The 115343-nt window shown below is 47.5% G+C and carries 98 protein-coding genes, 1 tRNA gene, 1 pseudogene and 1 riboswitch (2 of these 101 cut by a window edge); of the genes and pseudogenes, 53 read left to right on the top strand and 47 right to left on the bottom strand.

From position 1 onward, the window contains the following. The 3 genes in view from TTER_RS07215 to TTER_RS07205 are tightly spaced (at most 5 nt apart) and all read left to right on the top strand, a layout consistent with a single transcriptional unit that may run on beyond the window. Nucleotides 1–75: the 3' end of a helical backbone metal receptor gene (locus TTER_RS07215; protein ID WP_012875362.1), read on the top strand. 1065 nt of this gene lie to the left of the window's left edge; 75 of the gene's 1140 nt are visible here — the last part of the coding sequence; its start codon lies off the left edge, out of view; the stop codon is at nt 73–75. Nucleotides 76–80: 5 nt separating this feature from the next. Beyond that, nucleotides 81–1169: a FecCD family ABC transporter permease gene (locus TTER_RS07210; protein WP_083768835.1), complete on the top strand. Its 1089-nt coding sequence runs from the start codon at nt 81–83 to the stop codon at nt 1167–1169. Continuing rightward, nucleotides 1166–2005, top strand: coding sequence for an ABC transporter ATP-binding protein (locus TTER_RS07205; protein ID WP_012875360.1), 840 nt, complete (start codon nt 1166–1168; stop codon nt 2003–2005). The genes TTER_RS07210 and TTER_RS07205 overlap by 4 nt, the downstream gene beginning before the upstream one ends. Before the next feature lie 38 nt (nt 2006–2043). Here TTER_RS07205 and TTER_RS07200 read toward each other — a convergent pair. The 5 genes from TTER_RS07200 to TTER_RS07180 form a co-directional block, all read right to left on the bottom strand. After that, nucleotides 2044–2117: transfer RNA gene (locus TTER_RS07200), tRNA-Gln, on the bottom strand. A 50-nt stretch (nt 2118–2167) separates the two neighbouring features. After that, a complete protein-coding gene (gene smc / locus TTER_RS07195) occupies nt 2168–5713 on the bottom strand; it encodes a chromosome segregation protein SMC (protein WP_012875359.1) in 3546 nt (1181 codons plus the stop codon). Continuing rightward, the gene (locus TTER_RS07190) at nt 5710–6738 is read right to left on the bottom strand and encodes a molybdopterin-binding domain-containing protein (RefSeq protein WP_012875358.1); all 1029 of its coding nucleotides are present in this window, start codon (nt 6736–6738) and stop codon (nt 5710–5712) included. Before TTER_RS07190 ends, smc begins: the two co-directional genes overlap by 4 nt. 3 nt (nt 6739–6741) lie before the next feature. Then, on the bottom strand, nt 6742–7233 hold the full coding sequence (locus tag TTER_RS07185; RefSeq protein WP_012875357.1) for an NUDIX hydrolase: 492 nt from the start codon (nt 7231–7233) through the stop codon (nt 6742–6744). 1 nt (nt 7234) lies between these two features. Continuing rightward, nucleotides 7235–7849, bottom strand: coding sequence for a nucleotidyltransferase family protein (locus tag TTER_RS07180; RefSeq protein ID WP_012875356.1), 615 nt, complete (start codon nt 7847–7849; stop codon nt 7235–7237). 130 nt (nt 7850–7979) lie between these two features. Here TTER_RS07180 and TTER_RS07175 point away from each other — a divergent pair, with 130 nt between their 5' ends. Continuing rightward, nucleotides 7980–8609, top strand: a complete 630-nt coding sequence (locus tag TTER_RS07175) for an LON peptidase substrate-binding domain-containing protein (RefSeq protein WP_041424942.1) — start codon at nt 7980–7982, stop codon at nt 8607–8609. 115 nt (nt 8610–8724) lie between these two features. Here the strand turns inward: TTER_RS07175 and erpA are convergent, their stop codons facing one another. The 4 genes from erpA to mltG form a co-directional block, all read right to left on the bottom strand. Next, nucleotides 8725–9081: an iron-sulfur cluster insertion protein ErpA gene (gene erpA, locus TTER_RS07170; RefSeq protein ID WP_012875354.1), complete on the bottom strand. Its 357-nt coding sequence runs from the start codon at nt 9079–9081 to the stop codon at nt 8725–8727. 82 nt (nt 9082–9163) lie between these two features. Beyond that, nucleotides 9164–9634: a flavin reductase gene (locus TTER_RS07165; RefSeq protein ID WP_012875353.1), complete on the bottom strand. Its 471-nt coding sequence runs from the start codon at nt 9632–9634 to the stop codon at nt 9164–9166. 1 nt (nt 9635) lies between these two features. Next, on the bottom strand, nt 9636–10259 hold the full coding sequence (locus tag TTER_RS14730; RefSeq protein ID WP_012875352.1) for a prepilin peptidase: 624 nt from the start codon (nt 10257–10259) through the stop codon (nt 9636–9638). Further along, a complete protein-coding gene (gene mltG, locus TTER_RS07155; protein ID WP_012875351.1) occupies nt 10256–11299 on the bottom strand; it encodes an endolytic transglycosylase MltG in 1044 nt (347 codons plus the stop codon). Before mltG ends, TTER_RS14730 begins: the two co-directional genes overlap by 4 nt. Nucleotides 11300–11361: 62 nt before the next feature. Between mltG and miaA the strand changes: the two genes are divergently transcribed. The 4 genes from miaA to purH all read left to right on the top strand — a co-directional run bounded on the left by miaA (nt 11362) and on the right by purH (nt 15950). Beyond that, nucleotides 11362–12288 (top strand): tRNA (adenosine(37)-N6)-dimethylallyltransferase MiaA, encoded by a 927-nt coding sequence (gene miaA, locus TTER_RS07150; RefSeq protein ID WP_169302643.1) that lies wholly within the window; start codon nt 11362–11364, stop codon nt 12286–12288. 67 nt (nt 12289–12355) lie between these two features. Beyond that, a complete protein-coding gene (gene hflX / locus TTER_RS07145; protein ID WP_012875349.1) occupies nt 12356–13681 on the top strand; it encodes a GTPase HflX in 1326 nt (441 codons plus the stop codon). A gap of 108 nt (nt 13682–13789) precedes the next feature. After that, nucleotides 13790–14398, top strand: coding sequence for a phosphoribosylglycinamide formyltransferase (gene purN, locus TTER_RS07140; protein WP_012875348.1), 609 nt, complete (start codon nt 13790–13792; stop codon nt 14396–14398). 4 nt (nt 14399–14402) lie between these two features. Further along, nucleotides 14403–15950 carry a bifunctional phosphoribosylaminoimidazolecarboxamide formyltransferase/IMP cyclohydrolase gene (gene purH, locus TTER_RS07135; protein ID WP_041424933.1) on the top strand — a complete coding sequence of 516 codons (1548 nt, stop codon included), beginning with the start codon at nt 14403–14405 and terminating at the stop codon, nt 15948–15950. An 80-nt stretch (nt 15951–16030) separates the two neighbouring features. On the opposite strand, the gene purE is transcribed toward purH, so the two are convergent. From purE to rlmN, 3 genes are read right to left on the bottom strand one after another with little or no spacing between them, the layout of a single operon-like run. Then, nucleotides 16031–16489 carry a 5-(carboxyamino)imidazole ribonucleotide mutase gene (gene purE, locus TTER_RS07130; protein ID WP_012875346.1) on the bottom strand — a complete coding sequence of 153 codons (459 nt, stop codon included), beginning with the start codon at nt 16487–16489 and terminating at the stop codon, nt 16031–16033. Beyond that, the gene (gene larC, locus TTER_RS07125; protein WP_012875345.1) at nt 16480–17694 is read right to left on the bottom strand and encodes a nickel pincer cofactor biosynthesis protein LarC; all 1215 of its coding nucleotides are present in this window, start codon (nt 17692–17694) and stop codon (nt 16480–16482) included. Before larC ends, purE begins: the two co-directional genes overlap by 10 nt. Beyond that, nucleotides 17666–18781 carry a dual-specificity RNA methyltransferase RlmN gene (gene rlmN / locus TTER_RS07120; RefSeq protein WP_012875344.1) on the bottom strand — a complete coding sequence of 372 codons (1116 nt, stop codon included), beginning with the start codon at nt 18779–18781 and terminating at the stop codon, nt 17666–17668. Before rlmN ends, larC begins: the two co-directional genes overlap by 29 nt. 132 nt (nt 18782–18913) lie before the next feature. Between rlmN and panB the strand changes: the two genes are divergently transcribed. After that, nucleotides 18914–19768 carry a 3-methyl-2-oxobutanoate hydroxymethyltransferase gene (gene panB / locus TTER_RS07115; protein WP_012875343.1) on the top strand — a complete coding sequence of 285 codons (855 nt, stop codon included), beginning with the start codon at nt 18914–18916 and terminating at the stop codon, nt 19766–19768. 42 nt (nt 19769–19810) lie between these two features. Here panB and TTER_RS07110 read toward each other — a convergent pair whose 3' ends face one another. The 3 genes from TTER_RS07110 to TTER_RS07100 form a co-directional block, all read right to left on the bottom strand. Continuing rightward, nucleotides 19811–20914 carry an aminopeptidase gene (locus tag TTER_RS07110; protein WP_012875342.1) on the bottom strand — a complete coding sequence of 368 codons (1104 nt, stop codon included), beginning with the start codon at nt 20912–20914 and terminating at the stop codon, nt 19811–19813. Between the two features lie 25 nt (nt 20915–20939). Next, nucleotides 20940–22691 carry an ATP-dependent DNA ligase gene (locus TTER_RS07105; RefSeq protein ID WP_012875341.1) on the bottom strand — a complete coding sequence of 584 codons (1752 nt, stop codon included), beginning with the start codon at nt 22689–22691 and terminating at the stop codon, nt 20940–20942. A gap of 152 nt (nt 22692–22843) precedes the next feature. Then, nucleotides 22844–25291: an ATP-dependent Clp protease ATP-binding subunit gene (locus TTER_RS07100; protein WP_012875340.1), complete on the bottom strand. Its 2448-nt coding sequence runs from the start codon at nt 25289–25291 to the stop codon at nt 22844–22846. A gap of 184 nt (nt 25292–25475) precedes the next feature. Here TTER_RS07100 and TTER_RS07095 point away from each other — a divergent pair, with 184 nt between their 5' ends. From TTER_RS07095 to TTER_RS07055, 9 genes are all read left to right on the top strand, one after another. Next, nucleotides 25476–25847: a response regulator gene (locus tag TTER_RS07095; RefSeq protein WP_012875339.1), complete on the top strand. Its 372-nt coding sequence runs from the start codon at nt 25476–25478 to the stop codon at nt 25845–25847. A gap of 21 nt (nt 25848–25868) precedes the next feature. After that, a complete protein-coding gene (locus tag TTER_RS07090) occupies nt 25869–26657 on the top strand; it encodes a WecB/TagA/CpsF family glycosyltransferase (protein WP_012875338.1) in 789 nt (262 codons plus the stop codon). Nucleotides 26658–26824: 167 nt separating this feature from the next. Then, on the top strand, nt 26825–27148 hold the full coding sequence (locus TTER_RS07085; protein WP_148211911.1) for a hypothetical protein: 324 nt from the start codon (nt 26825–26827) through the stop codon (nt 27146–27148). Next, nucleotides 27145–28146: a bifunctional heptose 7-phosphate kinase/heptose 1-phosphate adenyltransferase gene (locus TTER_RS07080; protein ID WP_169302642.1), complete on the top strand. Its 1002-nt coding sequence runs from the start codon at nt 27145–27147 to the stop codon at nt 28144–28146. The genes TTER_RS07085 and TTER_RS07080 overlap by 4 nt, the downstream gene beginning before the upstream one ends. A gap of 13 nt (nt 28147–28159) precedes the next feature. After that, complete coding sequence (rfaE2, locus tag TTER_RS07075; protein ID WP_041424412.1) at nt 28160–28648, top strand: D-glycero-beta-D-manno-heptose 1-phosphate adenylyltransferase; 489 nt, start codon at nt 28160–28162, stop codon at nt 28646–28648. Nucleotides 28649–28658: 10 nt separating this feature from the next. After that, nucleotides 28659–30260 carry a M20/M25/M40 family metallo-hydrolase gene (locus tag TTER_RS07070; protein ID WP_012875336.1) on the top strand — a complete coding sequence of 534 codons (1602 nt, stop codon included), beginning with the start codon at nt 28659–28661 and terminating at the stop codon, nt 30258–30260. Then, nucleotides 30253–30735 carry a cyclic pyranopterin monophosphate synthase MoaC gene (moaC, locus tag TTER_RS07065; protein WP_012875335.1) on the top strand — a complete coding sequence of 161 codons (483 nt, stop codon included), beginning with the start codon at nt 30253–30255 and terminating at the stop codon, nt 30733–30735. Before TTER_RS07070 ends, moaC begins: the two co-directional genes overlap by 8 nt. 243 nt (nt 30736–30978) lie before the next feature. Next, the gene (gene lon, locus TTER_RS07060) at nt 30979–33381 is read left to right on the top strand and encodes an endopeptidase La (RefSeq protein WP_012875334.1); all 2403 of its coding nucleotides are present in this window, start codon (nt 30979–30981) and stop codon (nt 33379–33381) included. 115 nt (nt 33382–33496) lie between these two features. Beyond that, complete coding sequence (locus tag TTER_RS07055; RefSeq protein WP_012875333.1) at nt 33497–35257, top strand: RNA-binding domain-containing protein; 1761 nt, start codon at nt 33497–33499, stop codon at nt 35255–35257. Nucleotides 35258–35305: 48 nt separating this feature from the next. Here TTER_RS07055 and glnA (TTER_RS07050) read toward each other — a convergent pair whose 3' ends face one another. The 6 genes and pseudogenes from glnA (TTER_RS07050) to dnaX form a co-directional block, all read right to left on the bottom strand. Further along, a complete protein-coding gene (gene glnA, locus TTER_RS07050) occupies nt 35306–36763 on the bottom strand; it encodes a type I glutamate--ammonia ligase (RefSeq protein ID WP_049822977.1) in 1458 nt (485 codons plus the stop codon). Nucleotides 36764–36972: 209 nt separating this feature from the next. Further along, the gene (gene glnA, locus TTER_RS07045; protein WP_012875331.1) at nt 36973–38325 is read right to left on the bottom strand and encodes a type I glutamate--ammonia ligase; all 1353 of its coding nucleotides are present in this window, start codon (nt 38323–38325) and stop codon (nt 36973–36975) included. 120 nt (nt 38326–38445) lie between these two features. Continuing rightward, the gene (locus TTER_RS07040) at nt 38446–39492 is read right to left on the bottom strand and encodes a PucR family transcriptional regulator (protein WP_241215197.1); all 1047 of its coding nucleotides are present in this window, start codon (nt 39490–39492) and stop codon (nt 38446–38448) included. 177 nt (nt 39493–39669) lie between these two features. Next, a pseudogene (locus TTER_RS16370) lies at nt 39670–39978 on the bottom strand (PucR family transcriptional regulator ligand-binding domain-containing protein); the annotation flags it as partial. 38 nt (nt 39979–40016) lie between these two features. Continuing rightward, nucleotides 40017–40316: a YbaB/EbfC family nucleoid-associated protein gene (locus tag TTER_RS07035; RefSeq protein WP_012875329.1), complete on the bottom strand. Its 300-nt coding sequence runs from the start codon at nt 40314–40316 to the stop codon at nt 40017–40019. Then, complete coding sequence (dnaX, locus tag TTER_RS07030) at nt 40313–41965, bottom strand: DNA polymerase III subunit gamma/tau (protein ID WP_012875328.1); 1653 nt, start codon at nt 41963–41965, stop codon at nt 40313–40315. The genes TTER_RS07035 and dnaX overlap by 4 nt, the downstream gene beginning before the upstream one ends. 146 nt (nt 41966–42111) lie before the next feature. On the opposite strand from dnaX, the gene selB reads away from it, so the two are divergent. The 4 genes from selB to ndk all read left to right on the top strand — a co-directional run bounded on the left by selB (nt 42112) and on the right by ndk (nt 45909). Next, on the top strand, nt 42112–43971 hold the full coding sequence (gene selB, locus TTER_RS07025; RefSeq protein WP_012875327.1) for a selenocysteine-specific translation elongation factor: 1860 nt from the start codon (nt 42112–42114) through the stop codon (nt 43969–43971). Nucleotides 43972–43989: 18 nt separating this feature from the next. Further along, nucleotides 43990–45156 carry a zinc-dependent metalloprotease gene (locus TTER_RS07020; protein ID WP_012875326.1) on the top strand — a complete coding sequence of 389 codons (1167 nt, stop codon included), beginning with the start codon at nt 43990–43992 and terminating at the stop codon, nt 45154–45156. After that, entirely contained in the window at nt 45149–45364 is a 216-nt protein-coding gene (locus TTER_RS07015; RefSeq protein ID WP_012875325.1) for a hypothetical protein, read from the top strand. The genes TTER_RS07020 and TTER_RS07015 overlap by 8 nt, the downstream gene beginning before the upstream one ends. An 89-nt stretch (nt 45365–45453) precedes the next feature. Further along, nucleotides 45454–45909, top strand: coding sequence for a nucleoside-diphosphate kinase (gene ndk, locus TTER_RS07010; RefSeq protein ID WP_012875324.1), 456 nt, complete (start codon nt 45454–45456; stop codon nt 45907–45909). Here the strand turns inward: ndk and mutS (TTER_RS07005) are convergent. Next, the gene (gene mutS, locus TTER_RS07005) at nt 45906–48494 is read right to left on the bottom strand and encodes a DNA mismatch repair protein MutS (RefSeq protein ID WP_012875323.1); all 2589 of its coding nucleotides are present in this window, start codon (nt 48492–48494) and stop codon (nt 45906–45908) included. The genes ndk and mutS (TTER_RS07005) overlap by 4 nt on opposite strands. A gap of 15 nt (nt 48495–48509) precedes the next feature. Next, nucleotides 48510–48815, bottom strand: coding sequence for an ATP-dependent Clp protease adaptor ClpS (locus TTER_RS07000; RefSeq protein ID WP_012875322.1), 306 nt, complete (start codon nt 48813–48815; stop codon nt 48510–48512). 112 nt (nt 48816–48927) lie between these two features. On the opposite strand from TTER_RS07000, the gene TTER_RS14725 reads away from it, so the two are divergent. Then, on the top strand, nt 48928–49683 hold the full coding sequence (locus tag TTER_RS14725; protein WP_012875321.1) for a class I SAM-dependent methyltransferase: 756 nt from the start codon (nt 48928–48930) through the stop codon (nt 49681–49683). Nucleotides 49684–49687: 4 nt separating this feature from the next. On the opposite strand, the gene TTER_RS06990 is transcribed toward TTER_RS14725, so the two are convergent. Further along, nucleotides 49688–49984: a hypothetical protein gene (locus TTER_RS06990; protein ID WP_012875320.1), complete on the bottom strand. Its 297-nt coding sequence runs from the start codon at nt 49982–49984 to the stop codon at nt 49688–49690. A 150-nt stretch (nt 49985–50134) separates the two neighbouring features. On the opposite strand from TTER_RS06990, the gene TTER_RS06985 reads away from it, so the two are divergent. The 10 genes from TTER_RS06985 to pyrE all read left to right on the top strand — a co-directional run bounded on the left by TTER_RS06985 (nt 50135) and on the right by pyrE (nt 63529). Continuing rightward, a complete protein-coding gene (locus tag TTER_RS06985; RefSeq protein WP_012875319.1) occupies nt 50135–51454 on the top strand; it encodes an FtsW/RodA/SpoVE family cell cycle protein in 1320 nt (439 codons plus the stop codon). A 194-nt stretch (nt 51455–51648) separates the two neighbouring features. Beyond that, on the top strand, nt 51649–53094 hold the full coding sequence (locus TTER_RS06980; RefSeq protein WP_169302641.1) for a peptidoglycan D,D-transpeptidase FtsI family protein: 1446 nt from the start codon (nt 51649–51651) through the stop codon (nt 53092–53094). Between the two features lie 165 nt (nt 53095–53259). Continuing rightward, complete coding sequence (gene pyrR, locus TTER_RS06975; RefSeq protein WP_012875317.1) at nt 53260–53820, top strand: bifunctional pyr operon transcriptional regulator/uracil phosphoribosyltransferase PyrR; 561 nt, start codon at nt 53260–53262, stop codon at nt 53818–53820. A gap of 2 nt (nt 53821–53822) precedes the next feature. Then, nucleotides 53823–55184 (top strand): uracil-xanthine permease family protein, encoded by a 1362-nt coding sequence (locus TTER_RS06970; RefSeq protein WP_012875316.1) that lies wholly within the window; start codon nt 53823–53825, stop codon nt 55182–55184. 3 nt (nt 55185–55187) lie between these two features. After that, on the top strand, nt 55188–56123 hold the full coding sequence (locus TTER_RS06965; protein WP_012875315.1) for an aspartate carbamoyltransferase catalytic subunit: 936 nt from the start codon (nt 55188–55190) through the stop codon (nt 56121–56123). After that, nucleotides 56116–57462, top strand: coding sequence for a dihydroorotase (locus TTER_RS06960; protein WP_012875314.1), 1347 nt, complete (start codon nt 56116–56118; stop codon nt 57460–57462). The genes TTER_RS06965 and TTER_RS06960 overlap by 8 nt, the downstream gene beginning before the upstream one ends. Next, complete coding sequence (gene carA / locus TTER_RS06955; RefSeq protein WP_012875313.1) at nt 57447–58553, top strand: glutamine-hydrolyzing carbamoyl-phosphate synthase small subunit; 1107 nt, start codon at nt 57447–57449, stop codon at nt 58551–58553. The genes TTER_RS06960 and carA overlap by 16 nt, the downstream gene beginning before the upstream one ends. Beyond that, the gene (gene carB / locus TTER_RS06950) at nt 58553–61840 is read left to right on the top strand and encodes a carbamoyl-phosphate synthase large subunit (protein ID WP_012875312.1); all 3288 of its coding nucleotides are present in this window, start codon (nt 58553–58555) and stop codon (nt 61838–61840) included. The genes carA and carB overlap by 1 nt, the downstream gene beginning before the upstream one ends. A 29-nt stretch (nt 61841–61869) precedes the next feature. After that, nucleotides 61870–62934: a calcium/proton exchanger gene (gene cax / locus TTER_RS06945; protein ID WP_012875311.1), complete on the top strand. Its 1065-nt coding sequence runs from the start codon at nt 61870–61872 to the stop codon at nt 62932–62934. A gap of 7 nt (nt 62935–62941) precedes the next feature. Beyond that, a complete protein-coding gene (gene pyrE, locus TTER_RS06940; RefSeq protein ID WP_012875310.1) occupies nt 62942–63529 on the top strand; it encodes an orotate phosphoribosyltransferase in 588 nt (195 codons plus the stop codon). Here the strand turns inward: pyrE and TTER_RS06935 are convergent. Then, nucleotides 63519–63728 (bottom strand): hypothetical protein, encoded by a 210-nt coding sequence (locus TTER_RS06935; RefSeq protein WP_148211910.1) that lies wholly within the window; start codon nt 63726–63728, stop codon nt 63519–63521. The two genes, pyrE and TTER_RS06935, sit on opposite strands and share 11 nt — an antisense overlap. 110 nt (nt 63729–63838) lie before the next feature. Here TTER_RS06935 and TTER_RS06930 point away from each other — a divergent pair, with 110 nt between their 5' ends. Next, nucleotides 63839–65500, top strand: coding sequence for a GIY-YIG nuclease family protein (locus TTER_RS06930; protein WP_012875308.1), 1662 nt, complete (start codon nt 63839–63841; stop codon nt 65498–65500). On the opposite strand, the gene TTER_RS06925 is transcribed toward TTER_RS06930, so the two are convergent. Both TTER_RS06925 and TTER_RS06920 read right to left on the bottom strand, forming a co-directional pair. Further along, nucleotides 65483–66451 (bottom strand): polyprenyl synthetase family protein, encoded by a 969-nt coding sequence (locus TTER_RS06925; RefSeq protein WP_012875307.1) that lies wholly within the window; start codon nt 66449–66451, stop codon nt 65483–65485. The two genes, TTER_RS06930 and TTER_RS06925, sit on opposite strands and share 18 nt — an antisense overlap. A 23-nt stretch (nt 66452–66474) precedes the next feature. Next, complete coding sequence (locus TTER_RS06920; RefSeq protein ID WP_012875306.1) at nt 66475–67953, bottom strand: leucyl aminopeptidase; 1479 nt, start codon at nt 67951–67953, stop codon at nt 66475–66477. A gap of 129 nt (nt 67954–68082) precedes the next feature. On the opposite strand from TTER_RS06920, the gene hemW reads away from it, so the two are divergent. Continuing rightward, a complete protein-coding gene (hemW, locus tag TTER_RS06915; RefSeq protein WP_012875305.1) occupies nt 68083–69252 on the top strand; it encodes a radical SAM family heme chaperone HemW in 1170 nt (389 codons plus the stop codon). A gap of 63 nt (nt 69253–69315) precedes the next feature. Next, nucleotides 69316–69576: a YggT family protein gene (locus TTER_RS06910; RefSeq protein WP_012875304.1), complete on the top strand. Its 261-nt coding sequence runs from the start codon at nt 69316–69318 to the stop codon at nt 69574–69576. On the opposite strand, the gene TTER_RS06905 is transcribed toward TTER_RS06910, so the two are convergent. From TTER_RS06905 to gcvPB, 5 genes are read right to left on the bottom strand one after another with little or no spacing between them, the layout of a single operon-like run. Then, nucleotides 69559–70134: a hypothetical protein gene (locus tag TTER_RS06905; RefSeq protein WP_012875303.1), complete on the bottom strand. Its 576-nt coding sequence runs from the start codon at nt 70132–70134 to the stop codon at nt 69559–69561. The genes TTER_RS06910 and TTER_RS06905 overlap by 18 nt on opposite strands. Continuing rightward, nucleotides 70131–71168, bottom strand: a complete 1038-nt coding sequence (gene holB / locus TTER_RS06900; protein ID WP_012875302.1) for a DNA polymerase III subunit delta' — start codon at nt 71166–71168, stop codon at nt 70131–70133. Before holB ends, TTER_RS06905 begins: the two co-directional genes overlap by 4 nt. 13 nt (nt 71169–71181) lie before the next feature. Beyond that, entirely contained in the window at nt 71182–71928 is a 747-nt protein-coding gene (locus TTER_RS06895) for a nuclease-related domain-containing protein (RefSeq protein ID WP_012875301.1), read from the bottom strand. Between the two features lie 5 nt (nt 71929–71933). Then, nucleotides 71934–73355 carry a beta-ketoacyl-ACP synthase II gene (gene fabF, locus TTER_RS06890; protein ID WP_012875300.1) on the bottom strand — a complete coding sequence of 474 codons (1422 nt, stop codon included), beginning with the start codon at nt 73353–73355 and terminating at the stop codon, nt 71934–71936. A gap of 44 nt (nt 73356–73399) precedes the next feature. Continuing rightward, on the bottom strand, nt 73400–74851 hold the full coding sequence (gene gcvPB / locus TTER_RS06885) for an aminomethyl-transferring glycine dehydrogenase subunit GcvPB (RefSeq protein ID WP_012875299.1): 1452 nt from the start codon (nt 74849–74851) through the stop codon (nt 73400–73402). Nucleotides 74852–74965: 114 nt separating this feature from the next. On the opposite strand from gcvPB, the gene TTER_RS06880 reads away from it, so the two are divergent. After that, the gene (locus TTER_RS06880) at nt 74966–77350 is read left to right on the top strand and encodes an endonuclease MutS2 (protein ID WP_012875298.1); all 2385 of its coding nucleotides are present in this window, start codon (nt 74966–74968) and stop codon (nt 77348–77350) included. Here TTER_RS06880 and mfd read toward each other — a convergent pair. Genes mfd through TTER_RS06860 form a run of 4 tightly spaced genes read right to left on the bottom strand, consistent with a single transcriptional unit; the run spans nt 77337 to nt 83280 of the window. Beyond that, nucleotides 77337–80789, bottom strand: coding sequence for a transcription-repair coupling factor (gene mfd, locus TTER_RS06875; protein ID WP_012875297.1), 3453 nt, complete (start codon nt 80787–80789; stop codon nt 77337–77339). The two genes, TTER_RS06880 and mfd, sit on opposite strands and share 14 nt — an antisense overlap. A gap of 56 nt (nt 80790–80845) precedes the next feature. Continuing rightward, a complete protein-coding gene (pth, locus tag TTER_RS06870; RefSeq protein WP_012875296.1) occupies nt 80846–81427 on the bottom strand; it encodes an aminoacyl-tRNA hydrolase in 582 nt (193 codons plus the stop codon). Continuing rightward, a complete protein-coding gene (locus TTER_RS06865; RefSeq protein WP_012875295.1) occupies nt 81420–81980 on the bottom strand; it encodes a GNAT family N-acetyltransferase in 561 nt (186 codons plus the stop codon). The genes pth and TTER_RS06865 overlap by 8 nt, the downstream gene beginning before the upstream one ends. Continuing rightward, nucleotides 81964–83280, bottom strand: a complete 1317-nt coding sequence (locus TTER_RS06860) for an AI-2E family transporter (protein WP_012875294.1) — start codon at nt 83278–83280, stop codon at nt 81964–81966. The genes TTER_RS06865 and TTER_RS06860 overlap by 17 nt, the downstream gene beginning before the upstream one ends. Nucleotides 83281–83411: 131 nt before the next feature. On the opposite strand from TTER_RS06860, the gene TTER_RS06855 reads away from it, so the two are divergent. The 4 genes from TTER_RS06855 to radA all read left to right on the top strand — a co-directional run bounded on the left by TTER_RS06855 (nt 83412) and on the right by radA (nt 90032). After that, a complete protein-coding gene (locus tag TTER_RS06855) occupies nt 83412–84503 on the top strand; it encodes a pyridoxal-phosphate-dependent aminotransferase family protein (protein ID WP_012875293.1) in 1092 nt (363 codons plus the stop codon). A 153-nt stretch (nt 84504–84656) separates the two neighbouring features. Further along, nucleotides 84657–85952, top strand: a complete 1296-nt coding sequence (locus TTER_RS06850; RefSeq protein WP_012875292.1) for a 30S ribosomal protein S1 — start codon at nt 84657–84659, stop codon at nt 85950–85952. 141 nt (nt 85953–86093) lie between these two features. Further along, entirely contained in the window at nt 86094–88556 is a 2463-nt protein-coding gene (locus TTER_RS06845) for an ATP-dependent Clp protease ATP-binding subunit (RefSeq protein ID WP_012875291.1), read from the top strand. Nucleotides 88557–88649: 93 nt separating this feature from the next. Next, entirely contained in the window at nt 88650–90032 is a 1383-nt protein-coding gene (radA, locus tag TTER_RS06840) for a DNA repair protein RadA (protein WP_012875290.1), read from the top strand. Between the two features lie 18 nt (nt 90033–90050). On the opposite strand, the gene murG is transcribed toward radA, so the two are convergent. After that, nucleotides 90051–91244 (bottom strand): undecaprenyldiphospho-muramoylpentapeptide beta-N-acetylglucosaminyltransferase, encoded by a 1194-nt coding sequence (murG, locus tag TTER_RS06835; protein WP_083768824.1) that lies wholly within the window; start codon nt 91242–91244, stop codon nt 90051–90053. 72 nt (nt 91245–91316) lie between these two features. Here murG and TTER_RS06830 point away from each other — a divergent pair, with 72 nt between their 5' ends. Genes TTER_RS06830 through TTER_RS06820 form a run of 3 tightly spaced genes read left to right on the top strand, consistent with a single transcriptional unit; the run spans nt 91317 to nt 93159 of the window. Further along, entirely contained in the window at nt 91317–91697 is a 381-nt protein-coding gene (locus tag TTER_RS06830; protein ID WP_012875288.1) for a TraR/DksA family transcriptional regulator, read from the top strand. Between the two features lie 6 nt (nt 91698–91703). After that, nucleotides 91704–92240: a signal peptidase II gene (gene lspA, locus TTER_RS06825; protein WP_012875287.1), complete on the top strand. Its 537-nt coding sequence runs from the start codon at nt 91704–91706 to the stop codon at nt 92238–92240. Continuing rightward, nucleotides 92218–93159 carry an RluA family pseudouridine synthase gene (locus tag TTER_RS06820; RefSeq protein ID WP_012875286.1) on the top strand — a complete coding sequence of 314 codons (942 nt, stop codon included), beginning with the start codon at nt 92218–92220 and terminating at the stop codon, nt 93157–93159. Before lspA ends, TTER_RS06820 begins: the two co-directional genes overlap by 23 nt. On the opposite strand, the gene nifS is transcribed toward TTER_RS06820, so the two are convergent. Continuing rightward, nucleotides 93148–94317 (bottom strand): cysteine desulfurase NifS, encoded by a 1170-nt coding sequence (gene nifS, locus TTER_RS06815; RefSeq protein WP_012875285.1) that lies wholly within the window; start codon nt 94315–94317, stop codon nt 93148–93150. The genes TTER_RS06820 and nifS overlap by 12 nt on opposite strands. An 82-nt stretch (nt 94318–94399) precedes the next feature. Here nifS and hemC point away from each other — a divergent pair, with 82 nt between their 5' ends. The 3 genes from hemC to hemB are packed head-to-tail and all read left to right on the top strand — an operon-like array spanning nt 94400 to nt 97161. Continuing rightward, complete coding sequence (hemC, locus tag TTER_RS06810) at nt 94400–95302, top strand: hydroxymethylbilane synthase (protein WP_012875284.1); 903 nt, start codon at nt 94400–94402, stop codon at nt 95300–95302. A 20-nt stretch (nt 95303–95322) separates the two neighbouring features. Continuing rightward, nucleotides 95323–96123, top strand: a complete 801-nt coding sequence (locus tag TTER_RS06805; protein WP_012875283.1) for a uroporphyrinogen-III synthase — start codon at nt 95323–95325, stop codon at nt 96121–96123. Nucleotides 96124–96150: 27 nt separating this feature from the next. Then, nucleotides 96151–97161, top strand: coding sequence for a porphobilinogen synthase (gene hemB, locus TTER_RS06800; RefSeq protein ID WP_012875282.1), 1011 nt, complete (start codon nt 96151–96153; stop codon nt 97159–97161). Between the two features lie 17 nt (nt 97162–97178). Here hemB and rho read toward each other — a convergent pair whose 3' ends face one another. Further along, nucleotides 97179–98474: a transcription termination factor Rho gene (gene rho / locus TTER_RS16025; RefSeq protein WP_277422783.1), complete on the bottom strand. Its 1296-nt coding sequence runs from the start codon at nt 98472–98474 to the stop codon at nt 97179–97181. A gap of 964 nt (nt 98475–99438) precedes the next feature. Then, nucleotides 99439–99570: riboswitch (cyclic di-AMP (ydaO/yuaA leader) on the top strand. Nucleotides 99571–99689: 119 nt separating this feature from the next. Between rho and TTER_RS06790 the strand changes: the two genes are divergently transcribed. Together TTER_RS06790 and TTER_RS06785 are read left to right on the top strand one after the other, a co-directional pair. Next, on the top strand, nt 99690–99908 hold the full coding sequence (locus tag TTER_RS06790) for a hypothetical protein (protein ID WP_012875280.1): 219 nt from the start codon (nt 99690–99692) through the stop codon (nt 99906–99908). A 207-nt stretch (nt 99909–100115) separates the two neighbouring features. Then, the gene (locus tag TTER_RS06785; protein ID WP_012875278.1) at nt 100116–100751 is read left to right on the top strand and encodes a DUF47 domain-containing protein; all 636 of its coding nucleotides are present in this window, start codon (nt 100116–100118) and stop codon (nt 100749–100751) included. Between the two features lie 63 nt (nt 100752–100814). Here the strand turns inward: TTER_RS06785 and TTER_RS06780 are convergent, their stop codons facing one another. Genes TTER_RS06780 through TTER_RS06770 form a run of 3 tightly spaced genes read right to left on the bottom strand, consistent with a single transcriptional unit; the run spans nt 100815 to nt 104012 of the window. Continuing rightward, nucleotides 100815–101186: a hypothetical protein gene (locus TTER_RS06780; RefSeq protein ID WP_012875277.1), complete on the bottom strand. Its 372-nt coding sequence runs from the start codon at nt 101184–101186 to the stop codon at nt 100815–100817. Nucleotides 101187–101193: 7 nt separating this feature from the next. Next, a complete protein-coding gene (locus TTER_RS06775) occupies nt 101194–102384 on the bottom strand; it encodes a Coenzyme F420 hydrogenase/dehydrogenase, beta subunit C-terminal domain (RefSeq protein ID WP_012875276.1) in 1191 nt (396 codons plus the stop codon). Further along, nucleotides 102384–104012, bottom strand: coding sequence for a nitrite/sulfite reductase (locus TTER_RS06770; protein WP_012875275.1), 1629 nt, complete (start codon nt 104010–104012; stop codon nt 102384–102386). The genes TTER_RS06775 and TTER_RS06770 overlap by 1 nt, the downstream gene beginning before the upstream one ends. Before the next feature lie 337 nt (nt 104013–104349). Between TTER_RS06770 and mutS (TTER_RS06765) the strand changes: the two genes are divergently transcribed. Continuing rightward, nucleotides 104350–107142, top strand: a complete 2793-nt coding sequence (gene mutS / locus TTER_RS06765; RefSeq protein WP_012875274.1) for a DNA mismatch repair protein MutS — start codon at nt 104350–104352, stop codon at nt 107140–107142. Next, nucleotides 107132–108871, top strand: coding sequence for a DNA mismatch repair endonuclease MutL (gene mutL / locus TTER_RS06760; RefSeq protein ID WP_012875273.1), 1740 nt, complete (start codon nt 107132–107134; stop codon nt 108869–108871). Before mutS (TTER_RS06765) ends, mutL begins: the two co-directional genes overlap by 11 nt. Nucleotides 108872–108899: 28 nt before the next feature. Here mutL and TTER_RS06755 read toward each other — a convergent pair whose 3' ends face one another. The 3 genes from TTER_RS06755 to TTER_RS06745 all read right to left on the bottom strand — a co-directional run bounded on the left by TTER_RS06755 (nt 108900) and on the right by TTER_RS06745 (nt 111330). After that, nucleotides 108900–109871 carry an LLM class F420-dependent oxidoreductase gene (locus tag TTER_RS06755; protein WP_012875272.1) on the bottom strand — a complete coding sequence of 324 codons (972 nt, stop codon included), beginning with the start codon at nt 109869–109871 and terminating at the stop codon, nt 108900–108902. A gap of 76 nt (nt 109872–109947) precedes the next feature. After that, entirely contained in the window at nt 109948–110319 is a 372-nt protein-coding gene (locus TTER_RS06750) for a cupin domain-containing protein (protein WP_012875271.1), read from the bottom strand. 21 nt (nt 110320–110340) lie between these two features. Beyond that, complete coding sequence (locus TTER_RS06745) at nt 110341–111330, bottom strand: D-2-hydroxyacid dehydrogenase (protein ID WP_012875270.1); 990 nt, start codon at nt 111328–111330, stop codon at nt 110341–110343. Nucleotides 111331–111484: 154 nt separating this feature from the next. Between TTER_RS06745 and TTER_RS06740 the strand changes: the two genes are divergently transcribed. Further along, nucleotides 111485–112786 (top strand): MFS transporter, encoded by a 1302-nt coding sequence (locus TTER_RS06740; RefSeq protein ID WP_012875269.1) that lies wholly within the window; start codon nt 111485–111487, stop codon nt 112784–112786. Between the two features lie 3 nt (nt 112787–112789). Here TTER_RS06740 and TTER_RS06735 read toward each other — a convergent pair whose 3' ends face one another. After that, nucleotides 112790–113008 carry a hypothetical protein gene (locus tag TTER_RS06735; RefSeq protein WP_012875268.1) on the bottom strand — a complete coding sequence of 73 codons (219 nt, stop codon included), beginning with the start codon at nt 113006–113008 and terminating at the stop codon, nt 112790–112792. Nucleotides 113009–113121: 113 nt separating this feature from the next. Between TTER_RS06735 and TTER_RS06730 the strand changes: the two genes are divergently transcribed. After that, nucleotides 113122–114510, top strand: a complete 1389-nt coding sequence (locus TTER_RS06730; protein WP_012875267.1) for a nicotinate phosphoribosyltransferase — start codon at nt 113122–113124, stop codon at nt 114508–114510. Here the strand turns inward: TTER_RS06730 and TTER_RS06725 are convergent. Beyond that, nucleotides 114487–115343, bottom strand: the 3' portion of a protein-coding gene (locus TTER_RS06725) for an NAD(P)/FAD-dependent oxidoreductase (RefSeq protein WP_012875266.1). The gene runs 271 nt beyond the window's last position; the window shows 857 of its 1128 coding nt (coding positions 272–1128); its start codon lies off the right edge, out of view; its stop codon occupies nt 114487–114489. The genes TTER_RS06730 and TTER_RS06725 overlap by 24 nt on opposite strands.

Below are 115343 nucleotides of genomic sequence, written 5' to 3'. Positions count from 1 at the left end.
CCGGGCCCGAGGTTGACTCAAGCTATCAAGCAGCTTGCCGCTATTATTCATCCAGAGGTATTTGGCGAAAGATAGGTTTAATGATGAGCAGTCAAGTCCAAGCCACCAGCTCTGAGATTAGAAAGAGTTACCACTGGCTCAGAGCTGGTGGTGTCATATCCTTTCTTGTTATCTTAGCCTTTACATCTATTATCTTGGCGTCAGCTATTGGTTCGGCCTACATTTCACCGCTTCAGGAAATTAGGATGATAGCCCATGCCCTAGGATTACCTGTTGCGGTCACTTGGTCTGAGAGCGATAGCGCTATTTTATTCCAACTTAGGATGCCCCGGGTGGTAGCAGCTTTTCTTGTAGGGTGTGGGTTGTCTTCAGCAGGACTTGTTATGCAAGGGGTGTTCCGAAATCCATTGGCTGACCCTTATATCTTGGGATCATCCTCAGGAGCTGGACTAGGAGCCGTACTTGCAATGGCACTTGCGCTAAGGTGGAATTTTCTTGGATTTGCGCCAGTTCCGCTTCTAGCATTTGTGGGGGCTATGCTATCTGTCGTGTTAGTGTACATAATAGCTGGAGCCTTCGGATCCGTTGATCCTACTCGGCTGATACTAGCTGGCGTAGCTGTAGGATCCTTTCTAGGGGCGATAATGAGCTTTATCATGGCATTTACCCCCTTAGTACAATCCCAGTTGAAAGCGGTATTTGTATGGCTGCTAGGAGGTGTTGGAGTATCAGGTTGGAATGAGCTAAGAGTCTTATTGCCTTTGTTCTTCATTACTATCTTAGTACTGTTTTTCATGTCTTCTGATCTTGATGCACTCACTCTTGGTGATGAAGGCGCTTCTTATCTGGGAGTTAATGTTACCTATACCCGCATTGCCCTCATAGGGTTGTCTGCTTTGCTCACTGCAAGTGCGGTATCTGTTAGTGGGCTTATAGGCTTTGTCGGATTAGTTGTGCCCCATGTCATGAGAATGGCTTTCGGTCCCAAACACGCTATGATGATTCCAGTAACCGCGTTGGCTGGTGGTTCGTTCATGGTAATCATTGATTTGCTAGCTCGTGTAGCTCTCTCTCCAAATGAAGTGCCTGTGGGGATATTAACTGCTATGATCGGAGCTCCGTTCTTCCTGTTCATGCTACGGAAGTTAGGAAAGGGATATTCATTATGAAAGCTGCTGGGCCCGCGATAGTGCTGAACAATCTGCACTTTTCATACGGGCATATGCCTGTGCTGCGAGAGATCAACTTGGATATAAGACATGGCGAGATGTTTGCTGTGCTTGGTCCAAATGGGAGTGGCAAAACAACCCTGCTTAGGGTTATCAGCGGTTTCCTGAAACCTTCTATGGGAGATGTGGTCATAGAATCTAGAAGTATAAGGGCCTATTCTAGGAAGAATCTTGCTAGGATTCTAGGTGTGTTACCACAAGAGCAGAATGTATTGCCCACTTGGAGAGTGAGGGAATTTGTGTCTCTAGGACGTATACCTTATAAGTCACGACTTGAGTTTGCATTTAGAGATGAAGATGTTCAAGCCGTTGATCGCGCTCTGGAGATGATGCAAATTGAGGACATCCAACATAGGCGTATAAGCAGCCTTAGTGAGGGACAGAAACAGCGGGTTATGATCGCTATGCTGTTAGCTCAGGAAGTCAAGATAATGCTTCTGGATGAGCCCACTGCCCATTTGGATATGAAATATAAAAACTTGGTGTTCGACGCATTATACGATATAAGAAAGAGTTTAGATATAACTGTAGTAGCCTGCTTACATGATCCTATCATTGCTGCCCTATATTTCGACCGCGTGGCTTTACTAAAAGATGGTAAAGTTTACGCTCTGGGAAGCCCAGATGATACTCTGAACCCTAGCATTCTATCAGGCGTGTATGACACTCGAATCAAGGTGGTTCAAGACGAAGAAATAGGAGTACTCCTTGCCTATGCTGTCCCGATTAGTCGGTCGGCACGGGATAATGTGAATGAGGAAGCTTGGAAAGGCTAATTATATAAATAAAGCTGGTAGCCCACCAAGCTACCAGCTGGCTGGGGGACGTGGATTCGAACCACGATTAACTGATCCAGAGTCAGTCGTCCTACCGTTAGACGATCCCCCATCGACGCCAAATAGTTTACCAAAACGATGGCTTCTTTGGCAAACCCGCAATTAGGAAGCCTTATCTGCTGCTAGATAGTCTTCCATTCTGACACTTAATACGGTACTAACACCCTGTTTATCCTGAGTTACTCCAAATATCCTGCTAGCTCTCTCGACAGTGAACCTGTTATGGGTGATGACTATAAACTGAGTGTCACTTGCTAGCTCTTCTAAGAGATCACAGAACCTCGTAACGTTACGTTCATCAAGCGCTGCATCTACCTCATCCATAACGCAGAAGGGGGCTTTACTATCTTTTATTAGTGCTAATAACAACGCGCAAGAGCATAAAGCCCTTTCTCCACCTGACAATGCCGATAATGTTGAGACTCTTTTACCTGGTAGTTGGACTTCTATTTCAACTCCTAACTTATCTTTATCATCCTTGGCTAGCTTTAGACCTGCCTTGCCACCTCCAAAGAGTCGATCAAAGTACTCGGCAAAGGTCTGTGATACTTCCTGGAATGTCTCCTGAAATGCCTGTTGCATCTCATGCTCCAGCCTGTTGATAAGATCTTCTAGGTTATGCTTAGCTTTACTGATATCCCTTAGTTGAGATTCGAGAAAATCCACCCTATCACGGACTTGGTTATATTCTTCAATGGCTAATGGATTGACCGGTCCTATTCTGGCTATCTTCTGTCTTGATTGCTCAATCTTTTTAATCAAATCTCCTAGGTCGTCACTAATTTGAATATCAGTGGAGGGAGCTTTACCTGTTTCTCTTTGACATGCATGTATAAGGTCGCTTTTTTGCCTTTCAAGATGTTCTAACAAGGTACATGCATCTTGTAGGGAGTCATTTAGAGAGCTGAGCTCATTATTTGATGAGGCTATTTGATTCGTGATTGTTATAAGGGATTCTCTTAATGACTCTATTTGGTTAGAATCCTCATCTATCTTCTCTTGCAAGCTGCTGATCTCTTTAGATACAACATCTAGCTGTTTCGTCAGGTGAGATACTTGAGGTGACAAGCATTCTATTCGCCTGTGAATGTCATCTAGCTCCGACTGCCTACTAGCTACCTCAGAATCTATTTTGGTGATCCTGGCCTTATTTTCATGTAAGTTGTGAGTTGTTTTTACAAGCTCTCTATCAAGTGTCTCTAGAGAAGAGGATAATCTGAGAAGGTTAGCCTCCATCTCAGATATGCTACTCTCATATTCTCCAAGAGCCTCCCTTTCTTGATTAATTCTGGCTTTGATATCCTTTTCTCTTTCAGTAAGCTTATGCAGCTGTTCTTTTTCCCGAGGCAGCTTGTTATTTGCTTCGTTTAGTCTTCTTTGGAGTCGCTCTATTTGTTGTTCTACCCAATCCAGTCTCTCTTTAAGCAGCTTACATTGGTCTTCTAAAGACTTCTCAGAGCCTTTTTCCCTGAGCAAGCTCTGCTCCAATTGCGATAGATCCTTGGTGAGACTGTCCTCTTCTTGTCTGAGTGTTTGTAGAATGTTGTCCAGCTTGTGTGCTTGATCTTTTACCTCTTCTAGCTTCTGGCCTATCTCTCTTGCCCTTTCGCGTGACTCTTTTAGCTCACGTCTTTTGGCTAGAATCCCTCCTTGCGCTTTAGATAAATTACCTCCAGTAACGGCACCTCCTTGTCTAACTACCTCACCTTCTAAGGTTACTATTGAGCTAATACCTCTGGAGCTAGGCAATACTTGTCTCGCTATGCCAAGATCGCGTACGACTAATATTCTTCCTAGCATGTAGGAGATTGCTCTATCTATCTGTTCTGGATAGCTTACTAATTCGCTTGCTATTCCAACCACACCATCGATATTCGGTATGTGAGAAGCCTTTAGTGGTGTTACTGTGTCTATAGGAAGGAAGGTTACTCTGCCAATTTTCTTCATCTTTAGCCATTCGATAGCTTTCTCTGCATCCTGCCAAGTTAGGGTTATGACGTTCTGTAAGCCTGTTCCAATTGCTGCTTCTATAGCTGTTTCTAGCTCTGCCGGGACCGATATGAGATTACCCACAGGCCCTAATATCCCGCCCAATACTCCGGAAGCACTTGCGCGCATAATCTCTCTTACACCGGGCTGCATATCAGCAGCGCTCTTGCTGATATCATCGAGTATCTTCTCTCTAGACTGTACTTCTCGCAGCTGTAAGGATAGATTGCTGTACCTTTGCTGGAGTTCTTGATGTTCACGTTTGGTTGTACCTATCTTTTGCTTTACATCTTTGATTTTTTCTAATAATCTTAGCCTCTCTCGTTCGGTGCCTTGTATCCTGTCTATTAGGTGTTTTCTTTTGGTTTGTATCTCTTCGCTGCGAGCTTGGATACTAAGCCTCTCGCTAGTATGGATCTCTATTTCATTCTCTAAGTTACTTATTTCCTCAGTTAGGATTTCCACTAGCCTCTTCTTAGAAGCTATCTCTCTTTGCAACTCCGATAGTTCTTGTTCGAAGCCTGCTATGGAACTTTCTATCTGTTGTTTCTTGCCTATACTGTTTCTTGAGCCTTGTTCCAGAGTTAGCAGTTCAGTTTCTACTTGTCGCTTTTGCTTGCACAAAAGTTCTATTTCAGCTTCAAGTTTGTGTATCTCGGTCAAGACTTGCAGCTTCTGGGCTTTTAGGTGCTCTATCTCGGATTCTGTTATTCTTGCTTGGGTTTCATTTTCTGTTAGGTCTTTCTGGAGATCAGCGATCTGCCTCTGTAGGGAAGCCATCAGAGCCTTGTTCTCTCTTAGGGAGGCGTTTACCCACTCAATGTGGTTTTTCCTTTTTTCAATATCCTGCTCTATAAGGCGCTTTTGCGATTCGAGTGTTGGTAAACGATCCAGTATCTGGTCACGCCTATTCTGGAGATGAACTTTTCTGTGCCTAGCTGACTCTATTTGACTCTCTAGGTCCTGAATTTGCCGGGAATAGTAGGCTTCTAATAGCTGCCTTAGCTTTTCCTCTTCGACTTCTTTTGATCGCAGGTTGTTTACTTGCTTGATAAGGCTTTTGAGACGCGGCCTGCTATCGTTCAATAAATCTTCTACTCGCCTGAGATTATCTTCTACCTCTGCAAGCCTTTTCAGAGTTTCGTCCCGTCTTTTAAAGTGGTGTGTTATATCTGCTGCCTGTTCTAGGAGCACTGTACGATGTTCGGGGCTAATCAGCAGCACTTCATCGACTGATCCCTGATTTATGAAGGTGAAAGATTCACCAATGATTGCCCCTATCTCTTGGACATCACGTAACCTTGCCTTTCTGCCGTTTATTAAGTATTCGTTCTCACCACTTCTATAGGCCCGTCTCGTTATGCTAATCTCTTCATATGGTAGAGGAATAGATTTGTCGTGATTGTCAATCGATATCTCTACTTCAGCCATGCCGGCCCTTGGTTTGCCGGGGCTGCCTGCCCAAATTACATCTTCTGATTTCTTACTCCTAAGTAGGGAATAGCTCTGTTCACCCAGAACCCATCTTATAGCCTCTAGTATATTGCTCTTGCCCGAGCCGTTGGGGCCAACTATAGCCGTTATGCCATGATCAAACTCTAGTAATGTGTGATTACTAAAGCTCTTGAATCCTTGTATTTTCAGGGAATTGATCTTCAATTTTCCGCCTGAATATCCCTATACTCTGTATACTTGGGGAACATATGGGTTACTTCCCGGGTTATAAGCCCTCCGTGTCCTAAGTTCGCGATTAGAGCGTTATCCAGTTGCTCTCCAGCAAAGAACATAGTCATTATAAGATCTAAGGCTGTTCGTTGTGAAAACATACCACACGAAGCTACACCAATGATAGGGGTATCTGCTAAGGACCCCAACCAGTAGGTGCTCCCAGGGTGTGCAGGTACCCCTCTTCTGATTATTTCCCCTCCGAGATACTCAATAGCTCTTATAGCGGGGTCTAATGGATCTAAAGAGCTTGTGCCACCAATCAAAACCAAATCACACCTGGACGCTATTATATGCTCTAGATCCTCTTTTATTCTCTCGCTAGCAGAATAGACTAGAATGGGCTCTAGAGATCCAAACCAGGCTATTTTGTTTTTGAGTACCATTTCAAACTTCTCTCTAGCTTTCAAGCCCATGGATTCTTGTACGATTACTCCTATCTGTTTGCTCTGATAGGGAGCAACATGAATTACTCCATCGTACATCTGAGATTCAGCTTCCTGGATACTTGCCTCAGATATAGCTAGAGGTGCTATCTTGGCAGATGCTACGTGCTGACCAATCTCTACGGGTGTTCTATCATGCAAGGTCCATAACAGTACACCATCTGTTTCGTTGACTCTTCGCAGACGGTCTATATCAACTCTAAGTATCCCACGAACTGTTGCTTCAATGCGTAGACTACCTTCACTGATGGGGCCTAGCTGTAGTCCTGTCCCTGCTGCTGCTCTTGCAATCCTCTCAGCAGCTGTAGATTCGTCTATGTCACCTTCCTCTAGTATGATGAGGTGTATCTTGAGATCCCCTAGATGGCTCATTATCTGTTTCTCAGAGCCATCTATTATGTGACCTTTTCTTATTAGGATCTTTTTAGGATTAGCAGGGTCAAAGATGTTATGACATATAATGCTTCCCTGATAGTTGGTTACTTGGCTAGCTGATAACTCTATGGCCCGCATTTGCTATTCATGTCCTTTTACTAGTTTCGTAAGCCAGTTATTTATTATAAGCTTATCGTGTTCAAAGGCCATATCAGGGAGGGCCCTAGCATCAAACCATTCGATAGCTGCAATTTCGTCTTGGTTAGGTAAAATCTTGCCTTGTACATTTTGGACTTCGTATACAGCCAGGATTACCGGATTACCCTTTTCCGACCAAAGTTCAATCAGTTTTGGATTAGATATTCTTAACCCTGTTTCTTCGTAAACTTCCCTTTCCAGTGCATCTTCTAGCTTTTCACCTCGGTCGACGTAGCCCGCAGGAAAGCTCCACTTGCCTTTGCCCGGATCATAGGTCCTCTTACATAGCAAAATGTTGAAGTTAGAGTGTATTAGGGCAGCGACTACTACTTTGGGGTCGTCCCACAATACCCATCCACATGAAGGGCAAACGCGCCTTATCCTATCTTCCAAATTACGTTTTGTAAGCTCGTGACCACACTGGAGGCAGTACATGCTATCGTTCCATAAATCTTGCAAGGATATTTTTATAGTCCTCGGGCGTATCAATATCCTCCATGGAACCCAGATCTCCAACTTCCACTTTTATTACCAGGTCTAAGTGATTGTAGATGATATTTTTTGCCCCTTTATCTCCGCTTATCGTCCTTAAATCACCAATGGATTCTGCAGGGAAAATAACTGGGTTACCATCTTTGCCGTTATAAGTAGGAACTATTATCTTCTTTGGATGAAGATCAAATGTGTCGATTAGTTTATCTATGATCTCAGTGCTCACTAAAGGTTGATCTCCAAGTAAAACCATTACTCCCCTGGCGCCTTCGCTTACTTCCTCTAATCCTAACTTGATAGATGAGCTTATTCCTCTTACTGGGTCTGTATTGACCACTATAAGCACCTTCTTATCTAATGATTCTAGTATTTGGGTTGCTTGCTGCTCTATTTGGGGCGATACTACTACGATTACTTGGTCCAGCTTTGACCTTATAGCGTTAAGCATGACCTGTGACAGGAGTGTTTGAGATCCTAGCTTTAGGAGCTGTTTAGGTTGTCCCATTCTCTGGGAGAGTCCAGCTGCTAAGACAATACCTGTAACCCTTGTTGAATTCATCTTATCGTCCATCATTGGCTTTCAATGGTCATATTTGCAGTTATGCTCTTGCGTATTTACCATAGTTATGGGAGAAGAAGCTAGATTTTGCTTCCTAGTTTAGATACAGGAGTATTCCTTGCAACCATCCGTGAATATAATACCTTTGTTTCCATTACACACTGTGCTGTTTCCAGGTATGCTTTTACCCCTCCACATCTTTGAGGAGAGGTATAAGATAATGATCTCCCGCTGTCTTGCTCACGATGGGATGTTCGGGGTGGTTAAGATTCGCAAGGGTAAAGAGGTCGGAGGTCCGGCTGAGCCAGAAGAAATCGGTACTATGGCAAGAATAGTTTCAGCTGGGAAGTATCCGGATGGTCGTATGGATCTACTTACTGTAGGTAAAGAGAGATTTCGTATCCTTCGACTTATAGATGATGAGCCTTACTTGCAGGCTGAGATAGAGTTTTTACGAGATGAAGAAGAGGATGAGCATGAGGTGTCTATACTTGCCGAAGAGGTCAGGGATTTGATCTCTGATTACCGAAAAAAGGCAGGTATAAAAGGATCTTCGGACGAAATCAGCCATGATATTCAGTCGCTGTCTTTCGTGGCAGGAGCACTTCACATTCCTTTATCTGAGAAACAGAAAATCTTGGAGTGCACCTCTGCCAGGCAAAGATTGGACTGGGTAGCCAAGCATCTACGTGCAGAGATAAGTCTCTTGGATAAAATAGGACCTACCAGACCTATTATTGAGCCCGATGGTGATATATAGAGGTCAGTCTAAAGCTTTCTTAAAAATAAAAAATAATTACAAGAGGGGGTACCTATAGTTAGGTCCCCCCTCTCGTCTTGTCTCTTCAGATTTTTGTTTACTACGGTTTAGGATATTACCTGCAGCTTCTGGCTGTAGCAGCGTTACTGCCAGTGTCAAAAGAGTGCCCGCAGGCACAAGTACTCACTGCATTAGGATTGTTGATAGTAAACCCAGAGCCGAACAAGCCATCTATGTAGTCAATCTCAGATCCTTTGACATAAGGATAGCTGTAGCTATCTATTAGGATCTTGACGCCGTTTTGCTCGAATACATGGTCCTCAGGATCAACCTCTTCTTCAAAGGCCATACCATAGTTAAGACCGGAGCATCCGCCGCCCGCAACATATAGCCTTAGGGCAGCACCCTGTTGTCCTTCCTTCTCCATCAGGTCCTTGATCTTGGCGGCTGCACTCTCCGTAATTGTTACCATCTTTTCAGAAACCTCCCAACTGGATCATCCTACTCTCTGAAGCAGTATATAACAAGCCGGCGTTACTAGTCAATCCGATTCACTAGTAAAAATGACTAGCCAACCCGCTTTGCCTGAGGGTTAGCGGTTGGCCTTGCGAGGGCATAAAGTGCCTATTTGATCTCAATATTATAAGTAGGCTGTCCCCTTGCTCTGTGATCTCTATCACACTACATTCCAGAGCCAATACCGATTTTGAAAGTACCGTATTGTTATCCTGATGCACTTCTACATCATCAGGCAATTTGGGTCTACTCTCTAGTAAGCTTTCCACTGTTGTTCGCTCCCCTGCCATGAGAACATTTATCCATATTGTTTGATCCTTACTTATTGATGTAGCTAAAGGGTCTGTTTTCTTTATACTTGCTACTAACAAAAGAGGATTCCAAGAAATAGGCATCAATTGTGGTGTTACCGTCTGGACGATGTCGTCGTTAATTTTGAGGGTGAGAACATAAACTCCTAGTGTAAATATCTCTCCTATATTGCTGTCAGTAGATTTAGCTCTTGGCATCTTATTTCCCTAGGTTCAAGCTAATTACAACTATTGCAGCCACGCACAATGGAGCTCCAAAAGCAAAGTAACTTTTTCTACTTGCCTTCCCTGTTATCAGGAGTAATGTGGCGTAGACTCCAGCTAGGACTACCCCAAGTATCAGAGCTGCTAGTGCTGATCTTGCCCCCACCATGCCACCTATCATGGCAGCTAATAGAATATCTCCTACCCCAAGCGCCGATGCTCGGAATATCATTATCCCTATTGCAAATATCAGCGTAAATACAATAAGCCCTTCTAACAGCCCTACTAGAGTATTGGTCAGGTTTGTATTGCACAATAATGGGTTAAGCAGAAGTGATGCCAGTATTCCCGTTATCACGACTGAAGGATATACAAGTCTCCTTTGCAGGTCTATAGCTCCGCATGCGGCTAGAATAGCGATGTATATGCCAGCCGCTAAGTTACATTCGATGCCTGCTTGTAGCCCATGAACTAAGACCGCTAGGAAGCAAATAGTAGCGAGCAGGAGTGATTGCTTGCTGCCGACTGCCGGTTTTATTCCACCTATCTTTGATGCAATTATATTTGCCGTAGTGGCTGATAGCAGACCTATCACCAGAGATATAAGTGCTTCGATCATCTTCTAAGGTATCTTTGTATGTTTTGTTCGTGTTCCTGTAAAGTTTTTGCAAAAGCATGCGACCCATCACCCTTAGCAACAAAATAAAGGTAATCTGTGTGGGCGGGATACGCTACGGCTTTTATTGATGGTAAACCAGGGCTACAGATAGGTCCTGGTGGGAGCCCCTTATGTACATATGTATTGTAAGGGGAGTCGGATTTTAGATCTTGCCTTGTCAGAGGGGACTTCCACCATTCTCCCCTTTTCCCAACTGCATATTGGACTGTTGGGTCAGCCTGCAGGGGCATGCCCTTTCTTAGCCGATTAAGATAAACCGAGGCAATTATTGGTCTCTCAGACGGAATTTGAGCCTCTCTTTCCACAATGCTGGCCAGGGTTAGTCCTTCGTTTATAGTTAACCCTTGGCGTTTGAAGCCTTGAATTATATCCTTGGAGAGGTGCTTTTGCATGTTAGCTATTCCCTCTCTTACAAGCTGCTGTGCAGCATTCTCCTCCGTAAAGATATATGTATCTGGAAAGATATAACCTTCGATACTAACCCCCTTAGGCTTAGAAGCTAATAACGGAGACTTTGGTGGGTTATTGATTGCTTCCTGCCATTGTTGTGGAGTAGTGAGTCCTAATTGAAGCATCCTGTCCTCAATTTGCCCCAGCCTAAAACCTTCGGGGATGGTGATCTTAGACTGATTGCTTGCATCTGTGAAGGTAGCTATGAGATCCCTAGCACTCGTTCCCCTCTTTATTAAATATCTGCCTGGTAGGAGATGACCCCTCTCACCTGAGAGCACGACTAGCGCCTTGAATATTAACGGCCTTCTTATGATCCCTAGCCTGTGTAATCTATCTGTAAGATCGTTCCAGCCTTCTCCATGTCTCACTACAACTGTCACTGGTTTAGAAGATGCATCCGCCCTAGGTGTTGGGTCCAAATACCACCATAGTGCTGGAACTGCCAAGGCAAGAATCACTAATGCCCAAAATAGAGGCCAACGTGCTGGTTGATCATCTGGAGATTGCCTATTGATGTCCTGATTCATCTTGCGATTCTAGCAAGCAGAGATGCACATTACAATTTCTGCCGCACTTGGTACTATATCATGTGTCCGCACAAAAGCTACCGGTGATAGTAATCCTTGGCCCTACTGCTGTGGGAAAGACTGCCCTGTCCATAGACCTCTGCCTCGAATATAACGGAGAGGTAGTCAATCAGGATAGTAGGCAGGTTTATCGATACATGGATATCGGAACTGCTAAACCTACTCGTGAGCAACAAGCCAAGGTTCATCATCACTGCATAGATCTCGTAAATCCAGATGAGACATGGACGCTAGCACAGCAGCAGGAACTGTCTTATAGAACAATTGACTCTTTACTCGATAGACATAAAGTCCCTTTTGTGGTGGGGGGTACAGGTCAATATCTGAAGGCAATCATTGAGGGTTGGAATATACCAAGAGTAGCTCCCAATCCTGAGATTAGAGATTCTTTGCGTGCTATTGCCAAGCAAAAAGGTACAAAATTTCTCCATGACAAGTTGAGAAGTGTCGATCCTGTGGCTGCCGAGAGGATCCTTCCAGGCGACTTGCGAAGAATAATTAGGGCCCTAGAGGTGTTTGAATTAACAGGGAGGCCGATATCTGAGCTTCAGTCTTCAGAACCTCCCAAGTATGATTTTCTGATACTTGGTCTAACAATGGACAGACCTAAGTTGTATGAACGCATTGAGAACAGAACCAAGGATATGTTGCGCAGGGGGCTTTTGGAAGAGATACAAGGCTTGCTAGATATGGGTTACGGATGGGATCTGCCCTCTATGCAGAGCATAGGCTATGGTGACTTTCAGCCATATTTTGAGGGCCGGTCGTCTCTTGAAGAATGTTTGAGGCACCTTTCCTATCATAATCACAAGTTAGTCAGACACCAATATGTGTGGTTTAGAAAGTTTAGAGATGTGAATTGGTTTGATCCAACTACAGATACGGATTTGGTGCACATGAAATCTCTAATAAATAGACACCTGTCCTAATCTGTTGTTGCAACTTGGTTATAGTAGTATAACTATGAGAAATAAAGATGTATTCAGAGGAGATCAATTGCAGGACACAATTGACAGAGTAGGACCTATAAAACCAGTTTCGACTGCACAACCTGAAGAGCTGGCAATTTTAGTAGGGGTTCAGACCCCAGATAGCAAATGGGATGTTAATTCATCTCTAGATGAATTAGAGAGGCTAGCTGATACGGCTGATGTCAAGGTTGTAGGGCGAATAACACAACGCCTTGCAGCTCCTGATCCCAGGACGTTTATCGGTAAGGGTAAGTTGCGCGAGCTAGCCGATATGAAGAACGCAACTGGCGCTACAGTTGTTTTATTTGATGACGAACTCTCTCCAAGTCAGGAGCGTAATCTAGAGGACGAGCTCAAGTGCAAGATAATAGATAGATCTGCCCTGATACTAGATATATTTGCTCGACGAGCTAGAACTAAAGAGGGAAGATTACAGGTAGAACTTGCTCAGCTTGAGTACCGCCTTCCGAGGCTTACAAGAATGTGGACACACCTCTCTAGACAAGGGGTGGGAGGGGTTGGTCTTAGAGGCCCAGGAGAAACTCAGCTGGAAGTTGACCGAAGACAGTCCAGAGAGCGTATAACTCATATAAAAAGAGAGATCGAGCAGGTAAGAAAGCATCGCAAGATACTGCGAGAACACAGGAAGGCTGAGGGACTACCGGTAGTCTCGCTTGTAGGCTACACGAATGCTGGTAAGAGTACGCTTCTTAATAAGCTGGCCGGTGCCGATGTCCTGGCAGAGGATAAGCTGTTCGCAACTCTTGATCCTACTACCAGGCAAGTGCGACTTCCTGCTGGCATGCTCAGCCTGTGGACGGACACTGTAGGCTTTATCCAGAAGTTGCCTACTGATCTAGTTGCTGCCTTCCGGGCTACTCTTGAGGAGATACTTGAAGCGGACGTGCTAGTTCACGTTGTGGACATAACTCACGAGAATGCGGAGGAACAAGCAGCAACCGTAAATGAGACCTTAAGATCCCTGGGGGCTGCTGATAAACCTACAGTAGTAGCGCTAAACAAGGTAGATAAGCTAGCTCCCGATCTCGATAGTGGCCTGCCGTCCTTAGAAGATCTCCCAGATAATTACGTTCTTATCTCTGCTGAGCTGGGATGGGGTATAGATACACTGTTGTCAAAAGTTGAGCAGGTGCTAGAAAGCAATCTAAGGGAGCTTGATGTATTGCTTCCTTATTCGGAGGGGGCTCTTGTGGATCTGTTCCATAAATATGGTCAGGTTAGAACTGAAGAGTTTACTCATGCTGGCACACACATCAGAGGTAAGTTACCCGAAAAATACGTAAGTCTTATGAGACGATATGAAACTGCTGAATCTAGGTCCGGTGACTAGTCACCGGACCTAGATTTGTTCTTAGACTAATTGCCCTGATCCTGGGTTTTCGGCAGTTGTTCTGCTATCTTTACTTGCAGAGAAAGATCCTATGGAGTTGGGTAGATAATGCTCAAAGTTGCGGTCATGGTATCTGGCAGGGGCAGTAACTTGGAAGCGATCCTCCAAAGGCAGCGCGAGGGAGTACTGGGAGCTGAGGTTTCCCTAGTGGTGTCTAATTATCCTGATGTTAAGGCCGTACAAATTGCAAATGATTTTGGAATAGAAGTATTTGTCTGTTCTGATCGCAAAGGTAATGATAGAAAAGAAGCTCAAATGGAAATATCTAACATGCTTACTGCCAGGGATGTTGGCTTAGTTGTTCTGGCAGGATATGATCGCATACTGACGAAGGAATTTGTGCGCCATTGGCAAGGAAGGATCATCAACATACACCCCTCACTATTACCTGCATTTGGAGGAACCCTCCACGCTCAAGCCGAGGCCCTAAAGCATGGTGTGAAGATCTCTGGTTGTACCGTACACTTTGTGACTGAGGATGTTGATGCGGGACCTATAATCGCACAGGCAGCAGTTCCGGTATTTGAGAATGATACTGTGGAATCTCTGTCCGACAGGATCTTGAGAGAAGAACATAGAATCCTCCCCGAGGCTATAAGGCTCTTTGCTCAGGGAAGGCTTACCATTCAGAATGGAAAAGTTTTAATCAAGGGGTAAGGTGGTGCGTGCTATTCTAAGCGTGTCCGACAAGACCGGCATTATAGAACTTGCAAAAGATCTTGTTTCCAAAGGGGTGGAGATTTTCTCTACTGGTGGGACTTTGACTGTGTTGAGGGAAGCTGATATTCCTGCCAAATCTGTTACCGACATCACTGGTTTCCCAGAGATCATGGAGGGGAGAGTCAAGACCCTGCACCCTCAGATACATGGGGGTATACTTGCCAGAAGATCTCGACCAGATGATATGCAAGAGATAGCAGCACTTGGTATCGAGCCTATAGATATCGTAGTTGTAAACCTTTATCCTTTTGAGGAAACTGTTTCTAATCCCAATACTGATCTCTCTACAGCACTAGAGAACATAGATATAGGCGGACCTACACTCATTAGGGCAGCAGCAAAGAATTTCGTAGACGTTTTGGTCTTGACAGATCCTCAGGATTATCAATCTGTTTTGGAGGAGTGGTCCCAACACGGGCAGGTGAGTCAACAAACTCGCAGGTGGCTAGCAGCTAAGGCTTTCGCCCATGTATCGGCTTACGATGCTCTTATAAATCGCTATCTAGCTGCTGAGGAGGAGCTATTCCCCAACATAGTCACTATACCTTTGCGGAAGGTACAGGATTTGGTGTATGGAGAGAACCCTCATCAAAGGGCAGCTTTATATGCTGAAGTAAGTCCTAGATATACAGGTCTGGTTCAAAAGTTGAGGCAAGTAGGTGGTAGGGACCTGTCTTTTAATAACATATTGGACCTATATGCTGCAGTTAGTGTTGTTGCTGACTTTCTAGGGCCAACGGTCACCATAATCAAACATGGTATTCCTTGTGGGTTGGCAACCAATCCTGATCTACAAGTAGCCTTTGAACGAGCACTAGCGGGGGATCCAGTATCGGCTTTTGGTGGGATAGTAGGTGTGAATCGCGAAATAGATGCGGGGTTGGCGGAAGTTATGACCCAAACACATTTTGATCTCATAGTTGCTCCTTCTATTACTGAGGAAGCCAAGCAGGTTTTTTCCAAGAAGCGTAGGTTGAGGTTACTAGAGGTGGGCGAAATGAAGCCCAGCTGGGAGGAGCCTCTAACTCCTTGGACTCTTGATTGGAGGAGAATAAACGGAGGGTTCCTCGCGCAAACCATGGACGCGGTATCTCCTGATGAGGTGACTACCAGGGTGGTCACGGAGCGTCAACCTACACTTGAAGAGACAACTGACTTGTTATTTGCATGGCGTGCAGTAGAGCATGTAAGGTCTAATGCTATAGTTCTAGCAAAGGATCTCTCCATGGTGGGTGTAGGTTCAGGTCAAACAAGTCGGGTTGATGCAGTGAGGCATGCAGTAGAGAAGGCTGGTCCAAGGGCAGAGGGCAGCGTTATGGCCAGTGATGCTTTCTTCCCGTTCCCAGATGGCATAGAGGAAGCTGCTAAGGGGGGAGTAACTGCAGTCATACAACCAGGTGGCTCTATCAGGGATGAAGAAGTAATACGTGCTGCTAACAAGCACGGCATAGCCATGGTCTTTACGGGCACCCGTCATTTCAAGCACTAAAGAAATGAAATAATGAAATTAAGTAAAGCATAGATCGGGAGGGATTACTCCCTCCCGATCTATGCAGCTGATAATGAGAGCTATCTCTCGGCAAGCTGTCTTCTGTACTCGTTATATTTCTCAGCTATTTCAGGGTATTTGATCCCAAGGATTTGTGCCGCCAGATAAGCTGCATTTCTGGCGCCTGCCTTTCCTATCGCCACGGTGGCCACTGGTACGCCTGCGGGCATCTGGACTATAGCGTAGAGGGAGTCTTGACCTTTGAGATCGCTTGTGGGCAGAGGAATGCCGATAACGGGTTTTGTTGTGAGGGAAGCTATAACTCCTGGCAGGTGTGCAGCCGCACCAGCTCCTGCTATAAACAGCTCTACACCGTTTGCTGTTGCCTGTGATATGTATTCCCTAAGCTTGTTGGGCTGGCGATGGGCGGATATTACCTTAAGCTCTCCTTCTATACCCATCTGTTCAAGAGTATCCATTGTTTCCTGCATATAAGATCTATCTGATTCACTACCCATTAGCACGGAAACTAGAGGCATAAATTTTCAATCTCCTTCCCTATAATTTTTCTTGCTTCCATGTTAGCTAAATCATAGACCTGATCTATAGACATGTTATGCTTTTGGGCTAATGAGGCACAGTCCTCGTACTCAGGCTTAGCCTGATGCACTTTGCCATCTATCAATTTCAACTTTAATCTGATTTTGCCTAATTTAGTATCTATCTCTCTTATCTCTCTGTGAGCTTTTACTCTTTTGAGACGGCTCTCTCTTACGCCAAGAGTTGTAGTCTCCCTTAGGAGCAAATTCGTAATCTCTAGTGCATTTTCTTCTGTCGTTAGGACGCTTATTATATGTCCGTATCTACCTTTCTTCATAATTACCGGAGAGATCCAGACATCCAGAGCCCCGCTACGAAGCAGTTTCGACTGCATGTAAGAAGTCAATTCAGGAGATAGGTCATCAATATTTGTCTCTATTATGACTACTTCGTCTACTTCATAAGTGCTATATGCTGATGAGGGTTCATCCCTCTCAAGCAGTATAGCTCTCAATGCATTGGGCCAAGGGAGATGACGTGAGCCAAATCCGTAACCTATTTTACGGACCTTGACATTAGTGGGTATATCAAAATGAGCTAGCCTGGCTACAAGGGCTGCTCCTGTAGGAGTTACCATCTCGCCCGAGCCCTTTTCAAACGTAACTCTGGCATTACAAGTACTGAGGATTTCCAAAGTAGCAGGTGCAGGTACCGGTAGTTTTCCGTGACTTGTAGATACGAAGCCATCTCCTAAAGGTAAGCTTGAACAGTAAATCTGATCTATCTCTAGAAGATGCAGCGCTAGGCACGTGCCTACTACATCTATTATCGAGTCTATAGCTCCGACTTCGTGAAAGTGTATTTCATCTACCGATGTGCCGTGTACTTTGGCTTCAGACTGAGCGATTAGGTGAAAGATATCTATGGCTTTATTCTTGACGTTGTCCGGAAGATTAGATTCTGTGATTATCTTGGCTATGTCTTGAAAGTTTCTGTGGGTATGCTGCTCTGAATACTCAACTTCTATCTTAGTTCCGTTTATGCCTGATCGCGTTGTCTTCTCTATCCTTAGATTCCAGTTACCCAGATCCAGGGATTGAAGCTGTTCATTCAGGGCGTTTGCGTCGGCGCCTAGATCTAACAGCGCTCCAAGAAACATATCTCCGCTAATGCCACTATATGTGTCTAGGTATAGCTGCATCATGAAGTGAATGCTCCATTCTTAGTTGGCCGCATGCTGCCAGAATATCTGCACCTCTTTCTAGTCTCACTGTGCATGGGATCCCCGCACTTAGCAGTATGTCTCTGAAAGTATTTACCTCCTCGGTTGAAGGAGGCTCGAAAGGACTCCCTGGTACTCTATTGAGAGGGATCAGGTTCACGTGGCAGAGCAGTCCTCGTAACAGGTTTGATAAATCTCTTGCGTGTTCTTTGGAGCTGTTACAGCCAGCTATAAGTACGTATTCGAAGGTAATCCTCCTATGAGTTCTCTCGACATATCTTTTGGCAGAGGCTATCAACTCTGATATAGGCCACCTGCGATTGATAGGCATGATACTTGTGCGTAGGTCATCGTTAGGTGCATGGAGCGATATAGCTAGGTTCACCTGAAGATCAGTTGGTGGAAATCTATCTATCTGATGAACCAGTCCTGCAGTGGATATAGTGATCCTGCGCGCACTAAAGTTCATGCCAGTGGGTTCGTGCAAATTCTCCACAGATCGCCAGACGGCGTCTAGGTTAGCTAGGGGCTCCCCCATACCCATGTACACAATGTTTGTGAGCCTCTTGCCTTTATCACGAAGCTTTTTCGAGAAGTACAGGATTTGATAGACTATTTCACCTGCGGAGAGATTTCTATAGAAACCTCCTAAGCCAGTAGCACAGAATGTGCATCCAATAGCGCATCCCGCTTGCGAGCTTACGCAGACCGTAGCCCTACCATCCATATATTCCATTAGAACGCTTTCGATAGCGTTACCATCTTCAAGTTGGAACAGGACTTTTTCGGTATCACCTCCATCGGCTACGAACGTCCTAACGGGAGTGATGTTAGGGAATGGGAACTCTGCACTTAGCACCTCTCTAAGGGCCTTTGGCAGACTAGTCATTTTCTCCGGATCGACTTCTAGCTGCCTATAGATGGCCTGCCATACCTGAACTGCCCTGTATTCTGGGTAATCCCTCAGCCTGATCCATTCACGCAGTTCCTGTAATGAAAGATCAAGCAAGGATTTAGCTGGCTTGTGATTTTTGTTTTTGGCGATGCCAAGTGCTGAGTGCATGCTCATCGAGCAATTATATCGTATAGCACTTGGATAATTTCTAAGCACTTTATATCCTTTACACTTATTTCCTTACTTGATACATTGCAACTGGACTTGACCATTTTATGGCAGGTACTACTTTGGGAGGAACAGGTGATGTCATCTACCCTTCATAAAGTTACCATTCAGGACCTAATACGTTTGAAGCAAAAAGATGAACCCATAGTAATGGTAACTGCGTATGACTATCCAACTGCCCTATTGGCTGATAGGGCTGGTATAGACGTCATACTAGTAGGCGATTCCATTGGTAACAATGTCCTTGGGTACGAACATACCTTACAGGTAAGTATGGACGAGATGATAAGCCATTCTAGAGCTGTTTCGAAGGCAACTGAAAGGGCTCTGATTGTGGGCGACATGCCCTATATGTCCTATCAGCCCTCCGATAGAGATGCGGTTTTGAATGCTGGTGCCTTTATGAGGGATGCTGAAGTCGATGCGGTAAAGCTCGAGGGCGGCACGGCAGTGCTTTCAAGGATTAAGGCCATAATAGCCGCAGGCATACCAGTAATGGGGCATATAGGTCTTACTCCTCAGTCATTCTCGTTGCTTGGAGGTTACAGGGTACAAGGGAGAGATTCTGGCTCTGCCTTGAGGCTCTTGAATGAGGCTTTAGCTCTTCAAGATGCAGGCATATTCGCTCTTGTTCTCGAGGCTGTGCCTGCACCTGTGGCCAAAGCTATCACAGAGCGCTTGGAGATACCCACCATCGGCATTGGAGCTGGCCCTTATTGCGATGGCCAAGTATTAGTCTTCCACGATATATTTGGCTTGAGTCAAAGATCACTACCTAAGTTTGCCAAACGATACGTTGACCTGTCTAAGCATATACTGAAGGGCTTCTGTATGTACAAAGAGGATGTAAAGAGTAGAAAGTTTCCCGACGAGGAGCATTCCTATTCATTGAGCCCTGAGGAGCTCAACAAATTCCAGCAAGCTTTGAGTTAGTTATTGTTGTGCACGGCAGCTAGAATCCTGCCGTGCACAACTCTACCAGATCTTGAACTTCCTATTTTCGTATATGAGCTCTCCGTCGGCGTAGACCTTAGCATCAGTCAGGTCTGCGATCATATCCCAGTGTATGGCAGATGCATTGGTCCCACCCGTTTCAGGATAGGCCCTTCCAAGGGCCATATGCATTGTTCCACCTATCTTTTCGTCAAAGAGTATGTTACGAGTGAACTTCTGGATATCGTAGTTTAGTCCGAAGGCTACTTCGCCGACTCTTCTAGCTCCCTCATCGACGTTTAGCATTGAGTTCAGCAAATCCTCCCCACGGGAAGCAGTGGCCTCTACAACCTTGCCGTCCTGGAAGGTGAGCCTCACGTTTTCTACTTCCCTTCCGTTGTATACGGCTGGATAACTGAACCTTATATGACCATTTACCGAATCCTCAATAGGTCCGGTGAATACTTCTCCGTCTGGGAAGTTGTGCTTGCCGTCTGCACTTATCCATTTTCTCCCACCCACTCGATAGCGGAGATCAATATCATTCCCAACGATATGTATTTCATCATGGCTTTCGAGCAGCTTCACGATTTCTTGTTGCTTTTTTGATATCTGCTGCCACGATTCAGATGGGTTATCGTGATGGATTAATCCTGCGTTAAACACAAAGTTTTCATATTCCTCTAGGGACATCTCTGCATCCTGAGCATATGCATGTGTAGGGTACAGAGTCAGGCACCATCTGAGCTCACCCGTTGCGGCTCTCTCAAGATATCTCCTCATGATATCTGTTCGGGCTTGCTGGGCGATGGCTAGCTTGTTGGGATCGACATTGGTTAGAGACTTGGTATTCTCATCCGCCATTATCCTTAGCATAGCATCGAAGTATTCTATCTCCTGTCTCTCGGGTTCGAGCACGAACCTCAACTGCTCGTCGCTGCTTTCACGGAACCTTATCTCGGCTAGGCCATCTATAGTTATCCTGGTCATAACGTGTGCACCAGCTCTGATAGCCTCTCTGTAAGCTTCTTTTACAAGGGGAGCGGCTGCAGCAGGAGCAGTGATTATAAGCTTATCTCCGGGTTGTATACCTAACGAGTAGTTTATAAGTACCTGTGCTAACTTCTGATGTCTCGGGTCCGTCATGATACATCACCTCAAGCAACATAGTTTATGAAGCAACTTGTTTGATCGCCTGTTGTTGATACATTTCTATTATCTCTTGTACCGTGGTGGCATCTTCAGGTCTCTTGTCTGACTCTCTAAAGCTCACTAGGCGAGGGAACCTAAGGGCATAACCTTGCTTCTCTCCGTTCATACCTGCTGTGTGCACAGGGGATCTTGTGATTTCGTCCGCGAGTACCTCTATAACTACCGCGGGCTCCACCCACACGCTTGGCTGAATTATACTTTCTACTCGAGCCGGCTTTTCTTCTGTGACATAGGGTTTACATCTTTCTACGACTTCCTTCCATTCTTCGTCAGTTAGTCCTGTGCCTATCTTAGTGATGGTTTGGAAGGTATCCTTGTCTGGGTTATAAACGGCAACCAATAATGCTCCCGCACCGAGCTGTGCTCTTTTCCCTCTGCCATAGATGTAGCCTACAATGACGCAGTCCACAGTGTCTTGGAGTTGCCCTGCGTGAGTTCTTTTGAGCTTTACCCAGTTAAAGTTCCTTGCTCCTGCCTGATAAGGGGAATCTAACCTCTTGGCGACTATACCTTCAAGGCCACTTTCTATTGCCTCGTTGAAAACCTCCATCAGCTTCTCGACGTTATCCGCTATGACCCAGTCGGAAACGATAAGAGAGTCTTCTCCCTTAATGGTATTTGCTAGTATCTCCCTTCGATCTACATATTTCATCCCCATCAAGTTTTCACCATTCTTGTAGAGAATGTCGAAAGCAAACAACTTTAAAGGGAGTTCTTGAGCCGCTTCTTCTATCTTGTGCTTTCTTCTTCGCTTTGTAGTGACTTGAAACGGGAGAAACTCTCCAGATAAGGGGTGATAGGCAAGGGCCTCTCCTTCAAAAATGGCAGTTTCCGCATCCACCATGGCTAGAGTGCCGCTGGTGATTTCAGGGAACATCCCCGTCATGTCCTCAAGATTCCTGGAAAATATCTTCACCTCGTTTCCTATTTTGTGTACCTGGCATCGGAAACCATCGTATTTCTTCTCAACAGCACATTGTCCCATCCTGTTGATTATGGCTTCGGGAGTAGGGAGCCTCTCGGCCAGAGCTGGTCTTACTGGATTACCGGGCATAATAGATAGTTTCTCTACGCCCTCTATACCATCCTTCCATAGAGTCTCAGCTATGAGTCCGAGATCTGAGGTTTCGTTATAGGCCCTTTCTAGAGGTTTGCGCAGGCTCTTATCCCCGCTCTTGGCGAAAGATAGAGCATCCAGAATAGTTGGATCTCCTACTCCCAACCTTAAAGTGCCTACTGGTATTCTGCATATGTAAGTCACCGATCTAGGATCCAACTTCTGTAATATATCCGCAAACATGCCTATCTTCTTCTCAATGCTACCTTGGCCAGATACCTGACTTATAGCCATAAGTTGATTGAATATTTCCAAGACTGTTGGGGTTTCTTCCATGGACAGCTCTTTTCCCGCTTCCTGCTGCACCTGGCGAGCCGCTGTGCCAATATCCCCAACTCTGTCAAACACTTGCATAACGTGCTTTCTGTCCACACCAAAAGCTTTGCCAATAGCGTCTGCAACGTAGTTTATTCCCATGCCTATCTCGATAGGCTTAAAGAAAGGCGCAAGCCTGCCCTGTAGTAGGTAAGTGATTGGTCGCACTTCGGACTGGTCACATTGGGAGTACAAGTCGGCCAAAATGGCTACCAAAGTGTTTCTGCTTGTAGTATGGTCCAATTGTTCAAAATATTCCGCGAGTTTTGAAAAGAGCATTTTGGCCTCCAATCGGATTACGTTGTGATTATAGCTTGCTTCACTAGCCTATATTAGGTCCAACCGTGACGATTTATGTGCTTCTAAATAGTACTAGAGCCTGGGGGTATCTCCCAGGCTCTAGTACCCTTACTTTTATGAGTTTTTGCTTGCTACTGGGTTACGACCGGCTGGAGAGATGAGAATGTGAGACTATCCCCATCTCTATCGACAACTACAGTGTCTCCCTCTTTGATCTCGCCACTTATGAGCATCTTCGAGATCACGTTCTCTATGTTCTTCTGGATCGTCCTCTTCAATGGTCGAGCACCGAATGTAGGATCAAATCCCTCATCAGCCAGCCACTCCTTAGCTGCTTGTGTCAGCTCCAGGTTTATCTTGCGCTCCTCGAGCCTCTTCTTAAGATCACCTAGCTGTATGTCCACTATTTGCAGTATCTGCTCTCTGGTGAGCGGATGGAATACTATGATCTCGTCTATTCTGTTCAGAAACTCGGGCCTGAAGGTTTCCCTTAGTGCCCTGGTCACAGCATCCTCAAGCTTCTTCTGCTCACCTCGACTGTCCACAGCTCTGGTGAATCCTAGCGGCTGGTACTGCTCGATCCACCCAGTACCTACATTACTAGTCATAATGATGACCGTGTTTCTAAAGTCTACTGTTCTCCCATGGCCATCCGTCAGCCTACCATCATCGAGTATCTGCAGCATTACATTGAAGACCTCAGGATGGGCCTTCTCTATCTCGTCAAACAATATCACCTGATATGGCCTGCGTCGCACAACCTCAGTTAGCTGCCCACCTTCATCGTAACCTACATATCCAGGAGGAGACCCTATCAACCTGGATACCGTATGGCGCTCACCATACTCGCTCATATCTATTCGGACCATGGCTTCCCTGTCATCAAACAGGAACTCAGCTAATGCTCTAGCCAGCTCGGTCTTACCTACACCTGTTGGCCCAAGGAATATGAAGGAACCTATTGGCCTGTTAGGATCAGACAGACCTGCTCTGCTCCTTCTAATAGCGTCAGATACGGCTTGTATGGCTTGATCCTGTCCAATGACCCTCTTATGCAGAGCTTCCTCCATATGAGCCAGCTTAGCAGTCTCAGACTCCAGCATTTGGTTGACTGGGACTCCAGTCCATTGCGCTACAACCTCAGCTATATCCTTGGCAGTTACCGTCTCACTTATTGGATGCTCTGACTTGATCTTCTCGTATTCCTTATCGTACTCGTTTTGTGTCTTTATGAGCTCAGCCTTGAGCATAGCTGCGCGCTCGTAATCCTGCTCAGCCACTGCAGCTTCGATCTGTGAGTTCAAGCTTTCTATCTTTCGCTTGTAAGACTTAAGCTCCTCAGGTAGATCGAAGTTATCTAGGCGCACCTTGCTGGCCGCCTCATCCATTAGGTCTATAGCCTTATCAGGCAGTCTGCGTTCCTTGAGGTATCTGTGCGACAGCCTCACAGCCGCCTCAAGTGCCTCATCAGATATCTTCAGGCCGTGGTGCTGCTCGTACCTGTCCCTTACTCCATAAAGGACTTGCAGGGTCTCTTCTGGGGAGGGCTCCTCAACAAACACCGGAGCTAGTCTCCTCTCCAGAGCTGCATCCTTCTCAATATGCTTTCTGTATTCGTCAAGTGTAGTTGCTCCTATCGCCTGCAGTTGTCCTCTAGCAAGGGCAGGCTTCAGCATGTTAGCTGCGTCCATTGCGCCTTCTGCAGCCCCGGCTCCAACAATTGTGTGTATCTCATCTATGAATAGTATGATTTGACCCTTAGACTGCTTGATCTCATCTACTACGGCACGCAGTCTTTCCTCAAATTCTCCTCGAAACTTAGATCCAGCTAGCATCGAGGCTAAATCAAGTGATAGCACCCTCTTGCCTCTCAGCGGTTCAGGTACTTCATCCCTGACTATAGCCTGAGCAAGTCCTTCCACGATTGCAGTCTTACCTACTCCGGGCTCTCCTATAAGGACCGGGTTGTTCTTGGTCCTTCTAGACAGTATCTGCATTACCCGGCGCAGCTCCGTCTTCCTACCGATCAGAGGATCAAGCTCGTTCTTCTCAGCCAGTGCAGTCAGGTCCACTGCAAACTTCTCAAGCGCCTGGCCCTGGACACTAGCATGAGGATCTGTTATCTTCTCTTCACCTCTGATCTCGTGGAAAGCCCTCTCTACCGCTTCAGGTGTAGCACCACTTGCCGAGAGCAGCCTACTTGCGGGCCCGGTGTTATCCTTACATAGTGCTAGCAGGATGTGCTCGGTGCTCACATACTCATCCCCGTTTCTGTCCGCCTCCATAGCGGCAGATGCTCCCAGCTGTCTTACCCTAGCTGTTACGTACACCTGCAGCTGGTTGCCACGATTTGGGGTGACTGGTTGAGATCCACGTAGCACCTGTTCGACCTGATCCTTGAGTCTGGGTATATCTACACCCACACGCTTCAGGATCATCTGGGCCGTGCTATCTGGCTGCTCTAACAGTCCGAGCAGCAAGTGTTCTACATCCAAGTATGAATGACCCATGCGCAACATAGCTTCATGGGCTCTTTGAAAAGCATCGTGAGCTTGATCAGTAAACCTATTCAGCGCCAATTCCTTCTACCTCACCCAAAAAGTTTGTCGTAGAGCCGCTAATTTACAACTGTATCCGAATCAGCGGCTTCATTACTCATAACATCTGTATGGGCATACATATTCCAGGGTATGCTTTTTGCAAAATGAATGTATGTGCTACCTTTTTGGAGTAAAATGTGCTTGCAGATTGGATGTAGTTCCGATGTCTTCAGGGGATAATCGGACGATAGTAGTAATAGATGATAATGATGATGTACGAGACTTCCTCACACTTATATTTGAGGGAGAAGGCTATAAAGTTCTGCCTGTAGAGGAGGCTGAAACTGCGCTCGTAATGATCAAGAGGCTGCGTCCAGCCCTTATAACTCTAGATATAGAATTACCGCGCGTTGATGGCCTTCAGCTTCTAGAGTCACTCAAGTCTGACGAAGATACTATGAGTATACCTGTCGTCATCCTGAGCGCTAAGCGTAAGTCTCTGAGAGATTTCAGGGCTACGAAAGCTGATTGGATCATTGAAAAGCCTTTTGACCTAAAAGATTTACAATTAGCTATAAATACGCTCATACCTTGAGTTCTTCTATGGAGAAAGTGCTTGACTAAATATTTAGAAGGCACGAACCTGGGCTTTCAATCGGAGTTCGAAGTCCTGAAGGTTAGAGTCACCCCTGCTCCTATAGATCAAATCATCAGCTTTATAGCAAGTACTCTTGAAAGTGGTCACAATGGTTGGATAGCAACTGTAAACCCCGAGTTTATAGTGTCTGCACGGAAAGATCCTCAATTTCTTAAGGTGCTAAACAGCGCGGATCTTGCCGTGGTAGATGGTGTGGGTGTCCAGATTGCGCTGTTTCTGCTATACCATATTAGGTCTCCACGCACTCCAGGAGCAGACATAATCAGAGATATATGTACTCTAGCTGCTAATAAAGGTTGGCCCGTATTCTTCTTGGGAGCTGCCCCAGGAGTAGCCGAAGCAGCTGCCCGAGCCCTGAGAGCTGAGATCCCAGAACTGCAAGTTGCAGGCACTTACGCTGGGCGTCCTATTCCTGAGGAAGATGAGCACATAAGACAAATGATAAAAAATAGTGGAGCTAGGTTGTTGTTTGTCGCTTTTGGAATGCGAAATCAAGAGATTTGGATTCATAGGAACCTTCCATATCTAGGATCTATAGTCGCAATGGGAGTTGGAGGGACTTTTGACTATCTATCGGGCAAGGTGCCTAGAGCACCAGGACTAATACGTAAGTTAGGGTTAGAGTGGTTTTATAGGCTTCTGAGGCAGCCTTGGCGTTGGAAACGTCAGATCGCTTTGCCGATATTTGTCTATCTAATTCTCAAAGAATTATTGCTTTTCAAAAGCAATATCAAAAAGAAAGGATGATAGTGGAGCAAGAAGTTCGTTGTCCAAGACATCCAGATCAGGTGACTAGTCTTACATGCTCTCGCTGCGGTAAGCCAGTGTGTTTTAGATGCATGGTCTATACACCAGTAGGTATAAGGTGCAGGGAATGTGCTAGTAACCCTAGATCCGGGGTGTATGCACCTTCCATGGGTCAGATCGCTAAGTCCTTTCTGGCAGTACTGCCTCTTTCCATAGTGTTAGGAGCACTATGGATGATGTACCCGCGTTACGCTTTTTGGATAGCCCTAGTACTTGGATTCGTCGGAGGGGAGATAATTAGTCTCGTATCGGGTAGAAAACGCGGACCTGAAATGCAGGCTGTTGCCGCTATCGCTGTCTTGTTAGCTGTGGCTATAGGTTTGGTAGGTGAGGTACTGAGAGGAATATCGCTAGGCAACAACATGGATTTCCTGTTTCAAATAATTATGGCGGTAGTTGCATTATTTTTAGCAGTGGCACGTCAAAGGTGAAGCTAAATAACATAGATAGACAGCAACTAATAGATCTTATAGCATCTTTTCACCGAGTCAGTGCGCTAGTTGTTGGCGATATATGCCTAGATAGGTACATATTTGGTGAACCAACCAGGCTATCTAGAGAGGCCCCGGTACCAGTCCTTGAGTGGAGGCGTGAGTATGCCCTTCCTGGTGCAGCATCTAACCCTGCTCTGAACTTAGCTTCTTTGGGCGCACAGGTGTCGCTTATTGGGGTGGTTGGGGACGACTCAGCTGCAGTCGAGCTCCGAGAGTTGTTGGATAAGCACGGAGTTGATTCATCTCATCTTGTTTCCTCTCCGGATAGGAGAACAACTGAGAAGACGAGAATATTGGCAGAAGGGTTACTGTCCCTTCCACAACAGGTAGCTAGGGTAGACAAAGTAGATAGAGAACCTTTGAGAAGTCATCAGATATCTGACCTGAACAAGAATATAAAAAATAAAGCTTCGGAGGCAGATGTCATACTGGTATCCGATTATAGGGTTGGAGTAGTAAATCCTGAGGTGATAGCGTCTTGCTTGGAGGCTTCACAATATCTCGATATCCCTATATTGGTGGACTCTCAGGGAGAGCTCTCCCGTTTTAAGGGATATAAATGCATACGCTGCAACAGACGCGAGGCAGAGAGATCGCTAGGTCATAAATTAGAAACCGAGGCCGATTTCGAGTACGTGCTTCCACAGGCAGCTAAATATCTAGAGTGTGATTGGCTCGTCGTAACTCGTGATTCCAATGGTATATCTGCTTATTCCCAGGATACCGGCTACGTTCATGTTCCGGGAGAAAAAGTTACCGTTGTGGATGTGGTTGGAGCCGGGGATACAGTTATAGCTGTGCTAGCTTTGGTGATGGCTCTCGGAGGCGATGTTGCCACAGCGTCATTTCTGGCTAATAAAGCAGCTTCACTGGTTGTGCAGAAACTTGGTAATGCCTGCGTATCCCAGCACGATCTACTACAAAGCCTGAGGTAATTAGGGGGGAATTTTGGAGCAAAGAGTACTAAGCCAACAAGATATCGTTAGATTAGTGGACGCCGTTAGGAAGCAGGGAAAGAGTATAGGCTTTACTAATGGGTGCTTCGATATTTTGCATGTGGGTCATGTCCGCTATCTATGTGCAGCTAAGTCCATGGTAGATGTACTAATAGTGGGCGTCAATAGTGATGAATCAGTCCGTGCTCTAAAGGGACCGCAAAGGCCTGTCATCCCAGATATCTTTCGTGCTGAGGTTTTGTCTGCTTTGCGCTGTGTAGACTATGTAACCATATTCTCGGACAGAACAGCTGAAAGGATCGTAGAAGCTATTAGGCCCGATATCTATTTCAAAGGCGGGGATTATACCCCGGATGTCAATAGCCTACCAGAGTCTGCGATAGTTAGGGAGTATGGTGGTAAGGTAGTTATACTGCCCTACCAGGAAGGTTTTTCGACTACCCGCATTCTGGGAACCATTAGAGAATTGCTTGAGAGGTGAAATTTCTAGTATGTCTATAGAGAATGTTCTGAGCATCATATTGCGGCTTGTAAAGCATCCTAGCTTTACGAGGACAGAGGGTGAAAGAAGCATACCTGCTCTAATAGATGAGCTCCTCGATGAGATTGGACTCGGCCTCCTTCAGCACGGAATACAAAAGATAGCTGGAGATCCTTGGGAACGTTCTTTTGTTTGGGCCTTGCTGAGGGGAAGTTCGAACAATGCTGTTGTCTTGATATCTCATTTTGATACTGTTGACGTTTCAGATTATGGAGACCTTGGAAGTTATGCCTGCGATCCTGGTGCGCTACGCGAACGCTTGTTATCTCGAAGGGAACAATTAGACGACATTGTCTATGAGCATCTAAGGGCTGAATCTGATTGGTTGTTTGGTCGCGGCACGGTCGATATGAAAGCAGGTATTGCTGCTCATCTATGGGCCCTATCCGAGTTTTGTAAGGAGAAGCTTCAGGGAAAAGAGTTACCAGGTAGCATAATATTCTTGTCCGTACCAGATGAGGAGGCTGAGAGCATAGGCATCATGGGGGCCGTAGAATGGCTCTCAACCCTTGCAGAGAAGGAAGGTCTTAGGCTAATAGGTGCCATAAATACTGATTATTCGACACCCAGCTCTCGCGAGGAGATGGATTCCACCATGCACGTAGGTACTATAGGTAAGTTGCTCCCTAGTATCTACGTGCGTGGTGTTGAGTCCCATGCGGGGGAACCTTCCAAAGGCATTGACGCTAATTTGCTTCTGGCAAGAATTGTTTCCAAGATAAGTATGAATCCCGATTTGGCCGATACCGACAACGACGTGAGGTCGGTCGCACCTGTTACTCTGAAGATGTGTGACTTCAAGGACAGCTATGATGTAAGGATCCCCTTCGAAAGTTTCTGCTACATAAACTACCTGGTTCTAAGAAAATCCCCTAAGAACGTAATAGATGAGATAGCTGCTTTGGTGAATGCTGCCATTGTAGAGTCTTTAGGGGATATTGATATCAATATCCCTGGGGTAACTCCCAAGGTCGTTACTTACGATGAGCTGGTAGAAGCTGCCGTCTCTATACTGGGGAAGGATAAAGTGGCACAAGCTTTAAGGGAAATAAACCAACGGTTGTTTGAATCCGGCACAGACTCAAGAATGAGGTGTGCGGAGTTGGTAAGAACAGCTTGGAATATGAGTGGAATGTCTGGTCCAGCTGCCGTAGTCTACTTTTCTCCCCCTTATTATCCGAGCGTAAAAGGGGGAGAAGACAACCCACTTGTGCGAGCTGTTACCGAGTTGGCTGCTAACTTGGGCACTAAGATACAGCATTACTATCCATACATATCCGATGCCAGTTACATGAAGCTGGAGGTTGAATCCTCATCCTTAGACTCGCTAAGCAAAAACATGCCCATTTGGTCCAATAAGCGTGAAAGCGGATCATACAATGTTCCTTTTGAGAGCATGCGCAAGGTTAACCTGGATGTAGTCAATATGGGCGTACTCGGATTTGATGCTCACAAGTATACCGAGAGGCTATATATACCGTATAGCTGTGAATTTCTCCCCAAAGCTATACATGACGTAGTACTCGCAGCATGGGAGAATGCTAATGGATGATCTCACGCACATAGATTCTTCAGGGGATGTACATATGGTTGATGTGGGAAGCAAGCCTACATCGCATAGAGAGGCCGTGGCGGAAGCTACGGTGTACATGAGTCTGGATACTCTTCGAAAGATAAGGCAAGGTAATTTACCGAAGGGTTCTGTGATATCTGCGGCCAAGTTAGCAGGTATTATGGCTGCTAAACGCACTTGGGAGCTAATACCTTTGTGTCATAACATTTCTCTTAGCTCGGTTGACCTAGATCTGCAATTTATTGAAGACCCTCCATCGATACGAGTAGTATCCACAGTCAGAACGGAAGCTCAAACTGGAGTTGAGATGGAGGCTCTAACTGCGGCGTCTGTTGCGGCCTTAACGATCTACGATATGTCCAAGGCGGTCGAGCGAGGCATGGTTATAGGGGATATCCGGCTCCTCAAAAAGACGGGTGGTGTGCATGGGGACTACAAGGCCGAAACCGAATGACAGAATAGTAATACTAAAGTCATTTGACTATAACGATAGTTTAACTTTGATTAGATAAACTATACATAAAGCGAAAGCTATTGGCTAGGACTAGTTATATATTGGCGCACGGAATTATCGGTTTTTATAATGTATTACTAACTTGTAGTGCTGATTTTTGCTTGATTTTTAGTTATAGCTCTTAGTATCGAGCTTATCTAGAAGACGTAATTTTATATGGTTTATGAGTTAGGGGTTTGACTTATGTATGCGCAGTCTGCCGATGTTTATCCGCTTCTGCCACTCAAGAGAACGGTTATTTTACCTGGGACCGAAAGTAAGCTCACGATAGGGAGGCCAAAATCTCTTGAAGCCGCAGAGTGGGCTATAGCTAGAGACTGCCTGCTCGTTACTAGTGCTCAGAGAAACGGCGATGAGGACGATCCCTCTCCAGAGGGACTCAACCGTATAGGCACCTTAGTGCGATTGCGCCATTGGGAAAGGCTACCAGAGGGATTGATGCAGGTTGTGGTTGTGGGCCTGAAGCGGGTTAGCCTGCACAGAGTAGAAGTGTCCGAAAAAGGATATAGAGCTCTTGTTTCGCCTGTCGAGGAGCCTGAGACCACATCTTCTGTAGAGAGATTAATGATAGATCACGTAGTAGATCTCTATGCCCAGCACGTTGAGTCTAAGGGCAAATCTCCGAGCGACGCCAGGAATGAGCTGGAAGCATTCTCCTCGGCTTCTGAGTTGGCAGACTACTTGGGGAATATCCTTATTACGGATTGGCAGGAAAGGCAGAAATTCCTGAGTATTCTTCATCCTATGGACAGGTTGGAGCGCCTGGCTATCATGCTTACGGGTTCTTCTCAAATCGAAGAGCTCGAGTCACGTATAAGAGCGCGAGTCCGACAGCAGATAGATAAGAGCCAGAGGGAATACTATCTACGTGAGCAGCTCAAGGTTATTCATGACGAGCTAAGCGGCGAGGGTGGCAACGAGATACAGGCGCTGCGCGATAAGGTCGAGAGCTCCAACTTGCCGGATGAGGTTCGCGAGAAAGCTCTACGAGAGATAAACCGACTCGAGAGAACCCCTAGCACATCCCCAGAAAGTGGGGTTATAAGAACGTATCTAGACTGGATACTAGCGTTACCCTGGTCACATAGTACTGAGGACAACTACGATATCAGGCGAACGGAACAGATACTTGATGAAGATCATTATGGACTCGAAAAGGTAAAGGAAAGAATACTCGAGTTCTTAGCTGTAAGAGAGCTGACTAGCAAATCTGGTAGTAAGCCGAAAACTCCTATACTTTGTCTGGTGGGGCCTCCAGGTGTTGGGAAGACCAGTTTGGGACAGAGCATAGCAAGGGCCTTAGGCAGAAGCTTTGTACGTATTAGCCTAGGAGGAGTCAGGGATGAGGCTGAGATTAGGGGTCATAGGCGAACCTATGTGGGAGCTCTTCCCGGAAGGATCATTCATGGCCTAAGGCAGGCTAAGACCAACAATCCGGTCATGTTGCTGGATGAAATCGATAAGATGAGTGCTGATTACAAGGGGGATCCATCTGCTGCCATGCTTGAGGTGCTGGATCCTGAGCAGAATAAGACGTTTGTTGACCATTACATGGAGCTCCCATTTGATCTTTCTAATGTGCTCTTTATAGCTACTGCCAATACACTCGATACTATACCTCGTCCTCTACTCGACAGAATGGAAGTAATACAGATAGGTGGTTATACCGAGGATGAGAAGGTCCAAATAGCGCGGAGATACCTGTTGCCTAAGCAGATACAGTCTCATGGACTTCAGCCTCACTACATAGAGATCTCGGACAAGATGCTGAGACATATAGTGCGCTTTTATACTCGTGAGGCTGGAGTGCGAAATCTTGAACGCCAGCTGGGCGCAATATGTAGGAAAGCTGCAAGACAGATCGTTTCAGGTAGGACCTCTAGGATTAGAGTTACTACTCACTTACTCCAAGAATACCTTGGCCCACCCAGGAAGATACAGGATATGCGTAATGCCAGTGACCAGGTAGGTGTGGCTATAGGTATGGCTTGGACGGAACTTGGTGGTGTGCTACTACCGGTGGAGGTGGCTACATTACCTGGAAAAGGTCAGTTGATAATCACTGGTCGTCTAGGTGATGTAATGCAGGAATCAGCTAAGGCAGCACTAAGCTACGCTAGATCCAGAGCAAAGGAACTTAATATTCCCGAGAACTTCCAAGAGACAACAGATTGGCACATACACTTGCCTGAAGGGGCTGTGCCTAAGGATGGTCCCAGCGCAGGGATAACTATGGCTACAGCAATGATTAGCGCACTTACTCATAGACCTGTGAGATCTGATGTGGCCATGACTGGTGAGATTACTCTAAGGGGACGAGTGCTCCCTATAGGCGGACTCAAAGAGAAGGTGCTGGCTGCACATCAGTCGGGAATACGCTGCATAATTGCACCCAAAGATAACGAGCCAGATCTAAACCTAATACCTAAGAACGTACAGAGAGACCTCAAGTTCTACTGGGTTGAGAGCATGGACGAAGTGCTAAAGATAGCTCTTGCTCCCAGAGCAGAGAATTCAGACTCTCCAATAGACCTGCCAACTGAAACGTCCAGCTACGATCTATCAGTGCAAAGCAAGAGTAGCTGAACTTGGTGCTTTGATTAGTGGGGTGCGAGGTGACATAAAAACCTCGCACCCTATTTTGCTAGAATTGGCAAAAATAGAAATTGTAAATCTTACCGATCTAGGGGGTTGATGTGATTTGGCGAAATCAAAAAATAAGAGTCAGATGAAATGGTTTAGAGTTGACTTGCATATCCATACTCCTGCGTCTTCCCTCTGCTACTTGGACAAGAACGTTAGGTTTATAGATATACTGCGCAAGACGGCTGAAAAGCAGCTGGATGCCATAGCTATAACTGACCACAATACTGTTGTTGGTATAGCTGAATTTCGGAGGAGGTTGGATACACTGAGGTTTTTGCGGGATACTCATCGTCTCACTCCCGCAGAGGCCTCCGAGCTTGAAGAATGCGAGCAATTGCTGTCCAGGATCCTTGTCCTGCCAGGCTTTGAATTCACAGCTACCCTTGGTTTCCATATTTTGGCTATATTTCCACCAGAGACATCTATTAGAAAACTTGAACACATATTGCTCGAGCTAAATGTTCCCGAAGAGAAGCTTGATGAGGGCACTAGCGAGATTGGGGCCACTACGGACGTCCTGACGGCTTACTCCCTGCTCAATAAGGCTGGCGCTTTAGTGATAGCTGCTCATGCGAATAGTAACCATGGGGTGGCTATGCAGGACTTTAATTTTGGAGGGCAAACCAAAATATCATATACTCAGGATCCTAACCTGCATGCTTTGGAGGTTACAGATCTGGCTAGCCGTAGTAAAAAGGCTACTGCTAGATTTTACAATGGTACCAAGCCTGAGTACCCAAGGAGGATGCACTGCATACAAGGTTCTGATGCTCACAGGTTAGAGAGGGATCCTTCAGATAAGAGTGGCAGGCTGGGCATAGGTGATAGGTGTACTGAGATGCTTCTTCCGGAAGTTAGCTTCGAAGCCATAAAGGACTTGCTTACCAGCACGGACTTCGATCGAACTCGTCCTGCCAAGCAGATCTCTCTGCCTGATGTTATCATGCAGGCTCAACAGTCCGGACCGGGCCCCTCACTAGTGTTCTACGAGCGTCTAAGTAGCAGAAAGCAACAGATGGAAGAGGTTGCAAAGGATGCTGTTGCTTTAGCCAATGGGGGAGGGGGAAGGATAATTATCGGTGCAGCTCGTGAGCCCGGGGCGGTCAAGGGTGTAGACAACCCCGAGGCTCTTGCCGAAAGGGTTCAGCAGTATATAGAATCTGCGGTGCAGCCCAGACTTAAAGTAAAGGTAGAGATAGTGCAGTCGCAGGGAAAGAATGTACTCATAGTGTCCGTTCCCGATGGCACTAGTCCTCCTTACCTTTTGAAGCCAGCTCAGGTCTGGGTACGTAAGGACGCTTCTACCGTACCAGCATCGCCTGAGGATATTGTGAAGCTGGTTAGCAAGTATCATTCTGAAAAAACCTTATCTTTTGGTCCCGATGTTCAGCCGCAACAAACTCATTCCCTGCACGATCCTCCAAAGAATGGAGTTGAGATAATTGACTATACTACTCGGGATGGCGTCAACTACTACACGATGAAGGACCTGCGTAACGGATCGATCGTAACAAACGTAACCAGGGGTTCTGCTCGGAAGCTGTGGAGGTATGCAATCGAAGAGCATGAGAGCGGAAAGTTTGATCCTTCAAAGATCCAGTGGCGTGAGGGCATGGGTATTTGGAAGACTTACAGGCGCGGCAATGAGATACGCTACAACTTGGTGCAGAGGGACGCAGATGGTAGGCTGCACGTTTATTATGGTGTGACCGATGAAGGCTTACATGGGGCGTGGAGGGCATTTGCGCTTCCAGCTGAGGAGCTGGAGGATTCCCAGGATACCGTATCTAAAGAGCCAGTTGAAGTCATCAGCTAAGTATTCCAGGGCAGGATCATAAAACCTGCCCTGGAATACTTGATCAGACTACGCATCGTGATACATGAAGAACTCGTAAGGATGAGGTCTTCTGTTTATCTCGGAAACTTCCTTCTTCTTTATAGACAGCCAGGTTTCTATGAGATCCTTGGTAAATACATCTCCCTGCAACAGGTAATCGTGATCATTCTCCAGTGCAGAGAGTGACTCGGCTAGTGAAGATGGAGCAGACGGCAGCTTAGTAATAGCTTCTTCTGGTAGTTCGTAGAGATCCTGATCCATAGGAGCAGGAGGCTCTATCTTGTTCTTGATTCCATCCAGACCAGCCATAAGCATCGCCGCGAATGCTAAGTATGGGTTACAGCTAGGATCCGGAGCTCTATATTCTATTCGCTTGGCTTTAGGATTATTGCTGTACATCGGTATTCGTACACAAGCTGATCTATTGCGCTTTGAGTACATGAGGTATACCGGAGCCTCAAATCCTGGAACTAATCTTCGATATGAGTTGGTAGTTGGAGCTGCGAACGCTAGTATAGACGGAGAGTGTAACAATATCCCGCCGATATACCACCTGGCCAGGTCGCTTAGCCCAGCATAGCCTTCTGGACTGAAAAACAGGTTTTGATCTTCCTTCCATAGGCTTTGATGTACATGCATACCTGAACCATTGTCTCCAAAAATCGGCTTGGGCATAAACGTAGCCACATAGCCCTTCTGGTAACAAGTATTCTTCACCACGTATTTGTACATCATCAGCTGGTCAGCCATACGGGTGAGGGATTTGAAAGCCATGTCTATCTCGGCTTGACCAGCAGTGCCGACCTCATGATGATGCACTTCTACATCGATACCGGCAGCTATAAGGTTCTGTACTATCTCAGATCTGAGGTCTTGAAGCTTATCGGTGGGTGGAACGGGGAAATAACCTTCTTTGAATCTTGGTCTGTACCCAAGATTAGGAACTCCACCGTCGTTACCGCTGTTCCATATGCCCTCTTCGCTGTCTATAAAATAGAAACCGTAGTGACTGTCTTGATCAAACCTTATTGAGTTGAAGATGTAAAATTCGGCTTCAGGCCCCCAATAGCTAACAGTAGCTATGCCAGTTTCCCTAAGATAGTTCTCGGCCTTTTGAGCTACGTATCTAGGATCTCTACTGTAAGGCTGCCCTGTTACTGGGTCGTATACGGAGCACGTAATTGACATGGTCGGTACTTTCAGTAGAGGGTCTACGACAGCCGTTGAGGGATCAGGGATAAGTATCATATCGGACTCATGTATGTGCTGGAATCCCCTTATGGAAGAACCATCGAAGCCTGCTCCTTCCAGAAACAGTTTTTCACTCAGTTCGGATACTGGAATGCTAAAGTGCTGCCAAGTACCTAGCAGGTCGACAAATCTCAAGTCAACAATAGCCACTCCAGCTTCGTGTGCACGAGCGATGACTTCTTTAGGCGTCATTCCTTCCTGAACGATTTGCTCTTCGATCAAGACCTTACCCATTTATTCTCTTACCTCCGAATTTTTACCTGCGGTACGCACTAGTCTCATCTGTTATGCATGACTTTACTGGTCATAAAGGGACTTTTGTAAGTGCAATACCCATCAAAGATGAACAGGTTTTTTGTGCAATATGCATAAAACTAAAAACAGAAACGGGAGAGACATGTTATCTCTCCCGCGAAAGCACGTATTTCTTCTAATCTAATAGGCTAGTAAATGGGTAGGTATCGATCTATTTCCCACTTGGTTACATACTTGCTGTACTCTTCCCACTCTATCTGTTTGGCTTCTATGAATCTTTCATATATATGTTCGCCAAGTGCATCTTGTATAACTTCGTCTTTCTTAAGCTCTTCTATTGCTTCTCCCAGGCTACCAGGTAGTGTACCGACCCCATGCTTGGCAAGCATATGCTCATCAAATAGGTAGAGGTTCTCCTCCACGGGATCCGGCGGCTCTAGTTCTCTCTTAATACCGTCCAGGCCAGCTTTGAGCATAACTGCGAAGGCTAGATATGGGTTAGCACTTGGGTCTGGACATCTCAACTCTACCCTAGTAGCCTTCAGTTGACCTTTGCTTACCTTAGGTACTCTGATCAAGGCCGATCGATTTACTCTTGCCCATGACAAGTACACAGGAGCCTCATAACCTGGTACCAGACGCTTGTAGGAGTTCACGGTGGGAGCTAGAACTGCGATCATGGCACGAGCATGAGCCAGCTGTCCAGCTATGAAGTGCTTAGCGATCTTCGACAGCCCATAGGTATCTGACGGATCTGCGAATGCATTTTCACCATCCTTGAATAGGCTTTGATGAGTATGCATGCCTGATCCATTGACGCCGTAAATAGGCTTTGGCATGAAAGTGCAATGAAGTCCGTGACGCTCCGCAATGGCCTTCAAGGTGTATTTAAGAGTTACCGCAGCGTCAGCAGTAGGAATGGCGGCATCATACTGAAAGTCTATCTCATGTTGCCCTGGAGCTACTTCGTGATGACTGGTCTCTACCTTTATGCCTATGTCTTCCAGGGCATTTACCATATCTTTACGTACATCATATGCGAGATCAGTGGTTAGGTCGAAGTAACCACCCTTATCGTGGGGTAGTACTTCAGTCTTCTCAAGGTCGGACAGTTTGAATAGGAAGAATTCCAACTCTGGGCCGGTCATGAAGTCATAGCCCAAAGCCTTGGCTTCTTCGACTACCCTTTTGAGAGCTGCTCTGGGATCTCCAGGAAATTCAGACCCATTAGGTTCCCTTACCCAGCATATGATTCTAGCTCCAGCGTTCTCGCCTCTTTCCCAAGGTATAACTCTAAAGGTCTCGAGGTCGGGAACAAGAAGCATGTCGCTTTCTGCGATACGAGCGAAACCTTCGATAGAGGATCCGTCAAACCATTTTCCGTGTTCTACACAGTCTTCGAATTGGGATACAGGTATGGTTACGCTCTTTACCATACCTATTATGTCTGTAAATTGTAGGTTGATGAATTTGATATTTTCTCTTTCTATAGTTTCCTTTACTCGTTGCAGAACATCGGGCTGGACATCTACTAAGGCCATTTGCAACTCCTGAGTATAATAGTTACGCGTATATGGTATAGGTCGAAGGCTATCATTCTAGTATGCATTTTGCACAATAAAACCACTACTTGGTTGTGCAGTTAGCAACAGAAATTAGCGCTACACCAAGAAGGGATAAAGGTGTACGGCAATAGCTAACATAAATCTGTCTTCAGGGTCATCCAAATTCCTTCCAGTAAGCTGCTCTATTTTGTGCAATCTGTAGGCCAGGCTATTGCGATGTATGTGCAGAATGCGAGCAGCTTCTGATAAATTGCCGTTGCATTCAGAATATACTTTCAGAGTCGCGAATAGCTCCGATCTGTTACCCTCTGCTTCTGTGATAAGTGGAGTTAGAATATCGATGACTCTTCTTTTTATAGGTTCCAAGCCAGCCAAGGGGGCTATAAGTCCATAAGCTTTAGCTTCTTCTAAGGTTACCATTCTCCCTTGATAGACCTTCTCGCTGACAAGGGCTGCTACCCTAGCCTCATAAAGGTGGTTAGGTATTTCGCTTATCTGTTTCACCTGAGAGCTAATCCCAATGGCAATATTGGGTACATTTATTGTTCCACCTCTACTCAGCATAGATGTTGTGCTCTCACCCCTTAGGTTGGCAGGTAAGAGCATAGCGATTTCACTTTTCTCATACAGAATAGGGTAACTTGAAAGCAGGCTTGATACCCTTGGTAGCAGATCCCTTAATAACTCCATAGCATTAGTTTCAGGTGGTATCCCTCTTATTACCGCTACTATACCGTTATTTGGAATGGATACCCCTACAACATCTGCTCTTACAGCTAGATTTTCAACGGATCCTTTATAGAACAGGTCCCTGATTAGTTCTGAACGTAGCCTGGCCTTATTCTCCTCAGCTGCTAATAGCCTGCTCAACTCTACAGAGATAGCTGCGGCTGTCTGCTTTATATCCAAGGCTTCCTGCGGGGTTGGGTCTGGCTTATCGGCTAGAACTACTAATACTGCGATAGGTTTATTGCTCCTACGTACTGCTATCTGCCAGATCCATCCGGAATGCCTTGTGTCTGTTGACCTATTTGTATAGATCGTGCTTTCCTTCCAGTCTGTATTTAGGTCAGGAGGATCTATATCGGGGAAATTAGGGCTTGAAATCATTTGCCCATCGATCTGATAGCAAGCCACTGGCATATTGAGGCTCTGTGCTAGCAATCTGATTAGTGCCTCTGGGCCTCTATTGCTAGCAAGAATATCCAAAAGCTGTACTTGTGTCTGATTGGTTCTCTGGATACCGGATCGGATCCTGTTGGAGATGAACTCAACCAGATCCCTCTCAAGCTCTGGAGGGGATACATTAGTCACAGCTAGAATCGGTAGTTCTATTTCGTTAGCAACCTGTATAGCCCTAACGGAAGGCACCTGCCATAGGCATATACCAGCTATGTCGGCTGATTTTAAGGATCTAAGCAGATCTTCTAGTGTCTGATCCCCGCCTAAATATTCATATGTCGATGGCGGAATGAGAACCAGCTCTCCTCCCTCAAGTCTAGATAGTGCAGGGGTACGTGATCTAGCCGAGGCAACCCAGGTAACTATGTGGTTGAGGGATTGTGCACCTGCAACCACTGATGCCTTTCCACTGAGAGGACCAGACAGCAGATCGCTTATTGAGACCACAAGAGATTATAGTGCATAGTGCACAATAAATTGCAAGTTTAGAAGTTGAGTCCCGGAATCTTCATACCACCAGTTAGTACGGACATGCGTTGTGCGGCTAGCTCCTGGGCCTTAGTTATTGCTTCGTTTACCGCGGCAACTACTAGATCTTCCAAAGTCTCAACGTCTTCAGGATCCACAACCTCTGGGTCAATCTTGATGCTCAGAAGCTTCATATGTCCGTTCATGACCGCAGTGATCGCCCCGCCACCAGCTGTAACCTCTACGGTTTCGTGCTCTAGTTGTTCCTGGATCTTCATCATCTGATTTTGAAGTTCTCTTACCATTCTCTGATTCATGACTCTCCTCCATTTATCTCGATGATTCTACCGTTAAAGATTTGTACTGCGGCTCTTACTCTGGGATCTGAGCTAAGTTTCTCCCTCTCAGTTCTTGTATCTGTTGGATTTAGGCCTGATTGCTCACTACTTAGTATGCATTGTATTTTCCATGTTCCACCCAAGACCTTCTGAAGGGTAGACTCCACGAGCTCTCTGTTTGAGGGTTCTTCAATGCTCTTTTTATGGAAGTCGAATTGAAACTCTATAACTAAAGTGTTGCCATCTTCAACCGCTACTGGTCTTCCTGCCTTTAGAAGGGCTTGAACCTTGAGACTGCTTGCTTTTAATCTATCCAATATTCTTTGCCAGTTTGCTTGTACCCTATCTAACGTTATTGGTTCGCTTTGTGAGGTTTGAGCTTCAGGCAACGCAGCATCGTTCTTTGATGTTACCTTGGCAACTATGTCGCTTATTGCATCCTTAACGTCTTCTGCTACCTCTTCGACTCTATGGATAACAGATTTACTGTTTGTGTGGGCCGGGTTAGGTTGCTGCCTTTGATTCTCTGTCCTTTCATAGGGTTGTGAATCTTTATTTGTGAGTGCGACAGCTGCCAATTCCAGCGGTAGGTAACCGTAGGACCCAGTACGTATCGTATAGTCCAGTGTGCTAAACTTCTCAGTGATTTCGTGTAACCTACCGATACTAACCATGCTTGCTTGATCGCTTATGGCCTGAAGTGATACCCTTTCTATCCCCGCCTTACTGGCGTTTTGGTTATAGGCTTTGAGCAACATTAGATCTCTCAAGTAGCTCACGAGCTCCTGAGTAAATTGTCTAGGGTCTACGCCATGCTCAGAGAGTTGTGTCAGCAGTGAGAGAGCTGCTTGAGTATCGTTATCTATGATTGCTCCCACGAAATTAGCTACTACGTCTTCCCCCACTATGCCCAGCAGCTGTTTTACATGCTCCAGCGTTATCTCCTCGTCACCATATACTGTAAGCTGGTCTAGGATGCTTATTGCATCTCTTAGACTTCCTGTGCTGGCTTTTGCTATAGCGATAAGGGCATCTTTCTGTATCTTAATATTTTCGTTCTCAGCTATAAACGCCAATCGCTCTACTATTTCCCTAGGTGTGATTCTTCTAAAGTCAAACCTTTGACATCGGGAGATGATGGTGGGTAGTACTTTCCAGACCTCGGTTGTTGCTAGCACAAAGATGGCATGTGCTGGAGGTTCCTCTAGGGTTTTGAGAAGCGCATTGAATGCGTGGGTAGTTAGCATATGGACTTCGTCTATTATATAGACCTTGTATCTTAGCTCAGCAGGAGCAAAGTTGACCCTCTCGATGATATCAGCTACATCTTCTACCTTTCTCCTACTGGCTGCATCGATTTCTATAAGATCTACTGCTCTACCCTCATTTATAGATAGGCATGCGCTACAACTATTGCAGGGTTTGGTACCTTCTGAAAGGCAATTTACTGCCTTAGCCAGTAGCCTGGCAGTGGAGGTTTTGCCAGTGCCTCTAGGACCGCAGAACAGGTAAGCGTGGGCAATCTTGCCAGACTTAATAGCGTTTATCAGAGTCTTCTTGACGTGCTCCTGGCCTACAAGTTCATCAAAAGTTTGCGAGCGATATTTCCGGTACAGTGACTGCGACATCATACCTCCAACTGCCATTATAACCGTTGAGTGTCTGCGTATATATGCTTTATTACTTTACTTATTCTCTGTGATATAATCCACTTGCCAACTTTACTTTTCTTTATTCTTTTACACTTCTCGTCATTCTTCTCAGGAGCTTGTCTGTGTTTGTCATTGGCACCGCTGGTCACGTAGATCATGGCAAGAGTACTCTAGTCAAGGCTCTCACAGGAATCGATCCTGACAGGCTGCAAGAAGAGAAAGCCCGTGAGATGACTATTGACCTGGGATTTGCTTGGCTGAAGCTACCCTCTGGCAGGGAGGTATCGATAGTAGATGTTCCTGGTCATGAAAGGTTCATCAAAAATATGCTTGCAGGTGTAGGAGGCATAGATGCGGCTATTCTAGTAATAGCTGCAGATGAGGGTGTCATGCCTCAGACGAAGGAACACCTGGCGATTCTCGACCTGCTTGAGATATCTAAGGCTGTAGTAGCTCTGACTAAAGTGGACTTGGTGGATGAAGAGTGGTTATCTCTCGTATACGAGGATGTATTCCAGCTCCTTAAGGGTACAGTATTGGAGGGATCGCCTATCGTTTGTGTTTCATCGCGCACTGGTAAGGGGCTGGGTGACTTAGTTAAGATTTTAGATTCTATTTTGGTGGATTCCCCTCGAAGTGTAAAAGGTGTGCCTAGGTTACCAATCGATCGAGTTTTTACTATCAAGGGTTTTGGTACTGTGGTTACAGGGACCCTAATCGAGGGCTCTCTTATTCTGGGGCAAGAAGTAGAGATACTTCCTACTGGGAAACGGGCTCGAATAAGAGGGCTTCAAAGCCACAAGAATCAAATTAGTTCTGTTGGTCCGGGTAGGAGGGTGGCTGTAAACCTGTCGGGAGTAGATGTCTCTGATATCCAGAGAGGAGATGTGCTTGTTACTCCTGGTAAGTTTAGACCAACAAAGCGAATTGATGTGTATGTGAGAGCAGTAAGTGACCTAGATGATCCAATCACCCATGCCGATAAGTTGGAGTTCTTCTCAGGTACCACTCAATCTCAGGCTATCCTGAGCTTATTGGGAATAGATACCATAGATCCTGGGAGTTCTGGATATGCCCAACTTAGGTTGAGTGATCCTGTGGTGGTCTCTCCAGGCGACTATTTCATACTGAGGAAAGCATCTCCTTCTGTTACGGTGGGCGGAGGAATAGTATTGTCCCCATATCCTAGAAGGCATAAGCGTAGCGATTCAGCGATATTACAGCTGATGAATATCCTTCATAGAGGTAGCATCAACGATAAGGTTGTATCCATCCTAAGCCTCTATGGACCTATGCCCTTGAACGATCTATTGATGTCTCTAGGATATGCTCATGAAGATGACATAAGGGGAATGATAGCGAATAGCCAGTTAATATCAATCAGCTCTGGATATAACTCAGACTCTCTAGTAATGACTAGAGAATTCTGGGACTCTATCGAGCAAGGTGTTACTATAGAGCTCCATGAGTACCATAGTAACTTTCCCTTGAGAAAGGGAATGCCGAAGGAGGAGTTCAGAAAGAAGCTGCCTGTACCTCTTAGGTTTACATCGGCCGTTTTACATAAGTTAATAGAGGATAACATAATAAAAGATTTAGGTGACTCTGTAAGCGCTACTGATTGGCGTTTGGAGGTGCCAGCATACTTAAAGTATAAGGCAGACAGGATATTAGAGAGCATAAGAGCAGGTGGTAGCTCTCCTCCATCTCCAACAGAAATCGATGCTGACAGGGAGCTGTTACAGGCTCTGGTAGATATGGGTAAACTTGTTAAGGTGGATGATGATATTTATTTTTCTATCGACGTTTATGAAGACATGGTTGATAAGATACTTGCTGATATTGATAAGAGTGGACCTATAACTGTAGCGAGGGCAAGAGATCTGCTGGGAACCAGCAGGAAGTATGTACTGGCTTTGCTGGAGTACATGGATGAGCAGAGAATCACCAGGAGATCGGGAGACTACAGGGTAAGAAGGTAGTATAGCTAGAGGAAAAAGATGCTGAATAACAGGAGAAAGATAGAAACAGGGATACTAATTGGCGCCGCTCTTGGTGCTATATACGTTGCTACCAGACCGAGAACTACAAATCATGATTCTTCTAGGCTAGTTAATTGGTCTAAAGTAGAGCAGATGGCTATCAATATGGTGCAATCTCTACCAGATTCAGAGGTGATCGATAGGCATCGCTTGGGATTTATGTACAACGATATGGTTCAGCAAAGTGTAGCTTTCATTCATAGCTACACTGGATTGGATCTGATCCATGGTACCGGCACTGTTTACGTGTTTGATCGCGTAGAGTGGATAAAGGCTAATATCGAAGGGTTTCGCAAGCTCTTCAGTAAGATAGAAGAGATACAAGCGCACCTTGACAATTCTAGCTCGTTGGGCGCTCTAGTGTTCTCTCAGGTAAACAAGCAGCTTATGAGCACACAGATGGGGGTGCTCCTTGGCTACCTCTCAAGAAGAGTGCTTGGACAATATGATCTAAGCCTACTTGGGAAGGAACCTGTTGGTGGCAGTTTATATTTCGTGGAGCCTAACATTCGCAAGCTTGAAAGGGACTTGAGGCTGCCAGGATATAATTTGCGCTTGTGGATAGCGCTTCATGAAACTACTCATGCATTTGAGTTTGAGGCTAATCCATGGCTAAGGGATTATTTCAATAGCCTATTGGAGAGTTATTTTGATGTAGTAAACAGTCAGGTAAAGACTTTCAGGGGTAAGGATCTGCTCAACACTGCCATATCCAGCCTGCGTTCGAGAGATAATTATGAGGGTTGGATGGAGATATTCATGCCTCAAGCTCAAAGAGAGATCTTTCGCAAGCTTCAGGCGGTAATGAGCCTATTGGAGGGGTATTCAAACCATATTATGAATTCTATAGGCTCATCTGTACTGCCGGATTACAGCTATATTAAATCAAGGTTTGATGCAAGACAGACCAATGCCTCTTGGGCGGATAAACTCTTTGCGCGCTTGACAGGACTTCATATAAAGATGGAACAGTACCGTCAGGGTGAGGCTTTTGTGAACAAGGTGGTGGCTGAACGCGGAATAAGCTTCATGAACAAAGTATGGGAGGGGCCTGAGAATCTGCCGTCCCTTGAGGAGATAAAGTCTCCCCAGCTATGGATAGAAAGGATAGATGCTAATGCCTGATATTACTTACATGCGTATACCAGTCATCCCAGATGAACCAGATACTAATCCTGCACCAGACTATCCCGAGGTGGACACGCCGCCCGAGCCAGAACCAGATATACCTGAACCTGTACCTGACATAGGACCAGATATACCTCTGGAGCCTACTCCTGAAGAACCTCCGGAAGTGGAGCCAGAGAGAGAACCGGTCCCAGCTATAGGCTAATTACTAACTTCTGATCTGTTTATTGGTATTCTTGATCTTGGGTCAGCAAGGCCCAGGCATAGATTACTTTGTGTTATAGGAGGGATCATTTGGAAAGAACATTAGTAATAGTAAAGCCAGACGCTGTACAGAGAGGCCTTATAGGAGAGGTTATAGCCAGGATAGAGCGTACAGGTTTGAAACTGGTTGCTTTAAAGCTCTCTAAGATAGATCGAGAGACTGCGCATACACATTATCAGGAGCACGTAAATAAGCCTTTCTTTCAAGGACTGGTGAACTTTATAACTTCCGGCCCAGTAGTTCTGGCCGTTTTTGAGGGACCTAATGCCGTTTCCATAGTTAGAAAGACTATGGGGGCTACTAACCCTGTTGATTCTGTTCCCGGTAGCATAAGAGGGGACTTGGCTATTAGTCTGGGCAGAAATGTTATACATGGCTCGGATAGCCCTGAGTCGGCAGAGAGGGAGATATCAATCTTTTTCTCTCCCGATGAGATACTTAGCTACGAGAGAGCTATAGATAACTGGATACTGGAGAGGGATTAGGGATTACTTAGATCAAGCAACTTAGTGGCTGCCCGCTGGCGGATCTCGAACAGCTTGGTCAATGCCTCCACAGGAGTCATTGATTCCACGTCTAGATCCGCCAGCTCCTGAAGCAATCCATCATCCGGATTGAGAAAAGTTAGTTGAGGATTATCATCTTCCTCTTCCTTCTTGAGTTGTGCTTCTAGCTCTTTTAGGAGCTCTTGTGCCCGACGGATTACAGATTTCGGAATACCGGCTAGCTTGGCCACATGGATGCCATAGGATTTGTCTGCTCCACCTGGCACGACCTTTCTAAGGAAAACCACATCGTTGCCTTCCTCAAGAACTTCCATCCTAAAGTTCTTGACCCTTGGCAGGAATTCTTCTAATGATGTGAGCTCATGGTAGTGTGTAGCAAATAGGGTTCTGGCTCTTGTCCGAGTGTTGTTGTGAAGGTACTCAACTACAGCCTGTGCGATTGCCATTCCATCATAGGTACTTGTACCTCTCCCAATCTCATCCAGTATTACCAGGGATTTGGGAGTGCAGTGGGCGAGTATATAGGCGGTCTCAGTCATCTCTACCATAAATGTGCTTTGCCCGCTGGCTATATCGTCTTGAGCACCCACTCTGGTGAATATCCTGTCTACTATCCCTATACGAGCGCTGTCAGCAGGTACGAAGCTCCCTATTTGTGCCATGAGGGTTATAAGCGCAACCTGTCTAAGATAGGTGCTTTTGCCCGCCATATTGGGCCCGGTTAAGATAAGTACTTGATGGGTCTCCTGATCAAGGAAGGCATCGTTAGGTACAAAGCCCTCGCTGGCTCTCAGCTCAACTACCGGATGTCTGCCCCCCTTGATTTCTATAACATCATCCTCAGATACTATGGGTCTAACATACTGGTGTCTAACTGCTGCTTCTGCTAGCGATACGTAACAGTCTATCTCGGCTATCTGTCTGGCTGTTGAGAATATCTTGCCTGCTTCTCCAGCTATTCTAGTTATGAGTTCATCAAGCAATTGCTCTTCTATGGTCTCAGCTTCTGTTTGCGAGTTCAGTATGAGTGACTCGTACTCCTTCAGCTCAGGAGTTATGAAACGTTCCGCCCCCACAAGTGTCTGCTTTCTTATATATCTGTCTGGTACTAGGTGTTTGAATGAGTTGGTAACTTCTATGTAATAACCAAATACCTTGTTGTAACCTATCCGCAGGTTTTTGATTCCGGTAGCCTCGCGTTCCTTGCGCTCGAGAGATGCTATCCACTGCTTTGCATTTGTTGATGCGCTCCTTAACCTATCCAGCTCTTGAGAGTAACCCTCACGTATGATCGTGCCGCTTCCTCTGACTGCTGGAGGATCGTCCACCAATGCTGACAATATAAGGTCGACTATATGTTGGAAGTTATGGATGGATACTTGTAGCTGCATGTTACATTGCTGAAGTATCTGTACAAGTTCTGGAATCTTCTCCAAGCTGAGGGCAAGGGAACGTAGCTCTCTTGGAGTAATAGTCTTTTGGACCAGTCGGTTGGCTAATCTCTCCAAATCGGAGACTTGCTTGAGTGCTTCTCTTATTCTTTCTCTAGCTTCGCTATGTGCTACAAACTCCTGTACTCTGTTTAGTCTATTTTCTATGGATTCTTTGGATATCAGTGGCTGGTTAATCCAGTTCCTGAGCATTCTAGCGCCCATGGCGGTGCTGGTATGATCGAGCACGGCTAACAGTGACAGAGATTTATCTCCTCTAGTGCTCTCTATCAACTCTAGGTTCCTACGCGTTCTATCATCCAGAGGCATAAAGTTAGACAGGAAGTATGTGCTGGGAGGGCGCAGGGTAGATAAAGCAGCTGGATTGGTATCAGAGATGTATTGAACTAGGGCCCCAGCTGATTTCAAAGCTACTGGCATAGAGTCAAGCCCGAACGCCTCTAACGATTGGGCATCGGTTAGCGACAATACCGAGTCCCTAGCTACATCGGTTTTCCATTTCCAGGACTCCAATACCGTGATCTGCGCTGGATGTCCTGATTGTTTCATCCACACATGTTCTTCACTAGTATGGACTTTGTCTGGGCCCTCGCTTACCAAAACCTCTGAAGGCTGAATCCGAGTTATTTCATCTCTGAGCTTATCTAGCCTGTCTTCACCTGTTATCTCTGTAGCGTAGAAGTCTCCGGTAGATACATCAGCGAAAGCTAAGCCGACCCTGCCTCTGCTAAAACAAAGGGCCATCAAGTAATTGTTTCTTTGAGCTTCTATCAAAGATGGGTGATCAACTGTGCCCGGTGTAAGTACTCTGGTTACCTTTCTTTCAACTAGGTTTTTGCCATCTGGCTCACCTATTTGATCACATATGGCTACCTTGTGGCCGTTAGCGATGAGCTTTGCGATATACCCCTCGGCAGCATGGTAAGGAACGCCCGCCATGGGTATCTTTTTGCCTCGAACCTCCCTTGAGGTTAGAACTATGTCCAGTTCTGAAGACACTATCTTAGCGTCTTCGTCAAAAGTCTCGTAAAAGTCTCCCAGGCGAAAAAATAGTATGGCGTCCGGATATTGCTGCTTAATTCTTAGATATTGTTGCCTTGCGGGTGTAGACATGACAGTGCTTCGAGGTTACTTCTCAATCGTTGCGGTAAGTCCAAATGATAGTAGTCTATCTTGATAGAGCTCTGCAGTCTCCTTAGCTCCTGCCCAAGCAACCGATTGGCCATTGTGATGAGCCTCAAGCATTACCTGAGTTGCTTTCTCTAGGCTCATGCCTAGGCATCTCATGAGGACGAGTACGACGTAGTCCATGCTATGGACGTCATCATTCCATAGTATGACCTTCCAACCAAAAAGGCTATCGGGTATATCTAGTAATTCCTTCTCTTCGCCAGAGACTTCTCTGTATATAGGCATATCAAAATCAAGCCCCATTATCTCACTCCCGTCATCCTGGCTTGTCTTTTTGCTACAGATTGGATTTTATCATCTGTTTGGTCATGTTTGGCACTTGCTTGCTTGTTACTGCTTTCTTTATGCTTCAGATATGTACGACGAGTTAGTTGCGGAACTATACGATTTGGAGCATGATTCGGTAACTGAGGACATAGACCTCTATCTCAGCTATGCAGCTCGCACTGGCGGTCCGGTGCTTGATCTCGGATGTGGTACTGGTAGAGTGATGCTTCCCTTAGTAAAGCATGGGTACGAGGTGGTAGGTCTTGATGCCTCTCCTCATATGTTAGACAGGGCCAGGAGACGACTATCAGGTTTGCCTGAGGCGAGATTCAAGCTGATCCATGGTGTGATGCAAGACAGCCTGTATAACTTGCCGGAGGAAACTTTTGGCCTAGCCATATGTGCTCTCAATACTTGGTCGCATGTGCACGATCTACAGCAGGCGATGGAGATTTTGGAGGGTATTAAGAAAGCTTTGAGGCCGTCTGGGTTGCTCATTCTGGACATGGAGGATGTTGCTGGCAGGAGACCTGGCAACGGAGAGGTATTACTAGCTGGCAAGTTTAGGAGAGGTGAGGATATTATTCTGAAGTTGGTGTCTGCAAAGACAGACCAAGCTAACTCTATTGATCACGTTACTATTATCTGGGATATAAGTAGCTCTGATACCCTCAAGAGGGTGGTTTTTGAGGCTGAGATGAGAAATTATACTCTTGGAGAGATCTATCTTCTATTCAAGGCTGCAGGACTGAAGATAGAAAACGTCTTCGGTAGTTGGGACATGACGCCTTATTATGGCCAAGGTGACAGGCTGATAGTTGTGGGAGCAAAGGGAAACATATAGAAGTCTATTCTTCTACTTCCCTCTCTTCAAGCCTTATAGGACCTCTAGGCGCAGAATCTAGGAATTGTTGTACATCTCTGTCTTCGTACCCTGATGCCCTTAGCAGGAGCTCAGAGGCTAATCTGAGCACATCGCTCTGAGGAAAGCCTTCAGTATCGCCAGGATCAAAATCGAAACCCTCTCTAGTAAGGATGAATCCATCGATGCCATCCTCGCCTCTAACGAGCGTTATAAGCACCTTGGCTTCGTTGGGCTGTACGTCGATTTCTTCTTCGTGGTCCTGTCTTTCTAATTCTTCCATTTGTTCTGTATTGTTATCAAGTGATTTTTCCAAAGTATATTGTAGCTAACATATTCAAGTCAAATGCATTCGGTTAGGTATCCTTCGTTGCTTGATTAGCAACTCGGCTTGTTTGCCTAATCCTCTCATAGATGGTGTAATAGTATAAGCATGGTCAAGACTGTACGTAGATTTAGGTTTATAGAACTGGAGCTACTGATATTAGCAGCCCTGCTTATAGTAGCAGGTTTTCTACTCATAACTTTAGTAAGTCGTGGCGAGGCTTACTGGACTCTATCAGACCTATCTACAGCTCTAGCCTTCGTGGGCGCGCTATTTGTTGTTCACCTTTATTTCACGGTCACTCGCTTTGCTGGCGACCAGGTTATCCTTCCTACAGTAGCTATACTTACGGCTGTGGGTCTAGTTGTCATAAGAAGGCTAGAGCTTATCATGTCTGGTGGCGACAACCCCTTGGGCGGCATAGCTATAAGACAGAGCTTATGGGTTCTGCTTGGCATTATCGCCATGATGGTAGTTGCGGCCAAGGTGGATCTAGTTTATAGACTGCGTAGATATAAATATTCCATCGCCGTTCTGGGTTTGTTATTAATGGCGGCTCTCCTTATACCCTACGTTGGTGTGGAGATAAATGGGGCCAAGCTCTGGTATAGGCTTGGTCCTATTCTCTTTCAGCCTTCGGAGATAGTCAAAGTACTGTTAGTTATCTTTTTGGCCTCATATCTTGATGAACGTCGGGAACTTTTAACCTCTTTCTACAGGGTTGGACCGCTAAAGCTACCTCCCCTGCCTTACCTCGCTCCTATGGTTACTATGTGGGGGCTGTCGATGTTGGTTATAGTTCTGCTCAAGGATCTTGGCACAGCTCTACTATTCTTTGCTATTTTTCTAGCTCTGCTCTACGTTGTTACTGGTAGGGGATTGTATATTTGGGTACTGGGTGGTATGTTCGTGGCTGGATCTTATGTAGCCTACCAGCTTTTCGCACACGTACAGGTCAGGGTGCTTGCATGGCTGAATCCGGCGTTCGACCCGTATGATTCGAGTTTTCAGATAATACAGTCTTTGTTTGCTCTTAGTACCGGCGGTGTGTTTGGTACTGGCATAGGCTACGATGCCCCCCAGAACATGCCGTATGTACATACCGACATGATATTCTCAGCCATTGGTGAAGAGTTGGGATTGATAGGCACCATCGCCATTCTTGCCTTATATATAGTGCTTATATATCGTGGATTTATGATATCTATGGCTGCGAGACATGGTTTTTACCAGTTGCTGGGCATAGGTATAACAACTATATTTGGCGTACAGACCTTCATAATCATAGCAGGAGATATCAAGCTTATTCCCCTAACTGGCGTCACTCTTCCGTTCATCGCTTATGGAGGCAGCTCCACTTTGACCAACTTTATCATGGCGGGATTGCTCCTCGGTATTAGTGGAGCTAGGGGGAGGGACGCAAATTGAAGTTTTTCCTGCGCCTTCTTAGCCTTGTATGCATAGCTGGGTTGCTCATCTATGGTGCAACCTCTGGTTCAGATGTAATATGGATGTCTTGTCTTTACCTGAGCATGCTGCCTCTCTGCTATTTGATATTTTCCATGATTCCGGTCGATGCGCCTGATTGGAAAAAGAATACATGGAGAATCGTGGGGGTGTTGATGGCGAGCTTTATCATGCTTAGCCTGCAGCTTCTACGCCAGCAGTTCATCATAGCTGATACTTACGCTACCACTCCGGTAGGAGGGCTTTATAATCCTAGGCTACTGAATGCAGAGCTAAGGGTAGTGCGTGGTCGTATATACGACCGAAATGGCATCGAGATAGCAGGAAGGGTGATCACTAAGCAAGGCTATGTTAGGCGTACTTACTCAGACCCTTCCACGTCTTATATAGCTGGTTATTTCACTCCAGATGCTGTGATCGGTAAATCAGCTCTTGAGAAAGCTTATGACGATTATCTTTCTGGTCGTGCTGGTGATCCCATCGAGAGGCTTAGAAGCAAAGTCTTCCACACTCCAATGGTAGGCAATGATCTTGTATTGACCTTAGATGCTAGACTACAGAATCTTGGGCAACGCCTGCTAGGCAGCAGAAGAGGGGCTATCGTGATGATGAATCCTAAGACTGGTGAGGTTCTGACTCTGGTGAGCAATCCCACCTACAACGCCCAGGATCTGACTATGAACCCTGATCCATCTGTAAGAAATCAAGAGATCAATAGGTTGAGAGAGGAACTTTCTAAGATAAGCAGTGGTGCTGATGCCAGGCTAATTAACAGGGCTCTGCAGGGGCTATACTCTCCAGGCTCCACCTTCAAGACCGTTACGGCCGCTGCGGCTATAGATCTTGGAGTTGCGGAGCCTGACGACATCTATGAGGATGACGGTGAATTCGTGGTTGAGGGTCATATAGTAAGGGATCCTAACAGACCTGATGAAAGCAAGACTAAGTGGACGTTGCTAGAGGCTTACAAGTGGTCCTTGAACGCTGTTTTTGCCCAGGTGGGCCTACAAGTTGAAGCTGCTGGACTTAGGGAATACGCAAGAAGATTTGGCTTCGAGAAGCGTATACCTTTTGATCTACCAATATCGGTTAGTCAATTGGCCAAGTATCCAGCGGATCTGAGCAATCGAGTGTTGCTTGCGGATACTGCTTTCGGCCAAGGAGAGATTCTGGCAACGCCCATGGAGATTAATTTGATCACTTCTACTATAGCTAACGAAGGTGTTATGCCAGCACCATATCTGGTAAAGAAAATAGTCTCACCTGGTGGCCGGGTAATTGAAGAAAGGGAATATACACCCCTGGAACAGGTGGTGACTCGGGAGACTGCCCAGAAGGTCAAGGAAATGATGGTGGCTACTGTTGACAGCGGCAGTGGTCAGAACGCGAAGATTCCTGGTGTTAAGGTTGCCGGCAAAACAGGTACAGCTCAACTAGGAGAAGGGCAAGCTCCTCATGCCTGGTTTACTGCTTTTGCTCCAGCCGACAATCCTCAGTTTGCTGTGACAGTTTTAGTTGAGAACGGTGGCGAAGGGTACAAGGTTGCTGCTCCTATTGCTAAGGCCATGCTACAGGCAGCTCTGCAGGAATATAGTAAGTAACGTGGTGCTTGCAATTGGACCATTAGTGTTCCTATAATCAGTTAGCCTTTAAATCCAGTCCCGTGAGGCTGGCAAGGCAAGGACAATCTGGCTATAGCTATATAAATATGTCTGTTAGCCTAAGCTCCTGCCTGCCGCCTTGCGGAAAAAGCAGGAGCTTTTATTATGGGTCCAAATAGATTAGATGAGCGAGCGAAGAATCTTATAGATCAGTCTGCCATGCGAAGGATGCTTATCCGCATGGCACATCAGATATTTGAGAACAATCCTGACCTCTACGATGTAGTTTTGATAGGTATCCGTACCCGGGGAGTACACCTCGCCCATAGGCTTCAGACTGAGCTGCTCCGTATAGGGGGTGTAAAAGTCCCGGTTGGGGAGATAGATATCACCCCCTACAGAGATGACCTCTTAAGAAGAGATGACTATCAATCTAATTACTCCAATGTAGATTTCCAGGTTGAAAACCGCACAGTGATACTTGTCGATGATGTCCTTTACACTGGACGCACGGCTCGGGCTGCCATGGAGGCCGTGATTGATATGGGCAGGCCGGCGAGGATCCAGCTAGCTGTCCTTATCGATAGGGGACACAGGGAATTGCCTATAAGACCTGATTATGTGGGCAAAAACCTTCCATCTTCTCGAGAGGAAGAGGTGTTAGTAAGGATATCGGATGTTGATGGGGTGGAAGGGGTGTATCTCGTAAGGAGGGGAGAAGACTGATCATGAGTTCAAATGCGCAGACAGTAGAAAGCAATCAGCTAGTTGTAGCTTATCCTGAGACCAGGCTACCACTGGGTAGAACGCTGATACTTGGCATACAACATGTGCTAGCTATGTTCGGTGCAACCGTCCTGGCGCCAATAGTCATGGGTTTTGACCCAAGTCTAGCGCTTTTCTTCTCTGGTGTGGGAACGATCATCTTTATCCTAATTACAAGAGGCAAGATCCCATCTTACCTGGGAAGTTCTTTTGCCTTCATTGCTCCAGTCATCGCAGCTAAGGCTCAGGGTGGCATACCGGCAGCCCTAGGAGGAATCTTCGCAGCAGGAGTTGTCTATGCGGTTATTGCGGTAATAGTTATGTTGGCTGGGCCACGATGGATAGATGTTGTGATGCCTCCTGTGGTTACCGCTTCGGTTGTAGCTGTTATAGGCTTGGCTCTTGCCCCTACTGCGATCAACATGGCTTCAGGTAACATAACGCTAGCAATCATAAGCCTGCTGGCTGCCGGCATTATCGCAGTGGGAGCTCGAGGCTTCCCTCGCCTCGTCCCGATACTTCTCGGTGCGATAGTAGCTTACGTTGTTGCACTAATAATGGGCGAGGTAGATCTTACTCCTGTACGTAATGCTGCCTGGATAGGCTTACCCAATTTTGTGACTCCTACGTTCAGCTGGAGGGCTATATCCCTGATAGCGCCCGTAGCTTTGGTGCTCGTAGCCGAGAACGCAGGCCATATCAAAGCTCTTGATTCCAATATGGGTCGTGATCTTACCCCCCATCTTGGCAAAGGCTTTCTAGGTGATGCTGTGGCTACTATGGTGTCCGCCTTGGGTGGAGGCCCTGGACAAACGACATATGCTGAAAACATAGGCGTCATGGCTATGACCAGAATATACAGTATCTATGTCTTCATAGCTGCAGCCATTACAGCCATAATTCTCGGGTTCTGTCCAAAGTTTGGGGCGTTGATTAACTCGATACCTGTTCCGGTTATGGGTGGCATATCAATATTGCTATTTGGGCTTATAGTGGCTACCTCAGGAAGGATTATTCGAGATGCGGGTATTGATTTTACTAGCCCCAGACCTCTGATAGTATTTGGAGCTACCCTTGTCATCGGGGGAGGTAGTGCAGCACTACAGTTTGCACATTCTACAGTAAGTAGTCTAGTACAGGCCAACAAATTGCCTGCTGATGTCCTGTCGCAAGTACCTACCGGGACCATCAATATAGGCAATTTTGCCCTTGGAGATATGGCGCTGGCCACATTTGCCGCGATACTTCTCAATCAATTGTTGCTCAGATTGGAGTCTCAGCCACAACACGGAGAGTCTATTGCCGTAGCTGATGCAGAGGTTTGATAGATGACTGTTACGATTCGTAACCACTTACTTGATGTAGATACGCTAGGGCGAGCCGGGATAGAGAGAGTATTAAAGAAGGCTGAGTGGTTTGGTAGCACCAATTCAACTAGCTATTCGCATCAGCTAGCTGGCAAGTTGGTTGTCAACCTATTCTATGAACCAAGTACCCGGACGAGGATGTCTTTTGAGATAGCTGCCCGTAAGCTTGGGGCTGAGGTAATAAATTTTGCTGTGGCTGGGAGCAGTGTAGAAAAGGGTGAGTCTCTGATAGATACTGTTCGGACTATCGAGGCTCTGGGGGCGAATGCTATAGTTTTGAGGCATCAGGCTGCTGGTGCTCCCTACCTGCTGGCAAAGCATTATTCTGGTGTGATTATCAATGCCGGAGACGGGAGGCATGCTCATCCAACTCAGGCGCTCCTGGACCTGCTGACTGTTTATCAGGTATTTGGCCGTATTGAGGATGTTACCGTGGCTATCGTAGGTGATATCCAGAACAGTAGGGTCGCCAGATCAAGCGCAATCGCACTCGCTATGTGCGGAGCTAATGTTAGGCTCGTATCTCCCCCAGCATTGTCTATACATCCAGATTGGTTACATGGACTTGGCCTGTCAGCTAGCATACATACCTCTCTCGAAGAAGGCATCACAGGCGCTGATGTAGTTATGGCTCTGCGCATACAGAGAGAAAGACAGGATCAGGGATATATACCTAGTATTCGCAACTATATAACGAACTATGGCATCACCCCGGAAGTCATAGCAAAGTACTGTCCGGGCGCATTGATTATGCATCCTGGGCCAGCTAACGAGGGGATAGAGATATCTGCGGATCTTATGGTTGCTCCCAACAGCTTGATCCAAAAGCAGGTTGCGAACGGCGTGCTAGTCAGGATGGCAGTTCTTAGCATGCTTCTAGGAGGAGATAGTGAGTAGATTACTGCTGAGTGGAGCCAGAATAGTATGTCCTTATACCTCGATTGATAGTACAGGAGATGTGCTAATAGAGGATGGTCGCGTAGCTGCCGTCTGCATTGGTAAGTCGCTGGATGTGGATCAAGCTGAAAGTGTGGACTGCAAAGGTTTGGTATTATCCCCTGCGTTCGTAGATGTGCACGTGCACCTCAGAGAGCCTGGAGAGGAACATAAGGAAACGATAGCATCTGGAGCAAGTGCAGCTCTAGCTGGTGGATTCACCACTATATGCGCTATGCCTAACACGAATCCTGCCATAGACAATTCCAGGTTAGTCAGGTGGGTAATAGATAGGGCGAATGGTACCGGCATAAGGGTTCTTCCAATAGGTGCTATTACCATTGCAAGGCAGGGTAAAGTACCGGTTGATTACGAAGCTATGGTTAAGGCGGGGGCCGTAGCTTTCTCCGATGATGGCAGTCCTGTCATGAACTCCCGAATGATGCGTCTGGCTTTACTTTACTCCAGAACATTGGGAGTGCCCATATCCTCTCATTGTGAGGATACTGAACTGTCAGCTAAAGGTTGTATGCATGACGGAGCTGTTAGTGCTCGATTGGGGCTCCCCGGAATACCCGCTAGCGCGGAGGAAGCCATGATCTATAGGGATCTATCACTGGCTGCCGAGACGGGTGGGCATATACATATTGCGCATGTGAGCACTTCTGGAGGAGTTGAAGCCATCAGACATGCGAAGAAGATAGGTGTGAGAGTCACGGCTGAAGCTACCCCTCATCATTTCACATTCACTGATGAGTGGGTGGCAGGATGGCGAGATTCTAGTACTGATCGATGCTTGAGCATTTCAGCGTACGATACTAATGCTAAAGTCAATCCTCCTCTTAGGTCTAGGGAGCATGTTGAAGCGGTCATTGATGGCTTGGTTGATGGGACGATTGATGCAATTGCTACTGATCATGCTCCGCACTCAGTTCTCGAAAAAGATTGTCCGTTTGAGGAAGCCGCCTTCGGTATTAGTGGCCTTGAGACCGCTCTGCCTCTTAGTCTGGAGTTAGTCAGAACAGGAAGAATCTCTATGATGAAGATGGTGAGCTTGCTAACCATCTCGCCAGCCAAGGCCTTTGGCATTGACCATTGGGGAATAGAGGAGGGTAGAGATGCAAATCTTGTGTTGTTCGATCCCAACCTGAAGTGGACAGTTACTCCATCGGCCCTGCTTTCCAAGGGCAAGAATACACCTTTGATTGGTAGGCAGGTCATGGGGCGAGTACTTATGACCATATCGGGAAATAAGCGCTATGTAAGAGAGGAATTGAAGGCAAAATGGAAGCAGCATTAGTTCTAGAAGATGGCAGGATATTCAAAGGAGAGCCATTCGGCTACCTTGGCTATACAGAGGGAGAGGTTGTATTCAGCACGTCCATGACCGGATATCAAGAGATGTGCACCGATCCCTCCTACTATGGGCAGATACTATGCCTTACATATCCTCTTGTTGGTAACTATGGGATAAGTGAAGCTTTCGATCAGTCTGTCCGTCCTTGGATAGCTGGATTAGTAGTTAGGCAGCACTGCGATCATCCTTCCCATTGGTCTAGTCAGGGAACGATTGATTCATACCTCAAGAGACATGGAATTCCCGGGATAAGTGGGGTCGACACTAGGGCATTGACCCGTCATATAAGGTCTCATGGCACGATGCGAGGTGTGCTTGTATCCGATATGTCTCAGTACTCGCTTGAGGAGCTACTAGATAAAGCCCAGAGGGCACTTACACCAGATGATCTTCCCAGTGTGGACACAGTTAGCCTTGGTAAGAGATATGAGTACAAGACGGACGTAGCTGGCAAGCGAATAGTAGTAATAGACTGCGGCCTCAAACATAATATACTCAAGTCGTTGGCTAAGTACCCTGTGGAGATAATAGTAGTTCCTTATTCAGCTACTGCAGAGGACATACTAGAGCTATCTCCTGATGGAGTACTGACATCACCTGGCCCGGGCGATCCCGAAAATGCTGAAGCTCCAGTTAGAGCTGTGAAAGCTGTGCTGGACAACGAAGTGCCTTTCTTTGGTATATGCCTGGGGCACCAGATCCTTGGACTTGCCATCGGTGCTACCACAAGCAAACTTAAGTTTGGTCATCGTGGAGCAAACCACCCAGTAAAGGAATTAGCTACTGGGCAAGTACACATAACCTCTCAGAATCATGGATACCAGGTAGACGCTGATAGCATACCGGCTCATGAAGGTTGGAGGGTCAGTCACGTTAGTCTGAACGATGGCTCTGTGGAGGGTATGCTGCACGTAACCAGGCCAGCTTTTTCAGTGCAGTACCACCCGGAGGGCTCTCCAGGCCCCGATGAGAACGAATACCTATTTTCTAACTTCCTTTCAATGGTTGAGACTTATTCAAGGAGGCAAAGCTAATGCCCATCAGGTCCGACGTAAAGAAAGTTATGGTTATAGGTTCTGGCCCGATAATTATCAGCCAAGCTGCGGAGTTCGACTACTCTGGTAGTCAGGCATGTAAAGCTTTGCGAGAAGAGGGCATATTTGTTGTGCTTGTGAACTCTAATCCCGCGACCATCATGACTGATGAGGCCACGGCAGATAGAGTGTACATTGAGCCTCTGAATGTGGATGTGTTGGAGAAGATAATTAGCAGGGAGAGACCTGATGGTATACTACCAACGCTTGGCGGACAGACAGGACTAAACTTGGCAGTTGAGCTAGCCTCCGCGGGTATTGTTGATAAGTACGGGGTTAAGCTTCTTGGGACTTCCCTGGAGAGTATCAAGCAGGCAGAAGATAGATTACTGTTCAAGCAGCTGCTCCAGGAGATAGGAGAGCCTGTAATTGAGAGCATGACTGTGCATTCTGTACAGGAAGCTATAGCTTTCGCCAATCAGATTGGTTACCCGCTCATCAGCAGGCCTGCATACACGCTTGGGGGAACTGGAGGTGGTATAGCCCACAACCAGGGAGAGCTGACTAAGCTAATAGAACATAGCCTAAGAGCTAGCCCGATAGGCCAAACCCTGCTCGAGAGATCTATAGAGGGGTGGAAAGAGATCGAGTACGAGGTCATTCGAGATAGTGCAGATAACGCCATAATAGTCTGCAACATGGAAAACATAGATCCTGTAGGGGTACATACTGGCGATTCTATTGTGGTGGCGCCAAGCCAGACTCTGACTGATCGCCAATATCAAATACTTAGGGATTCAGCGCTTAGAATAGTGCGTGCTCTGAAAATCGAGGGGGGTTGTAACGTCCAATTCGCCCTGGATCCTAAGTCGGATGACTACTATGTTATAGAGGTCAACCCAAGAGTTAGTAGAAGCTCAGCTCTGGCTTCGAAGGCCACTGGTTATCCCATAGCTAGGGTTGCTGCCAAGATAGCGCTAGGTCTTACGCTGGATGAGATACCTAATGCAGTTACGTCCTCAGCAACGGCTGCCTTGGAACCTTCACTGGATTATTGTGTGGTCAAGATACCTCGTTGGCCTTTCGATAAATTTACCGAAGGTGACAGGAGGATAGGTACCCAGATGAAGGCTACCGGCGAGGTTATGGCTATCGACCGGTGCTTCGAGGCAGCTCTACAGAAGGCTGTACGCTCTCTGGAGATTTCGGGGAGAAACCTGCTCTGGGAGTCTCCAAAGTGGAATGATCCAGAGGAGCTGGATAGGGCTCTACGAGTGCCTACAGATGAGAGGCTTTGGGCCATAACTACTGCACTGAGAAGAGGTTATACAGTTGAGGACGTCTCTAAGAAGACGAAAATCGATCCCTGGTTCATAAAGTGCATAGAAAATATAGTCTCCTTAGAAGGTGCCATCAGGAATTCCAAGTTAGATAAAGCGCTATTGTGGAGGGCAAAGAGGCTGGGATTTTCCGATGCGTACATAGCTCAGATTAAAGGAGTAAGTTCTGAGGACATTAGGAAGTTACGCAAGCAATGGGGTATAACTCCCGTATGGAAGATGGTTGACACATGTGCCGCTGAATTTGAGGCTACAACTCCTTACTTCTACAGTACATATGAAGAGGAGAATGAGGCTTTACCACAAGAAGGTAGGTCATCTGTTGTCATAGGTTCTGGTCCCATACGAATTGGGCAGGGTATAGAGTTCGACTACTGTAGCGTCCACAGTGCAAGATCCCTAAGGGAAGCTGGGGTAAAGAGCATAATGATCAATAGCAATCCTGAGACTGTTTCTACAGACTTTGATACTTCGGATAGACTGTACTTTGATCCGCTTGACGACGAAAGCATTAGAGATATAGTCGAGAATGAGCGTCTGGAGACACTTGCCGAAGGCTACCCCACTCAATCTACGCTTGAGGGTGATGAGCTGCCGGTAGCAGGTCCTCCTGTGATTGTACAATTTGGTGGACAGACGGCCATAAATCTTGCATCCAAGTTGCACAGAGCTGGCTTTAAGGTCCTAGGCAGCTCGCTGGAGTCCATAGATTTGGCGGAGGATCGAGAGCGCTTTGACGGGTTGCTCAATAGCCTGGGCTTACTTAGGCCTCCTGGAGGGACCGCTAGAGATCTGGATTCTGCTTTGGAGACTGCCACCAGGATAGGTTATCCGCTTCTTGTAAGGCCTTCTTATGTTCTAGGTGGACAGGCTATGAGAATAGTCTACAACGAGGTTGAACTTCTAGATTATATAGATGCTGCTACAGAGGTAAGTGGAGACCATCCCGTTCTGCTTGACAGGTACATCGAAGGCACTGAAGTGGAAGTGGATGCTGTATCTGATGGAGAGACGGTGGTTATCCCCGGTATAGTCGAGCATATTGAGCGAGCAGGCGTGCATTCAGGAGATAGCTTTGGTGTATACCCGCAGATAACTCTGGACGACCGGGATGTCTCACAAATTGAGGAGATCACGGTCAAGTTAGCTCGAGCTATGAACGTCAAAGGGCTGATGAACGTTCAGTTTGTGGTTCAGGATCATCAGGTGTATATCCTTGAAGTAAACCCCAGAGCCAGTCGTACAGTACCCTTTATTAGCAAGGTCACCGGGGTGCCTTTGGTAACTCTGGCAACTCATGTGATGCTTGGCAGTAAGCTTGCTAATATGGGTTATGCTACAGGATTAGTACCCAGGGTGCCACTATATGCCGTGAAGGCTCCGGTATTTAGCATGTCGAAACTAGCTGGGGTTGACACGGTTCTTGGGCCCGATATGAAGAGCACTGGCGAAGTTATGGGCGTAGATGTTGAATATGAGCCAGCACTTATGAAGGCTATGATAGCCGCAGGTATAAATCCTCCTCCAGGAGGATCGGTGCTGATGTCTATAGCTGATCATGAGAAACCTGAGGCTCTGCCGCTAGCTGCTGCTCTGGTTGACATGGGCTATGCATTGGTATGCACTGAGGGTACATCAACCTTCTTTGAGGACAATGGTATTCGTGTAAACCAGGTAGTGCACAAGATAGGCTCAGTACGCCCAGATATCACTGATATCATCCGGAGGAGACAGGTTTCCTTAGTAATCAATACGCCTTCCAGGTCTGGTAGGACCATAAGAGATGGCTTTGAGATTCGTCGTGCGGCTGCAGAGTCTGGTATTCCCTGCCTGACATCCCTGGATACAGCCAAGTCTCTTGTGAAAGCATTGCAGAGAAGAGGAGATTATAATATCGCTACTGTTGTGGAGTACAGGCAGGGGGCGGTGGATCTTTTGGCTGTGTAATTTCTCTATTACACTATTGGGAGTGATGTGTGAAATATATATATGCACTGCTTGTTTTTTTACCCATAGCAGTACTTCTACACTTCTTTATCCCAGACTTATATCTGCTTATATTTATCACTTCCGCTATTGCCCTGGTTCCTCTTGCGGCTGTGTTAGGCCAGGCTACTGAGGAATTGGCTGTTTATACTGGCCCACAGGTAGGAGGTTTATTGAATGCTACTCTCGGAAACGCAGCTGAGTTGATCATAAGCATAGTTGCTCTTCGTGCAGGTTTGGTAGACCTGGTAAAGGCTTCTGTAACTGGGTCTATCATAGGCAACATCCTAATAGTTATGGGAGCAAGCTTATTAGCAGGTGGTATAAAGAATGGCATCCAAAGATTCGATAGGAGTAGCATGGGTGCTGTTGCATCCATGATGCTGCTTGCTGTTATATCGATATCTGTTCCAACTATATTTTCAGCCACGATACAGCGTGAGTCGGGTCATGAAGACGTACAGCTTCTAAGCGATGGTGTAGCTATCGCCATGATAGTGGTATATGTACTATATCTACTGTATTCTTTCTTTACCTCTTCTAATTCCCATAAAAGTACTTCTGATAGTGCTGAGAGTGAGCATACGGCTAGCTGGAGCCTGCCTGTTTCACTGGGACTACTTGTTGCTTCCACCATAGGCATCGTGGTAATGAGCGAGATACTAGTGGGGGTTGTAGAAGAGGTTGTACGTGCATTAGGGTGGACAGAGGTCTTCCTGGGAGTAATGATCATACCCCTTGTCGGTAATGTGGCTGAGCATCTGGTAGGGGTACAGGTAGCTGTAAAGAATAGGATGGATCTGAGTCTTTCTATATCCTTAGGTAGTAGCTTGCAAGTGGCACTGTTTGTAGCCCCAGTGCTGGTCCTAATAAGCCTGTTTTTCTCTAAGCATATGGACCTGGTATTCACAAGATTCGAGATAGTTGCACTTATAGCCGCTGTTCTAATAGGTAATCTAGTGGTGTTGGATGGTGAAAGTAACTGGCTTGAGGGCGCACAGCTTATTACAGCATATGTCATATTGGGAATAGCATTCTATTTCTTACCTGTTTAGGAGGATTATGAGGGAAACGACTGACACCAGAGAATTATTAGTTCGAAATGGCGCACTTCTTGAGGGGCATTTCTTACTTTCGAGTGGACTACACGCGCAGTACTATGTTGAGAAGTTTCGGATCATTGAGAAACCTGATTTAGCTTCATCATTATGTAGCCAGATCGTACAGCATTTTGCCGATAGAAACCCAGATGTTGTTGCAGGACCTACCACTGGTGGGGCAATACTAGCCTTCGAGGTGGCGAGACAGATGGGGCTACGAAGTATAATCGCTGAACCTGCTCCTACAGGTGGTAGGGAGTTCAGGCGTGGGTTCGAGATCAAGCCTGGTGAGCGAGTGCTAATAGTAGACGATGTCATGACTACTGGCGGATCTGTGAAAGACACCATTGAAGCTGTCAATCAGCTGGGAGGTAATGTGGTAGGCGTTGGTCTGCTTGTGGACAGGTCGGGGGGGAAAGTTGATTTGGGGGTTGACTATTGGTCTACCATAACTCTTGACATACCGACTTACGACCCAGAAGTGTGTCCTCTTTGTTCTGCTGGAGTGCCAATTACTAAAAGGGGAACTTCTGCTAAGGTCAACCCGTAGCTAGTATATCGTCTGAGTCCAGTTGCCGCTCAAGCTCTGCTAGCTCGCGAATACGATATCTGATCTGAGCTAAAGTAGCTGGATTTGGCCTGCGTTCGTATTCAGCTCTAAGCTCAGTTATTATTTGTGAAACGCGGCCGATGGTACGCACGGTAGATAGAAACGGATCTTTGTGAAAACCTTCGTTATTACCCAACACCTAACCCTCCCTACCTTCCCACAATTATACCGCGTTAGGGTATAAATATTGTTGCGTTTTGCTATTTCTAGCAGTATTTATGCCTTTGCTTATGTATTTACGAGGTTAGAATGGATTCTCAGGATAAAATCAGATCTCGTGCTGTAGCGCTGCTTAAAAATGGCCCGATGAGTGAAGATTCTTTGGCTCGGGAACTTTTTGGCGCTATAAATAGTGGTCCAGCTTGGATTCGGATCTTGGAGCAGTGTCTAGATGGGGACCCCCGCTTAGAAAAGGACCCAATAGGGGTTTGGAGAATTAAGGAAGATGCTATATCCAGGCAACCAGTTTTACTTACTGGTCGTACAACTAGAGCCAATAGAGGTCGATTGCTTTTGCTAGCAATATATGCGCTTGAAGAACCTACGATAAGGTATTGGAGATTTTCTGTTAACTCCAAGGTGCCGTTGTATCAGGAAGGTTTGTACGATTGGTTTGCGGATATAGAACCCGTGCCTTTTGAGCATGTAGCAAAGGATATCAGCCACTACTTAGTGGGTAGAAATGTATACGTACTTGATATCAAGGTCTGGAATTCTCTAGCCCATGAGTTCTCTAGGATAGGATTGTCTCCAGATCTGGCTGAGCCTGTGGTTGTAAGTTCTAAGGGCTGGGATAGGGACAAATCAAACTATCTTCTCAAGGGGTTATCGCCGGGCCCATTTTCAAACTCTAACCCCCTTGCAAAAGAGATACAGATGATTTTGAGTGCTATCAAGGATAGCTACACACATCACGCTGCTCAGGACGTAAGTTATAGGCTACGTCATATGCAGGAAAAGGTGAGAGCTGTACCGGAATGGCCAGGAGTGTATATCTTTTACGATTCGTATGGTACCCCGATGTATGTAGGTAGCTCCTCCAATCTCCGCAGCAGGCTTAGGACTTATCTCGCGGGACAGGTGGACATAACTCGTAATATGAAGGGCTTTCTTGAGAATGTGAGCGATTTTGAATATGTGCTGTTAGCTACACACCTTGAGGCGCAAATTGAGGAAATGGCTCTAATATCGCGTCTAAATCCCAAATACAACATCCAAAAGATGCGAACTCGCAAGCTTTGGTGGTTGAGGATAGAGAAAAAAGATAACATCAAGCTAGCTGTTGTCAGTGATAACAGGAAAGAGGGTGCTTTTCACTTAGGCCCTTTACCTAACAGGAAGCTGCTCTACGACCTAAAGATCGTGGTTCAATCAGCACTAACTCTCTGTCCATCTATGCTTCCCGAGGAACCCGAAGGGCTTGCGCAAGTAGTTCAGGATCCTGAGAAACTGCAGCCAATAATAAGCCGACTTATTTATATAACAGGAGTAGACAGTAAGCGTAGCTTAGAACGGTCAAGTATGACAAGGGTTTTGCAGAAGATTGAGAATGGTCAGTTCAGCTTGATGCCTGGTAGGTTCCAAGGTCCTGCTATCATAATAAGCTATTGTCGCCTGAGTCGAGAGCTGTTATTTACGGGAGTTGTAAACATCCCTACGGTCTCCGCCAGGGCTAGATGGGATGATATCGAGGATGTTCGAAAGAAGATAAAGGAACTATTAATCTTATTGGACTCATGTCAAGAATTGACGAACGTACCTACGTATGCGCTTTCGATTACAACTGAGTGGCTCTATGAACATAGATTTGATACTAGGATATGCTTCCTACCAATTACTGTAGAAGAGGTGATCAGTAGAGTCCAGCAGTTGGTAGAGGAGCAATGCGATTCCCTACAAAGTCCTCTCTAAAGTAAACTGAGCTATCTCCATCATGGCTTCACGAGAATCACTATTAGGTAATACTAGGAGAGCGGCCTTGGCTTCCTCAATAAGGGCTGCTGCTTTGTCTCTTGCCTTTTCCAGAGCACCTGAGGACTTGATAATATCTATTGCTCCGTCATAATCTTTGCTGAGTCCTGATATGACTGCCTTAACGTGTTCGGCTCTAGGATCACCGACGGCAGCACTTTGGAGGAACAGTATTACCGGTAGAGTTATAGTGCCCTGCCTTATATCGTTACCCGCAGGTTTGCCTATCTGCTCAGTGGACGTGAAATCTAGCAAGTCATCTATGATCTGGAAAGCTAATCCTAACTTCTTACCATAAGTAGTCAATGCCCTTCTATGAGGTTCCGGTGCTTTGGAGAGTATAGCCCCAGTTTCGGTACAACACTCGAAGAGAGCTGCGGTCTTTGCGTATATTCGTCGATAGTACTCTTCTTCTGAGGGCACTCCGTTGTGCTTCCCCAGACTCTGCCTCAGCTCTCCATCTACTATAACCATCAGAACTTTCGCAAAAAGATCAATCGCCTCGGGATCTGATGTCATAGCCGCGTAATGAGCAGCTTTTGCAAACAGAAAATCTCCTAGGAGAATGACGACTCCAGGACCAAATATCGAGTTAGCAGTAGCTATACCTCTTCTGACGTCGGCTTGGTCTATTGTGTCATCGTGTATAAGAGTTGCAGTATGCAGTAATTCAACGGCCACGGCAGCGTTGAGCAGCTTTTCGTGATCCGGCGAGTTGATGCTGCCAGAAAGAAAGACCAGGGCAGGTCTTAGTCTCTTGCCACCGGCTAAAATCAGTGATCTTACTACTGATGCTAGCTCTGGTATCTCTTCTGGCACTGATTCCAGTAGTTTCTGTTCTACTTGTCTGAGTTCCGACGATATGATTCCGAAGGAAGTGAGTGTAGTCACATCAAACCTCAAGTTGAATAATATTAGCCATTACTATCTATGCCACGACTTGCCACTATATCAGCTATCTTAGTTAGTGTAGCAGTAGCCACTCCTGTTGGCCCTTTAGCTATATGCGGAAGATCTTTGTTATTCCAAGCTGTACCTGCTATGTCCAGGTGTACCCACGGAGTGTCTTCAGCAAACTCCTTGATGAATAGAGCACCAGTTATAGCCCCAGCCTCTCTGCCACCGCTGTTAGCTATATCAGCTATGTCGCTATCTAGCTGCTCTCTATACTCTGCAAAAGTAGGCATCTGCCACATCTTCTCACCTACTTGTGAGGCGGCGTTGAGCACTATATCCGTCCAATACTGATGGGATCCGAATACTCCCGTGGTAATAGTTCCAAGAGCTACTACACAGGCTCCTGTGAGTGTGGCAACATCTACTAGATGTGTTGCACCCTCTTTCTTGGCTTGTACGATGCCATCAGCAAGCACTAATCTGCCTTCAGCATCAGTGTTTAGTACCTCAATAGTTTTGCCACTGCCAGCTTTTATTACATCTCCAGGCCTCATAGCTGATCCGCTAGGCATGTTTTCAGCCAGGCATAGAACACCAACTACGTTTACTTTCGGTTTAATCTTAGATATCGCTATCATTGCGCCGAGTACCGCTGCAGCGCCAGACATATCCGACTTCATTCTGTGCATGTTCTCAGCCGGCTTGAGTGATATACCACCAGTATCAAAGGTTATGCCTTTCCCTACGAACCCTATAGTATAGGGGCTATCGCTGGCCTCATATTTGATGATTACCATTCTCGCAGGTTCTGAGCTGCCGCTTGCGACCGCAAGAATGGCACTATATCCTCTTTGCCTTAGATCCTCTTCCTCAAGTATCTCACAGGTCAATCCATTGACCTCGCATAAACTCTGTGCTCTGCGAGCAAATTCTCGCGTTGTTAGTACATTGGGAGGCTCGTTAGCAAGGGTTCTGGCCAGGTTAACCGACTCTCCGATTGCCGTAGCTCTGTTGATGGTGGCTTCCATATCAGATATATCAGAGCCTGATGATTCTAGTATGAACTCTGTACTTTCTACGTTTATCTCCTGAGATGAAGTTTTATATGTTTCGGGTGAAAAATTGCCTACTATAGCGCCATGTACTGCTGCCGCTACCAGTGCATTGTTTGGATTTGAGAGTGATGGTAAGAATATGGATAGGTTATCGATTTTGCGTTTCCTGGCCCACCTGACAGCGGCCCCAGAGAACTTTCTGATGGCCTCCAAGGTATTACTAAGTTCGCCCATCCCAATTAGAAGGATGAACTTATCCTGTTGCCCTGTGTTTATTAGGGATACTTGCTCCTTCTGTGACGCCACATCGACCAAATCTGTTGACGGTGTATTCGAATCTATTTGATTCATGTAGGGCATATCTTGCCCCGCAAACATCGGTACTGCTATGTATCTGCTTTCAGATTCAAGTAGCCCGCCGACACGGTAAGTAATTTTCATATCTCTTCCTTTTACCTAGCCATCAACCTTTGTGATCATAGGTATCTTACCTAAAACCGAAGAGATTATAGCAAGCCAAACCAATGTCGTTCTGGACATGTAACTCATTGTGCAGCTAAGATTCCATATGTGAATAGAGGTAATGAGCTAGAACAAACCAATATATCCTCCTATGTAGGATTATACGTTCATATACCCTTTTGTAAAACCAAGTGCATCTACTGTGATTTCAACTGTTATGCCGGGAAAAATGCCCTTATACCTGATTATGTGCTTGCCCTTGGTAAGGAGCTAGTAACCTATAGTGATCAGGGACTTGTGGCGAGGACGCTCTACATGGGAGGGGGCACACCTAGTCTTCTTTCTCCCAGTCAGGTTCTGTATATCGTCGGTACTGCACGTGATTATCTTAGATTGGTTGATGGCGCTGAGATAACAATGGAAGCTAACCCTGGCACGGTTAGCGAGCAGTACTTTAGGGATATCCTAGCTATGGGTGTGAATAGAATCAGTATTGGTATACAAAGCTTCAAGGATGATGATTTACGTAGGCTAGCTAGACACCATACAGTTGAAGAGGCTTTGGAGGCTTATAGAGCCGCAAGGGCAGCAGGATTTGAGAACATTAGTGTAGATCTAATATATGGCCTGCCTTTTCAAACTCTAGATGACTGGAGACATAACTTATCCCGTGTAGTAGATATAGAGCCTGATCATATATCCCTTTACGCACTGACCGTTGAAGAAGGAACGCCATTACATAGATTGATATCAAGAGGTAAGCTACCATCTCCGGATGATGATTTGATGGCGGACATGTATGAGTTGGCTCAGGAGGTCTTGGAGAAGGCTGGATATATACACTATGAGATAAGTAACTGGTGCAGACCAGGTAAGCAGTCTAAACACAATATGATTTATTGGAGAGAAGAGCCGTTTATAGGGGCTGGGGCAGGAGCATATGGTTTTCTAAACAGCGTGCGCTATTACAACGAATTATTGCCTTCTAAGTATATTTCACTTATAAATAATGGGCAGAGCCCGATAGTTTGGCAAGAAGAGTTGAGCGTGCCCATCGAGAGATCTGAATACGTTATCCTGCATCTACGGCTTGCGGAGGGTGTGAACGCTGAAGAGTTTCAGTCCCGATACGGTCAGAGCTTACACTCTTTTCTGAGCGGTAAAATCGACGATGTTGCTGGTTTGGGGCTTGTAGAGTGGAAGGATAACTACTTCAGGCTTACTCCTAAGGGCAGGCTACTTTCTAACGAGGTGTTTGTTAGGATACTGCCTGATTAGAATCTTAAGTCTGCAGCTATCTAATACATAGAGCACACAATAGTTATTTATTGGAGGAAAACCTTGCCAGAGTTTTTGGTAACCTTCGTAGGTCTGCTGTTGAGGGTATTAGAGATAGCCATTATAGGTAGAGCACTAATATCGTGGTTTGACCCTTTATTCAGGAATCCAATATCGCGTTTTCTCTATGATGTCACTGAACCTATTCTTAGACCAATACGTAACTTTATGCCTGGGGGAGTGATGATTGATTTTTCCCCTTTGGTTGCTTTGATAATTCTTTGGATAATAGAGAGGCTATTTTACTCAGCTGTGGCCGGCTAGATCTGAAAGTCTTATCTGTTGTGCCTGACCTTCTTCGGATATGAGGATGACTGTCTGTTGGTATAAGTTCAGTTTAGCTACTTTGTATTCTTGGCCTCTCCAGGCGATCTTTTCTCCCAGCTTTGGTATGTACAATCTTTGGAGCTGAGGTTTATTTACGAGTATTGCTATCCCTAGTCGTGAAGATATTTCCTTGATCTTGCTTGTTAGATCGCTATCGTCTGTATTTATTTCTATTCTTAGGAACCTGAGTAAAGGATCCAGGCTGGTATTTACGGTTGTTCCTGCTGTTGATTGTATTTCCCTTACTAAGCTTTGAACTACAGCGTCCTCTTCTGGTGGAGAGGGCTCTGTAACGAACATCTGGATGCTAGCGTGAGATTCAACATTGATTTTGGCCAAGTTGCGCGCTGTGCATACTATTCTTGCCCATCTTAGTCCTTCATTTGCTACATCTATCAGGCAGTAGGAAGGCGCGCTTAGAGATGCTGAGGTGTGGTTTTCTATCCACATTAGCTTATTACGGCCAAGTATCCTGATGCCTAGAATATAGCTCATACTCTAGGTAACTTCAGAAAAAGGTTTTCTAGCACTAACCTCACGTTAGCATTTGAGTCGAGCATATATATAGCCTTTAGAATTTGCTGTATCAACTCGTAGCCATGTTGTGGCCCTAAGGAGGATAGGAACCGAATAAGATCTACGTTTTCAGATAGATATGCTTTACTGCCGTTTTCTTGAAACGACTTGATAGTTGCTAGCCTTATAATTCCTATCCAGTTAAACAAGAGGGAGTACAAATCATCTCTATTGTTAGGCTTATTGGACCAATCTTTGGATATTTCTTCAGCGGACTTCAGCCTTTCAATGTCATTTGATTGGAGGATTTTGTTCAGATATTTCCAATCATCATTTACCTGTGCTACTAGCGCTCTGTCGTGGGTTGCCCTAATTGCCCATCCTGGCCTGCCATTGGACAGAGTCGCTATCATGTTTGCCTCTTCTTGCTCGAAGCCTAGGCTATTGACTAAGTAGCGGGTAATTTCACTGTGTGGCACAGGTTGCAGGTTTACCCTGTAGCAACGTGATCTGATCGTCTCAGGGAGCGAATAGTCATCTATAGCTATGAGTACTATCGTCACGAAGTCTGGGGGTTCTTCCAAAGTCTTCAGGAAGGCATTGGCTGCTTCCTCTGTCATTGTAGATGCGTCTTCGATCAGATAGACCTTTCTGTTAGCCTCGAAAGGTCTAAGATATATGCGCTCGATGATATTCCTGATGGAATCTATACCAATCTCCCTGGAGGGTTTACCCGATTGTTCAGCCTGTAATGCCAGACTAATCGTCTCGACATCAGGATGTGAGCCATGATAGATCTTCCTGCAGTGGATGCATTGACCACATGGGTAATCAGATGTTTCATCGGAGCATAGTAGTAATGCGGCGAACCATCTTGCCAAAGTGCTCTTGCCTACGGATGGAGGACCGGTAAATAGCCACGAGCCACTAGCTCTGTTTTTCGCCTTGGCTGCAGACAGCAGTCGTAATGCTTGCTTATTGCCTACGAACTCTGACGAGCTAGTGCTGATCATAACACTTCTCTTGTTACTTAGCTTTTACTTCTTGTTCCTGATGGGCTGGGCTTTTAGCTGATGTTATTTTCGCAGAAAAGTGTTCAATTATCTTCTGTCTAGTTGCATCTGAGATCACAACCGAAGGTACTTGCCTACTATTGGCCCAACGCAGTAGCTGTGCGGAAGTTAAGGCTGTGTTTTTACAGTCGTCTAACATCAATACAGCATCAGGTGATGTAAATACTACGGCACCGCTTACGGGGACATCCCCAAAACCTGCCTCCTGTAGGTCCTTTGTTATAGCTTCAAGAGATGCCTGCAAATCTATTGAAGGGTTGCCCAGGGATGGTTCGCCAGTAAAGAAACGTACTAAGATATTCTTTCGTCTTTTCCACTTGTTACCATTACATTCCGTCACGCCGCCATGATTACGGGTCTCAATTACCAGTACGCCTTCGGGACCTACGAGTATGCCATCTACTATCACAGAGCCTACAGGTATCCAATTGCCTAGCCAGTACCTGTTGCTCAGGGATTTCAAAGCTGTGGCCAGTCTCTGATCTGTCCTCACGTTTTGTCCTAGATCGAACTGGATCTGCCTAGTAAGGCTCGTTATTATATAGCCGATAATCATGAGTGGCCATGCAACAAATATCAGCTGCTGATAAAGCAGGACTATTACTACTGATGCTGTTAGGAAGAAGAACCCTATTAGTAAGGTTCTCTGTATAAGGCTTTGGCGACTTCTTACGTATTCTGCGTTAACTGCTACTTGCACTTGTTTTACCCTTGATACTCCCTAAATATCAGTACTGCGTTCTGACCACCGAAGCCGAAGGAGTTGGACATAACTGTTCTGACATCCGCCCTCCTGGCCTCATTTGGCACGTAGTCGAGGTCACATTCGGGGTCGGGTGTTTCATAGTTGATAGTGGGAGGAATTACCTTGTCGTAAATTGTCATTACAGAAGCCACTGCTTCTATGGCTCCTGCGGCTCCTAGCAAGTGCCCCGTCATGGATTTGGTAGAGCTTATAGGCACCTTATATGCGTATTCGCCAAAGACTGCTTTTATGGCTGCGGTCTCTGCGGCGTCGTTTAGCTGTGTGCTCGTACCGTGCCCGTTGATGTAGTCTATCTGATCTGGACTCAGGTGTGCGCACTCTAGTGCCTTGCGCATGGCTCTGGCAGCACCAGTTCCATCAGGCTCAGGCATGACCATGTGGTAGGCATCTGATGTAGCTCCATAGCCTACTACCTCAGCATAGATCTTTGCACCTCTTTCTAATGCATGTTCCAATGATTCGAGTACAAGTATTGCTGCGCCTTCGCCTGGTACGAAGCCATCCCTGTTCTTATCAAATGGTCTGCTAGCCTTTTGTGGCTCATCATTACGAGTGCTCATAACACGCATGACGCAGAACGCAGCCAAGCCCAAGCGACAGATAGGAGCCTCAGTGCCCCCGGCTAGCATGACATCTGCTTCACCGCGCCTTATCACTTCAAAGGCTTCACCAATGGCCTGAGTACCTGCGGCACAAGCGGTCACTATAGTGCCGTTATACCCATGAGCCTTGAACGTCATTGCCACCTGCCCTGCAGGTGCATTTGCCAGGCTAATAGGTGCAAAGAAGGGGCTAATTCTCATAGGCCCCCGTGTAAATAGAGTCTGCGCAGCAGCCTCGGTATCAGGGAAGCTCGAAGTTCCGGTCCCCAACAGCACACCTACCCTGGGATTTTGCTCTTCAAAGCATAGCTCTGCGTCTTGTACAGCCTGTTTTGCGGCCCCAACAGCAAATTGTGATGCTCGGGACATCCTACGTATCTGCTTGGGATCGATATACTCCTCTGGATTCCAGTTTTTTACCTCTCCGGCTATCTTCGTTGTGCAACCTTCGGTATCGCACATGGTGATAATGTCTATTCCAGACTTTCCGTTGACAAGTGATTCCCAGTAAGCCTCTTTTCCTATGCCTACAGGAGAGATTACTCCCATACCCGTGATTACAACTCTTCTATTTTGTCTGGAGTTGTCAGTTACTTCCAAAGGCTCTACAAGGGATTGGGGCTCGTGAGCTACGTTGGTGGCGATCTGCGCAATTTGACGCTCTATGGTTTCTGTGAGTTCTCCACCCTCTTCCTTTATGGTTGCTCTAAGTTTTTCTATAAGCCTTTCCCTCAGGTCGACTTTGTTTTCGGTAGTCATTAAGCTACAAAACACCCCCGTAGTTTATTTTTGGTAACTGTTTTTCATTCCACTGCTTGCTGGTACACCAGGTCAGGTTTCCTAGCTGCCGTCGTTTCATCTAGCCTTCTTACGACAGCATTATGCGGTGCTGACTTTACTAGTTCCGGATCTTTCTCAGCTTCTTCGGCTATTTTTATCATAGCTGCAGCAAACTCATCCAAGGTTCTCTTATTTTCCGTCTCAGTAGGTTCAATCATCAGACATTCTTCTACAATAAGCGGGAAGTAGATTGTCGGCGGATGAAAGCCATAATCGATGAGCCTCTTAGCTATATCTAGGGTACGAACACCAAATCGCTTCTGCTTTGACCCTGAAAGTACGAACTCGTGCATACAGGGACGATCATAGGGTACCTGATAAGCGTCTCTTAGTAGAGACAAAAGATAGTTTGCATTGAGTATAGCGTGTTCACTGACAGACCTTAGACCCTCAGAGCCTTGCTGCATTATATATGTGTACGCCCTTACCAGTACTGCAAAATTCCCCCATAGAGATCTTACTTTTCCTATGCTCTTGGGGGGATCTTGGAATTGATAGATCCTACCTTCCTCTGTATCTCGAGCTGTTACTATTGGCGATGGCAAAAATGGAGCTAAGAAGTCTTTAACTGCTATTGGCCCTGCCCCGGGACCTCCTCCACCATGGGGTGTTGTGAAGGTTTTGTGCAAGTTAAAGTGAAGCACGTCAAACCCAAGCTCGCCTGGTTTAACTATACCCATTATGGCATTCATGTTTGCGCCATCACCGTACATCAGTCCGCCAGCTTCATGAATAACTTCGCATATCTCTCTGATATGCTCATCAAACAACCCAAGGGTATTGGGATTAGTAAGCATCATGGCGGCCACTTCCTCATCCACCAGGCGCTTTAGTTCCTCGAGGTCAACGTTACCGCGATCATCGCTCCTGACGGTTACTACCTGATATCCGGCCATAGCGGCGGTGGCTGGGTTTGTGCCATGAGCGGAATCTGGCACTATTACTTTAGTTTTGTGTGTCTGTCCTATGCTATCTAAGTACGCTCTAATCACGAGCATACCGGTCAGCTCGCCATGTGCGCCTGCAGCCGGTTGCAATGAGACGGCGTCCATGCCAGCAATTTCGGCTAATGCCTGCTGGAGCTCATACATAACTTGTAATGCCCCTTGGACCTTTTCGATAGGAGTATATGGATGAACTCTCCTAATGCCCCGGTGAGCAGCCACCTCTTCGTTGACTTTGGGGTTGTACTTCATCGTACAAGAGCCAAGAGGATAAAAGGTAGTATCTATGGCAAAGTTTAACTGAGACAGCCTCACGAAGTGACGAATTACCTCAAGCTCGCTGACTTCTGGCAGAGCGAGATTTTCCCTTAACAGCTCCTCTGGGAGATTTACTGTAGGGACTTGACTATCTGGTAGACTGTATCCAGTGGCGCCATCTCGGCTCCATTCGAAGATTAGAGGTATGGTCATTATGCTCGATGCTCCGAGAACTCTAAAAATCCTATACGCGGCTAGATTATATCATAATCTTTGAATGGCACTCATGATGCCTGTCATATACTACGTGGAGTAAACCTGCACACTTTGGATATACAGGATAAAGCATATACAAGCCTAGAATACGATAAGATACTACAGCTCTTAAGTAAGCACACCTCGTTTAGCCTTAGTAGAGAGCTGGCTCTATCCCTACGTCCGCTGAATGATCTGGATGGGGCTATAAGGTCTCAGCGGGAGACAACTGAGGCTCTCAGAGTTTTACAGCTTAAGCCAGATATAACGATAGGCGGAGCAAGGGATATTAGAAGCCTGGTCACAAAGGCGAGTCTGGGAGGCGTACTGGATCCTTCGGAGCTGTTACAGATCTCTGATACTATAGCAGCTGCCAACAGCTTCTCCAGGCAGCTTGGTAAGGTCTTGGAAGATGCAGACTCCTTTTCTCTGCTATCTGCTCAGTTGAGGCACATAGTTGACCTGTCTGATCTGCGTAAACAAATAGACGCGGCCATAGATGACCAGGCTCAGGTACGCGACTCTGCCAGTACGACTCTTGCAAGGATAAGATCGCAACTGAGATCTGCACATGATCGCTTAATGCAGCACCTCAATAGTCTGATTAGCTCCTCCTCTTATAGAGATGCCCTGCAGGAGCCGATCATTACTCAGAGAGATGGGAGATATGTAGTTCCCGTACGTGCGGATGCGAGACACAGGATACCAGGTATAGTTCACGATGTGTCGGGTAGTGGGCAGACGCTATTTGTAGAACCACTAGCTACCGTAGACATGGGTAACAGGATTACTGAGCTTCGTAGGCAGGAATCCGAGGAGATAGAAAGGATACTTGCCCAGCTATCCGAAGCGGTTGCTTCGGTTGCTTCAGATATTATGAGGACTTTGCTTGCTCTCGCTAGATTGGACTTTGCCTTGGCCAAGGCGAAGTTCTCTCAGCATTTGCATGCTTGTGAGCCTGAGCTTGTAAGCGCTGAGTATGAAGGAGATAAACTATTCCTGCCCGATGCTAGGCATCCGCTATTAGGTAGGGATGTAGTGCCCATAACCATTTTCCTGGGGGGAGATTTCAGAGTACTGGTTATAACTGGACCCAATACTGGCGGTAAGACAGTTGCCCTCAAGACTACAGGACTCCTCTCTCTAATGGCTCTAAGTGGGCTGCACTTACCTACTAGCGAGCGTGCGCGCGTGCCAGTGTTGAAGTACATTTTGGCTGATATAGGCGACGAGCAAAGCATTGAGCAAAGCTTGTCGACATTCTCTTCTCACGTCATCAATATTAAGAAGATGCTAGAGGTGGCTGGTCCTGATACTTTACTGCTGCTGGACGAGTTGGGAGCAGGTACAGATCCGGAAGAAGGGGCAGCTATAGCCGAAGCAATTATCGATTATCTGCTTGAAAAGCGGGCTTTGGTGGTAGCTACCACCCACTATCCCGAGATCAAGGTATATGCTCAGACTACTCCAGGCGTTACTAATGCGGCTGTAGAGTTTGATCTGGAGACACTCTCCCCCACGTATAGGCTAACGATTGGTCTTCCGGGTCGTAGCTATGCCATAGATATTGCCCAGAGGTTGGGCTTACCTAAGGTGGTCATTGAGGCGGCAAAATCTAGGGTCTCTCCTGAAAGCAGAGCTGCCAACGATCTATTGGAACAGATAGAGGCCGAAAAGAAGCTGGCAGATCAGAGATTAGCTGAGGCAGAACAGATTAGACGTGAGGCGGAAGAGCTTCGTTCACGTGCTGCAGCTGAACTCCAGGAAGCTGAAAGAATAAGGGAGCAAGCTCTTGAAGAGGGATATCAGCAGGCTCTAAGAGAACTGGAAGATGTACGTCGGGAGATCGATGAGGTTAGAAGAAGGTTGAGTGCCTCTCAGGCAGCGAGCAAACTGGGGGAGATCGCTGATGCTCTAAGAGCAGTGGAGAATGTTGAGCGCCGTGTAAGGAAGTCTACAAGAGGTTCGAAGAGACCTAGTGTCATTAGAAGGCTCCCTCAGGTAGGAGATAGTGTGAGAATAAAGAGCTTTGGTACTGAGGGAAAGGTTCTCAGTATAAGTGATTCTACCGCTGAAGTACAAGTAGGTAGCCTCCGTTCTAGGGTCCCACTATCTGATCTGGAGGTCGTAGGGGGGAAGCAAAGTACTGAGACATCGTCTCAAACGCGTACCCGTGGTGTCAGGCTAAATGTCGATGTTAGGGCCAACATCTCTACAGAACTTGACTTGAGGGGAATGAGAGCTGAGGAGGCTCTTTCTAAGCTTGATGAATACCTTAATGATGCTTACATACAGGGTATACCAACAGCACGTATAATTCATGGCTATGGTACTGGAGCTCTGCGGGATGCAGTCAGGAGCATGCTGCAAGGTCATCCACTGGTCTCTGGGTTTCGGCCTGGTGGTCCGGGTGAGGGAGGAGATGGGGTAACTGTTATCAATCTTATCTCCCGCTAACCATCCTATCTTCCAGGCCGGTTGACTGATACTCCTCGGGCGTGTAGGACATCTGAAGTAGTACGGACCTTAACCTAGTAAGCCATCGATCGGGCTTGCCACTAATCTCTACTCTTACCTGACCAGGCACTACTCTAACTCCTCGCCAATGTGCCAGCCTCTCAGCAGGTGGAGGGTTGTCAGTCTTGATTATTACTTCGTTGTCAGCTGCTCGTATTGCAGTGACACCTGCTTTTGCTGCTACTATCTTGAGATCTATGAGCTTGATCAGGTTGATAGCCTCTTCAGGTAGCGGTCCGAACCTATCTCGCATCTCGCTTTCCATCGATCTAAGCTCACGTGCCGTTGATGTAGATGCTAATCGCCTGTACAACCTGATTCTGGTGTCTCTATCAGAGACGTAATGTTCGGGTATCAGAGCTGGAATCGGTAGATCTATCGTTACTGCTGGGGGCTCACTTATGGGTTGTCCTGTACGCAGTTCCTGTACCGCTCTCTCTATCATTTGGGTGTAAAGCTCTAGTCCAATGGCATAAACATGCCCGCTTTGCTCTGGCCCCAAGAAATTGCCTGCTCCCCTTATCTCAAGGTCCTTCATAGCTACTCGGAAGCCAGCACCCAGCTGCGTAGCTTCTGAAATTGCTTCCAGTCTTTTCTGTGCATCCTCTGTCATCCTGGCATCAGGTCTGTACATGAGGTATGCGTATGCTCGATTGCTGCTTCTACCCACTCTACCCCGTAGCTGATAGAGTTGAGCCAAGCCCATATGTGTGGCATCGTCCACTATTAGCGTATTAGCGTTGGGGATATCCAATCCTGACTCGATAATGGTGGTACATACTAGAACATCGTAATGGTGATGCATGAAGTCCAGCATTACCTGCTCTAGCTGCTGTTCTGGCATTTGACCATGGGCAACAGTGATGCGAGCTTCTGGCACCATCTCTTGTAGTTTGTGCGCTACCTTGTAGATGTCCTGCACTCTATTATGCACGTAGAAGACCTGACCGCCTCGTTCCAACTCCCTTATGATACTGTCCCTGATAATGCTGTCATTCTTCGGAACAATATAGGTGTATACAGGCAAGCGATCCTCGGGAGCAGTTTCTATCACACTCATATCCCTCACTCCCGAAAGCGCCATTTGCAGAGTCCTGGGTATAGGGGTGGCTGTAAGAGTCAGCACGTCTACCTGAGTACGTATCTGCTTAAGCGTCTCCTTGTGCTTGACGCCAAATCTTTGCTCCTCATCTACTATGACTAGCCCAAGGTCCTTGAAAACTACATTTTTTTGAAGGATGGTATGCGTGCCTATAACTATATCAACATTACCCTTCTGCAAATCTTCCAGGACTTGGTCCCTCTCCTTCTTGGTCCGTAGCCTGGACAGCATCTCAACTCGTATGCCAAATGGGTTAAATCTGGATCTAAAGGTCTCATAATGCTGCAATGCAAGCACGGTTGTGGGGACGAGTACTGCGACTTGTTTGCCATCTGCCACAGCCTTGAATGCAGCTCTAAGCGCCACTTCGGTTTTGCCGTACCCCACATCTCCGCATATCAACCTATCCATAGGCTTTGGCGATTCCATATCGGCCTTGACATCTTCAATGGCTGCCAATTGATCATCCGTTTCCACGTAAGGGAACGCACTTTCGAACTCTTTATGGAGCTCATTGTCTGGAGAAAAGCTATGACCCTTGGCTATCTCTCGGGCTGCGTATAGCTGAAGTAACTCTTTAGCTAGTTGATCTGCTGCCTTCTTGGCTCTTCTTTTGGTACGCGCCCAGTCGGCGGTTCCCAACCGACTGAGCGCAGGCTCACCTCCACCAATGTATGGAGAGATTCTATCTATTTGATCTACGGGTACGTATAGTCTGTCCCCTCCGGCATACTCCAACACCAGGTACTCTCGTTCTGCTCCCGAGCTACCTCTCATAACATTGCCTACGTACTTAGCTACCCCATGGTCTACATGTACTACGTAGCTACCTGGCTGGAGGTCAGCTAGGAAGACTCTCTGAGGAGCTTTCCTTGGAGAGCGTGCCCTTCTTGGCTCCCTATAGCCCCAAAGTTCAGTGTCTGAAAGAACCACCAGATTGATATCGTCACATATCCAACCATCTTGAATGGAGCCAGGTACTATGAACATCTGCCCCTGTTTAACATCTTCATCTAGTGCCAGTGGCAAGTTGTGCTCTTTGGCTACGTGGCGGATTCTCTCGTGGTGCCGTGTTACGATAAATACAGTTCTACCCTCGTCAATCCAAGATCGCAGGTTATCCACTATGTCTATGGTGCTGGATCTAATCTGTGGAGCGGGATAGAATTTAAGGTTTCCCTCAGCCGAATTGACAGGTTCTATCTTCGGTAGCGCCTTGAGTCTATCCTCTATATAGCTCCATTCAAATACAGGACTAAGCAGGTTCGAGGGTATATCCCCTGACTGCTCCATCTCCAGTCGCATACCTTCAATGTGTGAACGCAGGGTGCTCGCTGTAAGCGCAAGCCTGTCAGGCAGATCGGTGAAGACTATAGTGCCTTCGCTAAGGTAGTCAAGCAGATTACCCAGGCCACTTGGAAAGTATGGAGCTATTATGCTATGTATGGCCGGAAGGTCACCTGCTGATAGCTTTTCCAGGGATTGTTTCCAGCTGGATGTTACTTCATGGCGCAGATTAGACAGATCTATCTGCTGAAGGCGTTCCAGTGCTGACTCATACTCAGCAACTGGTATCTCGTATGGCGAAATTATAGAGAATGATTCTATTTCTCGGGTGGATCTTTGTGTTTCTGGATCAAACAGCCTTATGCTTTCAACTTCATCGCCAAAGAGTTCTAATCTAATTGGCAGATCTGATGATGGTGTCCATATGTCAAAGATACCGCCTCGCCGTGAGAACTGACCGACTTCTTCGACACTGGCAACGGGTGAATAACCGAGCTCGGCCACTCTGTTAGCCAAGGCAATGATATCTACAGCGTCTCCTGTCTTGACAAACTCTCTATGATCCTCAAAGTAGCGTCGAGCCAACGTGGGTTCCAAGATGGATTTAACGCTTGCGACGATTAGCAGTGGCTCCCTATCTGTTCGTAATATTCGCTCCAAGGCTGATAGCCTTCTGAATGGAGAGTCTTGAGTTGGACTAGCTATTCTCTCATAAGGTAGATCATCGTGTGCCGGCCATAGCAGTACCCTCTTAGGATCCCATAGGTATGTAGATAGAGAGTCAGCTACGTTCTGAGCTTCTTCTGGCCTTGGCACTATCAACAGAGTGTCTGTGTGCATCTCGGCAAATAATGTTGCCCACAAAGCTGGGTAGGCAGAAGGGACAGCAGATGGAAGATAACAGACCTTTTCTCCTCTACTGAGTTGTGCCTTTAGATGCTGGATTTGATTGGACTTAGATAGTAGTTCTATTAGAGGCTTTGTTGTCATTTATATCCAGGAAAGTAATATTGGTAACCTATCTAGTATATCAAGTCGTTTTATACCTATTTCGTTGATTTGGTGTTGAAGCTATTCATGGTAATCTCAACACCTTCTTTGATCAAAGATTCCACTGCATCTGCTGCGTGAGTGATCATGTGATCAATGTAAGGCAGTTGCTCCTTGTTCCATCTTCCAAGGACGTAATCTACTGGATCTAACTTGGGGTCTCTCCCTATACCCACTCGAACTCTTAAGAATTCGTTACTTCCAATAGTATCTATTATCGACTGAACTCCTCGATGACCTCCTGAGCTACCTTTGGTTCTCACCCTAATGGTTCCAAATGGTAGATCTAGGTCATCATATATAACTATCAGGGAACTCTGATATTCCAGATTGTAGCGTCTGAGCAGAAGCTTGACTGCCTGCCCACTGTTGTTCATGTAGGTAACGGGCTTGGCCAAGATTGCTTTGTGACCATCTATACAGATTTCTGCCACTAATGCTCTGTCGATTAGAGAGAATCCAGATGATTTATATCTACGGGCTAGCTCATCTACTACTAGGAAGCCTATATTGTGTCGTGTATGTTCGTACTCTTTTCCAGGATTGCCGAGACCAACGATCAAAAATTCTCTATTCATCTAGTAGTTCCAGTGCCATATAGATAGCTATATCTCCAGAAGTGAAATGCTTCTCATTATAGCCACATATATGAAAGCCCTGCGACCTAAAGAACGTTATACCTGGATAGTTCTTAGTCGATATTGTGCAAGTAATTGCCTTCATATGGTTTTCTCTAGCCCAGCTGATAGTAGCACCCATCAGGGAATTACCGATGCCTAATCTGCGGAATGGCTTATCTACCACTATTTGCTCGATCCTGAGGTATTGCTCCTCTATACTTGCGCATAGGAAGCCAACTAGCTTGTCTATCTCGGCCACTAAGAACAGACCTAACCTGTCCCATTTGCTCTCGAGATGTGATGGGATCGGAGGATCAGTTATTGCTCTAGGCCTTGGTAGCCTAGCGGTTAGTAGTCGAAGGGAAATATCTTCTTCTGAACCTATCCCATAGGAGTCTAGTGCTATCTGCCAAACCAGATCGGTGGTGAAGCTGGCATCTAGCCTCTCACATAAGGCTATATCTGACAACCTTCCAGCTCTGATCATTATATTACTAACATCCGTTCCCATTCAGCTTCATCCCGTGGGCTGTAGCTAGAGCCTGAGTAATCGAATCCGGAGCGATCACGGTTATCTCGACATCTTCTGTGTTCATAAGATTTACCAGTTGTTGGAAAGTAACGTGTTCCCTTAGAGCGTTATTGCCCTCTGCTGAGATCAACACTATGCGCCTTGCTCCAGATTGTATGGCCTTAATAGTTTGCTCGATGGGGTTATCATCCTTTGACAGTGTAACGAAGAACGCCGGCTCAGGAGCGATTATCTTGCTATAAAGATACTGAGCGATTATGCGCAGGACCGAGGCAATTGGCACAGCAATTAGAAGTCCCAATATACCTCCATAGCTGGCCCCAGCCATTATAAAGAATATGACTATTATTGGGTTGAGATGTACCACCCTACCAATCAGAAACGGTATTACTAAATTGTCTTCTAACTGACGTAATATAAAGTATCCTAGCGCTACCACTGCCGCGAGCGTGAAGTTACTCCACCCAAATGGAGGGTTTGACTGGAACAAGGCTACGCTAACAGCTATACCTCCTGCCGTGTAAGGTCCGATAATAGGTATGAGCTCCAGAAAACCGGTCAATACTCCCAGAAGCAGGGCGTACTGCACATGTATAGCGGATAGGAATATCCAGGTAGCTATGGTCATTATGGCTAGCAGAATTAGCTGGCTCCTTAGGTAAGCCCCTAACGTATCGTTGATTCTCCTCAGTAAGTTCTCTATCTCGTGCCTGTACGGGGCTGGGGTGAACTCAAGAAGTGAGCTCTTGATGTGATCCGCATGGAGAAGTAGAAAGAATGTAGCTACGAGAAATATAAAGAACTTAACTGCTTTGTCTATAACCACAGTTAGTATAGGTACTGCCATCCGGCGTGCGTAATCTGCGAAGTTATCGCTAAGAGCTACGACCTGTGATTCCAATTGCTTGAGATCGACTGATATTCCCCACTCTCGCAACATCTGGTTTCGATTGATAATGCCCTCTATTTGGTTAAGGATGTACGGTACTTGGTTAGCAAGGGCTAGTGATTGGTCTCTGATGATAGGTACGACGTTTATCAGGCTCCATGCGACCGCTGAGAAAGCAGCTATGTACAATAGTATGATCCATATAGCTCTAGGTACTCCCGATTCTCTGGACAAAAAACTTACAAGTGGATGGAAGATATATGTAGCTACAATAGCCCAGATAAACGGTGTAAGCAGGTGAGCAGTGCTATGGAGGAAGTAAAGAATTACGGCTATCGAGATCCATATAGTTATCTCTTTAGCCCTCTTGGTAAACCTTATTTCTCTCACCTTTATGGAACCTCAGCTATTTCTCAGCGGGAATATAGCATAAGCTCTGATAGTTGTGTCGTGATAACTAATAGCATGTGTAATCTCTTATAATAGTGAAAGCGTGCATCTTTATTAGGAGAATGAGTGTTATGCGTCAGAACCTAAGAATTCCGGGGCCAACCCCTTTGCCTGCACAAGTGCAAGCAGCGATGCACAGGGACATGATAGACCATAGAGGACCGGAATTCGCCAATATTCTAAATCAGTGCACCGAGTCGCTCAAGTATTTCTACTGTACAAAGGGAGATGTGTTAATATTTCCCGCTTCGGGTACCGGGGGATTGGAAGCGGCGATTGTAAACACTTTGTCGCCACGGGATCCAGTACTGGCTGTTAGTATAGGAGTTTTCGGTGACAGGTTCGCCAAGATAGCCGAGACCTTTGGACTTGATGTGCGACGTGTCTCCATACCCAAGGGTAGAGCTGTTGATCCTGAGCAACTCCGCCAGGCTCTCGATGAAAACCCTGACGTGAAGGCAGTATTGATTACCCATAACGAAACTTCAACAGGCGTTACTAATCCTCTCAAGGATCTGGCAACTATAGTAAAGGAAAGAAACCTGCTGCTTTTGGTAGATGCTGTGAGTTCTATGGGGGCTATCCCTGTTCTGACAGATGAATGGGGCCTGGATGTTGTGGTTTCAGGATCCCAGAAGGCTTGGATGATACCACCGGGTATGGTCATGGTTAGCGTCAGTGAGCGTGCATGGCAAGCTGTTCAGGCTGCAAAGCTTCCCAGGTATTACTGGGATTTCAGGGCAGCAAAATCCTCGCTCGAGAAGGGTCAGACACCTTACACTCCTGCTGTAAGTCTTTTCTATGCCTTGGAAGTTGCTCTAGATTTGATGATGCGAGAAGGACTTGAGGCTATATGGGAGAGGCATGCTGAAGCAGGGGCTTATACGAGGAATCGTATAAAAGAAATGGGGTTAGAGCTATTTGCTGATGAGCGCTATGCTTCCAACACAGTTACGGCTATCAAAGTCCCTGAAGGTATAGATGGTAAAGCCTTCAAGAATAACTTGCGAGATAAACACGGAGTCATAGTAGGCGGAGGGCAAGCCGAACTCTCTGGGAGGATTATCAGGCTGGGACACCTAGGGTACTTTACTAAAGAGGATATCTCCACAGCCTGTGATGCCATCCAGATGGAGCTCGAGAGCTTGAAGGTAGCCCCTTAGTGAAATTTATTCCAATAGCTCATATGTCTTGCCTTTCGAGCTTTCGTTGATAGGTATTCCCTAATTTACTATAATGTCAGCAGACGGCTCACGAGTGCGACCCAATGGCGCACATCGGAGCCGTTAGTTCTACTTACGGCAAAAGGGAGATAAATGACACACGAATCCATGGGCACCACAGGTCAACACTATAACGATCCTTTTCCTGGAGAGAACGAGGAGTTAGACAGAGAAGGCAGCGGTTCGGGTAACCCATCCGCTGGTTCACAGGACAAAGATAACAATCCGCGCTCCCAAAGAGAGCAACAAAACTCCCAGCCAGAAGAAGATATCACCATGGAGGATATTCTGGCTAGCGGGGAGGCGGACTATCGGACTCTGCACCGAAACGAGATCGTAGATGGTGTAGTAATGGGGTTCGATAACGGCGACCTGATAGTGGATGTGGGTGGGAAGAGCGAAGGTATAGTTCCGGCCTCTGAGTTGACTACGCTAAGCGAGGAAGAGAAGGAGTCTCTTGAGCCGGGGCAGCCTATCGTGGTCTCCGTGCTCAATGCCAGTGAGGATAATGAGGGACGTATAGTTCTATCTGTAGATAGGGCTAGAGCAGAGCGCTTGTGGCGTGAACTTCAGCAGAAGCTTGAAACCGGCGAGATCGTCGATTGCAAGGTTGTGGGGTATAACAAGGGAGGACTACTCGTAGATCTAGGCGGACTAAGAGGCTTCATTCCTTCCTCTCAGATCAGCTTCCTTGTCAGTTCAAATGATGCTGATAGGCAGTCTGAGCTTGCTAACTTGGTGGGCAGAACACTGCAAGCTAAAGTAATAGAGGTCAACAGAAAGCGTAACCGCTTGATACTCTCTGAGAGGATAGCCACCCAGGAAAGAAAGGAAACTAGTAAAGAACGACTAATTGAGGAGCTACGTGAAGGACAGATAGTAAAGGGTAGGGTAACTAGCCTTGCGGATTTCGGTGCCTTTGTAGATATAGGAGGCGCTGATGGGCTCATACACCTGTCGGAGATATCTTGGGGGCGAATCAACCATCCCAGCGAGGTGTTAAAGCCTGGTGATGAGGTTGATGTCATGGTGCTCAATATAGATCGCGAGCACAAGAAAATAGCCCTGAGCATGAAGCGGACGCAACCAGAGCCCTGGGCCACTGCAATGGAAAGATATGATGTAGGTCAGATTGTGGAAGGGGAGGTGACACAGATAGCCCCCTTTGGAGTTTTTGTAAGGTTAGAAGATGGCATAGAGGGCCTGGTTCATATGTCCGAGCTGGGAGATACTAAAGTACAGGTTGGTGACAAGTTGAGGCTTCGTGTCATCAAAATGGACACGCAGAGGCGTCGCATAGGTTTGAGCGTTCGACAGTTGGATGAGCCTGACTATGCTGCCGGCGAAGGGGAAGAGGAGTCTGCGGAGGGAGGAGAAAGGGAAGAATAAAAGTCTCTTTTCGGTTGAAATTACATAGAGGGGTTGTGCTAGGTGTATGATGGTGGTAAAACTAGTTGCACCTAGTCCATACCGTTGCTAAACTTTTGGTAGGGGTTTTGTCCCCTTCGTTCGCTAGAGGGAGTTAGAAAGATGAGTGATAGAGGCGAACGCTTCGATCGATTTACTGAGAGGGCACGTAAGGTTCTGAGCTTGGCCCATGAGGAAGCAGCGCGCTTTAATCATAACTATATTGGCACCGAGCATATACTTCTAGGTCTGGTGCGTGAGGGTGATGGTGTAGCTGCGCGCGTGCTTGCGAGCATGGGAGTCCAGCTCCAAAAGGTAAGAGCTGCTGTAGAGTTTATCATAGGCAGGGGTGAGCGACCGCCTCAGGGTGAAATTGGGTTGACTCCTCGTGCCAGAAGGGTAATAGAGCTCGCCTTTGATGAGGCCAAAAGGCAGAATCATCATTACATAGGTACCGAACACCTCCTGCTTGGCCTAGTGCGAGAAGGTGAGGGCATAGCAGCTGGGGTTCTCGAGAGCCTGGGCGTGAACCTTGAGAAGGTAAGGGCTCAGGTGCTGCAGGTTATAAATCAGAGCAGTGCCTACTCGCAGCAGGGTAAAGCTGCTACAAAGACACCCTACATAGATGCTCTAGGCACTGACCTGACTGAGCTTGCAAGGAATGATAAGCTCGATCCAATAGTGGGTCGCGAGAAAGAGATCGAGCGTGTCATGCAGATCCTGTCGAGGAGAACTAAGAACAACCCCGCGTTGATAGGTGAGCCTGGGGTTGGTAAGACAGCCATAGTAGAGGGGCTGGCTCAGCGAATAGTCAATTGCGATGTGCCGGACACCTTGCTCAACAAGAGAGTGCTCTCATTAGATATGGGAGCTCTTGTGGCAGGGACTAAATACAGGGGCGAATTCGAGGAGCGCCTCAAGAAGATTATGGCTGAAATCAAGGAGTCTGGAGCTATCCTGTTCATAGATGAGCTCCATACACTAGTGGGAGCTGGTGCTGCTGAAGGTGCTGTAGATGCAGCCAATATCCTCAAGCCAGCACTTTCCAGGGGTGAGATCCAGGTTATAGGTGCTACCACTCTGGATGAATATCGCAAGTATATAGAGAGAGATGCTGCGCTTGAGAGGCGATTCCAACCCGTCATGGTCGAAGAGCCAACTGTTGAGGAGACTATCGAGATCCTCAAGGGTGTAAGACCCAGATACGAGGCTCACCACAAGCTCAAGATTACCGATGAGGCTCTGAAGGCTGCTGCTTATCTTGCTGCCCGATATGTATCCGATAGGTTCTTGCCAGATAAGGCTATAGACCTGGTAGATGAGGCTGCCAGCCGAGTAAGGATGCACAGGGCTGCAAGTCCTCCAAGCCTGAAGGATGCTCTCAGACATCTGAAGGCGATACAGGACGAGAAGGAAGCCGCTATCAATGCTCAGAACTATGAGATGGCTGCTGCTTTCCGTGACCGCGAAGAGAGACTTCAGGAAAGAATAGGCATGCTTGAGCAGCAGTGGCAGGAAGAACAACAAGCTGAGGAGCCTTATGTAACCGAAGAGGATATAAGCCAGGTAGTGAGCATGTGGACTGGCATTCCTCTAACTAGGATAGCTGGTGAAGAGTCGGAGCGGCTCCTGAAGATGGAGGAAGAGCTCCACAAGCGCATCGTGGGCCAGGATGAGGCTATCACTACTGTGGCTCGGGCCGTGCGTCGAGCCAGGACAGGTATGAAAGACCCAAGGCGGCCAGTAGGTTCTTTCATATTCCTTGGCCCTACTGGAGTTGGTAAGACTGAGCTCGCTAAGACGCTTGCCGAGTTCATGTTTGGTAGCGAAGACGCTCTTATCAAGATTGATATGTCAGAGTTCATGGAGCGGCATGCGGTAGCGAGATTGGTTGGAGCTCCTCCAGGATACGTTGGATATGAAGAGGGTGGCCAGCTGACAGAGGCTGTCCGCAGGAAGAGCTTCTCTGTCATACTTCTAGATGAAATAGAGAAGGCTCACCCAGAGGCATTCAATATGCTGCTCCAGATACTGGAGGATGGTCACCTTACGGATGCCAAGGGTAGGAGGGTAAACTTCCGTAACACAATCATAATCATGACCAGCAACATCGGTGCGGAGATGATCAACCGAGATACGACAGTAGGCTTTACGATCCGTACCGATGAGGCTAAGGCCCAACAGAGGGCTTATGAGAACATGAGGGACAAGGTTCTGAGTGAGCTGAAGAAGCACTTCAGGCCCGAGTTCCTGAATAGAATCGATGCTGTGGTAGTGTTCCACTCGTTGTCGCCTGAGCATATACGCAAGATAGTAGACATACAGATTGATCGCGTGAGGGAACGCCTGGCTGAACAGCAGATTCAGCTGAAGCTGACCGAGGAAGCTCTAAACACGCTGGCCAGAAGAGGCTACGACCAAACTTATGGTGCTCGACCACTGAGGAGGTTGATACAGACAGAGGTTGAAGACAAACTGGCTGAGGGTGTCCTTGAGGGTAAGTTCCAGCCAGGATCTACAGTAGTGGTTGATGCTCACGACGACGAGATAGTGCTGCATCTTGAAGAGGAGCTTGTAACCGCATAGCTCGAGTTCTCACAAATAGATGCTATCTGTAATCTATCTGGAATCGGGGTAAAACCCCGATTCCATATTTTATGGAGAAGTGAGTAGGAACATATGTCTAAGACTAGATCTAGAACCGTTTATGTTTGTAACAGTTGTGGTAATGTTTCCCCCAAGTGGCAAGGTAGGTGTCCTGAGTGCGGGCAGTGGAATACCTATGTGGAAACAGTAGAACAGCCTGCACCAACTACTAGTGGGATATCGACTAACGTTACTTCGCGTCCTAGAAGGCTTAAGGACGTATCAGCAGATGATATACATAGAATACATGTGCCTATGCCTGAAGTTAACAGGGTGCTTGGTGGGGGCATAGTATCCGGATCGCTGGTATTGATAGGTGGAGATCCAGGAGTGGGTAAGAGTACCCTATTGTTGCAACTATGTTGTCTGCTATGCGATCAGCTGTCCACTGTCTTATATGTCTCTGGAGAAGAGTCTATAGAGCAAATAAGACTTCGAGCATCTCGTCTAGGGCGTATACCAGATAATCTTTGGGCTGTTTCTGAGACGAGCCTGGAGGCCATATTGAACCTTATCGAGGAACAGTCCCCAAGCCTAGTTATCATAGACTCTATTCAGACTATATACTCAGAGAATATTGAATCCGCCGCAGGTAGCGTAAGTCAGGTAAGGGACTGTACTATGGCTCTTATGCTGACAGCTAAATCTAGGAACATTCCCATGTTTATTGTGGGGCATGTCACCAAGGAGGGTGCCATTGCAGGACCCAAAGTTCTCGAGCATATAGTTGATACGGTCCTGTACCTCGAGGGTGACAGAGCCCACCAGTACAGATTACTTCGTGCGGCCAAGAACCGCTATGGATCGACCAATGAAGTGGGGGTCTTTGAGATGACCCAAGAGGGACTGATAGATGTTCCCAATCCTTCGGAGGTATTCTTATCAGAAAGGCCTGAGGACACAGTAGGGTCTTCTATAGCTGTGCTGCTCGAGGGTAGCCGTCCATTGTTAGTTGAATTGCAAGCGCTAGCTATACATAATCCTACTGGTATACCTAGAAGGACCAGTAACGGACTTGACTACAACAGACTTCTGCTTCTCATTGCAGTGCTCACCAAAAGAGTAGGGCTCAAGCTTGCTGATCAAGATATATATGTGAACGTGGTTGGGGGTCTCAGGCTCGATGAACCCTCATCCGATCTAGCTGTTGCTGTAGCTATAGCTTCGAGTGCACTCAACAGACCAGTGCGTGAGGATACTATATTTGTTGGGGAGGTAGGGTTATCGGGCGAGCTACGCAGCGTCCCTAATATAGATCGAAGGATATCCGAGGCTGCTAGCCTTGGATTCAAGAGAGCAGTTTGCGCACCCGTCAAGAAGAACGCTCAAAAGATAAACAGTATTCAAATCGTCCAAGCCAAGACCCTTGCTGAGGCTATTGGTAAGTCTCTATATCCACCGGCTGGCAAAGACTAGCCTACCTAAAGACTAGCCTTACCTAGAGTTTGTGTTCTTGCTCTCTACAACCTGCAGGATAAGATCTACTAGCTTATGTTCAGCTCTCTCTAGAGCTATTTGTGATGCAGCTTCTGACATGTGCCTCAGCTTATCAGGTGTAGAAACAAGCTCTCTAATGGTGTCTACTAGTATGTTAGATGATAGCTCTGCTTCCTCTATGACTACTGCAACTCCCACTTGAGCTAGCCTCTCAGCGTTTGCTCTTTGCTCGTCCCCTGCGGAGTGCGGCAAAGGTATGAGTACAGACGGCTTGCCCAGAACTGTAAGCTCGTTTACCGTGCCTGCTCCTGCCCTGCCAACTACCAGATCGCTGATGGCATATATATCACCTATTTCATTACCTATATATCTAAATAGAATGTATCTCTGTTGTAGCTGTTGTGGGAGCGATAGTGCGATTCTGGTTAGGTGTTCGTAGTCTTGTTTACCGTGTTCGGAGTCGCCAGTCTGATGAATTACCTGCGCCATCGACAAAAGTTGTGGCAGAGCTTCCCCGACAATGGTATTTATCTTGTGAGATCCTTGGGCGCCGCCCGTAATGTAGATGGTTGGTAGTGATAGGTCGAATCCAAATCTCCTTGCTGCGTTCTGCTTGCTGCCGCTGAGAACGTTCTTCCTGACTGGATTACCCGTAAGGACAGTCTTCTTGTGATGTGGCAAATTAGCGGTATCTGGAATGGAAATTGCTATCACATCGGCAAAGCGTGCACATATTCGGTTGGCTAATCCCAGACTGCCAGTCTGCTCATGGATGACTACCGGTATCTTCAGCAGACTTGCCGCTACGACTGAAGGCACCGATACGTAACCACCGGTAGCAAATAAGACTTCTGGCTTGAAACTACTAAGGTGTATGAGCGACTTTAAGATACCGACTATTACACGAAATATGTCTAAAAAATTCTGTAACGATAGATATCGCCTGAGCTTGCCAGTAGGTATTTGTTTGTATTCAATCCCCATTAGTGGGATGACAGTGGATTCTATACCGTTCTTACTGCCCAGGTACAGAATCTCCGCCTCCAGATCTTCTCTGGCTCTGATCTCGTCTATGACAGCCACTGCCGGACTTAGATGTCCGCCCGTGCCTCCGCCTGTAATAGCAAGCCTTAGTCTCCTCTTCATAGCAAGTGAATTATAAGGCAGAGCAACGTCAAATGAGATCGACATATGCTGTGATATAATCCACGAACCAATACTATTTAGATTACCTGGACTTCTGAGAAAGGAGTTATAGCAAACATGGCCATTAGAGACCAACAGATATCCGAACTAAGAAAGCGATTGGAGGATGAACGTGCTAGACTAGTTTCAGAGTTGAGAGATCTGCAATCGGATGCATCTCAATGGGGAGAGTCTGTTAGAGATGAAGATAGCAGCTACGGCAACCACATGGCCGATGAAGGTACTGATACCTTCGAGCAGGAAAAAGAAATAGCTCTCCAAAGAAACCTTAGATCTGTTTTGAACGAGATAGAAGCAGCCTTGAAGCGCATGGATGAGGGCACATACGGTATATGTATAGATTGTGGTCAGGAGATACCCATTGAGAGGCTTATGGCAAGGCCTTACGCTGTAAGATGTGTTGCTGACCAGGAAAAATATGATCGTGTTCATAGGTAATGTAAATTGAGATCTGCGCAAGAGGAGAAATCATTCATTATCAGAAGACTACTGCTGACTTACATGACGGCAGCTCTAATACTATTTGTAGATCAGACATCCAAGGCTTACGTGCTCCGACTTCTGGGCAAGGAAGAAGGGGCCTATAGGAAAGTACTAGACGATATCTTGTGGATAAGACTTGTCCATAATACCGGCGCAGCTTTCGGAATGTTTCGGGAAGCATCCTTGATATTTGCTATTGCTGCTGTGCTGGTAGCCGTAATCATATTGCTGTCCTCAAGAAGGATAGCATACGCTCCTTGGCTAGTGCGGCTGGCTCTTGGGATGGAACTAGGTGGAGCCATAGGCAACCTTACTGACAGAATAAGATATGGGCATGTCGTTGACTTCATAGATGTACGGATCTGGCCCTTTGTGTTTAACGTAAGTGATGCAAGTATTACCATAGGAGTGGTTCTGCTATTGGCCTACTTAATCCTGCATAGTGGAGGTGAGAAGCAGTCGGAAGTAAAGACTTATGAGAGGGAAGCCAGTAACTGACGGAGCTGAAGCCCTACTTATCATTAGTCCTGAAGATGTCGGAGAAAGGCTCGATACACTGCTAGCTCATAAACTTGAGAGTGTTTCAAGGTCTCAAGTTCAGCGTGCTATCGAACAAGGTACTATCCTGGTGAATGATCACCCCTCTAAGCCTTCTTACAAACTTAGAGAGGGGGATAGAATATTGATCCTGACCATTCCCAGGGTTCCACAAGGGGAAGTCGCATTGATCCCATCCTATGTGGACCTACGTGTCGTCTATGAGGATGACAAGATTATAGTTATTGACAAGCCCGCCGGCATGGTGGTCCACCCTTCTCCTGGGCATTATGATAACACCCTGGTAAATGCTCTAATAGCTAGATATCCTGATCTGCTAAAGCAACCTACCGATCGACCAGGTATAGTACACAGGCTGGATAAAGATACTAGTGGCCTGATCATAGTAGCACGAGATCTGGATACCCTAAACTACCTCCAGGGCCAGATGAAGGCTAGAAAGATATTCAAGGAATATACTCTGCTTTGTTGTGGAGCTCTAGATCCTCCTGAGGGCCGTATCGAAGCGCCTATAGGAAGAGACCTTAGGGACAGAACTAAGATGAGTGTGATTGCCGGAGGCAAAGAAGCCGTTACTGAGTACTCTACGATACAGTCATTGGGAAAATACACGCTTGCTATAGCTCGACCCATAACGGGCAGAACGCATCAGATAAGGGTACATTTTGCGGCTATTGGTCATCCAATAGCTGGGGATCCTATCTACGGTAACTGCAGACTGGAAGGTCTGAATAGGCAGTTTTTGCATGCTTCGCGCCTAGGAGTAGTTATGCCAAACGGTGAGTACAAAGAATGGCACAGCCCTCTTCCTGAGGATCTGCGCCAATCCCTGGAGAAGGTTACTGTATTAGCTAGCTGATTCAACTAACGGGGATAGTGACTGCAGCCTTCTGACTAGTGAAGGCAGTACTTCCAGTACGTAGCTAACATCTTCCTGTGAGTTATCTATCCCTACCGTGAGCCTCACGCTACCGTAGATGTATTCGCTTGGAACGCCTATTGCCTTGAGTACGTGGCTAGGCTCTATGGATGCTGAATGGCAAGCGGAACCACTGGAAGCACATATACCCTTTAGATCAAGTCCCATGAGTATGGACTGTGCTTCGATGCCCCTGAAGGCCACATGTGCGTTGTTGGGTAACCTTTGAGTGCGATGCCCATTTACTCGCGTGTCTGGTAGCTCCGATAGTATCCCTTCAAATAGCTTCTCTCTTAGTGAGATACAATGTTCATTGTGAGCTTCCAGGTTCTCCTGTGCCAGCCTGAGCGCCTCTGCTATACCCACTATGTAGGGCACATTCTCAGTACCTGATCTCCTGCCGCTCTCCTGGCCGCCTCCCTGCATTTGCGGTTCAAGTGGAATGCCGCTACGTATGTACAGTATCCCCACACCCTTTGGTGCATTAAACTTATGCCCAGAAAGCGACAGAGCATCGACTTGCAGTTCTTCGACGTTCAGGCTTAGACTTCCCGCTGCTTGTACCGCATCCGTATGGAACGGGATACCTGCTTCTCGAGCTATAGAGCCTATCTCCCTTATTGGCTGTATAGTTCCAATCTCATTGTTCGCATAACCAATAGATATAACAACCGTATCCGGCCTAATAGCATTACGCACGTCATCTGGGTCCACCAGTCCATCTGGAGATACGGGTAAAATAGTGGCTGTATAGCCTTCTCGCTCTAGTTGCTCGATTGTATGGAGCACAGCATGATGCTCTATTGCTGATGTAATGATATGCCCAGTCTTTCCTCGGGCCTTAGCGATGCCCTTTATAGCTAAGTTGATACTTTCAGTACCACAGCTTGTAAAGACAATCTCCTGAGATTGACAATTGAGTATCTGAGCGACAGTCTCGCGGGCTCTATCTACAGCCTCTCGAGCGCTCCTCCCCAATGAGTGTACACTGTTTGGGTTACCATACTCCTGGTTGAAGTAGGGCATCATAGCCTCTAACACCTTAGGATGTACAGGTGTAGTTGCTGCGTGATCCATGTACACAAGTCTACTTTCCATAAGACACACCTCCATCTGCAAGTATACCATTGGACGCATTCACTTTTGGATAAGCTACAATTGATTCGAGAGGTGTTTGGAGTTGAAAGTAATTAAAGTAGGCACCAGAGGAAGCAAGCTGGCACTTTGGCAGACTCAGTGGGTGATCAATAGACTTAGGAGTTTGTATCCAGGATTTCAATTTGAACCAGTGGTGATCAAGGTTACATCGGATAGAAGTCCCGATGCTCCCATTAGTGCAATAGGCCAGGTAGGAGTGTTTACAAAGGATATTGAACAAGCACTGCTAGCCGGTGACATACATCTGGCAGTCCACAGTTTGAAGGATCTACCGACACTCTCTACCCCGGGAACTGTTATAGCCGCCTTTACTGAGAGGGAGGATCCCAGAGACTGTATCTTGTGGCCTAAGGGTCAGCCCATGCCTGACCTTAATAATAGCCGGGTTGGTACTAGCAGTGTTCGTAGATCTGCATTAGTAAGGTCTTATTGGCCGAATGCTAACGTAGTCAACCTTCGAGGTAACGTAGACACTCGAGTCAGGAAAATGCTTGAGGGTAATTACGATGTGGTACTAATGGCCTATGCTGCAGTTAAGAGAATGGATCTACCTGTAGAGTTTAAGCCTCTGCCTCTGGATAGCTGGGTACCTTCAGCCGGTCAGGGAATTATAGCTGTCCAGGCTAGGGAAGATGATCAACAGATAATTGGGATGCTCAACGCTATAAACTTCTTCCCATCCAAGGTAGCTTACTTAGCTGAGAGATCGCTTATGCGTGCGCTGGGAGGCGGCTGTAGTATGCCTGTTGGAGCATATGCTGAGCTACATGATGGAGAGCTATCTTTGATCGGTATGGTTGCAGCACCCGATGGCTCTCAAGTTGTGATCACGCGAAGAGTGGATACTCCTGATCAAGCTGATCACTTGGGAGAGAGAGTTGCTAGGGAGATGCTTGACTTGGGTATAAGGCTTACTATCAGCTGATAGGAATTTGGTGGTTATTTATGAGCCGGAAGTCGACTAACACTAAGATTGCAGGCGCATTGATTGGTAAGAAAATAGTCATCACCCGTCCAAACCATCAAGCAAACTCTCTCGTGAAGCTGCTTGAAAGTAGCGGAGCAGTGCCTATCTTGCTACCGACAATAGAGATAAACCCCAACGTAGCCAGCTCTGAACTGGATGCTGAGTTGAATGCGCTAGGTAGCTACGACTGGGTTGTGTTCACCAGCGTCAACGGTGTGAAAATATTCTTTGATCGCCTGAGGCAGTTGGGGCTTGAAGAAGTTCCTTTGAGTAGACTGAAGTTCGCCTGTATCGGCCCTTCTACCAAGTCTGCCTTAGAATCTTATGGCATCAGGGTGGATGTAATGCCTGATTCTTATATTGCTGAGGCTCTGCTTCAAGCTCTCCTGGACCGAGATGTGAGCGGGCAGCGAATACTGCTTGCTAGGGCAGATAGTGCACGGCCTGTATTGCGCAAAGGATTGGAAGCAGCAGGTGCTATAGTTAGGGAGGTGCCGATCTATCGGACTATCCCTGTTAAGTATGACCGGGAGTATCTGAAGGACTTACTGGCTCAGTCTAACGCTATCACGTTTACAAGCTCATCAACAGTCAAGCATTTCCTAGATTCTCTAGGTGATCCAAGCTATTTACCTCAAAGCTTGTGCGTCGCATGTATAGGTCCAATTACAGCTGATACTGCAAAAGAGTTGGGACTGCGAGTTGATGTCGTTGCGAACGTCTACACTGTAGAAGGTCTTGTGAAGGCGATAGAGAAATGGTTTGTCGAGTATAGCTGATGTCAGGGCTAGACTGGAGGTGTCTTGGTGTCTGATGCAAGTACTATTCGTACCACTGCCGGATATTCATTCCCCAGAGTGCGCCTACGCAGGCTACGGAGGACAGAAAGCCTTAGGGCGCTAGTGAGAGAGACAGAGATCAGTCCCCAGGACTTGATTCTACCGCTCTTCATCAGAGAGGGAACCTCTGTACGTAATGATATCGCCTCTATGCCAGGAGTGAGGCAGCAGTCGGTTGATCTGGCTCTATCTGAGATCAAAACCGCCTGGGAGCTTGGAATTCGCGCGATACTGTTGTTTGGAATTCCCGATCATAAGGATGAGGTTGGCTCGCAGGCTTATGATGAGCATGGTGTGGTGCAGGTCGCTGTGAGGGAGATAAAGGATAGACTCCCTGAGATGATCGTTATAACTGATGTGTGCCTGTGTGAGTACACTTCTCATGGGCATTGCGGCCTCATAAGAGACGGCGATGTCCAGAATGACGATTCTCTTGAGCTCCTGGCGCGAACAGCGCTGTCGCATGTCAGGGCTGGAGCGGACATTGTAGCACCTTCGAATATGATGGATGGTACGGTACTAGCCATCAGGGAGCTGCTGGACGCTGAAGGATTTCAGCACGTGCCCATAATGGCTTATTCGGCTAAGTACGCCAGCTGCTTCTATGGTCCTTTCAGAGAGGCAGCTGAGTCTGCACCTGCCTTTGGTGACAGGAGAAGCTACCAGATGGACCCAGCAAACGTTAGGGAAGCTATCCGGGAAGTTGACATGGATGTAATCGAGGGGGCAGACATTGTGATGGTCAAGCCCGCGTTGGCCTATCTGGATGTCATATCCAAGGTCAAAGAAAGGTTTGACCTTCCTGTTGCAGCCTACAATGTCAGTGGCGAGTTCGCTATGGTAAAGGCTGCGGCCATGAACGGTTGGCTGGATGAGCGCAGAGCTGTTATGGAAATACTTACTAGTATCAAGAGGGCGGGAGCCGATATGATAATTAGCTACCACTCACTTGATGTGTGTCGGTGGCTATCGGGTTGAGATAGCCACCGTGACATCTAAAGCTCCTTATTGAGGGTATTCAGGAATTCCTCGTTGTTTTCGGTCTTTGCCAGGCGGTTCAGGAGGAGTTCGGTACCTTCAAGTCCCCCTAGCATACTTACCATCCTGCGCATAGTCCAGATCTTCTGCAGCTTTGGCTCAGGTATGAGCAGTTCTTCTCTTCTGGTACCGCTCCGTTGCACATCTATAGCTGGGAATATCCTTCTCTCTTGGAGCTTGCGATCCAAGTGGAGCTCCATGTTACCAGTACCTTTGAACTCTTCATAGATCACATCGTCCATACGGCTACCGGTATCTATTAAGCATGTGGCTATTATTGTGAGGCTCCCGCCTTCGTCTATGTTTCTGGCCGCTCCGAAGAATCTCTTGGGAGGATACAGGGCTACGGGATCTATGCCACCTGAGAGCGTTCTGCCGCTTGCGGGTACTACCAGGTTATAGGCCCTTGCCAGCCTGGTGATACTGTCCATGAGTATCACTACGTCTTTCCCACACTCAACCAGACGCTTGGCTCGCTCAAGAGCCATCTCAGCGACCTTGGTGTGGTCCTCAACGGGCTCATCAAAGGTGCTTGCTACGACCTCTCCCTCTACCGATCTACGGATATCTGTAACCTCCTCAGGGCGCTCACCTATCAGGAGCATCATGAGGTGAACATCATCGTAGTTGTGAGTTATGCCGTTGGCGATGTCCTTGAGTAGCGTGGTCTTACCTGCCTTGGGCGGTGATACTATAAGGCCACGCTGGCCCCTACCTATTGGTGCTACCAGATCTATAAGCCTAGTGCTAAGTTGCTTCGGGGTAGTCTCAAGGACCAGCTGCCGGTTAGGGAAGATGGGCGTTAGCTGGTCGAAAAATGGGCGCTTTCGTGCGGCCTCTGGGTCCATATAGTTTACGGCTTCCACCCTGAGCAGGGAGTGATACTTTTCGTTGTCCTTTGGAGCCCTAACCTGACCTATTACGTGGTCGCCAGTACGGAGCCCAAATCTACGAATCTGAGATTGTGAGACGTACACATCATCTGGAGAAGGCAGATACCTCTCCTGCCTGAGAAATCCGAAGCCGTCTTCTATGATATCCAGAATGCCCTGCTTCAGCAGATAACCAGCGCGGTTGGCTTGGGCTTCCAGTATCTTATAGATCAGGGTCTCCTTGGTCATGCTGCCTGAGACTTCGACTTCCAGGCTTCTGCCCAGGGCAAGCAGGTTAGTCTTGGTCATACTCTGTAGCTCTGCAAAGGTGAAGGTGGGAGCCTGAACGGTTTCTGTCTCGTTAGAAGGCTTCTTGGCCACGGCAACTGCCGTGTTGTTACCATTCGTCCTTTCCTGCTGGTTGTTCCCGTTCCGACCGTTATTCTGCTTTGGCTTCTTCTTCGACCTCTTGCTACTCGGCTTTTCTTCCGCCTTATCCACCTCTGGAGGAGTTGCTGCTTCGGAGGTAGCTTCCTCTGCCACAGTTGTTGTCGAGGAAGGCTCCTGAGCTGCATCTTCCCTGTGTTCGGCTTGCTCCTCCTGTTGCCCGACTTCAGCTACTTTTGTTACCTCAGCAACTGGGGGATCAGGCTCGGCCGATTGTTCGGTAACAACTGAGGTATCTGCTTGTTTACTATTGGAAGAATTATCTCCTTGAGTATGCATGCTGCTTTGCTGGCTGGTAGGCACTTCTGTCGCGACTTCAGGGGTATTCTCAACTCTCTGTTCAGATATAGGAAGTTCAAGTTGATCTTCTGATGATTTCTCTGAAGTTACATTACCGGGCTCTACGTTGTCGCTTGCTATCTGATCTGATGGCTGCTTATCTGTATCGTGCGCTTGTTGGCTTTGCTGAGGGTCTGATGCTCTCGTATCTGCTGGAATTTCTGTAATCGTTGTGGTTGCGATCTCTTCGCTGTTCCTTTCTAGTTCTTGATTTTTAGTGTTATCCATTAGCTGAAACCTCACTCAAAGGAAGATTGCAAGGGAATATGGTAGGTCTCACACTCATATGTGTGAAATTTATAGTCTATAGAATGCAACGGATATTCATGACTCAAGTAGCTCGTGGAAACCACCTAAGGAAGGCTTAGCTAGCTGATATGCACCGCTAGGAGAATCAAAAGGTAAATCATCCAGGAATTTACCAAATAGATTCAATCATAGGTTAGCACAAACTACTACTGTAGTCAATCTACGATAGAACATAACAGGAACAGGGCTGATATAAAAAAATTTAGATTAAAGCCTGGATAAGGTCCTTTGCTGCTATAATTACTTTAGGTTGCTTAGAGAGCCGAATCCCTTTTAAAGGGAGCGGGGGAACCAAAAGTAATTGGGGTGAAGTCCGTCTGGACAGGGTAGCCTTTCGACCCTAACCCGTCAGCTAACCCCGTAGGCGTACGAAAGGAGTTTTGCTTGGTGCCAAGGACATCCAGCTCCCTGTCATGGGATAAATCAACTTGCCCTCAGGTGAACTCCTTTATTTCCCCTCGGCTCTCTGTGATAACTGCTGGAGCTAGAAAGGAGATGTCTATGGCTATTTCTGAACACAGAGAATCCCATTTGGAAACCAGGACTATTAAGTATCGTGACCGGGATCAGATGTCACGTGAGGTGCACCAGATGTCGACTACTGGCTGGATCGTGCAAAGGGTTACTAATCTGCCGCAGGGGGAGGTAGAGGTAGAGTTCGTGCGCTCGAGCACTGTACCGTACCTTGAAGGATCCGCTGGACCTCAAGATGTGCCATAATTACGGCTCTTAACAGGAAAAGCTGCATGTCGAGGCGGGAGTTTTCCCGCCTCTGTTTCTTTTACCTTCTACTAATTCCAATGCTATTACTGTTTGCGGTATGTATAACTTGTGGCTCTCAGGCATATGAACTTATGGATAATTACGAACTTAGTGTTTTTTCGATACAATCTGTAGTTGTAATAGAATTTAGTTTGAGGAATGTGTATGCCTTTCAAGAGCTTTCTTCCTCACTCAGAACCTTATTTTGAGTACTTTGCAAGTGCTGCAAAGAATGCGTATGAGACCTCCGAAGCTCTCTATGATCTGCTTTGCAACTTTGAGCATGTTAGTGAGAAAGCAAAGCACATCCATGAGCTGGAGCAGAAGGGCGATGATATAAACCATACTATTCTCAATGCCCTTTCCAGAAGTTTCATAGCACCTTTTGATCGTCAGGATGTCCAGTCACTTAGTAGCAGGATAGACAATTTTGTTGACCATATATACGCTGTGGCCAGGCGTTTTCACCTGTACGGTATACGCAACATATATCCTGAAGCTGTGACCCTTGGCAGAGTGATCAGGGATCAAGGACACATAATATATAGATCTATTCCTTTACTTGAGAAGGTCAGAGATCACGATGAGGTTCAGAGGAACATTGTGCTGATACATGACCTGGAGAATGAAGCAGATGCCATACTAGATGAAGCTCTGGCCAAAGTGTTTGAAGGTGCACAGACGCTTGAAGATGTAGCTAACGGTCTGAGGTGGCAAGAGTTGTACGGGCTGCTAGAGGACACAACGGACCAGGCAGAGGATGTAGCTAACGTCATGGAGACTTTGATAATAAAGGACTAAAGGGGCGGGAGGAGTAAATACCAAACCGCCCCTTTATTATAGGCGCTTGACTTCCCGGCGAGACTAGCTTACGAGCTCTGATAGAAACCCTGAATCCAGGTCCTCTATTTCGAGCTTGACCTTACTGCTAGATACTCTCCGTGCTAGCCTACCTGCTGTGCCCACGACACAGTGGTCCCAGGGCCTCTCACCCATTACCCACAGCCAGAATTCTTGCCTATACCCCCTGACTGCCCTCAACAGGTCATTGTAGGTCAATCCCGCCTGTGTAAGAGGCTTATGCCATTCCTTCCAGAGGTACCTGGCTATTATGTTACCATCATTGACTAGATGCAGTGCCTCGAGCTGAGACTTGCCATAAGTAGCCCTGATCTCTGTGAGAGTTTCGCTGGGTTCCTTTGGGATGTGCAGTATGGGAGTCTTGCTCATCATCATTAATACCTCAATACCTCACAGCATCATATTCAACGGGAGCTCTATCAGAGCCAGCATAGTGCATAAGGTGATCCTCATACTCAATAAATAGAGGTGCATCGGGGTCGAATGGTCTCTCGAGTGTCTCGAAAGCTACCTTCTTGTCCAGCTCGTCCAGCTTTTCCAGTGCTTTGGGTTTGTCCAACGGCCTCAGCTCCAGTTTGGGCTTGGCATACTCGAATGCCCTTTTGCCAGCCTGAGTCCTTATTAGGACGCTGGAGTAGCCATCAGCACTACCTACGGACCCTACGGAGATGTCAGCTGTTCGCCCTAGAAAGTCTGCGCACTCATCGCATCCTTTGAGAGCAGCTCCATGGAAGTCTTTGACGGGCTCGTCAATTAGCGTATTGCCCTCGTGATCGTACACTAGCATCTTGCCACGAATAACATCCACCTTGCCTATCTGATGCAGTGGTATGCCTCTCTTGCGCTCTATCTCTTGAACCATGAGCTTCTCGTAGTTGAAGTTCTTGGTGCACAAGAGTGCTATCGTAAGCACCACGGCATCAACGTTGCTTGAGCCCCAGTTCCATGGTCTTGCCTGCATCGCCTTGAGAGTTTGTATCTCGCAGGGTGTACCAACCAGGGCTATTTTGGCATCGGGCCCCAGCTTGTACTTTTTGAGGTCCAGATGGGATAAGGCCATGGTCTGGTTATAGAAGCTGCCTGCACACTCTATAACCTCTTCCGGTGTACGAGCTATAAATGGCTCTGCTTTCCACGGTGTTGTCTTGCTTTCCCTAGCTAGCAGGGCTCCGTCGATCTCGCCTGCCTCCATTAGTGCGATAAGCAATGCGGTCACGACGCCTCCATCTTGGACACCGTCTATGTATGGTGAGACTCTTGCCGTGTAGCTCTCAAGGATAGTGCCCAAGCCTGCTCCTGAGTCCTCTGCAAACATCTTCCAGCCGGCCTCGTATCGCAGGCCACCACGAGGGCAGAAGTCCCAACAGAGCGAGCAACCCGTGCACATCTTAACTAGCTTGGGTAGTCCATCCTCGGCCACGCCTATAGAATCGGAGGGACATGCGGCCACGCAGGCTCCACACTGTACGCACCTTCCGGGATCTATAACCGCCTGCTCGAGCTCCCAGAAGAATATCTTGTTCGGGGGCTCTTCAATGCCGTTCATGAACTTGCGGATAGAGAAACCTGACACTATTGACCACCTCCATTCTGTAGGGTTGCTCTAAGCTCACTGTTTGGGATACGCCTGGCCCACTCGTAGAAGCGCTCGCCATCTTTCCTCTCGGCTTCATATCGCTTGTACAGTCTGACCAAAGCTTCGGGGACTTCGTCCACTGGCTTGGCGCCTTCGACCCAGTCGATAAAGGCTGCATCTGGTCCGAGGCTACCTCCAAGCCCTATATCTACTGCCTCCACCACACCCGAATCAGTGATGGCTGTGTCTCCACGAAGGCCGATATCAGCTATCTGGGGTTGTGCGCAGGAGGCAGAGCATCCTGAAAAGTGCATCCGTATAACTTCTTGATCGGTCTGCACGTGCTCATCCATGTATTTGGCCCATTGATAAGCCCTGGCTTTTGTCTCGACTATGGCGAACCGGCAGAACTCATTACCCGTGCAGGCTACTACCCCTCGCTCAAATGGTTTGGGGAAGGGGGAGTGTATCTGTAGCAAGGGTTCGGAGAGCAAGGCATCGATACTGGATTCCGGTATGTTGGGAATTACAAAGTTCTGGTCGTTGGTGAGCCTGAGCTCGCCATTGCCGTACTCATCGGCAAGTCTGGCAAGCTCTATCAGGTTTTTGCCTTGCATCCTGCCAACTGTGACGTTGCATCCAACGTAGTATAGACCGTCCTGCTTCTGGGGGTGCACGCCTATATGGTCACCCCTATAGCGTTTTGTAAGGTCCTCGCCTGCTGGGGTCAATTCGAATGCTGCTCGCTGCTGAAGCTCGTACCTGAACTGTTCTGGTCCTAGCTCCTGTACGAGGTAGCGCAGGCGGCAAGTCCATCTATTCTCTCTGTTACCAAGCTCCCCATAAACCTGAGCTATAGCCCGGCATATCTCTACCACCTGATTAGGAGTAACAAAGACATCTATGTCGCTGGCCATCCTTGGGCCATCTCCCAAGCCGCCACCAACCCTAACATTGAAGCCCAAAGTGCCGTCTTCCTGTTTAGCAGGTGTAAGACCTATGTCGTTGATATCGGCCTGAGCGCAGTCCTCTACACAGCCTGTTATGCTCATTTTGAACTTGCGTGGGAGGTTAGCATATTCCCTATTACCTACGAAGAACTGATTTATGGCCTCAGCCAGGGGATATGCGTGAATGACTTCCTCACGATCGAGTCCGGACACAGGGCAGCAGACGACGTTGCGGGCCGAGTCACCGCAGGCTTGGGTGGTAGTCATGCCTACTTCTTCAAGCCTGCGCCACATCTCTGGGATGTTACCGATCTTTATCCAGTGCAGCTGGATATCCTGTCTGGTAGTGATGTCTAGGAAACCCGTACCGAATACGGGATTAGGATATGGTCCAACTGCAAACTCTTCCGCCATCTGTCCAATCACTCGGGCCTGCTGGGAGGTAAGTCTGCCGCCGGGTATCTTAATTCGGAACATGAAGGCATCTCCGCCCTGGCGTTGAGGGTAAATGCCGAACCACTTGAGGCGTTCCTGTTCGCCTTCAACTGCGGCAATAGCTTCAGGTCCTTCCTTAGCATACTTATTGATGATGTCATCGCGGACATCAAGTGGATGTCGCTTCAGCTTTGCCTGCTCAACGCTGTTGAGTTTCTTATAGGGGCGTAGAAACTTCATGTTCACAACCCTTCCTTTCTAGAATTACCATGGCCTTACTAGATGAAATTAATTGCAATAGATACACTATACTCCATGGTTACAGAGATGATAGCAATTATGCCAATTAAATCTCAAGAGTTTTGGAGAAAATGACCTCATATATTACATGCATCTTTTTGCAACAAGAATAGTTCGGTATTTGTGCTTGCTTGTCATATTGCAATCTGGAGCAATAGATATTTGATACCTGTAGCTATCTGATTCGTGGTTATTTGTCGGTAACTATCAGAGTGATTTATGCTATACAGCGTACGGTGCTCATCTGCTAGAGCGATCCAATGGAGGGCGGAGGGCCATGCCTGAAGATCCGGTGGAATCTCTTATCAGGAACATAGATAACAAGCTGGCGGCCAGGGATCTGGTACCGTCCAGAAGGCAATATCTGGAGCTTAAGAGGAAGTATCCCCATGCGATTTTGCTCTATAGGATGGGTGACTTCTACGAGGCCTTCGATGACGATGCTAGAGTGGTTGCGCGCGATGCTCGCGTTACTTTGACCTCGAGGACTTTTGGGCGAAGTGGCCGTGTGCCTATGGCTGGGGTTCCACATCATGCCCTCAATTACTACCTGTCGCGGTTATTGAATGCAGGACACACCGTAGCCATTGCTGAGCAGATGAGTGAGCCTGGAAAGGGTCTGGTGGAGCGTGAGGTAACCCGAGTGCTCACACCTGGCACTGTAGTGGAATCTGCATTGTTGCCTGCAGGGGAGAATCGGTATCTAGCCGCGGTATATGATGTGGGTGCCAGGATAGGAATTGCCTGGGTGGATGTGAGCACTGGTGAATTCAGGCTTATGGAGCTTAGAGGCGAAGACGCGTCGGAGCGCCTGCAAGAGGAGTTGGCAAGGATATCTCCTGCAGAATGTCTGATTCCAGAGGGATTCCCCTACGAGTTAGTCTTATCTCAGTCTCATGCTACTACTGTTAGACGCCAAAACTGTGACCCACAAGTTGCCTACCAATTGCTGTGCAAGCACTTTGGTGTCAGATCGCTTGATGCCTTTGGTTGCCACGATGCAAAAGCATCCCTTGGGGCGGCGGGGGCCATATACACCTATATAGAGCAGACCAACCCATCACTCCTCTGCATGTTGACATCCATACGTATGGAGTGTGCGGAAGATATGGTGGGGATGGACCCTGCGACGCGCAGAAACCTTGAGCTTACACGCAGTTTTGGCACGGGAGGCAGTAGGGGTAGCCTACTGGGAGTAGTGGATCAGACTAGTACTCCCATGGGATCCAGAGCCATGCGAAGGCTCATCAACACACCCCTACGTGATCTGCAGGAGATTAGAAGGCGGCAGGATATCATAGAACCCCTTGTCCAGATGCCTCAGGTACGAGCGCGGATCGCCAACCAGCTTGTCCAGATAGGCGACCTGGAGCGAGCAGTTAGCAGATGCACTCAGTCTGGATCTACTCTAAGGGATTTCTTGTCGCTGTCCTCAGCTCTAGGACATGTAGATTCTCTAGTGAGGATACTATCAGGTACACATCAGCAGGCGCTGGCAAATTTAGCAAGCAGTATAGACACTTGTGAAGATATTCTTTCTCGTCTGCAGATGGCCGTAGCAGAGGCTGATGATGGCTCTCCAGTGATACTGCCAGGCTTCATGCCAGAGCTGGGAGATGCTCTTGAGGAGCTACGATCCGCTAGAGAGTGGCTAGCCAGACTGGAACAAAAAGAAAGAGAGCGAACAGGTATACGTAGCCTGAAAGTGGGGTACAACAAGGTATTCGGCTACTACATTGAAGTAACTAGACCCAACCTACATCTGGTGCCGAGAGAATACGTGCGCAAGCAGACTATTTCTACTGGTGAAAGGTTCGTGACAGAAGCCCTTAAGGAGGTGGAATCCAGGATAACGCGAGCTGAGGATGCCATAGAACGCCTACAGAACGAGGCCATTGCTCTCCTAAGGTCGCTTGTAAGCGCTAACACTCGGAGGTTGTTGGCTACTGCACAGCTTCTGGCGGAGATGGATGCCCTTGTGGCGCTAGCAGAAGTAGCCTCCAGATGCGGTTGGGTCCGACCATTGGTAGATGATTCGGACGTTATCGAGATACGCAATGGTAGGCATCCCGTGGTCGAGTCCTCATTAGAGGGGGAGAGGTTTGTTCCCAATGATTGCTATATAGGCGGTAATTGGCCGAGAGTGTTGCTGATCACGGGCCCAAATATGGGCGGTAAGAGCACTTATCTCCGGCAGGTGGCTCTTATAGTTCTGCTAGCACAGATAGGATCATTCGTGCCTGCTGAGAGCGCACGTATAGGACTCGTTGATCGTATATTCACCCGGGTGGGGGCCCATGACGACCTTGCTCGGGGTGCAAGTACCTTCATGGTAGAGATGGTGGAAACAGCTACCATACTTAACGGAGCTACGGAGAGGAGCCTGGTCGTGCTGGACGAGATTGGTAGAGGCACCAGCACCTATGATGGCATGGCGATAGCTCAGGCCGTGCTGGAGGACATACATGATCGTGTTAGGGCTAGAACTCTATTTGCCACCCATTACCTAGAATTGACTACGGTAGCTAAGAAGCTCCCAAGTGCTCAGAATGTACATGTGTCTGTTGCTGAGGAGAGAGATCACATCGTGTTCTTATACTCAGTACGTCCAGGAGCCGCGGACAGGGCGTACGGAATACACGTAGCCAGGCTAGCAGGGCTGCCTCCGTGGGTGGCTGGCCGGGCTGAGAACATACTCCATGCTCTGAGCGCTGGTACTGAAGGTGAATCTACGAGGGATAAGGAAGATGAAGGTGCTAACAGCTTAGTATCCAAAGTCGACATAAATAATGCCTCTTGTCATTTAGCAAAGCATCTTTTTGAGCCTGGAGAGCGGTATACATGTAGCGAGAACCCGTTGCCGGTGAAGATATCTGCTGTAAAGACTCTCGAAGGAAGTATGCTGGCGTACCAGGGTGTATTGGAGGGTTTTGAACCCTCGAGGAGCGAGCTTGAAGGTGTCGCTGAGGATATCCTTGATACCGACCTCGCTTGTCTGTCACCTGTAGAGGCTCTACAGAAGATAGAAGAGTGGCAACAACGTCTGAGGGGTATGAGAAGTGATCTATGAGTATGGAGAGTATAGCGGCCACATAGCACGTGATTCTGGATTAGATCGTCCGAGGATAAGGCAACTCCCAGAGGAAGTTGTGCGGATGATCGCAGCTGGTGAGGTGATTGAAAGTCCTGCATCGGTTGTGAAGGAGCTGGTAGAAAACTCAATAGATGCGGCAGCATCATCGATCCGTGTGGATGTGAAGGGAGGTGGGCTGGCACATATAAGTGTAGTCGATGACGGCGTGGGGATAGCAGCTGATGAGCTGCCTGTCGCGATCCAAAGGCATGCCACTAGCAAGCTCCCCGAAGGTAGACTAGACGCTATTACGACGCTTGGCTTTCGAGGAGAAGCTCTGCCTAGCATAGCTGCTGTGTCGGAGCTCACCATAACCAGCTCGGCGAAAGGGGAAAATGTAGGTAGATCCATTACTGTCCGAGATGGCAAGGTAGTAGCGGACCACGCAGCGCCTGCATCTGGAGGTACTGTAGTCGTAGCACGCCATCTATTTCGAAATGTGCCTGCGAGGCTGGCTATGGTGGACAAGCCTCAGGTGGAGGTGGGGCACATCTCGCAGGTGCTTCGTCGGCTCTATCTTAGTTCCCCTCATATAGCTCTCAGGCTCTACTCCGAAGGAAAGATGCTTCTTAGTACCAGTGGCCAAGGTGATCGCCTGGCAGCACTAATAGAGCTGTATGGTGGCGAGCTTGAGGAGCACATCCTCGATCTGGGGATCAGGGAGTTGCGATATGGCAGGTACAGGTTGATCCTCAGCGATTCTGCGGTGACACGACCTAGCAGGCATCACATTAACATAGTGGTTAACAACAGATGGGCTCAGGTAAAGGCGCTGCTTGCGAGTATGGAACAGGCTTATAGGGGCATACTACCAAAAGGTAGGCACCCGATCTTGTTACTGCAGTTGGATTTGGATCCGTCCAGGTTGGATGTAAACGTGCATCCAGCCAAACAGGAGGTGAAGCTCCTAGATGAGAGAGAAGTGATCGAGAGCGTGTGCGAGCAGCTGAGGAGTGCTCTTGGGAAGAACCCTTCCGCCTCCAAATCGCTGCTGTATTATGGCATCGAGCCTTTCCCCTCGGACTATTCAAGGCTACAGGTAGCAGAGGAGAGGGAGAGTTGGTCTGATGAGAAGATTTTAACCCCGAACCTACCTCCCGTGAAGGTGCTTGCCCAGCTGCACGATAGGCTCATAGTGCTGGAGGGAGATGAAGGGCTTTACCTAGTGGATCAGCACAGGGCGCACGAGCGCGTGCTATATGAGCGTTTTCTCACTGAGCGTATGGATGGATCTGAGGCTTTGCTGCTGTCTGAGCCTGTAGTGATCGAGCTGCGTACTCACCAGGTGCAAAAGCTGGCAGAATACATGGACGAGCTCTCCGCACTGGGATTTGAGTGTGAGGTGTTTGGTAGAAATGCCTTGCTAGTGCGAGCTATGCCAGATGCAGGAAAAGAGATCGGAGATCATCTAACCACCTCAGACCTTCTCTGGATACTTCAGGATGAGCCTTCTGCTTTTGAGGATCCTGGCAACTGGAAGCACAGGCTTATCACTCGCATGGCATGCAGGATGGCTGTGCGCAGAGGTAAGTCGCTTGAGCATGATCATATGGTGTGGATTGTGGAAAGGCTGGGACACACTAGCGTCCCTGCGATTTGCCCTCACGGCTCTCCTATTATCAGGTATCTGCCGAGGGAGTCTCTCTACAGGGATTTCGAGTGGTAGCTGCCCCAAGATTGGGGCAGCTACGTGGTTACTTCTGGAAGTGAGGGATTACCTCTTCTGCGAACCAGTGGAGTGGTTCTGTGTCGTAGGCCACTCTAGGCAAGGTAACTATAAAATAGTTAGCACCAGCATCTACGATGGTCTGCAACCTCTCAGCCACCTCGTCCGGAGTACCCACTATGACGTTGCGAGAGTATTCCTCAAAGCTCTGCCTGCCACGAGCTCGCCAAGTGGCCTCACGCGGGTCTTGTCCAGGGCGTACTAGGTGTACAGTTACTCCCGTGGACTTGATGATCTCGTCGTAGTTCCTGCCCAGCTCCTCACAGTGCTGCCTGAGCACTTCCAGCTTGTGTTTCAGAAGCTCAGGATCGGAGGCAAGGTTGCAGGCGTTGCCGTACTGGGCCACCAGGCGGAGGGTGACCTTCTCTCCCCCACCTCCTATCCAGAAGGAGGGATGGGGCTTGCGCACTCCCTTGGGCTCGTTGATGGGACGATCTATCTGGTAGTACTTGCCCTCAAACTGGGGGTAGTCCTGGGTCCACATGGCATGGATGATGGCACAAGCCTCCCTGAACATGCCCATTCTGACCCTGGTTTCAGGGAAGCCATAGCCATAGGCCCGCCACTCATGCTCGTACCAGCCAGCTCCCAGGCCGAAGTAGAGTCTGCCATGGGAGGCGACATCGACGGTGGAGGCCATCTTGGCCAGGAGTGCAGGGTTGCGGTAGCCGTTGCAGGTGACCATCTGGCCTATGTTGACTCGGTTGGTGTCCCTGGCCAGGGCAGCAGTGATGGTCCAGCACTCAAAGGTGGTCTCAGGCACTGGCACCGGTACTGTGTGGAAGTGATCGAACACCCATATGGAGTCCCAGCCTGGAATGGAGTCGGCTATTTTGGCTACGTTGGTCATGGCTTCGTACTGCTCTATGGGGTCTCTTATCTCCACCAAGTCGAGGGTCCACCCCTGTGGTACGAATACTCCAAACTTAACCTCAGACATAACGCTCTCCTCCCAACAGATTTGGATTTCAACCATTGGCAATGATACAGAAATTCTCTGTGATAACTGAAGATTTCTAGTGCCTATCCCTTATCGTGGGCATCAGTCCGTGTCTGCGCCTATGGCAGGTAACATAGAGTAGGTTCGTTTTTGTGGCTGCGATGCTCCTTTGGGCGGCCTTAGGGATGACCAGCAGGTCACCACTTCTGATACTTATCTCTGCGTCATCTATCTCTACCTTTCCTTCCCCCTGAATTACTAGTATCAGCACATCTACCTCGTTGTTATGGTGCCTGTCGATTGACGCGCCCGCGTCCAGATGTACCAAGTTGATGTTGAGGTCTTCTGTTTGATGAGCCCACAGGACCTTACCCGCCGTACTTTGTTGTAGGAAGTCCAGGACGTTGATATGGAGAAACTGTCGGCTAGATTCAGAACTTGGGTGCATCCCTGCCTCCGTGTGTTGATCTTAGTACCACTTGGATTTGTCAACTACGTTGATGAGCTCTCTACCCGATACAAACCTCCTAGCGTTCTCGAGTATGATGCTATACCTGCGTTCATTGAGGTAAGGGCCATTGGCAGCCACGTGTGGGGTGAGGAGCAAGTTGGGTGTGGTCCACAAAGGGTGATCTGGGGGAAGTGGCTCCTCCTCGAATACATCTAGTCCTGCGCCTGCGATGATGCCCTCGTGCAGCGCCTTGATCAGGTCTTTTAGGACTACTGTCTTGCCGCGACCGACATTGATCAGGAACGCAGATGGCTTCATGAGTTGAAGACGCTTGATGTGGATCATGCCTTCTGTCTCAGGGGTATGGGGTACGGTCATGATAACGAAGTCTGCAGTCGACAGCAGAGAATCCAGGACGTCTGGTGGGTGCAGCCGAGTAACTCCTGGCGGCATATCCTGCCTTCTTGCATCTACGCCCACGACGCGCATGCCGAACGCCGCACATAGGCGGGCTATCTCGGCACCAATGCCTCCTACGCCGATTACTAGTGCTGTAGCCTCTGGCAGATAGACTACCCCAGAGTGCTCGGGTTCGGGCTGCCATCGGTGTTTTAGCTGCAGGGGTATGTACCGATGGAAACCTCTTGCAAAGGCCAGTACAAAGGCCATGGCATGAGTCGCAACGTGCTCATTGTATATACCCCTGAAGTTCGTAACTATGACTGGGTGTTCCACCAGCTCTTGATAGTAGTACCCCGCTGGAGGAGCTGCAGCCGGCGCTTGCAGCCATTTGAGGTTGGGAGCTAGGGCTAGCAGTTCTCTAGGGATTGTGCCAAAGGCTGCTACTGCCTGTGGAAGGAGCCTGGCTGCCTCCTCAAAGGATTCTGGTGCTACAACCTCCAGTTCGGGTACATCCTTAGAAAGGCGCCTAGCCCACTCCCGACTGTTATCATGCTGTGGCGGCATGAAGACAAACAAGGGTCTAGCACCCTCGAGTAGAGCGCACATTCCACCCTCCGAACAAATTCAAAAATCAAGAGGATACTTAATAGAAATCTATTAGTGTGTCCTCACGAAATTGATGGCATAATTGATTCTGGTCCGAGTCATGGAGGTGAATCCGTGACTCTTTATGTTTTTATTTTGACATAGGGGCGGGATTTTGCAAACGGAAAATAATTATTCTAGCGTTGATGCAAAGAAGACAGCAGATATCTTCTATCCGGGTGCCTTTGGTTCATTCCGCATCAAGGAGTATCGTATATACTTTCCAGGGGCTATGATTGCAGCACTGGGCATGTGGGTACAGATAGTTGCCCAGGGCTGGTTGATCGTGAACCTTACCAGCTCGGAGTTCCTGATTGGTCTGGTAGCGTTCTGCGCCAACTTGCCTTTCCTGCTGCTGTCGCTGCCGGGAGGGATGCTAGCTGATAGGTTAGAGAAGCGCAAGGTTGTTATGACTTCCCAGGGTATCAATGCTATCTTTATGGTGCTCATGGGGCTGTTGGTGGTTACTGGAAAGGCGAACATATGGCTGTTGATGGTTTGGTTGCTGGTTGTTGGGTCCGTGGGTGCCATAAGTATGCCATCTCAGCAGTCGATGTTACCGGAGATAGTGGGTCGCAAGAACCTGATGAATGCCATTGCGCTTAACTCGGCTCAGTTCAACCTGACTGGTGTCATAGGGCCTACTCTAGGCGGCTTTGCAGTGAAATACATAGGTATCGCCGGAGCCTATTTCTTCAACGGACTGACGCTGGTGATCGCGATGGTCACGCTGTGGGCTATACGACCGCAATTTGCCAGTAAGGCTTTATCCTCTACCAGAAGTCGAGAGACCGCGAGCCTGGCGTACGCAGCCCGTCATGTATGGACGGATAGCAGGATCAGAACGATCGTAGTGCTGGCAGCGGTACAGACGCTCTTCCTGCAACCCTACAATACTCTGCTACCAGTGTTTGCCAAGGATGTGCTGCATATGGGAGCGAGTGGTTATGGCCTATTGCTGGGTGCAGTGGGACTCGGAGCTTTTGTGGGTGCGATGATGCTGGCCTTCAAGGGAGAGATCACGAGCAAGGGCAAGTGGTTGATAGTTGCCCAGGTTGCGTCGGCGCTGGGGATAATGTCCTTTGCGGTAATGCGTCACCTGCCTTTCGCGCTGGTGGCGTTATTTGTGGCGGGATGGGGGATCGTGACCTTCCTGGCGATGGGCAACTCGCTTTTGCAGACGGTGGTGCCGGATGAGCTCAGGGGGAGAGTCATGAGCTGTTGGATGCTGGTTGTGCTAGGGCTGACTCCTTTTGGGAGCTTGTACATAGGCAGCCTGGCTTCAGCTGTGGGGCCAGTGGCCTCACTGGTAATCTGTGCGTTGGTTGCGCTGGTGTGTGCTGGAGCGATCATCGCCAAGGAGAGGGAGCTTTTCAAGAGCAATTTCTCTCTGGTTGCTCAGCCTGTCAGGGTATAGGTGTCATAGCCATCCGGCTCTTCTACGCAGGTCAGCCCACCACCCTGCGGTCTCAGGTGGAGTTTCCAGGGGGTGTCTATCCCTGCTGCGGATGGTCGGTCCTATGGAAAACTCTGTGCGTCGCCTGCGAGAGCGCCACTGCCAAAGGCCACCGGCTGCTGCAGCTAGTCCTGCTGCCGAGAGCCAAACCCAGGGCTTCTTGAGCTGTGCTCCGATCTTCATGCTGATTCCCTCCTTGATGCTGGAATTTTAGACCCCAGTGCAATGTGAATAATAATATAAAAGGGCCTATGTGCAAAAGACCGGTATTGACTTCTGCCCTGGGGGTGATTGTGATGAGCTACCTGGACGAGAATGCCATACCTCTTTCGATAGACCTGTATGAGCTCACTATGGGTGCGAGCTACCATGCACTCGGGATGGATGGCCGTGCTACATTTAGCCTGTTCGTTCGCAGCCTGCCTCCTGGCAGATCTTTCCTAGTGGTGGCGGGCGTGGAGGATGCACTAAGGCGGTTAGAGAACCTGCGGTTCGACGAGCGTGCGCTAGAGTACATCGCTACTTTGCCTCAGGTGCGCCCCGACTTTGTGGAGTATCTACGGTCCTTCAGGTTCGAGGGAGATGTGTGGGCGGTCCCCGAGGGTTCTATAGTGTTCCCCAACGAGCCGGTACTGGAAATAACTGCATCCATTATCCATGGGCAGATAGCTGAGCCGGTCGTAATGAATGCTTTGCACTATCCCACCCTGGTAGCGACCAAGGCCGCTAGGTGTGTGCTGGCGGCACAAGGCAAGCCCCTATTCGACTTCGGGCTACGTCGTGCCCCCGAAATAGATGGAGGACTGGCTGCTGCCCGGGCGTGCTACCTGGCAGGCTTTAGTGGGACCAGCAACGTGCTAGCTGGCAAGGTCTACGGTATCCCTGTGGTGGGTACCATGGCCCATTCCTTCGTGGAGTCCTTCCCTAACGAGAGGTTGGCGTTTGAGGGATTCGTAAGTACGTTCCCACACAGGATAACACTGCTGATCGATACCTACGACGTGCTTATGGGGGCGCAACACGTTGTGGAGGTCAGCCGAAAGTTTGCGGGCACTGGCAAGCAGATCTCAGCGGTGCGTATCGACAGCGGCGACCTCGAAGCACTCAGCAGGCAGGTTAGGAAGCTACTTGATTCTGAAGGGCTTCAAGATATCAGGATCATGGCGAGTGGTGGTCTTGATGAGTACGAGATAGACAGGCTGCTCAGAAATGGTGCTCCTATCGATTCCTTTGGAGTGGGCACACGCGTGGTGACGGCAGAGGATGCTCCAGTGTTGGATATGAGCTACAAGCTGGTGCAGTTCGATGGGCGTCCTAAGCTGAAGTTGAGCGAGGGCAAGAGGACGATCGTGGGGGCCAAGCAGCTTTGGCGTAGAATAGACACCACAGGCCTCTATGCGGAGGACATGATCTCTGGCAGGGAGGAGCAAGCGCCAGACGATGGAGAGTGGCTTCCACTGCTGAGGCCGATGATGAAGGCTGGCAGGATCACTGAATCTTTTGATCTTGAGGAGGCGCGTCGCCAGCATGCCCGCGAGGTGGAGCGGCTACCATCCCATCTGCGAGACATCCATAGTGTGGGAGAGTACAAAGTGACGCTCAGCTCTCAGCTACAGGAGAGGCAGCGACTTGCAGAGGAGATGATAGCTCAGGAGGAGGGACTAGCTGCTAAACCTCAAAGGTGAGTATGGCGTGAGGTCCATATCCGGCTCCTGGTCGGTGGCCAGCTGGGCTGCCAACATACCGGTATAAGGGCCAAGCTGTAAGCCGTAGGCTCCATGCCCGCTAGCGACAATTACCGACGGGAGGTCGGGCACTCGTCCGATGATCGGCAGGCCGTCAGGTGTGACGGGTCGTAATCCTACGTTAACTCCCAATAATCTGGCGGAGCCAAGGGACGGCGCTACTTTGTAGATCGTGTCAGCGATCTCTCTGATGCCCGCCAACGTTGGCTTAGGATGAAAGCCTACGTCCTCATGTGTTGCGCCTGCCAGCACCTTGCACACAGGAAATGTGAGCAGATAATGTGGAAAGTCGCCCATTACAATTGGCCACTGATCAGTGCGAGTGTCGGGAACTTCCAGATGCAGGATCTGTCCGCGCTGGGGGCTGATGGGCAGTGATACTGCTGAGAACTGCCCGATGATCTGCCTGGACCATGCACCTGCTGCCAGGACAAGCCTCTGAGTAGTGATGGTTGTACTGTCTGCCTTCAGAGCGATCTCCTGTTGGGATATGCTATCTATGCTTGCCCTTGCACGAATGTAATGGGCTCCTCGCTTGATCGCCTGCAACAGGAGGGCATCACGTAGGTTGGCACCATTGAGTCTGCCCGGACCATCCACGTATACTGCTCCCTGGCTGGGGACCAGCAGTGGGAAGTAGCGGTGGACGTACTCTGGGTCTATCACCTCTACATGCCCGTGCATCGGGGCGCCTTCCATGCCATGGCGCCTTAGTTGCCTGGCGAGACTCTCGGCATCTACTGGCGATCTGGGATCGGTTATGAGATACAACA

Origin of the sequence: Thermobaculum terrenum ATCC BAA-798 (genome assembly GCF_000025005.1) — a bacterium.
Classification (GTDB): Bacteria; Chloroflexota; Chloroflexia; order Thermobaculales; family Thermobaculaceae; genus Thermobaculum; species Thermobaculum terrenum.
Note: the sequence above shows the minus strand (reverse complement) of the source record. Positions and strands in the feature narration are given on the sequence as shown.

Coding starts and splice junctions, on each gene's coding strand:
- TTER_RS07210 (WP_083768835.1), top strand. CDS start 81: ATGATGAGCAGTCAAGTCCAAGCCACCAGCTCTGAGATTAGAAAGAGT.
- TTER_RS07205 (WP_012875360.1), top strand. CDS start 1,166: ATGAAAGCTGCTGGGCCCGCGATAGTGCTGAACAATCTGCACTTTTCA.
- TTER_RS07190 (WP_012875358.1), bottom strand. CDS start 6,738: ATGCGGGCCATAGAGTTATCAGCTAGCCAAGTAACCAACTATCAGGGA.
- TTER_RS07185 (WP_012875357.1), bottom strand. CDS start 7,233: ATGTACTGCCTCCAGTGTGGTCACGAGCTTACAAAACGTAATTTGGAA.
- TTER_RS07180 (WP_012875356.1), bottom strand. CDS start 7,849: ATGAATTCAACAAGGGTTACAGGTATTGTCTTAGCAGCTGGACTCTCC.
- erpA (WP_012875354.1), bottom strand. CDS start 9,081: ATGGTAACAATTACGGAGAGTGCAGCCGCCAAGATCAAGGACCTGATG.
- TTER_RS07165 (WP_012875353.1), bottom strand. CDS start 9,634: ATGCCAAGAGCTAAATCTACTGACAGCAATATAGGAGAGATATTTACA.
- TTER_RS14730 (WP_012875352.1), bottom strand. CDS start 10,259: ATGATCGAAGCACTTATATCTCTGGTGATAGGTCTGCTATCAGCCACT.
- mltG (WP_012875351.1), bottom strand. CDS start 11,299: ATGAATCAGGACATCAATAGGCAATCTCCAGATGATCAACCAGCACGT.
- purN (WP_012875348.1), top strand. CDS start 13,790: ATGCTCAAAGTTGCGGTCATGGTATCTGGCAGGGGCAGTAACTTGGAA.
- purE (WP_012875346.1), bottom strand. CDS start 16,489: ATGCCTCTAGTTTCCGTGCTAATGGGTAGTGAATCAGATAGATCTTAT.
- larC (WP_012875345.1), bottom strand. CDS start 17,694: ATGATGCAGCTATACCTAGACACATATAGTGGCATTAGCGGAGATATG.
- rlmN (WP_012875344.1), bottom strand. CDS start 18,781: ATGAGCATGCACTCAGCACTTGGCATCGCCAAAAACAAAAATCACAAG.
- panB (WP_012875343.1), top strand. CDS start 18,914: ATGTCATCTACCCTTCATAAAGTTACCATTCAGGACCTAATACGTTTG.
- TTER_RS07110 (WP_012875342.1), bottom strand. CDS start 20,914: ATGACGGACCCGAGACATCAGAAGTTAGCACAGGTACTTATAAACTAC.
- TTER_RS07105 (WP_012875341.1), bottom strand. CDS start 22,691: ATGCTCTTTTCAAAACTCGCGGAATATTTTGAACAATTGGACCATACT.
- TTER_RS07095 (WP_012875339.1), top strand. CDS start 25,476: ATGTCTTCAGGGGATAATCGGACGATAGTAGTAATAGATGATAATGAT.
- TTER_RS07085 (WP_148211911.1), top strand. CDS start 26,825: ATGGGTCAGATCGCTAAGTCCTTTCTGGCAGTACTGCCTCTTTCCATA.
- TTER_RS07070 (WP_012875336.1), top strand. CDS start 28,659: ATGTCTATAGAGAATGTTCTGAGCATCATATTGCGGCTTGTAAAGCAT.
- moaC (WP_012875335.1), top strand. CDS start 30,253: ATGGATGATCTCACGCACATAGATTCTTCAGGGGATGTACATATGGTT.
- lon (WP_012875334.1), top strand. CDS start 30,979: ATGTATGCGCAGTCTGCCGATGTTTATCCGCTTCTGCCACTCAAGAGA.
- glnA (WP_049822977.1), bottom strand. CDS start 36,763: ATGGGTAAGGTCTTGATCGAAGAGCAAATCGTTCAGGAAGGAATGACG.
- glnA (WP_012875331.1), bottom strand. CDS start 38,325: ATGGCCTTAGTAGATGTCCAGCCCGATGTTCTGCAACGAGTAAAGGAA.
- TTER_RS07040 (WP_241215197.1), bottom strand. CDS start 39,492: ATGCCAGTGGCTTGCTATCAGATCGATGGGCAAATGATTTCAAGCCCT.
- TTER_RS07035 (WP_012875329.1), bottom strand. CDS start 40,316: ATGAATCAGAGAATGGTAAGAGAACTTCAAAATCAGATGATGAAGATC.
- dnaX (WP_012875328.1), bottom strand. CDS start 41,965: ATGTCGCAGTCACTGTACCGGAAATATCGCTCGCAAACTTTTGATGAA.
- TTER_RS07020 (WP_012875326.1), top strand. CDS start 43,990: ATGCTGAATAACAGGAGAAAGATAGAAACAGGGATACTAATTGGCGCC.
- TTER_RS07015 (WP_012875325.1), top strand. CDS start 45,149: ATGCCTGATATTACTTACATGCGTATACCAGTCATCCCAGATGAACCA.
- mutS (WP_012875323.1), bottom strand. CDS start 48,494: ATGTCTACACCCGCAAGGCAACAATATCTAAGAATTAAGCAGCAATAT.
- TTER_RS07000 (WP_012875322.1), bottom strand. CDS start 48,815: ATGGGGCTTGATTTTGATATGCCTATATACAGAGAAGTCTCTGGCGAA.
- TTER_RS14725 (WP_012875321.1), top strand. CDS start 48,928: ATGTACGACGAGTTAGTTGCGGAACTATACGATTTGGAGCATGATTCG.
- TTER_RS06990 (WP_012875320.1), bottom strand. CDS start 49,984: ATGGAAGAATTAGAAAGACAGGACCACGAAGAAGAAATCGACGTACAG.
- TTER_RS06985 (WP_012875319.1), top strand. CDS start 50,135: ATGGTCAAGACTGTACGTAGATTTAGGTTTATAGAACTGGAGCTACTG.
- TTER_RS06980 (WP_169302641.1), top strand. CDS start 51,649: ATGGCGAGCTTTATCATGCTTAGCCTGCAGCTTCTACGCCAGCAGTTC.
- pyrR (WP_012875317.1), top strand. CDS start 53,260: ATGGGTCCAAATAGATTAGATGAGCGAGCGAAGAATCTTATAGATCAG.
- TTER_RS06970 (WP_012875316.1), top strand. CDS start 53,823: ATGAGTTCAAATGCGCAGACAGTAGAAAGCAATCAGCTAGTTGTAGCT.
- TTER_RS06965 (WP_012875315.1), top strand. CDS start 55,188: ATGACTGTTACGATTCGTAACCACTTACTTGATGTAGATACGCTAGGG.
- carA (WP_012875313.1), top strand. CDS start 57,447: ATGGAAGCAGCATTAGTTCTAGAAGATGGCAGGATATTCAAAGGAGAG.
- carB (WP_012875312.1), top strand. CDS start 58,553: ATGCCCATCAGGTCCGACGTAAAGAAAGTTATGGTTATAGGTTCTGGC.
- pyrE (WP_012875310.1), top strand. CDS start 62,942: ATGAGGGAAACGACTGACACCAGAGAATTATTAGTTCGAAATGGCGCA.
- TTER_RS06930 (WP_012875308.1), top strand. CDS start 63,839: ATGGATTCTCAGGATAAAATCAGATCTCGTGCTGTAGCGCTGCTTAAA.
- TTER_RS06920 (WP_012875306.1), bottom strand. CDS start 67,953: ATGAAAATTACTTACCGTGTCGGCGGGCTACTTGAATCTGAAAGCAGA.
- TTER_RS06905 (WP_012875303.1), bottom strand. CDS start 70,134: ATGAGCTATATTCTAGGCATCAGGATACTTGGCCGTAATAAGCTAATG.
- holB (WP_012875302.1), bottom strand. CDS start 71,168: ATGATCAGCACTAGCTCGTCAGAGTTCGTAGGCAATAAGCAAGCATTA.
- fabF (WP_012875300.1), bottom strand. CDS start 73,355: ATGACTACCGAAAACAAAGTCGACCTGAGGGAAAGGCTTATAGAAAAA.
- gcvPB (WP_012875299.1), bottom strand. CDS start 74,851: ATGACCATACCTCTAATCTTCGAATGGAGCCGAGATGGCGCCACTGGA.
- mfd (WP_012875297.1), bottom strand. CDS start 80,789: ATGACAACAAAGCCTCTAATAGAACTACTATCTAAGTCCAATCAAATC.
- pth (WP_012875296.1), bottom strand. CDS start 81,427: ATGAATAGAGAATTTTTGATCGTTGGTCTCGGCAATCCTGGAAAAGAG.
- TTER_RS06865 (WP_012875295.1), bottom strand. CDS start 81,980: ATGGGAACGGATGTTAGTAATATAATGATCAGAGCTGGAAGGTTGTCA.
- TTER_RS06855 (WP_012875293.1), top strand. CDS start 83,412: ATGCGTCAGAACCTAAGAATTCCGGGGCCAACCCCTTTGCCTGCACAA.
- TTER_RS06850 (WP_012875292.1), top strand. CDS start 84,657: ATGACACACGAATCCATGGGCACCACAGGTCAACACTATAACGATCCT.
- TTER_RS06845 (WP_012875291.1), top strand. CDS start 86,094: ATGAGTGATAGAGGCGAACGCTTCGATCGATTTACTGAGAGGGCACGT.
- radA (WP_012875290.1), top strand. CDS start 88,650: ATGTCTAAGACTAGATCTAGAACCGTTTATGTTTGTAACAGTTGTGGT.
- murG (WP_083768824.1), bottom strand. CDS start 91,244: ATGTCGATCTCATTTGACGTTGCTCTGCCTTATAATTCACTTGCTATG.
- TTER_RS06830 (WP_012875288.1), top strand. CDS start 91,317: ATGGCCATTAGAGACCAACAGATATCCGAACTAAGAAAGCGATTGGAG.
- TTER_RS06820 (WP_012875286.1), top strand. CDS start 92,218: ATGAGAGGGAAGCCAGTAACTGACGGAGCTGAAGCCCTACTTATCATT.
- nifS (WP_012875285.1), bottom strand. CDS start 94,317: ATGGAAAGTAGACTTGTGTACATGGATCACGCAGCAACTACACCTGTA.
- TTER_RS06805 (WP_012875283.1), top strand. CDS start 95,323: ATGAGCCGGAAGTCGACTAACACTAAGATTGCAGGCGCATTGATTGGT.
- TTER_RS06790 (WP_012875280.1), top strand. CDS start 99,690: ATGGCTATTTCTGAACACAGAGAATCCCATTTGGAAACCAGGACTATT.
- TTER_RS06785 (WP_012875278.1), top strand. CDS start 100,116: ATGCCTTTCAAGAGCTTTCTTCCTCACTCAGAACCTTATTTTGAGTAC.
- TTER_RS06780 (WP_012875277.1), bottom strand. CDS start 101,186: ATGATGATGAGCAAGACTCCCATACTGCACATCCCAAAGGAACCCAGC.
- TTER_RS06770 (WP_012875275.1), bottom strand. CDS start 104,012: ATGAAGTTTCTACGCCCCTATAAGAAACTCAACAGCGTTGAGCAGGCA.
- mutS (WP_012875274.1), top strand. CDS start 104,350: ATGCCTGAAGATCCGGTGGAATCTCTTATCAGGAACATAGATAACAAG.
- TTER_RS06755 (WP_012875272.1), bottom strand. CDS start 109,871: ATGTCTGAGGTTAAGTTTGGAGTATTCGTACCACAGGGGTGGACCCTC.
- TTER_RS06750 (WP_012875271.1), bottom strand. CDS start 110,319: ATGCACCCAAGTTCTGAATCTAGCCGACAGTTTCTCCATATCAACGTC.
- TTER_RS06745 (WP_012875270.1), bottom strand. CDS start 111,330: ATGTGCGCTCTACTCGAGGGTGCTAGACCCTTGTTTGTCTTCATGCCG.
- TTER_RS06735 (WP_012875268.1), bottom strand. CDS start 113,008: ATGAAGATCGGAGCACAGCTCAAGAAGCCCTGGGTTTGGCTCTCGGCA.
- TTER_RS06730 (WP_012875267.1), top strand. CDS start 113,122: ATGAGCTACCTGGACGAGAATGCCATACCTCTTTCGATAGACCTGTAT.